Origin of the sequence: Marisediminicola sp. UYEF4 (assembly GCF_040546025.1) — a bacterium.
Lineage (GTDB): Bacteria > Actinomycetota > Actinomycetes > Actinomycetales > Microbacteriaceae > Marisediminicola.
This window is the reverse complement of record NZ_JBEPNA010000012.1, coordinates 1-101,079: the sequence shown is the minus strand read 5'-3', so window position 1 is coordinate 101,079 and position 101,079 is coordinate 1. Positions and strand designations below refer to the sequence as shown.

Genomic DNA, 101,079 nt, shown 5'->3' with positions numbered 1-101,079 from the left:
CAATCGCCTTCCAGACAGGCAACGGCAACGCCTGGACCGGGAACGTGCTGCAAAGCACCGGCGCACTCGTCGCCACCCCTGGACGCGGCTAAGCGTTCTCCACGCGCCGAAGTCGGGCGTCAACAAGCGGCACCAGGGCACACGTCCTGGTGCCGCTTCGCGTTTCATGAGTGTGCCGCGCTAATGTGAGCAGATGATCGACTGCCTCGTCATCGTCGTGGCATACAAGAGCGCCCGTGACCTGCCGGGGCTCATCGAGTCGATTCCGCCGGCGATGAATGACCTGAGTTGGCGCGCCGTCGTGGTTGACAACTACGGCGAAGACGACCTCCGCAATCGGCTCTCTGGGTATGACCACGTCACGGTGATCGACGCCGGTGCGAACCTCGGGTACTCGGGAGGGCTCAATCACGGAATGGCCCACGCCGAGTCATCGCGGTTCGTCCTCTTCCTCAATCCCGATCTTGTGCTCGAACCCGCAGCGGCGTCCGCTCTCCTCAGCGCGTGCGTCACCGCCGGCGTGGTCGCGGCCGTCCCTCTCGTTCTCGCCGAATCCGGAGCCCCGCAGCCTTCCCTGCGACGAGAACCCACTGTGCTGCGATCGGCTGGGGAGGCGGTCTTCGGCGATCGATGGCCAAGGCGCCCGCACTGGCTGGCGGAGATGATTAGGGACGGCGACGCGTATGCGGTGCCGACGCCGGTCGACTGGGCCACGGGGGCCGCGCTCCTCGTGCGGAGCAGCACGATCGAGCTCGTCGGTAAATGGGATCACACCCGCTTCTTCCTCTATTCCGAAGAGACCGACTACAGTCGCCGAATACGGGAGTCGGGGGGCCGAATCCTCTTCACCCCCTCTGCCGTCGTGCGCCACCGCGGAGCAGGGTCGGGCAGCTCGAACCAGCTCGAGGCGCTCTTGTCGGTGAACAAGGTGCGATACTTTCGCAAATGGCATGGACCAACAGCCACTGCCGCATTCTTCGGCGTCGCGGTTTTGCACAACCTTCTGAGGCTGGGCCGGCCCGCAGCACGTGCCAGCCTCACCGCGCTGCTCTCGCCGCGAGCTCGTCGCGCCCTGCCGGGTTCGTCGAGGTGAAGGCGCCCCTCGGCGCCATCGTGATCGCCGCCCACAACGAGGAGGCAGTCATAGCGCGCTGCCTTGCGGCGCTGTCCTCGGTCATCGTGTCGGGTGCAGCGCAGGTGGTTGTGGTGTGCAATGGGTGCGGAGACGACACGGCGGCGATCGCGCGCCAATTCGATTCGGTCGAGGTGGTCGAGCTCGAGGTCGCTTCGAAGGTGGGTGCGTTGCGCACCGGAGATCAGCTCGCGGTCCCCGGCCCGCGCATCTATTTGGATGCGGACGTGGTGATGACGGGCGCGGCGGCGATGGCAGTTCTCAGCCGTCTCTCGACGGGGGGAACACTCGCAGCCCGCCCGCCCATCAGATTCGACTCCACCGGAGCGCGCTGGCCGGTGCGACGATGGTACGAAGTGCGGGAGAGGCTCCCCTCGATCAGTCGGGCCCTGTGGGGTGCTGGCACTTACGCGCTCTCCATTGACGGGAGGGCGCGCTTTGGGGAGTTTCCCGATATTGTCTCCGACGACCTCTTCATCGACAGCCTCTTCTCCGAAGCCGAGACCGACATCGTCGACACTGACCCCGTGATCGTGACGACCCCGCGCAGAACTGGTGACCTGCTCAAGATACTCATTCGGACGTACCGTACTCAGGGTGATGTTCAGCGGGACGATAGCCACATTCCCATCTCACGCGGGCAGCGAGGCCAACTCCGGGATATTCTTGCCCTCGTCCGACGACAGCCGGGCCTCGTTCTCTCCGCCGCCGTCTACGCTGTGCTCATCTTCATCGCGAGGCTGCGAGCCCGCTTTCGGTCGCGTCAGGGCGCATGGGAACGGGACAATAGTTCCCGGTCCACGTAGGAGCCCGTCGAGAAGCTACCTCTGGAGCGTGGAGTCGGTGCTCTGTGCGGTGAAGAATCGCTCGTGCCAGACCTCAAGGGACATGAGCGTCCAGATCCGGTTCTCCTCGTTGAAAGTCCCGCTCTCGTGTCGCTGCAGAAGGTCGCGCACGGCCTTCCGGTCGAACGTCGCGCCCACGAACGAATCCGCTCCCGTAAGCCTGTCCCACATGGAGTCCCGCAGCTCCCCACGGAACCACGCGTCGAGGGGTACGCGGAACCCCACCTTGCGACGGTCGACGACCTCGGCGGGGAGGTATCGGCGCGCGACCTCCTTGAGAATCCACTTCGTGCGGCCATCCCGCACCTTGAGGTCGGACGGCAGGCGGAACGCCAGGTCAACGAGCCGATGGTCGAGCAGCGGCGGGCGAAGCTCGAGCGATGCGGCCATCGACATCCGGTCACCTCGTTCGAGAAGATTATCGGGAAGCCAACTGCGAAGGTCGCCGAGCAGCATTCCACGGATGACATCAGGGTTGCTCGGGTCCATCACGGGTGGTCGGGACTCGACTCCCGCCAGCAGGGCCCGGCGTTCGCTCGAGGTGAATGGTGCGAACCAGGTTCGGAACTGGTCCGCCTGGTGCCGTTCGCCCACCACGCGCAGCCCAATCCTCGCGCGGCCAAGACGGTGCGGGAGATGTCGATCAAGGGCCCCCGCGACCGACGATCGGAGGCCGCCGGGCAAAGTGGAGATCGCAGCCATGGCTTTCGCGGCACGGTACTTGGGGTAGCCGGCAAACAGCTCGTCTCCGCCCTCTCCGGAGAGGACAACCGTCACCTTCTGGCGCGCTGTCTCCGCGAGCCGGTAGACGGCAATGTCGGCAGGCTCTGACATGGGCGCGTCGCGATGCCACGTGAGCTTGGGCCAGAGGTGCTCGAAGTCGGCGGCATCGACGTGGACCTCATGGTGGTCAGTTCCCACGTGATCGCTGACCCGACGTGCCCAAGTCAGTTCGTCGTTGCGCGGATCGCCGAACCCGGCCGCGAAAGTCGTGACCTGATGTTCCGGCTGAACCTCGGCGATTTTAGCGACAATGAGGCTGCTGTCGACTCCTCCGCTGAGATATGCCCCCACCGGGACGTCGGCGACAAGCGCCGATCGGACTGCCGCTGTCACGGCATCGTCCACGGCATCGACCGCCCGCTCGGGCGTCCAGGCTCCTGCCGGATCTGCCGGCGGGGGTTCCCAGTAGCGGGTGAGCAGGACGCGCCCGTCGGCCGTGACCTCGGCGCGATGGGCAGGGGAAAGCTTCGAGATGCCATCGAAGAGGGTGTTCGGCGCCGGGACCGAGCGGCCCAGAAGGTAGGCGTCGAGGCTCGACAAGTCCACGTCGGGTCGTTGGGGGAGGCCGGCGAGAACCGTCTTGACCTCGGAGCCAAAGACGAGTTCCCCCGTTGTGTTCGAGTAGTAGAGGGGGATAACCCCGAGACGATCCCGAACGAGGTGCACGCTGCCGGTGTCGCGGTCGACCAGAGCGAGCGCGAACTGTCCGAGGAGACTCTCGATGAATGAGAGGCCGTGCGCCACGATCCCCGCGAGAATGACCTCGGTGTCACCGTCAGAGGTGAACGGGTAGCTCAGCTGGGCGCGCAATTGGCGGTAGTTGAAGATCTCACCGTTGAAGACGAGGACCCATCGACCGTCCGCGCTGACCATGGGCTGCCGGGATCCCGCGAGGTCGATGATCGAGAGCCGCGTGTGCCCGACGCCGATCCCGCCCTCCTGCCAGAATCCGGAGTCATCAGGACCACGATGGTGGAGGGTCGCGACCATGCCAGCGAGTACCCTCGCGTCGACCTCCGGTTTCGTGAAGCGACGAATCCCCGCGATCCCACACATGACTTCAGCCTATCGGTCCCGTAGATTGCGGCTCCAGCATCCGGTACATTGTGAGCAAAACTATTGGGGCGTCGAGCGCCTCGACGATGGAGGTCACCAGAATGCGCCATCCGCGCGTGCTCATCATCGTCCAGAACCTGCCCGTGCCGCTCGATCGGCGGGTATGGCTCGAGTGCCAGGCGCTTACGGCGCAGGGGTACAGTGTCTCGGTGATCTGTCCGAAGGGCCCGGGCGACCCTCGCTTTGCGATCATCGACGGTGTCGGGATCTATAAGTACCGTCCCGCACCGGATGCGAAGGGTGTGGCGGGCTTCGTGGTGGAGTTCGTCTGGTCGTGGGTCCGAACGGCACTCCTGTCGCTTCGGGTGCGACGGGAGCGAGGTTTCGACGTGATCCAGGCCTGCAACCCGCCCGACACGTACTGGCTACTCGCCCGCCTCTGGCGAGCGCGCGGAGTGCGTTTCGTGTTCGACCAACACGACTTGAATCCCGAGTTGTTCGTGTCGCGGTTCGGTACTCCACAGTCGCTGGGTCAGAGAATCCAATATCGGGGCCTGCTGTGGTTGGAGCGGATGACGTACCGCACAGCGGATCGAGTCATCTCCACGAATGCCTCGTACAAGAAGGTGGCCGAGACCAGGGGAGGCCGAAACCCGGCCACGGTGACCATCGTGCGCAGCGGTCCTGACACCACGGTCATGCGGCCGGTCTATCCCGATCCGGAGTTCAGGGCCGGTGCGGAACACCTTCTCGTCTACCTCGGCATCATGGGGCCCCAGGACAACGTCGAAGTGGTTCTGGACCTTGTCCAAGAACTGGTGCACCGCCGTGGACGCACGGGGGTGCGGGCGGTGGTGATGGGATTCGGCGACTGTCTTGAGGAGCTCAAGGTGAGATCATCCGAGTTGGCGCTGGACGAGTATGTTCTTTTCACCGGCAGGGTGGGCCTCGCGACGATCGCCCAGTACCTCAGCGCGGCCGATATTGGGATCGGCCCTGACGAGAAGTCCCCGCTCAACGATGTGTCGACCATGAACAAGACGATGGAATACATGGCTTACGCGCTTCCTTCGGTATCGTTCGACCTCATAGAAACGCGCATGTCGGGAGGCGATGCCGCGCTTTATATTCCGTCCGGAGATCTCGCCGCGTTCGCAGACGCCGTGGAGTCGCTCCTCGACGACGAACAACGCCGTGTCTCCCTGGGCCTCGCCGCGCGCGATCGTGTCACAACAGAACTCGACTGGCGCGCGCAAGCACAGGCTTATGTCGGTGTGTTCGACGACCTGACGGAAAATGCACCTGACGAGGAAAGGCGAGCAAATTGGCCGTTCCGACCTCGCCCGACCGCTCAATTGGCGGAGGACGGGCCTCGATTCGTCGGGCTCGACCACGGCGAGCTTGGGTCGTTCATTGCCGCACGCGCGCGTCTGGGGGACGGGGTTGGCTGATGATGGGCCAACCCTTCGTGTGGCATACAGCTTCCCCCACACCCTCGGCCGGCCGGGAATTGCGGAGACAGCGCTCCAGCAAATCCTCGGCCTCGAGCGTGCGGGTGTCGCTCTAGCCGTGTTCTGCACCTCGCTCGGCGGGGTCGAGCTGCCGGAGTCGATCGTCGTGCACGAGACCATGGTTTTCGCTGGGCGGCGCGTTCCGCACCGGGCGATCGGGGTGCAACGGGCCTACGATTTCCACGACGTGCGCGTGGCACGATGGCTCCGAGCGAACAACGAGCGCGTCGACATCGTGCATACCTGGCCTCGGGGGTGCCTTCGTACCCTTCAGGAGGCTGCCCTGCTCCACACGGGCGCCGTGCGCGAATCACCGAATCCGCATACCGCAAGCGTCATGAGGGCCTCTGCGGCGGCATCGAAGCACGCAGGGGTCTCCCTGCCCCGCCACCATTCGCATTCTCAGGATGAGCGGGTGCTGATGAAAGAGATCGCGGAGTACGACGCGGCGACCGCCGTCCTCGTCCCTTCCGACTACGCGAGACAGGAGTTCATCGCGGAGGGGTTCGACCCGAGTCGCCTGCTGCAGCATCGCTACGGCTGTGACCTGGTCCGGTTTCCTGCAAGGCTCGAGGCACCCCTCGCTGAGGGCACACAACCCTTCCGCGCTGTGTTCGTTGGACGAGGCGACCCGACGAAGGGACTGCACGTCGCCTTGGACGCGTGGCGGCGAGCGGAAATCGAGAACGGAGAGTTCCTCGTCGCCGGAACGATTATCCCCGAATATCGCCGGGCGCTTGTGGCGGATCTCGAGTCTCCCGGAGTCCGGGAGCTGGGCTTCGTGACCGATATTGCCCGAATTCTGACCGAGAGCGATGTGCTCATCCTCCCGAGTTGGACCGAGGGCAGCGCCTTGGTTATCTTAGAAGCTCAAGCGAGCGGATGCGTCCCGCTCGTGAGCGAGGCGTCGGGGCCGATCGGGGTGGCGGGTGTCGATTACCTCGAACACCGTGTCGGAGACGTCGACGCGCTCGCGGCACAGCTCGCCGAGCTCGCGGTCGATCCACAACGTTTGGGTGACATGTCGGCACGCGGCACGCGGCAGCGCGGCTTCCTCTCCTGGGACCGGGCGACCGAGGCGCTGGTGGGCTGCTACCGACGCGCCATCGCAATGAAGGTCGCTTCCGGCCCGTCGCAAGGACGCCCCTGAGCCGCGCCTCGCCATCGTGGTCGATCCATGGTCTTCGTCGGCAATGCCGAGCTCACCGGTCCATCACGCCCTCCCTGGAGAGAGCGCGATGGAGACGCCAGCCGGGTAGGCGCCTTCCGGCAGCGATGAGGGCTACTGCGCAAATAAGTGCGACGCCGACAATTCCCGCGGCGGCGGCCGGTATCCGGACTGGCCGCTGGTAAACCTCGATGTTCGCGAGGCTTCCATCAAGGCGCACCTTGAGTGCCGATGGGATGCCCCGATTATTCTGGATCAGATCAAGCTGATTGCCGAGTTCCCGGCGCACGACGCCGGCGTCCCGAAGAGCGTCCTCGGCGCTAGCCGACCTCGCGGCGATCCGCATCAACTCGCCGCTGCCAATGACATCGGTGCGCGGCCCCAGGCTTCCGTCACCCACGGCAACCGCATAGTCGGCCACTGAGTCCTCTGCCAGTCTGACCAGCACATCAGGACTTGCCATGATCACCCGCATCAATTCGGAGACGCCTGGTATATCGATCTTGTCGTCGAATTTATTGGGTCCATCCGGTGGGGCGAGAAAAACGATGGTTCCCGTCGCTTCAAATGACGGCCGAGCGGTCCGGGTCGCCAGTCCGCCGAGGGCGAGCACTGCGAGGACGACAGCCACGACGATAGCGGTCCACCGTCGTGACACGCGGGCGAGCGGTGTGCGATATTCAGCCGAGCCGGGGGATCCGGACCGCTGAAACCGCCAGAACGCCCCGACCGAACCGAACATGAGGCATTGAATGCCGAACGCCATCGGAAACCCGAACGAGTCGAAAGTAAACGACAGCACAAAGGTCGCGAACAGCCCGGTCGCCAGGGCGAGTCCCCGATTGCGTTGGAAGCGGTCGTCGCGCGCGTTCCAAGCCGCAATAATCGCTGAGATGATTCCGCCAAGAAACAGGGCCAGCAACGCGGCGATGCCAATCAGTCCCGTTTCGATCGCGGTGGCCAAGAACTGGTTGTCGAGCGTGCGGTAAAGCTCAGGGACGAATGTCCCAAATCCACGTCCGACCCAGGGTGACTCGGCAACGAACGCTGTCACCGCTCGCACATCCTCGAGACGACCCGTGATCGAATTGTCTTCCGCGGCGCCGAAGATGAGGGACCGAATCGTGCCCAGCAGGCCCGGAAGCACAGCCCTGAAGGCAAGGGCAGCGATGACGGCCGCGATGACCAAGGCCCACCTTTGCTTGCCGGTTGCGGTTGCGCCGACGAAAATGAGACCGATGACCATCGCCACCGCGCCCGATCGCGCTACCGTCAAGGGCAGCGACACGAGCATCAGCAAGAACGGGAGCCACTTCCACCACTGAGCCCGCGACGAATGGACTGCCAAGTGACCTGCGATGGGGAGCACCGCGCCGACCACAAAGGCAAACTCGATTGAGTGCACAGCTGTCCCACTCACGCGTGCGAATCCGGATCGCTCGTAGAGGCCGCCGTAGTCCGAGTTCTGGGTCAGGCCCGGAAGATGGAGGACCTGAACGAAATCGAAGCCGGTCGTGAACTGCACGAGGCCCATCACAGCGAGCACCGTGCCGACACCGACGATCGAGTTGAGGAACGCAGTGATCTGCTCCGGCGTGACCATGGTGTCGATCGCGAAGAGAATGACCCCCACACCCGACGCGAGAGTGATCAGCGCTCGTAATGAAGAAGAATACTCGATCACGTTTGTCGGCCGGAGCATGCCGGCGCTGAATCCGATCAACATGGCCACCACGAAGGCCGCGACGAGCCAGTGCATAGGGGTCAGCCCCAGAGGGGTGCGCAAACTCGTCGTCCGGCCGACCAGCCACAGCACGAGGAGAAGAACCCCGAAGATCGTCGCTGGGGTGCCTGCGGCACCGAGTGGCTTGATGACATAAATCGACGGTGAGAACACCAGCAAGCCCATGTAGATCTGGAACACCACGAGCGGCTCGAACGTGCGAACACTCGGAAGGAACCCGACGGTCACCGACTCTGGCCCCGAGGCGTCCGATCACGCCGAGCCATGGGCACCAGCCCCTCTCGCGTCGACCGTCTGCGATCGGCAAGCGCGACGATCGCAAGGAGAAGGGCCATGACCCCGCCGAAGACGATCACGGCGTTGCGGATCGGGTCCTCGAAGCCCACTTCCGGTTCGGGGTCCCGCGAGATGGGGGTGATGGTCACCCATTGGCCTCGCGGAGCGCCGGCGTCCTGCTGCAGTGCCACGAGGCGCCGAGTCATATCTTTGCCGAGCGAATCAAGCGTGTCATACGCCACCTTGGCATCGGTATAGGTGACAGTTATCACCATCAAGGGAGCGGTGATAGCCCGGTCCCTGGTGGCGCCGTACTCGAGGGTGGGGGCGTCCTCGGTGTACTTTCGTTCGGTGGCGCCATCGGTGAGAGACACCGCGAGAATATCCACGGTCTGGGCGACGCCGTTGCCGAGCTGCAAGAACGGGTTTCCGGCGACACCCTTAGTGTCGACGACCGGCGAGAGAAACAGATAGCGGGCTTCGACCGTCTGAGTGTACGGGGTGTACCAGAATGCGGCAGCGCCGCCCACGAGGGCGACCAGGATTCCCGGAATGACTACCCAGCGCCAGCGGGAAATAACGGCCCAGATGCTTGTCAGAGTCATGAATGCGTCGATTCGTGGGTGGCAGGAGTGGCGCAGGCGGATTGAACCGCCTCGACGACGGCGGCCTGAGCCGGACGCCAGGAAATCTGGCCGAGACTGGAGCGGAGCGCGGCCGCCCCGACCGTGTGCTGTCGGTCCACAGCCTCCGCAAGAGCGCCGGCGATGGCCCGCGGGTTCGGCCGTGTCCATGCGACGTGCGCGTTGGCCAGGTCCGCCCTAGTCCCGGTCCAGTCGTTCACTACGGGAACGACGCCCGCCGCAAGGAGCTCGTTGGCGATGAGCGAGATATTGGTGAATGACAACGCCAGGCCCGCTCCGCACTGGTTGTACAGGTCGTTGAGCTTGTCCGGCTCCACGTGTGAGTGAATCGTCGCGGCGAATGGGAGTCGGCGTGCCTCGACCCCAAAGGTGTGAATCTCGATCTCGGGTCGTGCGCGGTTCAGTAGTTCGAGGGCGAGTACTCCGAGTTCGTAGCCCCGACGGGCGGTCCCTGGCTTCGCGTAGAAGACGACGCCTCGGCGCTCGCCGGTGTTCGTCACCCGGTAAGTGGCCGTGTCGCAACCGAACTCGGCGACGATGCTCTCGAGTCCGAATCGGGCCTGCAGCTCGTCGGCGACCATATGCCCGACGGTGATGGGACGGAATCCGAAGCGGTAGGTGTCTTCTGCCAGCTCGTATGCGGAGCCGCGCGGGTAGAAATACGGCTCGAAGTCCTGAATGAGGTAAAACCGCTCTCCGGGGAGGTTCGCATGGCGTGCAAGCACGTGAGCGGTCATCCAGGCGGTTGCCACATAGGCATCCATGCCCCGCATCCCGTTTCGTACAGTCCGCACATCGGCTCTGACCTTTGGCCACCAAGTGCGAATCACGCTCTCGTACTGGCGCGCGTCGCCGCCTTGCCCGTCGTAGACGAAGAGCACGCAGGTGTGCCCTGCCGATTCCAGTGCCTCGACGAACCGAAAGATGGTGGTGTGTCCTCCCGACGCCGGTCCCGGCGGCGTGATCACCCAGCCGATCGTCAGTTTGTCGCCGAAGGGCTTCGGGGCGGCTGGCGGCGGACTCCCCAGGGAGGAGGAATCGACGACGTCATCCGAGAGGAGGTGGAGCGGTTCGCCGAGCGCACCCCAGCGCTCGTTGGCGCGTCGGGTGAGCTTCTCGGCGACTCCAGATATCCCGTGCTGTCGAAAAGCTCGCACGACCTTGCTGGCATTGCTCAAAAGTGGCATGGGTGGATCAGATTCCCCTCGATCGACGAACAGGCGCACCCAGTTCGCGAGTCACCCTGTACAACGCAGCCCAGCCCAACAGCTGGGGAGAGCGCCGCGACCGGACGGGCCCGAGGCGCTCGGCTCGGGCGAAACTGGTCGCCGCGCGGAGTCCGCCCAAGTCGACTCCGAGCCCGCGGGCGAACGACAGGTATCCCTCCGACTCAGGTGTGGCGCCGCGCCCCTTGGCGTACGCCGATACCGTGCGGGAGAGCGCCTCGTTAGCGAGAGCCATCCGTGCCAAACGAAAGAGGCGGGCGTTCTCCGACACGTCCCCCATGCCGTCCTCGAAGAGAAGCCGGAAGGCATCCACACGCTCGTGAAAATCAGTCATGACGTCCACCTGCCTGGCTGAGAGGCTGTCCGGGTGGTCCCGATGCAGGGCTTGGTCGCAGCCGCCGACCCAGCCGACATCCGAGTCGCGTGCGAGGCGAAACCACATCTCCATGTCGTGGGTGTGTGCCAGCGCCCGCTGGCCCCCGACCCTGTCGACAACGCTTGCGCGCATGAGAACCTCGGGGGAGGTGATGCAATTGACGCCCAGCTGGCAGCGTCGCTCGAGCCAGCTCGCTCCGGACCAGATGTCCCAGAATTTCGCGCGGTCACGGTGTGACGCTGGAGCACTCCCGCTGAAGTGGACCGGGTAGCCATAAACCATGCCGACTTGCGGATGCTTCTCGGCGAGGGCCACCGATCGTGCGACAGACCCCGGCGTCAGGAGGTCGTCGGCGTCGAGGCGGATGAGAAACTCCCCGCTAGCCATGGCGAGGCCGTCGTTGAACGCGGCAACCGGGCCGAGATTGTGTGCGTGGGCGATGACTTGCACCCGGGCATCATCCCGCGCGATGCGCCGGGCCACGGCCAGGGAACCGTCGGTTGAGGAGTCGTCGACGACGATAACGTCAATGTCGATATCGCGCTGGTCGAGCGCGCTCGCGATCGCACCGGGTAGAAACCGGGCGTAATTGAAGCAGGGGATGATGACTGTGACGGTTGAGCGACGCTGCGGGCTCTGGCTGATGTGATCGCCTCGCAGGCGTCGCACAATCGGAGCAGACAGCGTTTGCGACATCATGCTGATTCCCCCACCACCGATCTCACTGAGTCTGCGACGTATTCCTGCTGTTCGGGCGTGATCCCGGGGAACATCGGAAGCGACAGAATCTGGTCTGAGTATTCTTCGGCACGGGGGAGCGATCCGTCAATCCCCGCGAGGTGCCGAAACGCGGGAAGTCGGTGGATCGGAGCCGGATAGTGCACCGATGCCCCCACGCCCCTCGAGACGAGCCCAGCGACGACACGGTCACGTTCGGGTGCCCGCACTACGTACAGGTGGAATACGTGTTCGTTGCCTTCAGCCGTGGTTGGGGTCACGATCTGCGGGGTACCGGCGAGCAGTTCGTCGTAGAGCGCCGCTGCTGCCCTTCGCTCACTGTTCCAGCCGTCCAGAAGTGCGAGCTTGGCCGACAGCACGACGGCCTGGATGCTGTCCATACGGGAGTTGACGCCGATCTCGACATGCTCATAGCGGCGGATGCCGCCGTGGTTGCGCAGCTGAGCGATGTGGTGGGCGTACTCCGAGTCGTTCGTCATAACGGCACCGGCGTCACCATAGGCGCCGAGGTTCTTGCCGGGGTAGAAGCTGGTGCCCGCGATATGCCCGAGCGATCCGGCCCGCGCGCCCTGTCGCAGTGCGCCCTGCGACTGCGCCGCGTCCTCCACGATGATCACGCCGGGTCCGACGATCTGCCGGAGTACCTCAACGGGGGCTGTCTGGCCGTAGAGGTGCACGGCCATGATCGCGCGGGTCTTGGATGTGAGATGTTCGGCTACCGAGTCGGGATCGATGAGGTAGTTGTCATCGTTGTCGACGAGGACAATCTCGGCACCGGCGCGCATGACGGCCTCCGCCGTAGCGACGTAGGTGTTTGCGGGCACGATGACTTCGTCGCCGCGTCCGATTCCTGCGGCGCGGAGAGCGAGTTCGAGAGCGTCGGTGCCGTTGCCGACCCCGAGGGCGTGCTGCACCCCGCAGTAGTCGGCGAAATCCCGCTCAAATTGTTCGACTTCTGGTCCGAGTATGAAACCTTGGTGGACCATTACCGCGCTGATTCCCGCGCTGACGACGTCGGCGATTTGACGATGCTGGACACCCAGATCGACTAGTGGCACACTCATCGTTGCTGATCGCATCAGGCATTCCCCTTGTTCATTTGCCAGCTTGTCATGTGTTCACGACGTCCTCGCTGCCGAGATGCGAATCGCTGGCCGTCTCGGTGTCACGCATGCGCTTCAGCCGTCGCCGGATCCAGCGATAGCTCAGAAGTGCATAGGCAGCGGCGCCGAATGCTCCTCCGACGACGAGGACGATCCATTGTTCGGCAATCAGCGCTGACACTAGGATCGCGCCCCCCACGGCGGGTAGCACCATCAAAATGGGCGGCCAGATCGCAGAACCGATCGACGGGAGGCGCGCGCCCACCCGCCGGAGCACGATGAGGTAGGCAGGCGCGACAATGAAGATCGATACGACAACGTGCGCGACTCCCGCGCCGACTATCCCAAACCACGTGGTTCCGAAGTACATTGTGGGCAGCAGCGCCACGATCCAGAGCACCTGCACGACCACGATCGCGCCCGAGGCTCCATGGGCAAGCAGATAGGCGACGAAGACGTCGAAGGTCGCCCTCAGTGCACCGAATAGCGCGAGGACGGCGAGCACAGTGGCCGCCGCCGCCCAACGCTCCCCATAGACGACGTTGACCAGGGGGCCAGCTAGCGTTGCAAGTCCGGCCGCGATTGGCAGCGAGAGCGCCCACGTGAGGGCAACGGCGCCGCCGAGGCTGTGATCGCGAGGCAGGTGCAAAGTTCGCGCGAACATCGGCATCGCGACGGACCGTACCACCTGCCCGACGGCTGTCATCGGCCATGCGGAGATGTTGAATGCCAACACGTAGAGCCCCAGCGCGACCGGGCCAAGTAGGATCGCGATGACGACTTTGTCGATTCCCAGAAGCGCCCAGGACAGCACATTGGCGGCAGAGACGGGCACACCGAATCGGAGGATCGAGCCGATCTCCGCGCGGTTGAAGCCGTACCGCGGGCGCTCGCCTGAGAGAGCAAACTGAAGAATCAGTGACCCCACCTGAGCGACGACCCGACCAACGGCGAGGGCCATGACCCCCCAGCCCGCGGCCACAAGGAGCAGCGTTATCGTCGTGCTGACCACAAAGTCGATGATCCCGATCAGGAATAGGGTTTTTTGGTCAAATCGTCGCTGAAGCATCGCAAATGGGACGACGCCCGCACCCGCCAGGAGGAGGGTTGTCGCGAGCACGCTGATCGCGGGAGCCGCGGACGGGCTTCCGAGTGCGGTAGCGACGGCGGGTGCGCTGAATGCCATCGAGAGCGTGAGTATGGTTCCGGTGACCAGGCCGAGCGAGGCCACAGTCGGCGCCCTGGGCGCCGGGTTGCGCGCTCGGATGAGGTCTGCGCTCAACCCGAAGTCGGCGACGGCCATGAGAACGCCTTGTACGGTCAGCGCGACGGCGTACACGCCGAACTGCTCAGGTGTGAGCAGCCTCGCGAGCACGATTCCGACAAGCACGCCACCGAGCCTCAACAGCAGATTGCTCCCGGAGCTCCACATCACCCCTCGACGTACCGTGCCGTGCAGCTCTTCACCGTCGGTCTTCATGATGGCCCCCGGCCGGTGGCGCGGTCGACTTCCTCCTGAGCATGGAGGTGCGCACCCTGCGCGAGCCCATGACGGTCTTGTACTTTGCGAGTTCAATCGCGGATTGCCCGAGAGACAAGGACTTGGCTGCCGCTACCGTCGGTGCGTCCACGGCGGTTCGATAGATCTCCTCGAGACGTGACGACGCGCTGAGGAGGCTGAATCGTTCGACGGCGATAGAACGGCCGAGCGCCCCGAGACGGCTTCGGTGGTCCTCGTTGTCGAGCAGCTTACGGAGTTCGCGGATCAGATCTGACGTTCCACCCCCGCCGTGACCGAACCAGCCCTGCTCAAGGAATATCGGGAGCGAGCTCTCGTCCAGCAGGCGCCAGAACCCACCACTGCCTTGGACGACGAGTGGCTTACCAAAAGCAATCGACTTGATAGCGGACCCACCCATGCCGAACATGATGTCCGCCGCGTCGTAGGCCTCCCGCGGGTCGAGCAGACGCCCGGTGACGATCACGGTCTCAGCTCCGCGTCGTGAGTTGACCGCATTCGCGCGGGCGCGGACCTGCTCGAGTCCCTCCCCGTCGCCCACTATGAGAAGCCGGACGGGGTGACTGTCCGCGAGCGTATCGACGGTATCGATCGCGGCCAGAACACCCTGCACCTTCTCGTGTTCCGTCACCAGACGACAGACGACAGAGATGACAATTTCGTCAGTGCGGAATCTCCATCGACCTCGCGACGTCACAGCATCCGTCGGTGAATTTGTCGTCGTGTCCACCGGGGGCTCGATGAGTTGGAGATCGGGGCGCAACCCGATCTGAGTCGCGATCAGGTTCCGTGTACCGAGGATGAGCGGGAGGTGGGTCGGAATATGGGCGGGAACGTCCATCGACATGACCGACACCACCAGTGGGGTGCGTCGTAGCAGGTGGGAGCCGAAGGCGAGTTCGACCGCGGGCCCCCACTCGTAGGCGTGCGCGACATCGATGGCACGCTCCCGGACGAGGCGGTCAAGCGCGACCATATTCCGCATCGATGGCCATGAGTGGGCGACAGGGGCGCGAGCGACCTCCAAGCCCCAGGCACTCGCTAGTTCGACGAGCTCCCCGTCCGGCGCAAACACGACCAATTCATGCCCTTGATCACCCATCTGGCGGGCGAGTTCCAGGGCGTTCATCTGACTCCCGCCCATCTCCATCATGTGGGGATACACAAGTACCTTCATCGCGGAATCTCGGAGGTCGCGAAGTCTGGCCGAGCCGGCACGCCGTACCATGTCTGGGCAGACGGCATGTCGCGTGTCAGGACGGCACCCATTCCCAGCACGGCGTCGGCACCGATGTGCACACCCTCGCGAACACTCGAGCTCATCCCGAGGTAGGCGCGTTCACCCACGGTGACGCCCCCTCCCAAGGTCGTCCCAGCGCACAGCGTGACGAAGGATCCGATCACGTTGTCGTGCGTGAGCGTGACGTGCGGCATGGCGACAACGTGTCTGGCAACGGTGACGTCTGTCGTAAGGACTACCCCAGCGAGAAGGATGCTCCCGTGCTCCACTGAGCAGGTCGGAGGGACCTCAACCGACTCATGTACGACTGTCGCGTAGTCGTCATCCCGATAGCCGAGGGCACCCAGTCGACGCGCAATGCCCTCACGGTGGATACCCTTGCCCGCGCACAGAACCAACTGGGCACCAGAAAAATCTTCGGCCGCATGAATGCCGCCGAAGATCGGCAGACCGCTGAGCGTGGTTCCCCACTTCGCCTCGTCGTCGTCGACGAAGCCGATTACGCGGTCGTGGCCCGCCGAGCGGATGACCGCAAGTACTTCGCGCGCCAGCCCGCTTGCCGCGACGAGAATCAGGTCAGCCATTTGCCGGAACCGCGGCTGGTGCGAGCAGGACATCAATGACCGAGCGCTGATCCTCCTCGCTGAGCTGGTGGTAGACCGGCAGGATGAGGGTCTGTTCGGTCAACCGCTCGGTCACCGGAAGCGGACCCCGGATCGACACGCCACCCGCATAAGGGGGCTGGCGATGGGCCGCCATGATTCCTCGACGCGCAGAGATTCCCTCGTCGGCAAGCTTGAGAAGGAGCTCCTCGCGGTTGAGCGGGTACTCGTTTCCGATTTCCACCCACAGCGACTGGAAATTGCACGTCCCGTGAGCCGGGTCGGTGAGCAAGCGCAGTCCGGGAATCGTGGTGATCGCCGCGGCGTACGCGGACGCGATCTCACGGCGCCGTTCCACCATCGCGGGGAGCTTGCCGAGTTGCACGATTCCGACCGCGGCCTGCAGGTCGGTCATCCGGTAGTTGAAGCCGACCTCTTCATACACCTCGGGCGCGGACACCAGCTCGCTGTGGCGGTCCGCTGCTGACACGCTCATTGAGTGTTCACGGAGCCGTCGCGCCCGGGCAGCCCACTCAGGCCGGCTCGTGGTGAGCATTCCGCCCTCGCCCGTGGTCAACACCTTGCGAGGGTGGAATGACCACGCGGTGAGTTCCGCTCCCGCACCGACAGGGCGACCCTTGTAGCGTGATCCTGCGCCGCATGCGGCATCCTCGATCACGGTGATGCCGCGAGGATCGCACAACGCGCGGATGGGGTCGAGGTCGACGGGGGTCCCACCCTGGTCGACGACGATGACGGCGCGGGTGCGGTCGGTGAGAGCAGCGGCGATTGTCTCCGCTGTGACGTTGCCGGTTGCCGCCTCAACGTCGGCAAACACGGGAATGGCGCCGACATAGGTCGGCGCGTTCGCGGTGGCGATGAACGAGAACGACGGAACGACTACTTCGTCGCCCTGTTCTACCCCGGAAACAACCAGCGCGAGGTGCAGCGCTGTCGTGCAGTTGGACGTGGCGACCGCATGGGCCGCATCCATCGCCGTGGCGAAGGCCTCTTCGAAGGCAGCGACGCGCGGCCCTTGCGCGACCCAGCCGGAGCGGATAACCGAGGCGACGGCTTCGATTTCCTCGTCACCGAGCCACGGGATCATGACGTTGACGCGACCCATTAGTTCACACCCGCCGGCAGCCAATTACGGACTTCAACCTGGTCGATCATCTCGGGCGACTCATGTTGACGTTCACGGAACCACTGTGTGAGCTCCGTGATGCCCTCGGCAAAGCTGATCCGCGGAGCGAATCCGGTCAGCTCGTGGGTGTGGGACGGATCCCCGATGAGTCGACGCACGTCACCGGGCCGCGCCTCGAGGTGCTCGGCGGTGAGATCGGGCCGTCCCACCGTGTCGGCGACGACCGTGCAGAGCTCGTTCATCGAGATCTCGGTGCCCGAACCCAGATTGAAGGTCTCGCCGCTGACCCCGTCGGCGTCCCCGAACAGTGCGAGCGCCGTGGCGGTGTCGGACACGTGCATGAAGTCGCGTGTCTGTTCTCCGTCTCCGTAGATTACGGGCCTCTGACCCGAGAGCATCCGAACGATCGTCCGCGGCAGAATTTCGCCGCTGTCGCCCTCGAAGTGGCTACGAGGACCGTATGTGTTGAACGGCCTGACCACGACGGTGTCCATGCCGTAGGTGCGGAAGTATGCCCGCGCGTAGGCCTCCCCGGCGAGCTTGCCTCCGCCATAGACGGTCTCCGGCCACGTAGGGTGGCGTTCGTCCATCGGAGCGTACTGGGCGGTGCCGAAGACCTCACTCGTACTCACGTAAACAAAGCGCCCAACACCTCGCTCGCGTGCCTCTTCGAGCATCTGCAGCGAACCCTCGGCATTGACGCGGTGGTTCTCGAACGGGTCGTGCAGGCTGTGGCGAACTCCCAGGCATGCGAGGTGGTAGACGACCTCGGCGCCGTTCATGGCGGCCGCGCGCGCGTCGGCACTGCGGATGTCTCCGACAGTGAGGGAGAATCTCGCCTCGCCGTGGAGATGAGCGAGGTTGTCCTCCGTGCCGTTGGTCAGGTTGTCGAGCACACGCACTTCGGCGGCGCCTCGGGCGAGCAGGGTGTCGACCAAGTGGCTTCCGATGAAACCGGCGCCACCGGTCACGAGAATGCGGGATCCGGAAATCGATGTCATGAAGCTACCTCCAGGGCGTTCAGTTCGGAGTGGACTACCGATGCAGTTCCGGCATTCGCAAGGCTGCGGGTCGCGGCATCGAGCACGGACAGCACACGCAGGCCCGCCGAGCCGTCGGTACGCGGAGTCCTGTGCTCGGCGATCGCGTGCGCGAATTCGGTAGCCATTGACGAAAGAGCCTCAGTCTCCGGGAGCGCGGGCGACCAGGTGTCGCCCAGCCGGTAGGAGACCGATGCGGCGGCGCGTTCGGCGCTCGACAACGATTCGCGGCTGATTTCCACGCCGCGGTCATAGACGCTCAAGCGCTGCTGCGGGTTGAGATCGTCCCAGACGAGCGTGCGCTTCGTGCCTCCGACGACCATTTGTCGGATCTTGGTGGGGCTGAGCCAGTTCACGTGCACGTGGGCGATGGCTCCGTCGCCGATCGGCATTGAGAGATACCCGATGCAGGATTTGCCGGTGCGGAGCGGGTCGGCCCCCTGAGCAGACACGGTCTCGGGGGCGAGCCCGCCTGGCAGGATGAAGTCGATGATCGAGAGGTCGTGTGGGGCGAGGTCCCAGAAGACATCGACGTCCGGCTGGATCAGTCCGAGGTTGATCCGCACGGAGTCGATAAACAGGACCTCACCAAGCGCATCGTCCGCGATGAGTTCCTGGATCTTCATCACTGCGGGGGTGTAGCAATAGGTGTGGTCGGTCATCAGTACGAGGCCGAGCTCTGCCGCCACCGCCACCATTTCGGCGCCCTCGGTGCGGGAGGGAGCAAGTGGCTTTTCGACCACGACGTGTTTGCCTGCTCTCAGGGCCGCGAGCACGATCGCATGATGGGTATTCGCCGGGGTCGCGACCGCGACGGCGTCGATGCTCGGGTCCGCGAGCACATCGTCGAGGCTCGTCACGACGGCGACGCCGCCGACCAGGTCAGAGACCCGCTGCGCGCGATCTCGATCGAGATCGCACACAGCGGCGAGATCCCACTCCCGGCTGCTGCGGAAGTTTCGCGCGAGATTGGGGCCCCAATACCCGGCCCCGACCACGGCAACATTCAGTTTTTTCGTCATGGATCCCCCAGATGTACAAGAAACGTTACTCAAGGATTGGCAGCAAACAAAGCGTCGACCCAGAAGTTGTGGGTGGTCACCGTGCCGGGATAGTTGGTGCTGTAGGTGTAGGCACCACCAGGGGCAAAGGTGGTCAGCGGGCCGCTTGAGATCGTTGCGGAAAGACCGTTCAGGTCGACGGCGTACCGGCCTGTTGTCGAGTGCAGGCTCACCCGATATTCGACCCCGGGCACGATCGCGACGGCCGTGCTCAGCATGGCCACCTGCCACCCGCTTGCCGTCTCGTTGGTGAAGGAGATCTGAGCGAGGCGCTGTCCAGCGGCGTTCCACAGGTAGCCCGTGTGGGTACCCGTGTTCAGCGCGCCTTTGTAATACCGGATGCCGGTGATGGTTCCGGCGACCGACGTTTGGAATCGTGTGCCGACCTGCACCGCGTTCGGGTCGTCCCAGTTCGCGTTCACTGGCGTGCTGTTCTCGGGGAAGATCGTCGTCACCGCGACGGTCGGTGGCACCGCCGCGGTCGTGAACGACCACCCTCCTCCGGTGAGCGCGGTCCCGTCGATCAGAATTGCCGCCGTGTAGGAGGCGCTCCACGCCAGCGGCGTGCTTGGGGTGAAGGTGAGGGTGCCTGCCGTGGCGTTCCAGTTTGTTGCTCCCGCGACCGCGCCGGAGGGACCGGCGAGTGCGAGTGTTGGCGTTCTGGTGCCGACGTTCGCGAGTTGCGCGGTCACGGTTGTGGTCGGGGCGACACCGGTCGCTCCGCTCGCGGGTGTCGTCGAGGTCACGGTTACGGCGGTCGGTGTGGCCGCGGCGGTCGTGAAGCTCCAGGCGCTGCCGGCGAGCACGGTGCCATCGATGGACACGGTGGCCGTGTAGGTGGTGCTCGCGGTGAGGGCCGTGCTTGGGGTGAAGGTGAGGGTGCCTGCCGTGGCGTTCCAGTTTGTTGCTCCCGCGACCGCGCCGGAGGGACCGGCGAGTGCGAGTGTTGGCGTTCTGGTGCCGACGTTCGCGAGTTGCGCGGTCACGGTTGTGGTCGGGGCGACACCGGTCGCTCCGCTCGCGGGTGTCGTCGAGGTCACGGTTACGGCGGTCGGTGTGGCCGCGGCGGTCGTGAAGCTCCAGGCGCTGCCGGCGAGCACGGTGCCATCGATGGACACCGTGGCCGTGTAGGTGGTGCTCGCGGTGAGGGCCGTGCTTGGGGTGAAGGTGAGGGTGCCTGCCGTGGCGTTCCAGTTTGTTGCTCCCGCGACCGCGCCGGAGGGACCGGCGAGTGCGAGTGTTGGCGTTCTGGTGCCGACGTTCGCGAGTTGCGCGGTCACGGTTGTGGTCGGGGCGACACCGGTCGCTCCGCTCGCGGGTGTCGTCGAGGTCACGGTCACGGCGGTCGGCGTAGAGGTTGTCGTCGTGAAGGTCACATCCACGAAGTAGTTCGTCGCATTCCAGGTCCCGGTCGGGTACCCGCCGGCCGAGCCGTACAGGTAGCGCCCGTTGTTCGTTGTATCCGCGGTAAGCGGGCCACTGGTTCGCTGCGTGGTGAAGTAATTGGCCGTCGCCGCGTATCGCCCCTGGGGTGCAAGGTAGGAAACGACATATCGTGATCCAGCCGCCAGGTTGACGGGGGACGCGAAGGACGCACTCTGCCATCCGGTCGCCGTCTCGCCGGTGAAGGTCACGGAGGCAAGACGCTGCCCTGTGGCAGACCACAGGGATCCGACGTGCGTGCCGCCGTTTCCTGAGCCTTTGTAGAAGCGCACGCCGGTCGCCTGACCAGCCTGGGAGACAGTGAATGCCATGCCCAGTTCGACCGCGCTGGTGTCGGCTTCCGCGGCAACCTGCGGGGTCTGGGTCCCCAGGAGCGTGAATACCTCCCCGCCCGAGACCGGGGCCGCTGCGGTGGTGAACGACCAGTTTCCGCCAGCGACCGCTGATCCACCGATCGTCACCGCTGCCGTGTATTGAGTGGACCAAGCCAGTACCGCGTTCGGGGTGAAGCTCACGGTCCGCGTCTGGGCGTTATAGGTCGAGACACCCGCCACGCCTCCCGCGGCGCTGGTGAGGGCGAGGGCTGGAGTTCCGGTTGCGCTGTCGGCCGACAGCCCCGCGGACACCGTGATGGAGGGTGTGACGTTGGTCTGCCCTGCGGTCGGACTGGTCGAAGTGACAGAAACCGGTACCGGTTCCACCGTGCCGCCGGTCACGAAGACGATATCGACGAAGTAGTTCGACGCGTTCCACGATGCGGTGGGGAATCCGCCTGTCGAGCCATAGCGGTAGCGACCGTTTGAAGTCGTGTCGGCGGTGATCGGGCCGTTGGTGCGCGGGGTGTTGAAGTAGTTGCTCGTGAGCGCGTATCGGCCGTTCGGAGCGAGGTAGGAGACGACATATCGCTGGCCGACGGTCAGAGTGACGGGGGATTGCAGGTTCGCGGTTTGCCAACCCGTGGCCGTCTCGTTGGTGAAGGTCACCGAAGCGAGGTTCTGGCCGGCCGACGACCAGAGAGTGCCGCGGTGGGTGCCCGAGTTGCCGGTGCCCTTGAAGAAGCGGATGCCGGTCACCGTCCCAGGCTGGGACACGGTGAACGCCATGCCCAGCTCGACCGCGTCGGGATCGGTCGAGGCGGCCGTCGTTGGCGCCTGGTCTCCGAGCAGGGTGAATTGACCGGTCGTCGTGGTGGTGGCCGCCGTTGTGAACGAGAAGCTGCCGCCCGTCACGGGCGTCCCAGCGACCGCAACCTGCGCCGTATATGGCGTCGAGGCGGCGAGGGGAGAGCTGGGAGTGAAGGTGATCGTGCGTGTCGTCGCGTTCCAGCCCACCGTGCCGATCACCGGCCCGGCCGACGACGAGACCGTGAGCGTCGGCGGTTCCGAAGGCGCCGCGGACAGAACGGCGGAGACAACAGCCGACTGCGGGACTTCGGTCTGCCCCGCAGTCGGACTGCTCGAGACAACGCTCAACGGAGTCGGCGTGCCCGAGGAGGCGAAGACCACATCGACGAAGTAGTTCGTCGTCGATGTGGAGGTGGGGACGCCGTTGCCGTAGGTGTACAGCCCTGCCGAAGTTCCGACCGCGAGTGGTCCCCGCTCGAAGCCGGCACCGGTGAAAGCTCCGACCGTCGAGGAGTACGCGCCAACGTTGGCGCGATAAGAGGCGACATAGTCGCTACCGGCCTGAACCGCGATCGGCTGGGCGAAGTTGACGAACTGCCACCCCGACGCTGACTCGTTAGAGAACGTGGCGGTGCCGAGCGACTGACCAGACGCGGTCCACAGCGTTCCCGTGTGGGTGCCGGTATTGCTCAGGCCCTTGTAGAACTTCATCCCCGTGATTGTGCCGGTGGATAGAGCGGTGAATCGCACGCCGAGCGTCACCGGTCCGGGGTCAGCGGTTTCAAGCACTGTGGGAACCGCTCCGGGGAACAGGCTGCAGGGGCAGTCGCCGACGGCGCGGGTGTCGACCGTTGTGAACGACCAGGTCCGGCCCGTGACGAGAGAGCCGCCGGTCGACGCGACGGCGTCGAGAGTGACCGTGTAGGTCGTGTTCCCCGCCAACGCTGCGCTCGGGGTGAACTGCACGGTGCGGGTAGTGGCGTTGTAGCTGGTGGTGCCGACCACGTTTGTGCCCGCCGGGTTGGCAACGGTCGCGGTGACCGAGTTGGCCACGACCGGGCTGGAGAACGCCGCGCTTACGTCGGTGTTCACCGGCACGTCTTTCATACCCGGTTGTGGCCACTGCGTGGTCGCTGCCAGCGGTGTGGTGTCGACCGAGTCGAAGAGCGCGTCGACGAAGTAGTTCGAGTTCTCAAACGATTCGCTCGGGAACTGTCCCGCCGTTCCGTACACACCGGGCAACGGCTGCCCGAACGGTTTTGTGACGGAGAGCGGGGAAGTAGTGGTTGCCGAGTAGGGCCAGTAGTACCTCTCGAGTGAGTAGCGTCCTCGGGGCGCGGTGTACGAGACGACATACGTCTGGCCAGCAGCGACAGCCACGGCCGACGAGAACTTCGCCGTCTGCCAGCCGGCTGCGGTCTCTCCGGAGAACGTCACGGTGGCGAGGCGCGTTCCCGCTGAGCTCCACAGTGAGCCCGTGTGAACGCCGAGGTTCGCGGCGCTCTTGTAGAACCGCACTCCGGTGACGAACCCGCCGACCTCCGGGCTGAAACGAAGCCCCAGCTCGACGGCGGCTCCGTCGCCGGAGTCCACCACCTTGGGAACGTCGTTCCCGAACGCGCTGTACGGGCCGGGCACAGACAGGACGACGGATGCGGGGGTGGAGGGATAGTTGGCGCTGTCGTCAATTGCGCGCACGCGTATCGATTGTGTTCCGCTGCCGCGCTGACCGTAACTGTAGCTCCAGTTTGTGGTGCCCTGGGCCGGGTGCCAACGTGCCCCGCCATCGGTGGAGACCTCGACTCCGGCCACTACGCCGCCCACGTCAGCCGCGGTGCCCGAGACAGTGACGAGCGATCCGTTCGAGATCGTGGAGTTCTGGGCCGGCGAGGTGATGGACACCGTGGGGGGTGTGCGGTCCGAGCTGGCCTGCGTAGCGACGAGCCCACTCATGAGAGTGCTGGGCTGGGCGCCCATATCGGCGAACAGGTTCACCTGGGCCTGCTGCATCCGGCTGTCGGCGGGCGCACCATCCCCGTCGTGCGTCTGGTCGAGGCCCCACGACCACTGGATGCTGCCCGTGGAGAACACGAGCGCGCCGCTCCGGGCTCGATACAGGGTCGTGTTGTGCGTGGTCGTGCCCGGGCGAACGATCGATCCGTAGTCCTGGAGATATTCCGGGGCGTAGCCCGTCGTTGTCGACAGTCGGATCAAACCCTCGGGTCGGAAGCCGTTATCGATGTCTTCGTTCGACTCGTATCCGACCGTGGAGCGAGCCAGTTCGGCTTTGGTGCCGGTAGCGAGGGAGGTGAGGGAGGTGTTGCGCCAGAGCCGAGTCTTTCCCTCGGCGGACGACACCGTCACCGGCAGATCCACAGAGTTCACCATGTACATGGTGCCGGTGAGATTGTTCTCGGGCCGGCCCGCGCCGGCCGACTGGGGGGCGAAGCGCGGGTCCCGCGAAGTGCCGGTCCACTCGGGCGAGGGGTCAATCTTCGCATTGCTCAACGTTTCCTTATAGGTGACGAGAGTGCGGTACGCGGTGCCCTCCGACGGCGACGGTTCGTAGCGCATTCGCCAGTAGCCCTCGTTGCCGGTGAGGAACTGAAGGTTGACGCCGGCGTCGCGGGCGGCCTCCATGTTGGCCCGCTGCGCACCGGACCAGTACTCGTCGTGTCCAACGGAGAGAAAGACTCTGTGTTTGAGCAGGTTCGCACCGTTGCGGTCGGTGTCGATTCCGCTCGCGTAACTGACGTCGTAACCGTTGCGTTCGATGAATCGAACCATGGCGTACTCGCCGCTGAAGTAGAAGTCGCGTGCGGTCAGCCCGGACCGCGTGGCGAAGGGCCGGTTGTAGCTGACCTTGTAGGCACGTCCGTTCTGCCCGCCGCCGTAGGTGCTTGCCCCGCCGTAGGAGTTGTACGCCTGCCACGTCGGGTCCGACGTCTGGAAGAGGATGTCGGAGGTACTCGAATCGTCACGCACGACAAAGGTGATGTGGCTCCTGGCGGCCCCACCGCCGCGGCTGAGCAGGGCGATGTAGACACCGGAGACCGCATCGGAGGGAACGTTCCACGAGGCAGACACACGCCATGTGCCGCAGTCGTAGAGGGCGGTAGCGGCCTCCGTGAGGCACTCGGGCTGGTTCTGTGGAAGGGGAACGGACGGGGTGACGGCGGTGATGAAGCGGGCACCGAGGCCTTGGTAGTACCCGGTCCGGTAGATGTCGATGGTGTACGACGAGGCATTCGTGTCGATCTTGAAGTCGATGCGGCTGCCGACATTGACACTGATGTCGGTCGCGAACCCCTGGATCGACGAGTCGCCGGCGCCGTCGATGTCCCACACATTGGGGCTCGTGCCGGGCTTGCTGTTCTCGCACGCGATGACGGTCGCGTCCGGCCCACAGTGGCCGACTGCGCTGGCCACGGTGCCGAACGCGAACACGGACCCCAGGAGGGCGAACACCGCCACTGTCGCTGTCGCGACCCGCATCCTCAATCGATTCGACATTCTTCTTGTTGCATCCACGCGCTCAGCCCGACCTTTGGTAGTTAGTAGGCGCCGACAGCGCCGCGGATCACCTTGAGGGTGCGCCACATGATGACCAGGTCGCCGGCAAGCGACCAGTTTTCGACGTAGTACAGGTCGAGGCGCACGCTCTCGTCCCAGTCCAGGTCCGAGCGTCCGTTGACCTGCCACATGCCAGTGAGCCCGGGCTTGATGTAAAGCCGGCGGTGCACGTGGTTCTCGTAGGTGGCTACCTCCCGCTCGAGCGGTGGGCGGGGACCGACGAGACTCATGTCGCCGACCAAGATGTTCCACAATTGGGGCAACTCGTCGAGCGAGTACTTGCGAAGGAATTCGCCAACGCGGGTGACGCGAGGGTCGTTCTTCATCTTGAAGAGCGCCCCGGCGCCCTGATTCTTGTCGAGCAGCCCCGCCAAATCATCCTCGGCCGTTGCGACCATGGACCGGAATTTCAGCATGTGGAACGGCTGACCACCACGCCCGATGCGCTGCTGCCGGAACAGGACGGGGCCACTGCTATCGCGGTGCACGAGCCACGCGATAACGAGCAGCAGCGGCATCAGGAGAATCAGAGCAAGGCCAGAGGCGATCACGTCGACGGCCCGCTTGAGAAGGTGACGTCCGCCGCCGAACTGCGGCAATTCCACGTGCATCAGGGGAAGCCCCTCGACGGGGCGGAAGTGAATGCGCGGGCCCGCGACGTTGGTCAACTGGGATGCGACGACCAGCTCGGTGGGCGATCCCTCGAGGTCCCACCCAAGATCGCGAATGTAGGTTGCCCCGTTGCCTGGATTGCCCGCGACGATGACCGCGTCCACGCCGAGGCAGGAGGCCGCCTCTGCGACATCGGACAGTGAAGAGACAATCGGGAGTTGATGGCGATTGACGGTGATCGACCCCTCGGTCGATCCGGTGAGTGCCGCGCCGATGACGTGGTAGAGAGATACTCCACGCTTGTCGATCTGTTTAATGACATATTCGACGTCCGCCTCGTCGCCAACCACGATTGCTCGGTGAAGGTACATCCCCTCTCGCCGTTGGCGGGTGAGCCATTTGCGCCAGAGCATGCGATTCAGAGCGAGACCCGCAATCCCTAATGGGAGAGCAAGGACGAAGAACCCGCGAGCAATGTCCACCTTGAACATGAGGAATATTATCGCCAACAGGCCGAAAGTGACGACGCTCGCGTTGACGACGCGGCGATACTCGTCGAGACCGATTCCCACCACCCGAGCATCACGAGAGTGGTACGCGCTGAGGCTGATAATCCACGAGCCGATGATTGTCAGCGCGACAATCCAATAGTCGGCGGCGATTGCTGCGAAGCTCGCGGCCGACTCTCCCCACCAAAACCTGCTCACGAAGGCCAGCATCACGGCGCCGACGATGATCACGGAGTCGGTGGCGGCGAGCCGTGCGCGGTAACGGCGAGCCCACGCCGGCACGTTGCTCGACGCCGACGCCGACGCTGACGTCGTCGATCGACTCGGGCGAGAATCAACGGGCGGCTCGACGATGTGAAGAGGGGGACGCCGATCACGGGAAAGTCTGCTGCCATCGGTCGACGTGCGATGTGCCTCGGTCACCGGTTCACCTCGTATGCCCGGGTGGAAATTCCGGGCGCGCGACGAACTTGGCTTGCCGGCGATGGACACCAAAAACAGCGTGTCGGGATGGCGCGGGGGAGCGCACAGTGGTGTGTCACGTGAAGCCTGCCATTCGGGTAACAGGTAGGGGCCTCGGTTTGCACAGGGTGCTCAGGCATCTCAAATTGCAGCAACCTGGGTGGAGTTGATGGCAACGTCGCGTCTGAGCCTGGTGCAGCTCGAGGAACTTTTTCGGGGGGATTGAGTTTGCTAGGTACTACGTCAGTGCGGCATATCTGGTATTTGCGGCCGAGAACGAGGCGGGTATTCCTGCGAGCTAGCCGTGTGGTCTGATCCTAGATCACGGGTCGGCAATCTCGCGCCCCTCTTCTGGGGTACATTTTCCACGTTCGGAACCCGGACGTGGAACCTCACATTCGCTTGACGCCCGGTCGCCACCTGAGTAACGCGCGAACGCGCTCGCTGCTGTCCAGTTCAAGCGCTGACAGTACATCGGAGGGAGTTCGGGCATTAATTGCAACCCAGCCCCGCACTGATTCGGATTCGTCGTCCCACAACCCGCGGAGGATGTCAACGGGGGCATGCTCATTACGCGCAAGACAGGCGCGCACGCCCTCGTCCGCGTCGCGGGCCAGCGCCGCCAGCACATCCGCGGGCGCGTTGTAGCTGCTCGCGACGCTCTCCCGAATCTTCGGGTTCGAGTCCCGGGCCAAGAGACGCAGCCGCCTGATCTTGCTGTCGGTCACGGCCGGTGCCGGATGCAGCGATGCCGCCTGCTCCCGGGTGAGCGTGCTGGGTGCCACCTCGCGAAGCTGCTTCATCTGGGCCGGGGTCGAGAAGCGGATGCAGGACATGACGAGAACGCTAGCCGAGAGGCGGCGTCAGAGCCGTCAGGTGACGCGCGTGGTGGCGAGGGCGGCCGAGACCTCCTCGTCGGTGGTCTGGGTGAAATCGGCGTACCACTGCCCGACGGCGAAGAAGTGGGCCGGCGTCTCGAGGCAGACGAACTCATCGGCGGCACCGCCGATCCGTGCGATCCAGTCGCGCGGCGCCACCGGAACGGCCAGCACGATGCGGCTCGCACCCATCTCCCGCACGATCAGGCAGGCCGCCCGTGCCGTCGACCCGGTCGCGATCCCGTCGTCGACGACGATCGCCGTCTTTCCGGCAAGGTCAAGCTCGGCACGGGTGCCGCGGAAGCGCACTGTGCGCCGCTCCAGCTCCGCACGTTCGCGCACCTCGGTGCTGTCGATCTCGCGGGCGGTGACACCGAGGGCCCGCATCGCGTCCGTGTCGACGACGCGCACCCCGCCCGCGCCGATCGCGCCCAGCGCGTACTCCGGATTGAGCGGCGAGCCGAGCTTGCGGACGACCACCACATCGAGAGGTGCGCCGAGCGCTCGAGCGACCTCGAGGGCGACGGGGACGCCCCCGCGGGGCAGGCCGAGCACGATCGTGTCCGGCCCCGCGAACCCTGTCAGGCGCGTCGCCAGCCGGCGACCGGCATCGGCCCGATTGAGAAACAACATGAGCAACTTCCGATCGGTTTGGACCTCATCGTAGGAGGGTCGATTGAGCGGGGCACGGGGTTGCGACGGTCGGTAGACTCGCCCCGTGGATGACGTAAACCGAACCGAAGTCAGTTCCCGGATATTCACTCTCCCGAACTGCCTGAGTTTCGTGCGCCTCGCTCTCGTCCCGGTGTTCCTCGTGCTGTTGATCGGCGGGGACTACGTGCTCGCCCTGGTCACGCTCGTGGTGTCCAGCGTCACCGACTTCCTCGATGGGCTCATCGCGAGACGGTTCAACCAGATTTCGCGGCTGGGGCAGCTGCTCGACCCAGCGGCGGACCGGCTGTTCATCTTTGCCACGCTGATCGGGCTCGCGATCCAACAGATCGTGCCCTGGTGGCTCGTGCTCGCGATCGTCGGCCGCGACGTCGTCCTGCTCGCCGTCGGGGTCGTCCTGGCCAACCATGGGTACGGTCCGTTGCCGGTTCACCACCTCGGCAAGGTGGCCACATTCTGCCTCTTCTATGCCCTGCCGATCATCATGATCGGACAGGCGTTCCCCGCCGTCGGGTTCGTGACCGATCCCATCGGGTGGGCCTTTGCGATCTGGGGCGCGTTCCTTTACTGGTGGGCCGGGATTATCTATCTTCGGGAATCCGTCCGGGTCGTGCGGATTCCGCTGCCAGCGGAGCCCCCGGCATCAGATACGCTGGGTCATTAGGGAGGTTCACGGTGGCCTATTTGGAGCACGATGGCAAGGCCGACGAGAACGCGCCTCGCGAGACAGACACGACGATCCACTTCACCAACGAGTTCGCGGCGCAGCTCGCGGCCCTTGGCGGTGAAGTATCAGCCGAAGAGCAGGAGGCGATCGCCGCGCTGCCCTCCGGATCGGCGCTGCTCGTCGTGCGCCGGGGCCCCAACGCGGGCGCCCGATTCCTGCTCGACTCGGACATCACGACGGTCGGCCGGCATTCCAACGCCGACATCTTCCTCGACGACGTCACCGTGTCGCGGCGCCACACCGAATTTCTGCGCCGCGGGACGTCATTTGAGATCAAGGACCTCGGTTCGCTCAATGGCACCTACCTCGATGGTGCGAGCATCGACTCCGCAGTGCTCAAGGATGGCGCGGAGGTGCAGATCGGCAAGTTCCGTCTCACTTTCTACGCGTCTCGCGTCGACCTGGCCCACCTGGCGAGCAAGTAGTGGCGGTACCCGCGGGCCAGGCTCGAATGCCCGGCCCGACTACCCTGCTGAGCATCGGGCAGGTGCTCGCTCGATTGACGGTCGACTTTCCCGACCTCACCCCGTCGAAGCTGCGCTTCCTCGAGGAACGCAAGCTCATCTGCCCGGCCCGCACCGAGTCCGGTTACCGCAAGTTCTCGCCGTCCGACCTCGACAGGCTCCGGTTCGTGCTCACGATGCAGCGGGAGCACTACCTTCCGCTCAAGGTCATCAAGGGGTACCTCGACGACCTCGACGCCGGTCGCGAGCCCGAACTTCCCGGTGGAGCGGTCACGGCGCCGTCGATGCTCTCGACCCAGCGGCGCCTGGGCCGCGATGCGCTCATCCGGGAGGCCGGAGCGACACCGCAGCTGCTCAATGACGCGGTGTCGTCGTCGCTCATCGTGCCGGCCGAGTTCTACGGCGACGACGTGGTGGCCGTGCTCAGGTCGCTCGTCGAACTGCAGAAGTCCGGTATCGAGCCGAGGCACCTGCGTACCTTCCGGGCTGCCGCGGAGCGTGAGCTCGGACTGATCGAGAACGCGCTGATGCCAGTCACGCGCCGCAAAGACGCGTCGAGCCAGGCCAAAGCGTTGGAGCTCGCGCGCGAGATCGCCGGACAGCTCGAGATCGTGCGTTCCAGTCTCATTCGCTCGGCCCTCGGGCGTCTCGATCGCTAGACTGAACGAGCCCTCCGGTCGACACGCCGAGGGTTTTCATCGAATGTCGTTGCCCGAGCGGGTGAGGCTCGGTAGCGTGGAATCTGCTAGCAATTCGGCTGGCACAGCACGTCGCAAGCATGCCGAAGGGCAGAAGGCAATCGCATGAGTGAAGTCAGCAGCCGGAGCGAAGATTCTCGCTACGATCTCGGGCTCCTGTTCACGGACGGTCTTCCCGATCTCGACGCCAGCTCTGGATATCGCGGTGCAGTCGCGGCCCGTGCGGCGGGCATCAGCTACCGCCAGCTCGACTATTGGGCGCGCACCGAGCTCGTCGAACCCACGGTGCGCGGCGCGGCCGGCTCCGGCTCCCAGCGCCTCTACGGTTTTCGCGACATCCTTGTGCTCAAGCTCGTCAAGCGACTCCTCGACACCGGAATCTCCCTGCAGCAGATCCGTACGGCCGTGAACCAGCTTCGCGAGGCGGGCGTGAACGACCTGGCCCAGACGACGCTTATGAGCGACGGCGCGAGCGTGTACCTGTGTACCTCCGACGATGAGGTCATCGACCTCGTCAGCCGTGGCCAGGGTGTTTTCGGCATCGCCGTCGGAAAGGTCCTTCGCGAGGTCGAGAACAGCCTCGTCGAGCTCGATGCTCAGCAGCCCGATGCGAACGACGAACTCGCCGCACGCCGCGCGCACCGGGCCAGCTGACCTGCGCCAGCTGAGCGCAGACAATTACGGGACAGCGACTCCGGCGGGGTCTTCCATCTTCGCGGTGCGCATCACGCGAAGCAGCAACTGGTCGAAGTTGCGCGCCATCTCCTGGGCGCTCTCGCCCGGCCACATGTGCAGCGGCTTGGCCGCGCCCTGTGCCTGCTGAAGCGACGTGCGCTCCGGCAGCTGCGGGCTCAGCACGAGCGGGCCGAACATGTCGCGCAGTTCCTTGATCCGGAACTGATGCTCGAGCGACTGGACGCGGGCGCGGTTCACGATGATGCCGAGCGGCTGGAGCCGGGGGGAGAGGCCGCGGCGGATCTCCTCGATTGCACGCAGCGCACGATCGGCTGCGGCGACGGAGAACAGGCCGGGCTCGGTGACGACGGCGACCCGGTCACTTGCGGCCCAGGCGGTGCGGGTCAGTGCGTTGAGTGACGGCGGGCAGTCGATGAGAACGAGATCATAGTCGGACTCGACGTTGGCGAGCGCCTCCTCGAGCTTCCAGATCTCACGGATGCTCGGATGCGGGCCGTCGAAGTTGATCGACGACGGGCTTCCGATCATGACGTCGATCTTGCCCGGCCGACCGCGCGTCCACCCGCTCGGAGCGATCGCGGACCGCACGATCTTCTCCTTCGGCGAGGCGAGAACGTCGGCGACGTTGAGGTGACCGGCGACATTGATGTCCATGCCGGTCGAGACATCCGACTGTGGATCGAGGTCCACGACGAGCGTGCGGAGTCCCTTCGCGAAGGCCGCCGAGGCAAGCCCGAGGGTCACAGTGGTCTTTCCCACTCCTCCCTTGAGGGAGCTCACGCTGAGTACATGCACAACACGAAACGATACCTTCACTAGTCTGAAAGCACCTAAACGTCGATCATCGATGCGGACGAATCTGTAAGGGGCCTGATGTTCACAAAGATCCTGGTAGCGAACCGTGGCGAAATCGCCATTCGCGCCTTCCGTGCAGCATTCGAGTTGGGCGCGGCGACCGTCGCGGTGTTCCCGTACGAGGATCGCAACTCGCTGCACCGGCTGAAGGCCGACGAGGCCTACCAGATAGGTGAACGAGGCCATCCCGTTCGCGCCTACCTCGATGTGGCGGAGATCGTGCGTGTCGCGATCGAGTGCGGTGCGGACGCCATTTACCCCGGTTACGGGTTTCTTTCCGAGAACCCGGAGCTCGCCGAGGCGGCCGCGGCCGCCGGCATCACATTCATCGGCCCTGGCCAGAAGGTGCTCGAGATGGCGGGCAACAAGGTCACCGCGAAGGAGCACGCGATCGCGGCCGGTGTTCCCGTGCTGAAGTCCACCCCGGCCTCGCGCGACCTCGATGAGCTCCTCGCCGGCGCCGACGCCATCGGCTTCCCGATCTTCGCGAAGGCCGTCGCCGGCGGCGGCGGACGGGGGATGCGCAGGGTCGAGGCGAAGGCCGACCTGAAGGCCGCGCTCGTGGAGGCCATGCGCGAGGCCGACAGCGCATTCGGCGACCCCACGATGTTCCTCGAGCAGGCGGTCGTCCGCCCGCGGCACATCGAAGTGCAGATCCTCGCCGACTCGACCGGCGACACGGTGCACCTGTTCGAGCGCGACTGCTCGGTGCAGCGCCGACACCAGAAGGTCGTCGAGATCGCCCCGGCGCCGAACCTCGACGAGGATGTCCGGCAGGCCATGTACCGGGACGCGATCGCGTTCGCGAAGTCGATCGGGTACGTCAACGCCGGCACGGTCGAATTCCTCCTCGACACCGCGGGGGAGCGCAGGGGGCAGCACGTCTTCATCGAGATGAACCCGCGCATCCAGGTCGAGCACACCGTTACCGAGGAGGTCACCGACGTCGACCTCGTCCAGACGCAGATGCGCATCGCGTACGGCCAGTCCCTGCGCGAGCTCGGCCTGAGCCAGGAGAACCTGCGCCTGCACGGCGCTGCGCTGCAGTGCCGGATCACCACCGAGGACCCCACCGCGGGATTCCGCCCGGACACCGGCAAGCTCACGACCTACCGCTCGCCAGGCGGCGGCGGGATCCGCCTCGACGGTGGAACCATCAACCCGGGCACTCAGATCAGCCCGCACTTCGACTCGATGCTCGTGAAGATGACCTGCCGCGGCCGCGACTTCCCCGCGGCGATCGCCCGCGCCCGGCGCGGCCTGGCCGAGTTCCGCATCCGCGGCGTCGCGACCAACATCCCCTTCCTGCAGGCGGTGCTCGACGACCCGGACTTCAACGCCGGCGACCTCAGCACCTCCTTCATCGACGAGCGCCCGGGCCTGGTCACCTCGAACCAGTCCAAGGACCGCGGAACCAAGATCCTCAGCTGGCTCGCCGACGTCACCGTCAACCAGCCCAACGGCGACGGCGCCGGCACGATCAACCCCGCCCTCAAGCTGCCGGTGGTCGACCTCACGGTCGCGCCGCCCGCCGGCTCCCGGCAGCGCCTGCTCGAGCTCGGCCCGACCGGCTTCGCCGCCGCGCTGCGCGCCCAGACCGCACTCGCGGTGACCGACACGACCTTCCGAGACGCGCACCAGTCCCTGCTCGCGACGAGGGTGCGCACGCGCGACCTCGTCGCGGTCATCCCGCACGTCGCCCGCCTCACCCCCGGGCTGCTCTCGATCGAGGCGTGGGGAGGCGCCACCTACGACGTCGCGCTCCGCTTCCTCGGCGAGGACCCGTGGGAGCGCCTCGGCTCGATGCGCGAGGCCCTGCCGAACATCGCCATCCAGATGCTGCTCCGCGGACGCAACACGGTGGGCTACACCCCGTACCCGACCGAGGTGACCGACGCGTTCGTGCGGGAGGCCGCGTCGACCGGCGTCGACATCTTCCGCATCTTCGATGCGCTCAACGACGTGTCGCAGATGCGGCCGGCTATCGAGTCGGTGCTCGAGACCGGGCACGCGGTCGCCGAGGTCGCGGTCTGCTACACCGGCGACCTGCTCGACCCGGCCGAGAAGCTCTACACCCTCGACTACTACCTCGCCCTCGCCGAACAGATCGCCCTGGCCGGGGCGCACATCATCGCGATCAAGGACATGGCCGGACTGTTGCGCGCCGGAGCCGCTGAGAAGCTCGTCACGGCGCTGCGTGCGCGATTCGACCTTCCAGTGCATGTGCACACGCATGACACCGCAGGCGGCCAGCTGGCCACCCTCCTGGCGGCCAGCCGTGCCGGGGCGGATGCCGTGGACGTTGCGAGTGCGCCGATGGCGGGCACGACGAGCCAGCCGTCGGCATCCGCCCTCGTCGCGGCCCTCGCGCACACCGAGCGGGACACGGGCCTGTCGCTCGACGCTGTCTCCGACCTCGAGCCCTATTGGGAGGCCGTGCGCCACGTCTACAAGCCGTTCGAGTCGGGCCTCGCCGGACCGACCGGCCGCGTCTACCGCCACGAGATCCCCGGCGGCCAGCTGTCGAACCTGCGCCAGCAGGCGATCGCCCTCGGGCTCGCCGACCAGTTCGAGAAGATCGAGGACCTCTACGCCGCCGCGAACCGGATGCTCGGGCGCCCGCCGAAGGTGACTCCCTCGTCGAAGGTCGTCGGTGACCTCGCGCTCGCCCTCGCGGCCGCCAAGGCCGACCCGGACGACTTCGAGCAGAATCCCGACAAGTACGACATCCCCGACTCGGTGATCGGCTTCATGGCCGGGGAACTCGGCGACCTGCCGGGCGGATGGCCGGAGCCATTCCGCAGCAAGGTGCTCGCGGGCCGGTCGGTCAAGATCGGGATCACCGAGATCAGCAGCGAGGACCGCGACACGCTCGCCGGTGACAGCGCCGGCCGTCGCGCGACCCTCAACCGCCTGCTGTTCCCCGCGCCGGCGAAGGCGTTCGAGCAGATCCGCGAGGAGTACGGCGACCTGTCATCGGTCGACACGGCGGACTACCTGTACGGGCTCCGCCAGGGGCAGGAGCACATCGTCGAGATGAGCCGCGGCGTCAGCCTGTTCGTCGGGCTCGAGGCCATCGGCGACGCCGACGACAAGGGAATGCGCACGGTCATGACGACGCTCAATGGCCAGCTTCGCCCGGTTTTCGTTCGTGACCGCGGCATCCGGGTCGAGACGAAGGCGGCAGAGAAGGCAGACCCCGCCAAGCCAGGGAACGTCGCGGCGCCCTTCTCCGGGGTGGTGACGCTGCAGGTCGCCGAGGGGGATGTCGTTGAGGCCGGTCAGGGCGTTGCGTCGATCGAGGCGATGAAGATGGAGGCCGCGATCACGGCGACCGTCTCCGGCGTCGTCACGAGGCTCGCCATCCCGCCGACGCAGCAGGTCGACGTCGGCGATCTCCTGGTCGAGATCACGGCATCCTGATCGGCCCGGTCGGCGAGTCCCTCGCCCCGCGGGCCGCGGGTAAACTGACACGTCCCGTTTTTTTCGAAAGGTGATGGGCAGTGACTGACAGAACCGAGCATGACGACGGGCGGCGCATCTTCGACGAGACGCCGGAGAATGAGCAGGGCCTGGACGACGAGCTCGTCGGCGAACTCGGCGATGGTGGGCAGGACCTCGCGGACGGCCTGCCCGAGCCCCTGACGATCGACGTGTCGCTGCCCGCGCCCGTCCACTCGATGCCGGAGGACGAGAGCGCGGTGGCGATCGACGAGGTCGCCGTGAATCCGGGCGAGGTCGCGATCACGGCGACGACGTTGTCTGTGCCGCTCCTGGCGCAGCCCGCCGATGCGATCGAGGCCGGCGAGCCGGAGAGCGTCTACACCCGACGGGGTCAGATGCGCGGCGATGTCGCCAACGGACCCGAGCCGGCCGCGATGCTCACGGCGGAGAGGTTGCTCGGCGGGAGCCGCAAGGCAGGCGTTCGGCCCGAGGGTCGCTGGCCCTCGCTCGTGCACGCCGCGACCTTTGGCAGGCTCAACCTGGGAGACTCGGCCGACGTCAGGTACCGCAAGGAGATCGACGCGCGCATCCACAAGGAGTTCGAGGGTGGAACCAGATTTGTGCCGGTGCTCACGCGCAAGGGCGGCGTGGGCAAGACGACCGTGACGACCCTGCTCGGCATGGCGCTGGCCGACGTGCGCGAGGACCGCATCATCGCCATCGACGCGAACCCCGACAGGGGGACCCTCTCGGAACGGGTCAACAAGCAGACCAGGTCGACGGTGCGCGACGTCGTCACCAAGGCGGCGTCCGTCTCGAGCTTCAGCGACTTCACCCATCTGGTCTCGAGGGACGAGACGCGGCTGGACGTCCTCGCATCCGACACCGATCCGCTGCTCTCCGAGGCCTTCGACGAGGACGACTACAACGTCGTTGCCGACCTGTGCGCCCGGTTCTACTCGATCGCGCTGACCGATTGCGGCACGGGAATCGTGCACTCGGTCATGCGCGCGACGCTGCAGCGCGCCGACTCCGTGGTCATCGTCTCCGGCGGCAGCGTCGATGAGGCGAGGCTCGCGTCGGAGACCCTCACCTGGCTCGAGGCGAACGGGTACGGCGATCTCGTCCGCAACGCGGTCGTGGCGCTGAACACGGCGACCCCGGGCACAAACCTCGTGAACCTCGACGAGATTGAGGCGCATTTCCGCTCGCGCGTTCGCGAGATCGTGCGGATCCCGTACGACCCGCAGCTCGCCGCCGGGTCCGTCGTGAGCTACAAGGACCTCAAGCCCCTCACCAAGAGCGCCGCGAGGGAGCTCGCCGCCCTCGTCGTTGACGGCCTTCCCCACGTGCGCGCGGACTGACGGCGCGAATGGCGCAGCGACAGATCCGGATCTTCGGCGATCCGGTGCTCAAGACGGTGTCCGACCCGGTGAAGCCCGGCGACCGAGCCCTGCGCGGGCTGATCGATGATCTTCTCGACAGTGTCAAGGTGCCCGGACGAGCTGGCGTCGCCGCGTGCCAGATCGGCGTGAACCTGCGGGCATTCAGTTACAACGTCGACGGCGAGATCGGCTACATCATCAATCCGGTCGTCGTCGAGCTGCGCGGCGAGCCCGAACTGGTCGAGGAAGGCTGCCTGTCGGTGCCCGGGTTTTTCTTTCCCCGGCTGCGCCATCCGTTCGCACGGGTCGAGGGAATCGACCTCGACGGCAACGCGATCGAGCTCGAGGGCGAGGGGCTCATGGCTCAGGCGCTGCAGCACGAGGCCGACCACCTCGACGGCAAGCTCTACATCGACGGCCTCGACAAACCGACTAAGCGCGAGGCGATGCGCCAGATCCGTGAATCAGACTGGTTCTAGCCCAGCTGGCTCGCGGATCTGGTCTGGCGTGCGGATCGGGCGGCGACTCAGCCGACCAGTGAGGTTCCCTCTGTCGCGGGGTGTCCCGCGTACATCTCCTCGATCACGGGCGTGTAGTCCTTGACGATGAGGTCCCGCTTGATGCTGAGCTTCGGGGTGAGGTAGCCGCTCGCCTCGGTGAGGTCGTGCTCGAGCACCGTGAACTTGCGGATGGACTCCGCGCGGGAGACGTTGGCGTTCGCCGCGTCGACGGCACGCTGGATCTCGGCGAGCACCTTCGGATTTCGTGCGGCCGCGGCAATTCCCTGGCCGCCGTCCTCGTCGTTGTTCTTCAGCCAGACGGGAAGCATCTCCTCGTCAAGGGTGATGAGGGCGGCGATAAACGGCTTCTGTTCGCCGACGACGATGACCTGGCTGATGATCGGGTTCGCGCGGATCGGATCCTCGAGCGCGGCAGGGGCGACGTTCTTACCACCCGCCGTCACGATGATCTCCTTCTTGCGCCCGGTTATCTGCAGGTAGCCGTCCTTGTCGATCTCGCCGATGTCGCCGGTCTTGAACCAGCCGTCGTCGAAGACTCCGGTGGTCGCCTCGTCGTTCTTCCAGTACCCGGCGAAGATGTTCACGCCCTTGACCTGGATTTCGCCGTCGTCGGTGATGCGCACGGAGACGCCGGGAAGGGGCGGTCCGACCTTGCCGATCTTGAACCCGTCGACGCGGTTGATCGACACGGGAGCCGTGGTCTCGGTGAGGCCATAGCCCTCGAGGATCGTGATGCCGAGGCTGCGGTAGAAGTGCCCGAGACGGAGCCCCAGAGGAGCGGATCCGGAGACCGCGTACTTCACGTTGCCGCCCATCGCCGCGCGGATCTTCGAATAGACAAGACGGTCGAACAATGCGAACTTGATCTTGAGCCCGAGCGGCACGCTCCCGGCATCCAGCGCCTTCGAATGCGCAACGGCGACATCGGCAGCGGCGCGGAAGATCTTGCCCTTGCCACCGGCCTCCGCCTTCTGCTCCGAGGAGTTGTAGACCTTCTCGAACACGCGGGGGACCGCGAGCAGGAAGGTCGGCTTGAAGGTAGCGAGCGAGGGGAGGAGCTGCTTGGTGTCGGGCTGGTGGCCCACCTTCACCCCGCCATGCACGCAGAGGAGCGAGATGTACCGCGCGAAGATGTGCGCGGTAGTAATGAACAGCAGCGTGGTGGAACCGGGGTGCACAACCTCGGGCACCGCCTTCTGCGCGTTGCGGCAGAGCTCGACGAAGTTCGAGTGGGTGAGGATGCAGCCCTTCGGCCGCCCGGTGGTTCCGGAGGTGTAGATCAGCGTCGCGACATCCGACCCCTTCGCGATCTGCCGGCGTCGCTCGATCTCCTCGTCGGGCACGTCGACGCCCTTGGCGACGAGCTTGTCGAGGTCGCCGAGGTCGATCTGCCAGACGCGGGAGACAAGAGGGAGGTCGGCGCGGATCTCGTCGAACCGGGCGAAGTGATCCGGGGTCTCGGTGATCATGCCGGTGGCGCCGGAGTCGCTCAGGTACCACAGCAGCTGACTCGGGGCCGACGTCTCGTAGACGGGGACAAGCAGCGCGCCGGCGAACCAGGTCGCGAAGTCGATCAGCGTCCACTCGTAGCGGGTCTTGCACATCAGGCCGATCTTGTCGCCCGGCTGCACACCGGATGCGACAAGCCCCTTGGCGAGGGCGACAACCTGCCGGTGGAACTCCGCGGCAGTCACATCGGTCCAGGTGCCACCGGGGGCGGGGAGCGCGAAGATGGGCAGTTCGGGGGTCTCACGAACACGATCGACGAGCAGGTCTGTCGCGTTCGCTTCCGGGTCTGCTGGAACCAGGGCGGGTACGTCATAGATCTTCACGGCAACTCCTTTGGCACCGACGGGGCAAGTGACGATAAGTCTACCGGATGCATTATTCCGCCAGTTGTCTCGGTGCGTGGCGCACCCATCCCTAAACTCGAGATGGCGCTCCCCGGTCAAGGCGGAGGGTCAGCAATCGAGCCGGAGTGCTCAAGAGAGGTGATGCGCGTGGACGCGATCGGGATTGACATCGGCGGAACGAAGATCGCGGGCGCCGTGGTGACCGAACTCGGCGAGATCGTCGCGGAGGAGCGCGTCGCGACCGAGGCGGGGGACTCCGATGCCATCGTCGACGCCGTCGTCGCCATGATCGAATCGCTCGCCGCCGGTCGCGACATCGGCGCCGCGGGTGTTGCCGCGCCGGGGTTCATCGACGCCGCGCAGTCGATTGTGTACTACACCCCCAACATCCCGTGGCGCGGCGAGCCGTTGCGGGACCGGCTCGTCGAACGCCTCGATCTCGACATCACGATCGACAATGATGCCAACGCAGCGGGGTGGGCCGAGTTCCGCTTCGGAGCGGGTCGCCTGGTCAGCGACATGACGATGCTGACGATCGGAACGGGTGTCGGCGGCGCCATCGTCACGCGCGACCAGTTGTTCCGGGGAGGCTTCGGCGCCGGCGCGGAACTCGGCCACATGCGGGTCGTCCCGGATGGGCTGCCCTGCGGTTGCGGGGCGCGGGGATGCATCGAGCAGTATGGCTCCGGGCGCGCCCTGCTCCGCATGGCCAATGCCATCGCCGACGTCGGGGGGATCGGGCAGGCGCTCGCGCGCGCGCGCGATCAGAAGGGGACGCTGACCGGTCACGACATCAGCGCTCTTCTTGTCGACAACGATCCCGGTGCACTCGCTGCTCTGCGCGAGCTCGGGCACTGGCTCGGCCAGGCCTGCGCCTCGCTCAGCGCTGTGCTCGATCCGCAGTTGTTCGTGTTCGGCGGCGGAGTGGCAGTTGCCGGCGACCTGCTTCTGGACCCGGTGCGCGAGGCGTACCTCGCGCACCTTCCGGCCCGCGGCTACCACCCGGAACCGGAGTTCGTGATCGCCGAACTCGTGAACGATGCCGGCGTCGTCGGCGCGGCCGACCTGGCGCGCGTCCACCTCGGCTTGCGCTGAGCCGGGGCGAGTGGGGCGCCAGAGGGGCGCCCGGCCCCGTGGCGCGGGTTATGCTGGCACGGTCCAACGAAGGCAGGTCGAATGTTCTACTGGTTCATGAAGAACCTGATCGTCGGTCCGATCCTGCGCACCGCGTTCCGACCGTGGGTCACCGGTCACGAGCACATCCCGAAGACGGGCGGTGTCATCCTCGCGAGCAACCACCTGTCGTTCATCGACTCGGTGTTCCTCCCGCTTCTCATCGACCGTCAGGTGAGCTTCCTCGCGAAGAGCGACTACTACACCGGCACAGGCGTCAAGGGCTGGATCACCAAGACGTTCATGAAGTCGGCGGGGATGCTGCCCATCGACCGCTCCGGAGGCAAGGCATCCGAGGCATCGCTTCAGACCGGACTCGGCGTGCTCGAGCGGGGCGAAGTGCTGGGCATCTACCCCGAGGGCACGAGAAGCCCCGACGCCAAGCTGTACCGGGGCCGGACGGGCGTCGCGCGGATGATCCTCGAGGGCAACGTGCCCGTCATCCCCGTGGCGATGATCGACACCGAGAAGGTCATGCCGATCGGCAAGCGACTGCCTAAGGTGCGCCGGATCGGCATGGTCATCGGAGAGCCGCTCGACTTCTCGCGCTTCCACGGTATGGAGGGCGACCGCTTCATCCTGCGTTCCATCACCGACGAGATCATGTACGAGCTGTCGCGGCTGAGCGGCCAGGAGTATCTCGACGTGTACGCGACGTCGGTCAAGGAGAAGCGCGCCTCGCTCTCCCGCTGAGCGAATAAGGTAGACGGGGTGCTCCGGCATTCTCGCGGGTAAGTCACCTCGCGTTCACAGCAGCAATGAGGAATTCACGTGGTTCATCCGACCGAAGATACAGTCGTTCTCCCTGACCCCACCGTGGTGGCCGGCCTCGACTACTGGCGGACCCTTCCCATCAAGCAGCAGCCGGAATGGCCCGACGCCGACGCCGTCGGCGCAGCATCCGCCGAAATCGCGACCCTGCCTCCCCTCGTCTTCGCCGGCGAGGTCGACATTCTCCGCGCCCGGCTCGCGAGCGCCGCTTCGGGCAAGGCGTTCGTGCTGCAGGGCGGCGACTGTGCCGAGACCTTCGCGGGTGCCACGGCGGAGCAGATCCGCAACCGGGTCAAGACGATCCTGCAGATGGCGGTCGTGCTGACCTACGGAGCATCCACGCCGGTCATCAAGATGGGCCGCATGGCCGGCCAGTTCGCCAAGCCCCGGTCAAGCAACAACGAGACTCGCGGCGACGTGACCCTTCCCGCCTACCGCGGCGATATCGTCAACGGCTACGACTTCACGCCGGAGTCCCGACAGGCCGACCCGCGCCGACTCGTGAAGGGCTACCACACGGCGGCATCGACGCTGAATCTCGTGCGCGCGTTCACGCAGGGCGGCTTCGCGGACCTGCGCCAGGTGCACAGTTGGAACCAGGGCTTCGCCCGCAACCCTGCGAACGCCCGGTACGAGCTGATGGCCCGCGACATCGACCGCGCCATCAAGTTCATGGAGGCGGCGGGGGCCGACTTCGATGAGCTCAAGCGGGTCGAGTTCTTCACCGCGCACGAGGGCCTGCTGATGGACTACGAGCGTCCGATGACGCGTATCGACTCCCGCACGGGAGAGCCCGTGAACACGTCGGCGCACTTTCTCTGGATCGGCGAGCGCACCCGCGACCTCGACGGCGCCCACGTCGACTACTTCTCCCGCGTGCGCAACCCGATCGGTGTGAAGCTCGGCCCGTCGACCTCCCCGGACGACATGGAACGCCTCATCGACAAGCTCGACCCCGACCGCGAGCCGGGCCGCCTGACCTTCATCGCCAGGATGGGTGCCGGCAAGGTGCGGGATGCCCTGCCGCCGCTGCTCGAGGCGATCAAGAGCTTCGACGCGACCCCGCTCTGGGTCTCCGACCCGATGCACGGCAACGGCATGACCACGCCGACCGGGTACAAGACCCGGCGGTTCGATGATGTGGTCGACGAGGTCAAGGGCTTCTTCGAGTCGCACCGGGTCGCGGGAACGCACCCCGGCGGTATTCACATCGAGCTCACGGGCGATGACGTGACGGAGTGCCTCGGCGGCTCCGAGCAAATCGACGAGGCCACCCTTGCCACCCGCTACGAATCGCTGTGCGACCCTCGCCTGAACCACATGCAGTCGCTCGAACTCGCGTTCCTCGTGGCCGAGGAGCTCGGCGCGGCGAACGTGGCGCGCTGACGCCCCTCGCCCGATCGCCGCGAGTCGCCCACTTATGTTGCCTCCCGCGCGGTGGAGGGGCACTTTGTGGGCAGCTCGCGGCCTGTCGGCTGGGGGAGCTCAGTTCGCGAGTGACCCGGGGCCCGACCGATGTGTGTGGTTAGTGCCCATTCTGCGCCGCGCAGGATTGTCGATTGCAGCGCTGAGGGTGCGGCCGGCGGCGCGGACGCGGGCGGCGAGACGTAACGCAGGAGATTCTGCACCACGCCGGGCTGACTGGCGCGCTGACGCGGTGCGTCGCCCAATGTCCTGCGTTAGCGGTGAGCGGTGAGCGGTGAGCGGTTAGACGTGAGCGGTGAGCCGTGCAGCGCTATGAGTTGGCGGGCACACCGGACCGGATTGGCGCGAGTTGCCGACTTGTGTTGCTTCTGAGGCGGTGGGGGCGACGTGTGCGGGCGACTCGGCATCCCTGACCGACGTCCCTCCCGGGTGGGATGCTAAAAGGTCAGCTGCACCCGGATTGTGGAGCCCTTCGTGACCTTCGCTCCGGCCGCCGGGTTGGTGCTTGTCACCGTGAACGCGCCGGGGGCGATGTCTGCCGTCCTGTTGTAGTCCAGTTCGAAACCGGCGTCGAGCAGTGCCTGTTTCGCGTCTGCCCAGCTCTGCCCGACGACATCCGGAACCGGGACCGGCTTCGGGCCGAGGGAGATGGTGAGGTCGAGGGTGTCGCCAGGCACGACGACCTCGGAGCGGGGCACTGCGGCGATGACCGAGTCCTTCGAAACGCTGTCGCTGTAGTCCAAGATGCCGCGTTCGGCCGACAATCCGACTCCCTCGAGCGTCGCCCTCGCCTCCTCGACGGTCGTGCCAGAGACATTCGGCACTGCGCCGCGTGAGACCACGAGCGCCACCGGCTGCAGTTCGCCGTATTCCGGGGCCGCGGTGATGTCGGCATCGCCTGCTCCGATCGCGCGCAGCACGAGGGTGTCGGCCACGTCGGCGTTGAATTCGTAGCGCACGTCTCCCGGGGTAAACCCGGAGTCCTCGATGAGGGCGAGCGCGTCAGATTCTGGCACGCCGGCGAGGGCCGGGAACGGCAGCGGCTGCGGACCCTTCGACGTGAGGATCGTGACCGTCGACTGGATCGCGACCGATTGACCGACCGCCGGGTCGGTGCCGACGACCGTGCCGACCGCCACCACGGGATCGAAGACCTCCTCCGGCGCCTGCGCCACAACGAGCTCGGCGGCGGTGAGGGCGGCGGTCGCGGTGGCGAGGTCCTGCCCCGCGACCTCGGGTACCGACACGAGGGCTCCCGGGCCGGCGTTGAAGTACCAGCCCGTCGCCCCCGCGAGGGATGCGAGCAGTATCACGAGGGCGAAGAGCCAGAAGCCCCTGGCCTTGCGCCGACCGGCCTTGGCCTGCAGAGCGCTCTGGTTGTCCACGACGACCGGCCCGGTGCGGTGGCGACCCTGCGGCGTGATCACCTGCGTCTTGTCGTTCGATCCGGTTGCGCTCTTCTCGGCCATCGCCGACGGCAGCACAATCGTGCGCTGGGCGGATGTCGCTGGCGCCGCGGATGCCAGGCCCTCCTGCGTCTCGACAAGCTGGTCGAGCATGGTCTTCGCGTCTCGCGGACGCTGGTCGGGGTCACGCGCGGTCGCCCACAGAACGAGTTCATCCAGCTCGGCAGGCACGTTGGGGTTCGTCGAACTCGGAGTCGGCACGGTGCCGTTCGCGTGCTGGTGCGCGATCTGGAAGGCCTGCTCGCCCTTGAACGGCTGCTCGCCGGCGAGCATCTCGTAGAGCATGATGCCGACCGCGTAGATGTCGCTGCGAGTGTCGGCGATGCCGCGTGTCACGAGCTCGGGGGAGAGGTAGGCGATCGTGCCGAGCAGGGCGTTGCCGGTTGCAGTGTTCGCGCTTGCGGCGCGAGCGAGGCCGAAATCACCGATTTTGATGCGCCCGTCGTCGGCGAGCAGCACGTTCTCTGGCTTGAGGTCGCGGTGCACGATTCCGCTCTTGTGGGCGGCCGCCAGCCCGGACAGCACCGCCTCCATGATGTCGAAGGCCTGGTCGGTCGTGAGAATGTGGTGCTCGTCGAGCAGGTCACGCAGGGTGATCCCCGGCAGGTACTCCATCACGAGGTAGGCGGTGTCGGCATCCTGCCCTTGGTCGTAGACGTTGACGACGTTCGGATGCGCGAGGCGGGCCGCCGACCGCGCCTCCTGGATGAACCTGGCCCGGTACTGGCTGTCGTCGGCGAGGTGGCCGTGCATGACCTTGATCGCCACGCGGCGCTCGAGCCGGAGGTCGGTGGCGAGGTAGACCGTGGCCATACCGCCCCGCGCGATCCGCGAACGCACCTGGTATCGGCCGTCGACCAGACGGCCGATCATCGGGTCGGTGCTGTTCGTGGTCACTGATCGAGTCTAGGCACGACGGGGCCGATCAAGCGGCCAAAACACCGCGAAGTCGCGTCTCAGCGGAGTTGGTCGAGCCAGGCCCAGGCCGACACTTCCCACTTGGCGTAGGCATCCGGGTGCCCGGAGATCTGCACCGCCTGTGCCGCCTGGGTGACCGTCATCGACTGCCATCCGGGGATGTCGAGCAGGCCGCGGGTGATGCCGCGGTTCGGAGCGGTGGGGCCGCCGAAGAAGAGCTTCGTGGAGTGCACCCGGTCGGTGACCTGGGCTGGGGTACCCCACCCGGTGCTCGGGCGCTGCTGGAAGAGGCCGAGCGAGTCGCGGTCACCGTAATTGAGGTTGCGCAGGCTCGACTCCTGCATGGCGGTGGCGAGGGCGATCACGATGCCGTAATCGCTCACGCCGAGCGACGTGCCCACGCCGATGATGAGCTCCGCGTTCTCGGTCATTGGCGCATCGAGCGGGGTGACCCGCGTTCCGGTGGGTGCGGGTGCCGGTGCCGGTATCACGAGGCTGCGCCCCCCGTAGATGATGCTGGACCAGGTGAGGCCGTTCGCATTGAGGATGCCCTGGATGGTTACCGAGTATTTCTTCGCGATGCTCGCGAGCGTCTCGCCGGACGCAATCACGTGCGTGGCGGGGTTTGCGGCGATCGTGGTGATCGAAACCGCGGGAACAATTGGCACCTCTGCCAAGGCGGTGGGAGCGGAGCTGCCCGGAATCGACAGGACGCGCCCGGGGTAGATCACGCTCGACCAGCCGAGGCCGTTCGCCGCCAGCATGGCCTGCGTGCTCACGCCGTACTTCGCTGCAACCATGCCGATGGTGTCGCCGGCCTTGATGACGTGGGTGCCCGACTTCGGCGGAGCGGGAGTCTGGGTCGGTGCGGCGGGCGTCACGGCAGCCACTGGTGCAATCGGCGCCTCTTTCACGGCGGCGGGGGCGGATGCTCCCGGGATCGCGAGGGTGCTGCCGGCGTAGATGAGGCTCGACCAGCCGAGGCCGTTCGCGGTGAGCACCGCTTGGGTGCTCACGCCGTGCTTCGCGGCGATCTTGCTGATGGTGTCGCCCGCGACGACCTTGTAGCGGCCAGGGTTCGCCGTCGATGCTGTTGGTGTCTTGATGGGAGTCACCGTGGCGCCGGTGAGCTTGATCACCTGGCCGGGGAAGATGACCGACTTCCAGCCGAGGCCGTTCAGCGCAAGCACCGATGCTGTCGCGATGCCGAAGCGTCCCGCGATGCCGCTGATCGAGTCGCCGGCGACGACCGTGTAACTGGCCGGTGCGGCGGCGGTAGTGACGACCCCGGCACTCGTGGCCTCCGCAAGGGAGGCGGTGTGTGCGGCCGCGAGGGCCTCGCGGATGTTCTTGCCCAGCTCGCTCGGGGTGGTGCGGTCTCCGCCGGGTCGCTTCGCCTCGACGGATGCGGCGGGGGCAGGGAAGTTCATGCTCATCGCCATCGAGCCGGCAAGCACGATGGGAATCGTGTTGAACAGGCCCTTCCTGATCATTGAGGCCTTGATCGGCCCGCGCTGCCTGCGCGATGGACGCGAAGCCTCGTTCTGTGATGCGTTGGTCATTACTGATCCCCATTGTGTTCGCGGCCGTGTCCCGGCCGAACGATCCCGCTTGATCCAGCCCGATAGCTGTGCTGCCCGACACCCGCCCTGACGGTAAACAGCGTCTCAAAGCTGACACAGAAGCACATTCAAGTCAATCAGAGTTGCAGATGTTGTTTGGGTTAATGTGCCCGAAACATTCGGGTCGTACCCGCATGATCGCGCGCTCTGGCAGGCTTGAGCGGTGAGTACTGTTCCTGAAACCCGTTGGCTGACCGTTCCCGACCTCGTTGAGCTGCTCGGCATCGGGGTGAGTCGAGTGCGCCGCCTCATCGAAGACCGCGCCATTCTCGCTATCCGGGTCGATGGCGTACTGAAGGTGCCTGCGTCGTTCATCCGCGACGGCGAGCCGCTCAGCGAGCTGAAGGGCACTCTCGTGCTACTCGCCGACAGCGGGTTCGACGACGACGAGGCCATGCGCTGGCTTCTGGGCATCGATGGCAGCCTCGGCACGTCCCCGATCGAGGCGCTGCGCGCCGGACGTAAGGCCGAGGTTCGCAGGGTCGCCCAGGCCCTCGCCTTCTAACCCTCGGGCTTCTCGCTCCCCGCCCTCTGAGACCGGGGCTCGCCGTTAGGCGATCCGGCGGGTGGCCGTGTCGGCGAGGCTCTCGAGCTGGGCGCGGGCGGCAGTGCTGATCGGTGCGTCGGCGATCGCCGACAGAGCGAGCGTGACGTTGTGGGCGATGATCCGTTCGACCTTCTCGACCGCACCGCTGTCTCTGATCGAGGCTTGCAGCATGCGTACCTGCTGCTCGCTCAGGTCTTCGTCGCCGAGCAGTTCGTCGAGCGTCCTGCGGGAGCTCGCCGGCAGGGCCGCGCGTGCGAGTGCGATGAGCACCGTGCGCTTGCCCTCGCGAAGGTCGTCGCCGGCTGGCTTGCCGGTAATGTCGGGGTCGCCGAACACCCCCAGGAGGTCATCGCGTAGCTGGTACGCGATTCCGAGAGGAAGTCCGAAGTGGCGCAGTGCGCTGATCTGCTCTGCGCTCGCGCCCGCGAGGGCGGCGCCGATCGCGAGCGGCGCCTCGATCGAGTATTTCGCGGATTTGTAGACGATGACTCGGTGCGCTCGCCCGAGCAGGTCGGGTTCAGGGAAACTCCGCCAGGCGCGTTCGTCGAGAATGTCGAGGAACTGTCCTGCAGTGACGTCGGTGCGCATGCGGTTGAATTCCGCCCGCGCCGCGATGGCGGCGGACCGGGACGGGAGGCAGCTCGTCCCCGATTCGAACAGTTCGTCGCTCCAACTCAGGAGAAGGTCGCCGAGCAGGAGCGCGGCGGAGCTCCCGAAGGTTGATGCGCTGCCGATCCAGTTCCCCTCCGCGTGCATGGATTCGAAGCGCTTGTGGGCGGACGGGCGGCCGCGGCGGGTGTCCGAGTTGTCCATGATGTCGTCGTGGACGAGGGCGGCGGCGTGGAACACCTCAAGCGCGCTCGCGGCGAGGACGACCGACGCCAGGTCGCTCGGGGCCGTCTCGCTCGACATCGGGTCGAAGCCGGGAGCGTGCCCGCTCGTCGCCTGCCAGCCCCAGTAGCAGAACAGCGCTCTGAACCGCTTGCCTCCGCGCAGGAACTCGCGCGAGAAGTCGATGAAGGGGGCCAGGTCGGGGGCGATCCCCGTGAGCATCGGTTCGCGTTCGTCGAGAAAGCGATCGATGTCAGCCTGGACAAGGTCAACTAACCGCGTACTCTCAGCCACGCGCCTAGCCTAGCCACCCGGGGGCACATAGACTTGAATCCTAATTGCGTCGATCTCGAGCGTGAGGGGAGAAACGATGCCACTGTCAGAACACGAACAACGCATGCTCGAGGAGATGGAGCGAAATCTCTATCACAATGACGCCGATTTCGTAGCCACCGTCGGAACCCGACGGGGCAAGCCGAATTACACGATGATCGTCGTCGGGATCCTGATCGCCATTCTCGGCGTCGGGATCATCGTCACGGGAGTCGTCGTCGCCCAGCCGCTCGTCGGAGTCGCGGGATTCATAGTGATGTTCGCCGGAGCCCTGCTGGCGATCTCGCCGCCGCGCCGATCCGGCCCTCCGGAGGAGCCGAGCGCCGACGAGCGCGCCAGCGCGTCTGCCAAGTCAGCCGCGGGTCCCGCCCGCGGCGGTTTCATGGACCGCATCAACGAGCGCTGGGACAAGCGCCAGGATGGGAGGGACGAGAGGGGATAACCCCTCCACTCCCCACCCCCACCACACGAAAGAGCCAGCCCTCGGGTTGGCTCTTTTTTTGTGCCCAATTTCGCTCTCCCGCCCCATGCGCGGTCGATTGCCAGCATTTTCCCTCCACCTGCGGGTTGCCAGCGTTGCTGGGGGAGTGGGGCCGAAATGACCCCAGAAAGGGGAGATTTCGTTGTTTTGTGGATGAAGGTGGAGTAAAGTGGGGGAACCTGGGCAGGGCCGGAGATCGAGGGGGGTGAGTGCGTGTGTTTCTTGGTACTTACGCACCCCGCCTCGATGAGAAGGGCCGCCTCATCCTTCCCGCGAAGTTTCGCGACGAGCTCGAATCGGGCATCGTCGTGACCCGCGGGCAGGAGCGGTGCCTGTACGTCTTCGCCACCAAGGACTTCGAGGAGATGCACGACCGCATCCGGCAGGCCCCCATCACGAGCAAGCAGGGGCGCGACTACCTGCGACTGTTCCTCTCCGGCGCGAACGCCGAAGTGCCGGACAAGCAGCACCGCGTCACGATCCCCGCGCAGCTGCGCGCCTACGCCGGACTCGACCGTGACGTGACCGTCATCGGAGCGGGGAACCGCGCCGAGATCTGGGACACGGCTGCCTGGGAGACCTACTACGCCGAGCAGGAAGCCGGCTTCGCCGACACCACGGAGGAGGTGATCCCCGGACTCTTCTAGCGCCTTGTTTCTGACTCCCAGCCGATGTCAGCCCTGCCACACTTCCCCGGTGGCAGGTCGGACCGGAGGGGAATCAGGATCAAGGGGCAGGTCCCGATGCCATGACCGACAGCCAGATCCACACCCCCGTCATGCTCGACCGCACGGTTGAGCTGCTCGCTCCCGCTCTCGAGACGCCTGGAGCCGTGCTCGTCGACGCGACTCTCGGCATGGCCGGGCACGCCGAGGCATTCCTCCGCCGTTTCCCGGAGCTCATCTTCGTCGGGCTCGACAGGGACCCCGATGCGCTCGAGATCGCCGGCAGGCGCCTCGCCCCATTCGGTGAGCGGGTGCACCTCGTGCATACGGTCTACGACGAGATCGGCAATGCCCTCCACTCGCTCGGCATCCCGGAGGCCACCGGCGTCCTCTTCGATCTCGGCGTCTCCTCGCTCCAGCTCGACAGGGTCGAGCGCGGGTTCTCCTACTCGAAGGATGCGCCGCTCGATATGCGCATGGACGCGACTTCGGCGCTCACGGCCGAGCGGGTGCTCGCCGAGTACAGCGAGGCCGACCTGCGACGCATCTTCCGCGATTACGGGGAGGAGCGGCTCGCCCCCCGATACGCGCAGAAGATCGTCGAGCGACGCGCCATCCGTCCCCTCGTGCGCTCCGCCGACCTCGTGGAGATCATCACTGCGGCGACCCCCGTCGCAATCCAGCGCAAGGGTCACCCGGCGAAGCGGGTATTCCAGGCCCTGCGCATCGAGGTGAACCAGGAGCTCGCCGTGCTCGAGCGGGCTATCCCCGCTGCGCTCGAAGCACTCGCTATCGACGGGCGCATCGTGGTGCTCGCCTACCAGTCGCTCGAGGACCGCATTGTCAAGCGCGCCTTCGCGTCCCGGTCCACCTCCTCTGCCCCGGCCGGCCTTCCCATCGAGCTGCCGGAGCACCGCCCGGAATTCTCGCTGCTCGTGCGCGGTGCCGAACTGGCCAGCGACGACGAGAAGGCCGAGAACCCCCGAGCCACCCCGGTACGCCTCCGCGCCGCGACCCGAATCAGGAGGGCAGCATGAGCGCAGTCCCGATCGCGCGCCCCGCGCGCTCACCCCGGCCCAGCCGTGACGACACACACCGTCACATCGAGATCGTCGCCTCTCGGAGCCAGCGCCGCGCCCGCCCGCGGCTCCTCGCCGCGATCGTGACGGTCGGTGGCCTCTTCGCGATCCTCGCGGCTCAGCTGCTTCTCACCATCGCGACCTCCAACGGGGCCTACGAGATCTCCTCGCTGCAGCGCGAGCACAGCGAACTCGCGCGCGACCAACAGGTGCTCGTCGAGACCCTTCAGGTGCTCGGCGCGCCGCAGCACCTCGCCGCCGAGGCTCAGCAAATGGGCATGGTCGCGAGCACCAGCACCGCCTACCTCCGCCTCGCCGACTCGGTTGTGCTCGGCGCCCCGGCCGCAGCAGACGCATCCTCGGCCCTGCGCACGGCGCCGGACGGTAGCCCCCTGATCCCCAATCGCCTGCTCGACGGGGTCCCGCTGTCGGGGGATGCCGGTCAGGCCGCCCCCGTCTCGCCCGACCTCATACCTGTCGAGGCGAGCGTTGCTGGCGCGCCTGGCGCGCCCGACGCCCCCGTCTCGGTACCGTCGAAGCAGACCGCGGCGATCCCATCGCCCAACACCCACTGATCGACCAACGGTTGGCTTCGTCAAAACACCTCACGGGGGGATGCAAATCGTGAACACACCCCGGATGACCCGGCGCCGACTTGCGCTGGCGCTGATAGCGATGATCGCCGTGTTCGGCGTCTTCGTCGTGCGACTCGTCGATATTCAGCTCGTCCGCGCCGAGGAGCTCAACGCGCAGTCGCTCAACAAGCGCGCAATCGCCGTCACCACCTATGCGGCTCGGGGCGACATCGTCGACCGCGACGGCACCGTGCTCGCCGGCAGCGTGATGCGGTTCGACATCACAGTTTCGCCCAAGACGATCCCGGCGACCTTCACGCGCGGCAGCGGCGAAGACAAGGTCACGGTCAGCATTGCGCAGGCGGCGGCGGAGATCGCAGAAATCACCGGGCAGACCCAAGACGAGGTGTTCGAAGTGTTCACCGAAGACCCGGAGTCAGACTTCGAATACGTCGCCCAGAAGGTGAGCACCGAGCAGATGCGAGCCGTGCGGGATCTGGGCATCCCTGCCATCTACTTCGAACAGCGCCCCGCCCGCATCTACCCCGACGGGTCCGTAGCTGGCAACCTTGTCGGGTTCGTCGGAACCGAGGGACCGCAGAACGGCTTCGAGTTCACCGAGAACGAGTGCCTCGCGAGCACGAACGGCTCTTCGACCTACGAGCGCGGCGCCGACGGCATCCGCCTCCCCGGCAGCACCGTCACTGAGCAGGAGCCGATCGACGGCGGCACGATCACCACCACTATCGACCACGACCTGCAGTGGACGGTGCAGCAAATGATCGCCGAGCAGGCGCTTGCGCTCGGCGCGCAATCCGCAACGGCGTCGGTCACCGAGGTCAAGACAGGACAATTGCTCGCCCTCGCCGACTATCCCTCCGTCGACCCCAACAACGTCGCCGGTAGCTCGCCCAACAACATGGGCTCGCTCGCGTTCAGCACACCCTACGAGCCAGGGTCGACCTTCAAGCCGATGACCGCGGCAATGCTGCTCGACCAGGGTGTGGCCGACCCGAGCACCGAGGTCACCGTGCCCTACCGGTGGGTCTCGCCGGAAGGAAGCGCCATCCGCGACGCCGTGTTCCACCCCGAGCTCCAGCTGACCCTAGCCGGGGTCATCCAGCAGTCGTCCAACGTCGGAATCTCCCAGCTCGCCGTGCGCCTGCCGAGCAAGATGCGCTATGACTACTTTCGAGCGTTCGGGGTAGGGGAGAGCACCGAGGTCGGCTTCCAGGGGGAGTCCGCCGGACTCCTGTCGAGCACGTGGGACGACCAGACGAAGTACAACGTGTCGTTCGGCCAGGGCGTCTCCGTCACCGGGGCGCAGATGGCGAGCATCTACCAGACCCTTGGTAATGGCGGAGTTCGCCTCCCACTTACCCTGGTCACCGGGTGCACTCACGCGGACGGGTCGATCACGGATGCCTCCCCGACCGAGGGCCGCCAGGTCGTGTCCAAGGCCGCAGCCGACACGGTCGTCGAGATGATGGAGACGGTCGTGACGGGAGGCGGGCTCGCGAGCCAGCTCCAGATACCCGGCTACCGGGTCGCCGCGAAGAGCGGAACGGCCGAGATCGCCTCGGACGGGCGGTACACGGACGACCGCATCGTGTCGGTGGCTGGCCTCGCGCCAGCGGAGGATCCGCAATATGCGGTGATCGTCACCTTCGTGAAGCCGCGTACGATATTGACGTCGGCCGCTGCAGCTCCGACCTTCAAAAAGATCATGACGCAGGTGCTCAAGACGTACCGCGTCGCCCCTTCGTCGACACCCTCACCCGACCTGCCGACGACCTGGTAAGAAAAGAGGACGCCGTGAACACCAGGAATCCCCCGGTGCTCAGGCCCGAACATCCATCGGCCAGGTCGCTCAGCGGTCTCGTGGCTGATTTCGGGCTCGACACCCAAGGCTCGCTTGACGGCGTGTACGTGACCGGCGTGACGCTGCGCTCCGGCGAGGTGCAGCCGGGCGACCTCTACGTCGGCGTGCCCGGGGCGAACAGCCACGGAGCCTCCTACGCCGCCGAGGCCAAGGCGGCGGGCGCCGTCGCGCTGCTCACCGACGCAGCGGGGGCGGAGCTTGCCCGCGAGGTCGGCTTGCCCACCGTTCTCGTCGACTCGCCTCGCACAGCCCTCGGCGACGTGTCGGCGTGGGTCTACCGCACCAGCGACCACCCGCCGCTCCTGCTCGGGATCACCGGCACTAATGGCAAGACCTCGACCGCGTACATCCTCGAGGGGATCCTCCGTCAACTGGGCCTCGTCACGGGCCTGAGCTCGACAGCCGAGCGCCACATCGGCGACCTCACTGTCGTCAGTCGGCTGACGACGCCGGAGGCGAGCGAGATGCACGCCCTGCTCGCCCGGATGAAGGAGAGCGAGGTCCGGGCCGTCGTGCTCGAGGTCAGCGCTCAGGCTCTCAGCCGCAATCGCGTCGACGGCATCGTCTTCGACGTCGTCGCGTTCACCAACCTCAGCCACGACCATCTCGACGACTACGCCGACATGGAGGAGTACCTCGAGGCGAAAGCGGCGTTCTTCGAACCCGATCGGGGCAAGCGGGGCGTCGTGTCGCTCGACTCTCCCTACGGTGAGCGTGTCGTCGACCTCTCACGGATTCCCGTGACGACGGTCTCCGCGACGCCAGGAGTCGTGGGGGAGTGGAACCTAGAGATCCTCGACGAGACCGCCGCGTACACCGAATTCACCCTCACCGGTCCGGAGGGGAGGTCCCTCACAACCAGGGTTCCCCTCATCGGCTGGCACATGGCCGCCAACGCGGGACTCGCGATCGTCATGCTCGTCGAGGCGGGCTTCGAACTTGAGGCGATCGGCCACGCCCTCGGCGACGAGGGCATCGTCGCGTACCTGCCCGGCCGCACCGAGCGGGTGTCCGGCGACGCCGGCCCCTCCGTCTACGTCGACTTCGGCCACAGCCCGGATGCCTTCTTGAACACCCTGGCCGCCGTGCGCAAATTCACCCCCGGCCGCGTGATCATGGTCTTCGGTGCCGACGGCGACCGCGACGCCACGAAGCGGCACGAGATGGGACGAGTGGCCTCAGAGGGTTCCGACATCCTCGTCGTCACAGATCACCATCCCCGATTCGAGGACCCAGCGTCGATCCGCGCCACCCTCATCGAGGGCGCCGGCCTCGCCGACCACCAGGCTGAGCTCATCGAGGTGAGCCCGCCCGAGAAGGCGATCCGGCACGCCGTGTCGATCGCCAAGGAGGGCGACTCGATCCTCTGGGCCGGGCCCGGCCACCAGGACTACCGCGACATCCGCGGCGAGCGAACGCCGTACTCCGCGCGCGCCGAGGCCCGCGAGGCGCTTCGCGAGTCGGGCTGGCAGTAGATGCTCGCTCTACGCCTCGCCGATATCGCCGCCGCATGCGCCGGCGAACTCGTGCCAACCGCCGACTCCACCCCTGACACCATCGTGGACGGCGCCGTGACGACCGACTCGCGTCTCGTGACCGCCGGATCGGTGTTCTTCGCCATGCGCGGAGAGTTCACGGACGGTCATCTGTTCGCCGGCACCGCGGTCGACAACGGGGCAGCGCTCCTCATCGTCGAGCGGCGGCTCGAGCTGCCGGTCGACCAGATCGTGGTGGCGGACGGGGTGAGTGCACTCGCAGCTCTCGCGAGCGACGTCGTGGCACGGGTGCGCGAGCGCGGCGAGCTGACCGTCATCGGAATCACCGGTTCCAACGGCAAGACGACGACGAAGAACCTGTTACGCGCCATCCTGGGTGGCGTCGGCCCGACGGTCGCCCCGGAGGGCTCGTTCAACAACCACATTGGCGCACCCCTCTCGATGCTCGGCATCGACGAGGAGACCCGCTACCTCCTCGTCGAGATGGGCGCGTCCGGCACGGGGCATATCAAGCGACTCGTCGACATCGCGATGCCCGACATCTCCGTCGTTCTCAAGGTCGGCCTCGCCCATGCCGGGGAGTTCGGCGGCATCGACGCCACGCAGCGGGCCAAGGCCGAGATCGTCACCTCGCTGCCGGCCTCCGCTATCGCCGTGCTCAACGCCGACGACGACCGGGTCGCGGCCATGGCCGGGCAGACGGCCGCGCGCGTCGCGTGGTTCGGACTCGATGAATCGGCGGATGTGCGTGCCGACGACATCGAGGCGACCGCGACCGGCACGACCTTCACCCTGGTCGCCGACGGCTCGGCTTGGCCGGTGCGCATGCGAATCCTCGGCGAGCACCACGTCATGAACGCCATCGCCGCACTCGCGGTCGCCCGCGAACTCGGACTCGACCTGGCGGCGGCGATCGCCGCCATCGAGGCCGTCGCCCGCGCCGAGCGCTGGCGGATGGAGGTGCTCGAGCCCGCGCCGGGCATCACCGTCATCAACGACGCCTACAACGCGAGCCCGGACTCCACCGCCGCGGCCCTCAAGACCCTTGCGCAGATCAGCCGCCGCGGGCGCCGGTCGATCGCCGTGCTCGGCGAGATGGCCGAACTCGGCGACTACGCGAACGAGGAGCACGACCGGATCGGCCGCCTCGTCGTACGCCTGAACATCGCCCAGCTCATTGTCGTCGGCCACGGCGCGCGGCACATCCACAACGCCGCCGGACTCGAGGGTTCGTGGGATGGCGAGTCGGTGCTCGTCGGCACCGCGGAGGAGGCCTTCGGGCTGCTCCGGGACGAGTTGCGCGACGGCGACGTGGTGCTGGTGAAGAGTTCCAAGTCCGCCGGCCTTCGTTTTCTCGGTGACCGCCTCGGCGGTGTCATCGCGTGATCGCACTCCTTACCGCCGCCGGCGTCGCGATGATCTTCACCCTGCTGCTCACCCCCTTGTTCGCGAGGGCGTTCCGAAGGCTGAACCTTGGCCAGTTCGTGCGCGCCGACACCCCCGTCGCGCACGTTCTCAAGCGCGGAACCCCCTCGATGGGCGGGATCGTATTCATCACGGCGTCGATCGTGGGCTACTTGGTCGGCCAGCTGGCCAGCCGGCAGCTGCCGTCCGGGGCCGGGCTGCTCGTGATCCTGATGATGGTGGGACTCGGCTTCATCGGATTCATCGACGACTTCCTCAAGGTCCGCCGCCGTAACAGCACGGGGCTGAGTGGACCATTCAAGATCCTCGGCACCGTCATTGTCGGCGTCGTCTTCGCGATCATCGCCCTCAACTACGTCGACCGGCACGGAGTGACGCCGGCCTCGACGGCCGTCTCGTTCGTGCGCGACCTGCCGATCGACTTCGTCGTCATCTTCGGCACCGGGCTTGGCGTCACCCTGTTCGTCGCCTGGATCGTGCTCATCACGACGAGCGTCTCGAACGCGGTGAACCTCACGGACGGTCTCGACGGCCTCGCTGCCGGCTCGGCGGTGCTCGCGATCGGCTCCTACGTCATCATCGGATTCTGGCAGTTCCAGCAGTCCTGCGTCGAGCTCGCGGTGCTCGGGGTCGACGCGCCCAATCTCTACAAGTGCTACGAGGTGTCGTACCCCCTCGACCTCGCGACGATCGCCGCCGCGATCGTCGGCTCGCTCATCGGCTTCCTCTGGTGGAACACCTCGCCGGCCCAGATCATGATGGGCGACACGGGCTCCTTCGCGATCGGGGGCGCCCTCGCCGCGCTCGCGATCCTCTCCCGCACCGAGCTCCTGCTTCTCTTCATCGGTGGGCTGTTCCTGGTGACCACCGGCCAGGTGATCGTGCAGCGCATCTACTTCAAGCTCACGAAGGGCAAACGGATCTGGCAGGCGAGCCCCCTCCATCACCACTTCGAGATGAAGGGCTGGGCCGAGGTGACCATCGTGGTGCGGTTCTGGATCATCTCGGGACTGTTCGTCGCGACCGGGGTCGGACTCTTCTACGCCGAGTGGCTGTACCGGTGAGGTCGGCTTCGGAGGTCGCCGCGCTCCGGAGTTGGCACGACGACTGGGCGGGGCTGCGCGTCGCCGTGCTCGGTCTGGGCGTTACCGGGTTCTCGGTGGCCGATACTCTTGTCGAACTCGGTGCCGAGGTCTGCGTGTTCGCCGACCGGTCGGACGAGGAGCGTGCCGACCTGCTCGACGTCATCGGCGCGCGACTCGTCGTCGCCGACCTCACGCGGGTCGGGGCGAGCCTTGTGGCCGGCTTCGTCCCTGAGCTCATCGTGGTCTCGCCCGGCTTCGCCCCCTCGCATCCGATCGTCTCTGCCGCGGTGCGCTCCGCCACGCCGATCTGGGGCGACGTCGAGCTCGCCTGGCGGCTGCGCGACAAGCTCGACCGTCCGGCGGAGTGGTTCACCGTCACCGGCACCAACGGCAAGACCACCACGGTGCAGCTGACGACGGCGATGCTGATCGCGGCCGGCAAGCGGGTGGTTGCGTGCGGCAACGTCGGCGTCCCCGTGCTCGACGCGATCCGCGATCCCGGCGGTTTCGACGCGCTCGTCGTCGAACTGTCGAGCTTCCAGCTGCACTACTCACACTCCCTCTCCGCCCACTCGAGCGCCTGCCTCAACATTGCGGCCGACCACCTCGACTGGCACGGGTCCGCCGATGCCTATTCCGCGGCGAAGGCGAAGGTGTACGAGAACACGCGCGTGGCGTGCGTGTACAACCGAGACGACGACGCCACTCGAACGATGGTCGAGCACGCGGACGTCGTCGAGGGATGCCGTGCGATCGGCTTCGGGCTGGGCCTGCCGGGGCCGAGCGACGTCGGTATCGTCGAGGACATCCTGTGCGACCGCGCCTTCATCGACGACCGGCACAGCAACGCCCTCGAACTGGCGACACTGGCCCAGCTCGAGTCCGCCGGGCTCGGCGCGCCCCACATGGTCGCGAACGTGCTTGCCGCGAGCGCACTCGCGCGGTCCTACCGAATCCCGGCGTCGGCAATCCGGCAGGCGATCCTCGGCTTCCACCTCGACAAGCACCGCACCGAACTGATCGCGACCCATGCCGAGGTGCGCTGGATCAACGACTCCAAGGCCACGAATCCACACGCGGCCGATGCCGCGGTCGGGGCCTTCGCCTCGGTCGTCTGGGTCGTCGGAGGCCTGCTGAAGGGGGTCGACATCGGTGACGTCGTGGCACGGAACGCCGACAGGCTGCGCGCGGCAGTGGTGATCGGGGCCGAACGTGCAGAGGTGCTCGCGGCATTCGCGCGACACGCGCCAGAACTCCCCGTGTTCGAGGTCGAGACGGCCGACACTAAAGAGGTGATGTCGACCGCTGTGAGGCTGTCGGCTTTAGCTGCCCGGCCGGGGGATGCCGTAGTCCTGGCACCGGCCGCAGCATCCATGGACCAATTCACGGATTACGCCGATCGTGGCCGGCAATTCGCCGCCGCAGTTCACGAGATGTTGGGAGGCCGGCCGGATGACCACGAGCATCCCCCGTCGCCCGCGACAGCGTCGTAACAGCGGCGCGCCGGCCACGCCGCTGCCCACCCCGACCGGAGTGTCGGGCGCCGTGGCGATCGTTGCGGTGAAAAAGCTCTTCGCTGCCGAAACGGGCAACTTCTTCCTTCTCCTGGGCACGACGCTCTTCCTTGTGGTGTTCGGCCTGGTCATGGTGCTCTCCTCGTCGGCGGTGACCTCGTTCACCGAGTCGAATGACTTCTTCACCGGATTCCTCAGGCAGGGAATGTTCGCGGCCGTCGGGGTTCCGATCATGCTGGTGGCGTCGCGGATGCCGGCGTCGTTTTGGAAGAAGTGGGCCGCCGTCGCCGTGGCAATCGGCCTGATTCTGCAACTTCTCGTTGTCGCGACCCCGCTCGGGGTCTCGATCGGCGGAAATACGAACTGGCTGCGCCTCGGCACGTTCACGCTCCAGCCCTCCGAGATCACCAAGGTGGCCCTTGCGATCTGGCTCGCCTACGTGCTGTCCACCAAGGCGGACCGGCTCCATAGGATGCGTGAAGTGGCCATCCCGATCGCGCCCGTCGCGGGCGCAGCTATCGGGCTCGTGCTGTTCGGGGGAGACCTCGGCACGGCCATGATTCTCGTGTCCATTGTTCTCGGCTCCTTATTCTTCGGCGGGGTGAGGCTTCGGTTCCTTGCGATCCCGATCGTGCTCATGGCCACGATCGGGCCGCTCGTCGCATTCTCGAGCAACTCTCGGAGCGACCGTATTGCCGTCTGGCTTGACGGCTGCGCGTCGACGAGCGACTATGCGACGTTCTGCTGGCAGACTGTCCACGGCTGGTGGGCCCTCGCGGCCGGAGGGTTCTTCGGCGTCGGCCTCGGCAACTCCAAGGCCAAGTGGTCGTGGTTGCCGGAGGCCGACAACGACTTCATCTTCGCAATCATCGGCGAGGAGCTGGGCTTGCTCGGCGCCTGCACCGTGCTGGCGCTCTTCATCGTCATGGGCGTCACCTTTGTGCGAATCATCCGCGCGAGCAACGACCCGTTCGCCCGAATCGTGGTGAGCGCCGTCATGGTCTGGATCATCGGCCAGGCGTTCGTGAACATCGCCGTGGTGCTCGGTGTGCTGCCGGTGCTCGGCGTACCCCTGCCTCTCTTCTCATCAGGGGGTTCCGCGCTCGTCACGACCCTCTTCGGAATCGGGATCGTACTCTCGTTCGCGCGCACGACGACCCCGGCTCCCGGCCAAATGGCGGAACGGTGACGACCTACCTCCTCTGCGGCGGCGGGACCGCCGGCCACGTCAATCCGCTGCTCGCGGTCGCCGATCGGCTCAGGGAACGTGACCCCGAGGCGAACATCCTGGTCCTCGGCACGGCGGAGGGGCTCGAGGCGCGGCTCGTGCCGGAGCGGGGCTTCCGGCTGCTCGTCGTTGACCGGCTGCCGTTCCCCCGCCGGCCCGGCGGGGCCCTTCTGCGGTTCCCGCGCCGGTTCGCCGGGGTCGTCGGCCACATCCGCGAACTGATCGGCGAGCACGACGTGGACGTGGTCGTCGGATTCGGCGGCTACGTGTCGGCACCCGCCTACCTCGCAGCACGCCGCGAGAAGGTGGCGATCGTCGTGCACGAGGCCAATGCGCGGCCCGGACTCGCGAATCGGCTCGGCGCGGCATTCACCCGGCATGTCGGGGTCGCCTTCCGCGGCACCGGGCTCCGCCGTGCCCGGTTCGTGGGGATGCCGCTGCGCCCGGAGATCGAGCGCCTCGAGCGCCACTCCGTGCGGCAGGAGGCGTACGCCGCCTTCGGGCTCACGCCCGGCAAACTCACGCTCGTCGTCACAGGTGGCTCGCTCGGGGCCCGTCGCATCAACGAGACCGTCGCCGAGGCGATCCCCTTCGTCATCGGCGCCGCGTGGCAGGTGCTGCACATCACCGGGCAGCGATCGGAGATCGACTACCCGGTGTTGGCCGGGTATCGCGTGATCCCGTATTGCGACCGGATGGACCTCGCCCTCGCCGTCGCCGACCTCGTGCTCGCACGCGCAGGGTCTTCGACCGTGAGTGAACTCTCTGCCCTCGCGATACCCGCCGTCTATGTGCCGCTCGCGATCGGGAACGGCGAGCAGCGTTTGAACGCCCGCGAGGCGGTCACTGCGCACGCCGCCGTCATGGTCGACAACGCGCAGTTCACGCCGGAATGGATCGCGGATGCCCTCGTGCCGCTCCTCGTGGACCGCGCCGCCCTCGCCGCGATGGCTGCCAGCGCGGCCGCGATCGGCGTCAGGGACGGCACGGACCGCGTCGTGGCTCTCATCGATGAGGCCACCCCGGGGCGGGTAGCGTAGCGGTCGTGATCAAGTCCGATTTCTCCCAGTCCCTGCCCGACAATCCGCGACACGTGCACTTCGTCGGCATTGGTGGAGCCGGGATGAGCGGCATCGCCCACCTCTTCGTCGCGGCCGGTTTCACCGTGAGCGGCTCCGACATCCGGGCGACCGACGCCGTCGAGTCTCTTCGGGCGCGCGGCGTCGAGATCGGGATCGGCCACGATGCCGCACACCTCGGCGCGGCGGACGCCCTCGTCGTCTCCGGAGCAATCAACGAGGACAACCCCGAATACGTGGCCGCGCGCGATCGCGGCCTCCCCGTGGTGCACCGCGCCGTCGCGCTGGCCTGGCTCACGCGCGGCCGCCGGCTCGTCGCCATCGCCGGCGCCCACGGCAAGACCACCTCGACCGGCATGATCATCGAGGCGATGCTCGCTCTCGGCCAGAGCCCGAGCTTCGTCAACGGCGGCGTCATCCGCACTCTCGGCGTCAGCGCGGCGGCCGGCATCGACGACCTCTTCGTCGTCGAGGCGGACGAGTCCGACGGCTCCTTCCTGCTCTACGACACCGCGGTGTCGCTCATCACCAACGTCGACCCCGACCATCTGGATCACTTCGGGTCGCTCGAGGCCTTTGAGGACGCCTTCGTCGCGTTCGCCGGACAGGCCAAGGAGTTCGTCGCGATCTCAAGCGATGACCCCGGGGCCGTGAACATCACGCCGAGAATTGGCTCCCGCGTGGTCACCTTCGGCCAGGTCGACTCCGCCGACGTGCGGGTGCACTCCCTCGACACGCGGCAGACCGTGTCGTTCAGCATCCGCTATCTCGGCGAGGACTACCCGGCGACGCTCCGCGTACCCGGGCTGCACAACGCCCTCAACGCGGCCGGCGCTTTCGCCGTGCTCACCGGACTCGGCTTCGACCCGCGCGCGAGCCTCGACGCGATCGCGACCTTCGGCGGCACCGAACGCCGCTTCGAGCTGCGCGGTGACGTGGCGGGGGTGCGTGTCTACGACGACTTCGCCCACCACCCGACCGAGATCCGCGCGGCGCTCTCCGCGGCGCGAGGCGTCGTCGGCGACGGCCGCCTGATCCCGATTTTCCAGCCGCACCTCTACAGCCGCACCCGGATGCTCGCCCAGGAGTTCGCCGACGTCTTCGACGACCTCTCCGACCACACCATCGTCGTTCCCGTCTACGGTGCGCGGCAGGATCCCGAACCCGGCGTGACCGGGGCGCTCATCACCGAGCGCCTCCGCGTGCCGGGAAGCGGTGAGTACGTCGACAACTGGGAGAGCGCCATCGAGCGCGCCGTCCAGGTCGCGCGGCCGGGCGACTTTCTGATCCCCATGGGCGGCGGCGACATCTATCTCATCATTCCGCAGCTGCTTGCAGCGCTCGAGGCGGCGACTCGCTCACGGATGCATGAAGCGCCCTGAGGGATTCGACCGGCCCCAGGTCGTCGCCCCACCCCCAGAGCCCAAGCCCCGGCGCCGGACGAAAGCGCCTGCGCCGGAGATGATCCCGGAGAGCACGCCGGCGACCGAGCCTGGAACCATCCCACGCACCCCGGATGCCGTGCCAGCCGCAGACTCGGACCGCACCTCGCGGCGTGCGGTGCGCCGCGCGGCGCGACAACGCCGCCGGTTCGAGAAGAGCGAGGTGCGGCGGTTCACCCGTCGAAGTCGTCGTCGCCGTGTGGCGTGGGCCGTCACGCTGGGTATCGTCGTGACGATGGCGTCACTCGTCGCCGTCGCGGTCTACTCGCCGCTGCTCGCGCTCACGACGATCCAGATCGACGGCACCTCGCGGCTGAACCCGGATGATCTTCATGCGGCGGTCGACGGCCAGCTGGACACTCCGCTCGCCCTGATCGATTTCGACCGGATCACCGAGGAACTCGGCGACTTTCCCCTCGTCCGCAGCTACGTGACCGAGACGGTGCCTCCGCACACGCTCATCATCCAGATCGTGGAGCGCGAGCCGGTCGGGTCGCTTGCCACCGGATCCGGGTTCGACCTCGTCGACCCCGCCGGGGTGGTCATCGAGAAATCACAGGCCCGCATACCCGGCGTTCCGCTCATTGACATCGGCGGGGAGGGTTCCGACAGCGCGGCGTTCGACGCGGCGGTCGAGGTTCTGATCGCCCTGCCGCAGCCTGTGCTAGTCCAGCTCGACACGATCGTCGCCGGCACTCGCGACGACGTGGAGCTGACCCTTGCCGGCGGTGGAGCGAAGATCATCTGGGGAAGTGCCGACGATTCGGCGATCAAGGCCCGTATTCTTGCGGCCGCCCTCGCGCAGAACTATCCGAACGTGGTCGAGTACAACGTCTCCGCGCCGGGTCAGCTCACCTACCGCTGACCGCGCCATCCCTGCTGGAACGGGGGAGTGCCGCATCCGGCCCACAAATTCCTCGGCGAGTTTGCGACACGCGGGCCTTTCGCGGACCGCGCGGCGGGCTGCCACTTAACCTCGGAACAAGAAATAGCTATACCAAGTATAACTTTAAGCCTCTACTAGAGGTTGAAAGTACTCAGCGGAGGCCTGACGTGAGCTCAAACCAAAACTACCTGGCCGTTATCAAGGTTGTCGGGATCGGCGGCGGCGGCGTGAATGCCGTCAACCGGATGATCGAACTCGGCCTACGCGGCGTCGAATTCATTGCCATCAACACCGACGCGCAAGCGCTGTTGATGAGCGACGCCGACGTCAAGCTCGACGTCGGCCGCGAGTTGACCCGCGGACTCGGCGCGGGTGCCGATCCGGAGGTGGGACGCCGCGCAGCGGAAGACCACGCTGAGGAGATCGAAGAGGCCCTCGCCGGCGCCGACATGGTCTTCGTCACCGCGGGTGAGGGTGGCGGGACCGGTACCGGCGGCGCCCCCGTCGTCGCGCGCATCGCGAAGTCCATCGGAGCTCTGACGATCGGTGTCGTGACCCGCCCGTTCGGCTTCGAGGGCAAGCGCCGTGCGGCCCAGGCCGAAGTCGGTGTGATGGCGCTCAAGAGCGAGGTCGACACGCTCATCGTCGTGCCGAACGACAGGCTCCTCGAGATCAGTGACCGCGGCATCAGCTTCCTCGAGGCCTTCGCGACCGCCGACCAGGTGCTTCTCGCCGGTGTTCAGGGGATCACCGACCTCATCACGACTCCGGGCCTGATCAACCTCGACTTCGCCGACGTGAAGTCGGTGATGCAGGGCGCCGGGTCCGCGCTGATGGGCATCGGCTCCGCTCGCGGCGCCGACCGCGCCATCAAGGCGGCCGAGCTCGCCGTTGCCTCTCCGCTGCTCGAGGCGTCGATCGACGGAGCCCACGGTGTGCTCCTGTCGATCCAGGGCGGATCGAACCTCGGAATCTTCGAGATCAACGATGCGGCGCGACTCGTGCAGGAGGCCGTGCACCCAGAGGCCAACATCATCTTCGGTGCCGTCATCGACGACACCCTCGGTGACGAGGTGCGGGTGACCGTGATCGCCGCCGGCTTCGACGGCGGCGAGCCCGAGGTCAAGAAGGTCGACCGTCGGGGCCTCAATCACCAGGACGTCTCCCTGCCCATCCCGGTGTCCGCGCCTGCCACGGCATCCGCCGCCGTCGGCGACAGCTCAGCGCGTTTCGGTGGCACGACCCTGACCCAGACGGGAGAGCAGCAGTGGAACGAGCCCAAGCTTCCCGCCGCCCCTGACCCGGTCTTCGACAGGGACGAGGACGATGACCTGGATGTTCCCGATTTCCTGCGGTGACCGGTGACGGAGAGCGTGGCGGACCGGCTCGAGACGGTTCGGGTCGGGGTCGCCGAGGCGGCGGCCCAGGCCGGGCGTGACCTCGCGGGGATCACGACCGTGGTCATCACGAAGTTCCACCCCGTATCCCTCGCGCGTGAGCTTCACGCGCTCGGGGTGCGCGACTTCGGCGAAAACCGCCACCAGGATGCGCAGGCCAAGGCCGCCGAGCTCGCCGATCTCGACCTGACCTGGCACTTCGTCGGGCAGCTGCAGAGCAAGAAGGCCCGGCAGGCGGCCGCATACGCGCACGTCATTCATTCGCTCGACCGGGACTCGGTCGTGGACGCCCTCGCGTCAGACGAGCGCACGGTCGACGCCTTCGTACAGTTGAATCTGACGACGGATGCCGCGCGCGGGGGAGTGCCGGACGAGGAACTCGAGGCGTTGGTCGAGCGCGTCGTCGCCACGAGAGGTGTTCGCCTGCTCGGAGTGATGGCCGTCGCCCCGCTCGGCGAGGAGCCGCGAGCAGCGTTCGCGAGGCTCAGAGCGGCGTCGGACCGGGTTCGCGCGATCGACCCGGCGGCCGAATTCATCTCGGCAGGAATGTCGGGGGACTACCGCGAGGCCATCCTCGAGGGCGCGACACACCTGCGGATTGGGTCGACAATCACCGGAAACCGGCCGACCCGCGGTTAATCTTAGGTTCAGTACGACCCACACAGGAGGCACGAAATGGCTAACCCGCTGCGCAAGACCATGGTTTATCTGGGGCTCGCGGACGAGGAGTTCGAGAACCATGAGCCGACCCCTGCTCAGCCCGCCGCGCCCGCCGCCGCGGCGACCCCTCAGGGTCACGCGACGAACACCGCCGGACGCGCCCCTGTCACCCCCTTGCGGCGTCCCACTACGACAAAGAATGCGGCACCGGTCGAAATGAATGAGATCCTCACAGTCCACCCTCGCCAGTACCGCGACGCGCAGGTCATCGCCGAGAGCTTCCGTGACGGCATCCCCGTCATCATCAACCTCTCCCAGATGAGCGAGCCCGACGCGCGACGCCTCATCGACTTCGCCAGTGGTCTCTCGCAGGGGCTCTACGGCAAGATCGAGCGCGTCACCAAGCAGGTCTTCCTGCTGTCGCCGGCCCACATCGTCGTCAGCGGCGACCAGGCCGATGCCGAGCCAGAAGTCGATGCGTCGTTCTATGCCCAGAACTGAAACACAGCCGGATGAGCTAGCGTCGGAGCTGTGATCGTTTCTGTTATCGCGACCATCGCGTATTACGCCCTCTTCCTGTACCTCATCGCAATGTGGGCGCGCTTCATCCTCGACCTCGCGCGCAACTTCGCCCGGGGCTGGCGGCCGAAGGGATTCCTCGTTGTCGTGGCGGAAGTCGTGTTCACGATTACGGATCCGCCGATCCGGGCCGTGCGCCGCTTCATCCCGCCGATCCGCCTCGGTGGAATCGCCCTCGACTTCGCCTGGAGCATCGTATTGATCGCGGTGCTCATCCTGATGTCGTTCGCCACATCGTTGGCATCGTCAACGGCGTAAGCGAGTGTCGACGCTGTACTCTTAACCGCGTGTCCCGGAGGCGTCCTCCGACTCGCGGGCATTCGTTTGCTAGCTTTAGCAGCACGCATATTCATGCACGGAACGTGCATGTTCCAGATGATTTTGAGGTGACCCATGGCTCTGACTCCCGAAGACGTTGTCAACAAGCGTTTCCAGCCGACCAAGTTTCGCGAGGGATACGACCAGGACGAGGTCGATGACTTCCTCGACGAGGTCGTCGTCGAGCTGCGTCGCCTGAATCAGGAGAACGAGGAGCTACGCCAGCGCCTCGTCGGCAGCGAATCCCGCATCGGCGAGATGCAGCGTGGCGGAGGCCAGTCGGCTCCGGCCGCAGAGCCCGTTGCTGCGGCAGCTCCCGAGCCCGAGTCCACGTCTGAGCCGGCGGTTGCGGCTCCCGCCGCCGTTGCCGCCCCGGTTTCGTACGCCGCGCCGAGCGGCGAGTCCGAGACCGACAGCACCACCAACCTGCTGCAGCTGGCTCGCCGCCTGCACGAGGAGCACGTCCGCGAAGGTGTCGAGAAGCGCGAATCGCTCGTCGCCGAGGGCAACGCCACTGCCGAGCGCGTCGTCAGCGAAGCCGAGGCCACCGCGGCCAAGGTCGTCGGGGAGGCCGAGACCACCGCGGCCAAGGTCGTCGGCGAGGCCGAGACCAGCGCCGAGCGCGTCGTCACCGAGGCGGAGGCCACTGCGGCGCGCCTCGTCAGCGAGGCCGAGGCAACGCAGCGAGCGCAGCTGGCCAAGCTCGACAAGGAGCGCACCGTTCTCGAGCAGCGCATTGACGAGCTCCGCACCTTCGAGCGGGAGTACCGCCAGAAGCTCAAGGGGTACATCGAGAGCCAGCTTCGCGAACTCGACAGCGCCGGATCGGCGAGCAAGTCGGAGACCGCGTCCATGAGCCAGGGCGTCGGTGGCAACTGAGCCGACCGCGGCGGCACGTACGGCAGGGGTCAGCGTTGGGGCGATCTTCGCGCTCGTCACGGTGGCCCTCGTCGTCTTTGCCTGTGACCAGATAACGAAGTACTTCGTCGTCGAGAACCTGCCGCTCGGCGAACCGGTCCCGGTGCTCGGCAACGTGCTCGACTTCGTGTTCGTGAAGAATCCAGGGGCAGCGTTCTCGTTGGCGAGCGGCGCCACCTGGATCTTCTCGATCGCGGCATCCGTCGTGACGGTCCTCATCATCGTCTTCGCCCGCCGGATCCGGTCTCTCAGCTGGGCCATCCTGTTCGGGATGCTGCTCGGCGGTACGCTCGGCAACCTCACCGACCGGCTGCTGCGCGAACCGAGCTTCGGCCTCGGCCAGGTAATCGACTTCATTCGCGTCGCCGGGTTCCCGGCCGTGTTCAATATCGCCGATTCGTTCATCGTCGCGAGTATGGGGCTGTTCATCATCCTCACCATCCGCGGGGTGGGGCTGGACGGCCAGCGCGAGCAGAAGGTCGCTGCGACCGGTTCCGGCCCGGCCACGCCCGGCTACCCCGCCGCTGCCGATTCCACCCCCGACGCCACGGAGCGCTAGAAGACATGGAAACACGCAGCATGCCCGTCCCCGAGGGGCTCGCGGGCGAGCGGGTCGATGCGGGGCTCGCCAAGCTCCTGGGCTTCTCACGCACCTTCGCGGCCGAGGTCGCCGAGGGCGGGGGAGTGAGCGCAGACGGAGCGGTCCTCGGCAAATCAGACCGGCTGAACGCCGGGAGCTGGCTCGAGGTCAACTGGCAGTCGAGGGAAGCCCCGGTGATCGTGCCGGTGCACGTGCCCGACCTCACGGTCGTGCACGATGATGACGACATCGTCGTCATCGATAAGCCCGTCGGTGTTGCGGCGCACCCCTCTGTCGGCTGGACCGGTCCGACCGTGCTCGGCGCCCTGGCGGGCGCCGGCTACCGCATCTCCACCTCCGGCGCGTCTGAGCGCGCGGGAATCGTGCACCGGCTCGACGCCGGTACGAGCGGCCTCATGGTGGTCGCGAAGTCCGAGCGGGCCTATTCCGAGCTCAAGCGCGCTTTCCATGACCGCGAGGTCGACAAGATCTACCACGCCGTCGTGCAGGGCCATCCCGACCCGCTCGCCGGGACTATCGACGCGCCGATCGGGCGGCACCCCGGGTCGAGTTGGAAGTTCGCGATCGTCTCCGGAGGCAAGGACTCAGTCACCCATTACGAGACGCTCGAGGCGTTCCCGAGTGCTTCGCTGCTCGAGGTGAACCTCGAGACCGGTCGAACGCACCAGATCCGCGTGCACATGGCCGCCCAGCGTCACCCGTGCGTCGGCGACGCGATGTACGGTGCCGATCCGTCGATCTCGGCGAAACTCGGACTGTCGCGCCAGTGGCTTCACGCGCTCCAGCTGAGCTTCCGGCACCCGGCCACCGGCGAAAGCGTCGTCTACAGGACCAACTACCCGGCGGACCTCCAGCACGCGCTGGATGTGCTCCGAAAAGACTGACCCCAGCCTTAGGCTGGAGGAAGCTTTTCACCTCGGTTTTCGGAGTACTTCTTGTCAGAGCGCGCCAGTTCGTTCGTCCACCTGCACGTCCACAGCGAGTACTCGATGCTGGATGGCGCGGCACGGGTCGGACCGCTGATCCAGGCGGCTGTCGAGCAGAAGATGCCCGCGATTGCGATGACCGACCACGGCAACGTGTTCGGCGCCTACGACTTCTGGCGCACCGCCACCAAAGCCGGCATCAAGCCGATCATCGGCACCGAGGCGTACCTCACGCCGGGCACGGCGCGGGGCGACCGCACGCGTATCCGCTGGGGCAACGGCGGACAGGACGACGTCTCCGGCTCCGGTGCGTACACGCACCTCACGATGCTCTCGTCCACCACAGAGGGCATGCACAACCTGTTCCGGATGTCGTCCCTCGCGAGCCTCGAGGGCTATTACTTCAAGCCGCGAATGGATCGCGACCTGCTGAGCACCTACGCGAAGGGCCTCATCGCGACCACCGGATGCCCGAGCAGCGAGGTTCAGACGAGGCTCCGGCTCGGGCAGTACGACGAGGCCGTCGCGGCGGCATCCGACTTCCGCGACATCTTCGGTCGGGAGAACTACTACTGCGAGATCATGGACCACGGCCTCGGTATCGAGCGACGGGTCATGGGCGATCTCCTCCGCCTCGCGAAGCAACTCGACCTGCCGCTGGTCGCCACCAACGACCTGCACTACACGCATTCGCACGACGCGACCTCGCATGCCGCCCTGCTCTGCGTGCAGTCGGGCACGACACTCGACGACCCGAACCGATTCAAGTTCGACGCAGACGAGTTCTATCTCAAGTCCGCCGAGCAGATGCGCCACCTGTTCCGCGACCACCCGGAGGCCTGCGACAACACCCTGCTCATCGCCGAGCGCTGCGACGTCAAATTCGACGAAGACGCCAACTACATGCCCGTCTTCCCCGTGCCGGAGGGCGAGACGGAGCAGTCCTGGTTCGCCAAGGAGATCGAGGACGGCCTCAACCACCGCTACAAGGGCAACATTCCGCAGGCATCGAGCGAACGGGCGGCCTACGAGGTGGGCGTCATCTCGCAGATGGGGTTCCCCGGTTACTTCCTGGTCGTCGCCGACTTCATCAGCTGGGCGCGCAAGAACGGCATCCGCGTCGGCCCCGGGCGCGGCTCGGGAGCCGGCTCCATGGTCGCCTACGCAATGGGCATCACCGACCTCGACCCACTCCAGCACGGCCTGCTGTTCGAGCGGTTCCTCAACCCCGACCGCGTCTCGATGCCCGACTTCGACGTCGACTTCGACGAGCGCCGACGCGGCGAGGTGATCCGCTACGTCACCGAGAAGTACGGCAGCGACCACGTCGCCCAGATCGTCACCTACGGCACGATCAAGGCCAAGCAGGCGCTCAAGGACTCCTCCCGCGTGCTCGGATTCCCCTACGGAATGGGCGAGAAGCTCACCAAGGCGATGCCCCCGACAATCATGGGCAAGGATATCTCCCTCGCGGGTATCACCAACAAGGACGACCCGCGCTGGAAGGAGGCCGCGGATGTGCGTGCGGTGCTCGACGCCGACCCCGACGCCCGCACGGTCTTCGACACCGCACTCGGGCTCGAGAACCTCAAGAGGCAGTGGGGCGTGCACGCCGCGGGTGTGATCATGTCGTCGAAGCCGCTGCTCGACATCATCCCGATCATGAAGCGGGAGCAGGACGGCCAGATCGTCACGCAATTCGACTACCCCGCGTGCGAGGCCCTGGGCCTGATCAAGATGGACTTCCTGGGGCTGCGCAACCTCACGATCATCGATGACGCGCTCGACAACATCAAGGCGAACCGCGGCGAGACCCCCGTGCTCGAGGACCTCGAGCTCGACGACCCGCTCACCTACAAGCTGCTCGCGCGCGGCGACACTCTGGGCGTGTTCCAGTTCGACGGCGGCCCGATGCGCTCACTGCTGCGGCTCATGCGCCCCGACAACTTCGAGGACATCTCGGCCGTCGGCGCCCTCTACCGGCCGGGCCCCATGGGTGCGAACTCACACACCAACTACGCCTACCGCAAGAACGGCCAGCAGGTCGTCGACTACATTCACCCCGAGCTCTCCGAGGCGCTCAAGGACGTACTCGGCACCACCTACGGCCTGATCGTGTACCAGGAGCAGGTCATGTCGATCGCGCAGGTACTCGCCGGGTACTCGCTCGGCCAGGCCGACCTGCTGCGCCGGGCGATGGGCAAGAAGAAGAAGTCGGAGCTGGACAAACAGTTCGAGGGTTTCTCCGCCGGCATGAAGTCCAACGGGTACTCCATGGCCGCAGTCAAGACGCTGTGGGACATCCTGCTCCCGTTCTCCGACTACGCCTTCAACAAGGCGCACTCGGCCGCCTACGGCGTGCTGTCGTACTGGACGGCCTACCTCAAGGCGCACTACCCGGCCGAGTACATGGCCGCGCTGCTCACGAGCGTCGGCGACTCCAAAGACAAGCTCGCGATCTACCTCAACGAGTGCCGCCGCATGGGCATCAAGGTGCTTGCTCCCGATGTCAACGAGTCGATCGGCTATTTCGCCGCCGTCGGCGACGACATCCGCTTCGGCCTCGGTGCCGTGCGCAACGTCGGGTTCGCGGTCGTCGACCTCATCCGGGCCGCCCGCGACGAGAAGGGCCGTTTCGAGTCGTTCCACGACTTCCTCGCGAAGGTGCCGATCGGTGCCGCCAACAAGCGCACCGTCGAATCGCTCATCAAGGCTGGGGCCTTCGACTCCCTCGGGTCGACCCGGCGCGCGCTCCTCGAGGTGCACGAGGATGCCGTCGACTCGGCCGTCACCGTCAAGCGCAACGAGGCCCACGGGCAGGTGGGCTTCGATTTCGACAGCCTCTGGGACGAGCCGGAGCAGCGCGTGTCCGTTCCGGAGCGCCCGGAGTGGTCCAAGCGTGACAAGCTCGCCTTCGAACGCGAGATGCTCGGGCTCTACGTCTCCGACCATCCGCTCGCCGGACTCGAGCTGCAGCTCGCGAAGCACGCGAGCACGACCATCGCCGACCTCCTCGCGAGCGACCCGTCGATCGACGGCGAGACCGTCAACATCGCCGGGCTCGTGACGAGCGTGCAGCACCGAACCGCCCGCAACTCGGGAAACCAGTACGGGCTCGTCCAGATCGAGGACTTCGGGGGAGAGATCACCGTGATGTTCCTCGGCAAGACCTACCAGGAGTTCTCGCCCGCACTCTCCAACGATCAGGTCGTCGTGATCCGCGGTCGGGTGAGCATGCGCGACGACGGCATGAACCTGCACGCCGTGAGCATGTTCAGCCCCGACCTCGGCCAGAGCCTCGGATCGGGCCCGCTCGTCATCAGCATGCCGGAGCACCGGGCCACGACCGACGTCGTGACCAGCCTGAACGATGCGCTCATCCGGCACGCGGGCGACACCGAGGTGCGCCTCAAGCTGGTCAAGGGCGACACCGCACGCCTGTTCGAGATCCCGTTCCCTGTGACGGTGAGCGCGGACCTCTACGGCGAGCTCAAGTCGCTGCTCGGCCCGAACTGCCTGAACTGACCGCATCCGCTGCGGGGCAGCGCGCGGCCGGCGTCCAGCGGGCGGCCACTAAAGTTGGGAGCGCCATGATCCAGACCATTGACCTCCGCGGTCGCCGCCTCAGCCCTGCAGAACTCCTCCAGATCGTCCCCCGTTCGCACACCGACATCTCGGTGGCGACGGATGCCGCGAGTGCGCTCATCGACGACGTGCGCGCCCGCGGCGAGCAGGCGATCCTCGACCAGGCGGAGCGCTTCGACGGGGTGCGGCCCGACCACGTGCGGGTGCGTTCTGGGGAGATCGCCGACGCCGTCGCGCGGCTCGAGCCTGCCGTGCGAGACGCGCTCGAGGAGGCCATCGACCGGGTCAGGGCCGGATCGGCCGCGCAAGTGCCCGCCCCCTCCGTCACGACGCTCGGAGACGGCGCCGAGGTCGTTCAGCGCTGGAGCCCCGTCGCACGGGTCGGCCTCTACGTTCCCGGCGGCAAGGCCGTATATCCCTCAAGTGTGGTCATGAACGTCGTGCCCGCCCAGGTCGCCGGGGTTCGCTCGGTCGCCCTCGCCTCCCCGCCCCAGCGGTCCTTCGGCGGAGCGATCCACCCGACCATCCTCGGCGCGGCCGGGCTGCTCGAGATCGACGAGATCTACGCCATGGGCGGTGCGGGGGCGATCGGCGCGTTCGCCTACGGTGTTCCCGGGCTACTCGACCCCGTCCAGGTGATCACCGGACCCGGCAACGTCTACGTCGCCGCCGCCAAGCGACTGGTCCGCGGACACGCGGGCATCGACTCCGAGGCCGGCCCCACCGAGATCCTCGTGATCGCGGACGGCACCGCCGTCCCGCGACTCGTCGCCAGCGACCTGATCAGCCAGGCCGAACACGATGAGCTCGCCGCCGGGGTGCTCGTCACCGACTCTCCCGATCTCGCCGACCGCGTCCAGGTCGAGCTCGCGCGACTCGTGCCGCTCACCCACCACCGGGAACGGGTGCAGATCTCGCTGACCGGCGTGCAGTCCGCCATCGTGCTCGTCGACGACCTCGCCTCCGCCGCCGACTTCAGCAACGCCTACGGACCGGAGCACCTCGAGATCCAGACGGCCGACCCGGCGGCGATGCTCCCCAGCATCCTCAACGCCGGCGCGATCTTCCTCGGCGATCACTCGCCCGTGAGCCTCGGCGACTACCTCGCCGGATCGAACCACGTGCTGCCCACCGGGGGACAGGCTCGATTCTCCTCGGGACTCGGCGCCTACACCTTCCTGCGGCCGCAGCAGGTCGTCAGCTACGATCGCGCCGCGCTGGAGCGAGTGCGCGAGCAGGTTGTCGCCCTGTCCAGCGCCGAGGACCTCCCGGCGCACGGTGACGCCGTGACGGCGAGATTCACCGACGACTGACGTCCCCCGTTTCCGCGGGCGCAGGCGTACGCTGGTGTCACCATGTTCTGCCCCTTTTGTCGTCATCCTGATTCCCGAGTCGTCGACTCCCGCACCAGCGACGACGGACTGTCGATCCGCCGCCGTCGGCAATGCCCGGAGTGCGGGCGACGATTCTCGACGACCGAGACGGCGAGTCTCAACGTCGTCAAGCGCAGCGGAGTGATCGAGCCGTTCAGTCGCGAGAAGATCGTCGCCGGGGTCAGGAAGGCCTGCCAGGGCCGCCCGGTCACCGACGCCGACCTCGCGATCCTCGCGCAGCGGGTCGAAGAGGCGATCCGGGCAACCGGGGCATCCCAGATCGACGCCAACGACATCGGTCTGGCGATCCTCCCGCCGCTGCGCGAACTCGACGAGGTCGCCTACCTTCGGTTCGCGAGCGTCTACAAGGGGTTCGACTCCCTCGAGGACTTCGAAACCGCGATCGCACTGCTGCGGGTCGAGCACGACGAGGCACTCTCGCCAGAGTAGGGCCGCGCCGACTGGCCCGGGCGCGGTATGCGGGTCACCGCCCGCTGCCGCTACCCTGAGTCTCGGTATGTATCCCCTCTTCTTCTCCCTCGTCCTGCGTCGACTCGATCCCGAGCGGGCCCATCACCTGGCATTCACCGTGATCCGGCTCCTTCCACGCATCGGTGTCGGAGCCCTGCTGCGGCTCGCCACCCGCCCGCATCCGTCGCTCGCGACCTCCACCCTCGGCCTGGAGTTCGACTCCCCGTTCGGAGTCGCCGCCGGTTTCGACAAGGATGCCGAGGGCATGCGCGGCCTCTGGCAGCTCGGATTCGGCCACGTCGAGGTCGGCACGCTCACTGCCCTCGCCCAGCCGGGCAACGAGAGGCCACGGCTGTTCCGCCTGATCGCCGATCGCGCGGTAATCAACCGCATGGGCTTCAACAACGGGGGATCCGCCGCCGCCGCCCCGCGCCTGCGCCGTGAACGCGCCAGAAGCCGCCGGCCCATCATCGGGGTGAACATCGGCAAGTCGCGGGCTGTCGAGGTCGAGAGCGCGATCCCCGACTACCTCGAGAGCACGCGACTGCTCGCACCCACCGCCGACTACCTCGCCGTCAACGTGAGCTCACCGAACACTCCGGGACTGCGCGGCCTCCAGGAGATCGAGCGCCTCGCACCGCTCCTCAGCGCGGTCAAGGCGGCAGCAGGTGACACGCCGGTCCTCGTCAAGATCTCACCCGACCTCAGCGACGACGAGGTGCGCAAGATCGCGGAGCTCGTGACCGAGCTGCGGCTCGACGGCATCATCGCGACGAACACGACCCTCTCCAGGGAGAACCTCCGCACCCCGGCGGATGTCGTCGAGGCCGCCGGCGCCGGGGGCCTGTCCGGCGCACCGCTCGCACCTCGCTCGCTCGAGGTGCTTCGGCTGATCCGTTCGAAGGTGCCCGCCGAGCTGTGCGTCATCTCCGTCGGGGGCGTCGACACGGCACACGACGTGGCCGAGCGCCTCGCCGCGGGAGCGACACTCGTGCAGGGCTACACCGCGTTCCTCTATCGGGGACCGCTCTGGGCGCGCCACATCAACCGCGGACTCGCCACGGCGAGAGCAGAGCTCAGCTCGGCCATTCCCAACGCTTGACCTGAGGCTTCGGAAGCCGCATCAGACGCAGCTGCAGCGCCCGCATGGCGGCGTACCACCGGGTTCCGCCCTGCACGTTGGCCTCGCCGAACTTCGCCGCCAGCTTCTTCTTCACCAAGTAGCCGAGGATCACGCTGTCGATCACGGCGATGAGGAAGAATGCCCAGAGGGCGAGGTAGGAGTAGGTGCCGAGCGCCGGGACGAAGGTCGTGAGGATGACGATGAACATGAGCGGGATGAGGGCCTCGCCCGCGCTGAACCGCGCGTCGACGTAGTCGCGCACGAACCGGCGCTGCGCCCCGCGGTCGCGCTGCGGCAGGTAACGCTCGTCGCCGTTCGCGAGCCCGATGCGCGCCTTCTCGCGGGACTGCGCCATCTTGGCGCGAGCCTCCTTGTTCGCCGCCTTGCGGTCATTCGACACGAGCGGGCGCATGTTCGCCGCTTCGCGCTCGCGCCGGGTGGGGGTCGCGTGACCCTTGCCGGTCTGAACGCCGCCGTCGCTCACGACACCCCTGTCGTTGTCGCCGGAGGGTGCGTTCTGGTCGCCACGTGTCTGGGCCATGTGAAATTCCTTGCCGTTGGTCTCGGCTTAAGATTACTCGCATGACTTCAGTCGCGCCCACACGTCCCGAACTGCTCGCCGCACTCGCGAGTGCCGTGCAGGCGGGGCTGCCCTCCGCCCTCGCCGAGCTCGGCGCCCTCGTGCGCATCCCGTCCGTGTCCTGGGGCGCCTTCGACCCGCAGCGGGTGCAGGACAGCGCGGATGCCGTGAAGAATCTCGTCGAGGGCCTCGGCGTATTCGAGAGCGTGCAGATCTCCCGGGCGACGCAGGGTGATTCCGACGCGCTCGGCCAGCCGGCCGTGCTCGCGAACCGTGCGGCGCGAGGTGGGGCACCCACGATCCTGCTCTACGCCCACCACGACGTGCAGCCCCCCGGGGACGACGCCGACTGGGATTCGCCGCCGTTCGAGCCGACGGTGCGCGGTGACCGGCTCTACGGCCGCGGCTCCGCAGACGACAAGGCGGGCGTGATGGCGCACATCGCATCCATCCGCGCCCTCGTCGAGACCGTCGGCCCCGACTTCAACCTCGGCCTCGCCCTGTTCATCGAGGGGGAAGAGGAGTTCGGTTCCCGGTCGTTCAAGAACTTCCTCAGCCAGCACCAGGCGGAGCTCTCCGCCGACGTCATCGTCGTGGCCGACTCGGACAACTGGGACATCGACACCCCGGCCCTGACGGTCGGGCTGCGCGGGAACGTCACCTTCCGGCTCACGGTCTCGACCCTCGCGCACGCCTCGCACTCGGGCATGTTCGGTGGAGCGGTGCCCGACGCGATGATGGCGACCGTGCTCCTGCTCGCGAGCCTCTACAACGACGATGGGTCTGTCGCCGTCGCGGGCCTCACCGGCCGCGACACCGACACGCCCGACTACGACGAGGCGAAGCTGCGCCACGAGACCGGCCTGCTCGACGGGGTCAGCCCGATCGGATCCGGCGCCATCCTCGACCGGATCTGGTCGAAGCCTGCCATCACGATCACGGGCATCGACGCCCCGACCGTCGACAACGCCTCGAACACCCTGTCGCCGTCGACTTCGGTGCGGATCAGCGTGCGGATCGCTCCGGGCCAGCCCGCCGCGGAGGCGTACGCGGCGATCGACGCTCACCTGCGCGCCCACGCGCCCTTCGGAGCGCATGTCGAGATCACCGACGTCGACGCCGGCAATCCGTTTCTCGTCGACACGGGCGGCTGGGCCGTCGCCGAGGCGAAGCAGTCGATGGCGGATGCGTGGGGCGTTGCACCCGTCGAGACCGGCGTCGGCGGCTCGATCCCATTCATCTCCGACCTGGTCGACGTCTTCCCGGACGCGCAGATCCTGGTGACCGGGGTCGAGGATCCCGGCACCAAGGCGCACAGCCCCAACGAGTCGCTGCACCTCGGGGTGTTCCACCGTGCCGTGCTCACCGAGGCCGTGCTGCTCGCGCGTCTCGACGAGCGCGGGAAGAAAAACGGGTGATCGATGCTTACACTGGTCAGAGCTTTTTCTAGGCAAAAGGAGTGGTCATGACCGACACGACACTGACCGATGGCACCACGACCGACACGGCGTCCGCACCCGCGCACGGTGTGGGGCTCACGGCGACCGCTGCGGCGAAGGTACGCGCCCTCTACGAACAGGAAGCGCGTGACGATCTCCGCCTCCGCGTCGCAGTGCAACCCGGCGGATGTTCCGGGCTCATCTACCAGCTCTATTTCGACGAGCGCCTGCTCGAGGGCGACACGACCGTCGACTTCGACGGTGTCGAGGTCGTCGTCGACAAGATGAGCGTGCCCTACCTCGAGGGCGCGAGCATCGATTTCGAAGACACGATCCAGAAGCAGGGTTTCACGATCGACAACCCGAATGCGGGCGGCAGCTGCGCGTGCGGGGACTCCTTCCACTAGCACGCACCCAGGGCAATAGCGCTCGCTCAGCGATCAGACGATCTTCATTGAGCAGACGTCCAGAAAAGGGAATTGCCAACTGGCAGTTCCCTTTTTTGATGCCGAAATGCCGCCGTGCGGGTCTCTCGACGGGTGTCGATCGCAGTAGGCTGAGAGAGTTGAACAGAACCTGAGTTCTCTCACGGTCCGTGTAATTGAAAGGTCCCCGGTGCACTCAAACCGCCGTCTACGATGGGCAACCATCCCGATCGCCACGATGCTTGTCGTCGTTCTCGCCGGATGCACCCAAACCCAGCTGCGTGGCTACCTCCCGGGGGAGCCAGGAATCACCAGCAACACCGACCGTGTGACGGGCCTCTGGGTCACCTCCTGGATCGTGTTGCTGATTGTCGGAATCGTCACCTGGGGCCTCATCATCTGGGCCGCCGTCGTCTACCGCCGCCGCAAGGGTCAGACGGGCCTTCCGGCTCAGCTGCGCTACAACATGCCGATCGAGATTTTCTATACGGTCGTGCCGCTGCTTCTGGTGCTCGGCTTCTTCGCCTTCACCGCCCGCGACCAGGCCGCAATCGAGGCGCCGATCGAAGACCCCGACGTCACGATCGAGGTCTACGGCAAGCGCTGGGCATGGGACTTCAACTACCTCAACGAGGGCCCGGGCGGCGAGGGTGTCTATTCCGCCGGCGTTCAGGCCACCGAGCTCGACGGCCCGGCGACGGTCGACTACGACCAGCTCCCCGTGCTCTACCTGCCGGTCGACAAGAGTGTCGAGATCAAGATCGAGTCGCGCGATGTGATCCATTCCTTCTTCGTCGTGGACTTCCTCTATAAGAAGGACATGATCCCCGGCAAGTCGAATTACATGTACTTCACGCCGCTCAAGACCGGCACCTACATCGGCAAGTGCGCCGAGCTGTGTGGCGAGTACCACTCGCTCATGCTCTTCCAGGTGAAGGTTGTCGAGCAGGCAGAGTACGACGCCCAGATCGCGAGCCTCGCCGCGGCAGGGCAGACGGGAACTCTCGGCGAGGAATACAACACCAATTCGAACCAGCCAGGCACGGAAGCTCCAGAACGCGAAGGTAACTCAGAATGAGCACAGCGACGGCACCGAAAGTCGGATCCGCGACGCCCGGCCCGCGGCCGGTCGAGTCGAGAGTCGGGGCCAAGGGCAACATCATTGTCGACTGGGTCACCTCGACTGACCACAAGAAGATCGGGTACCTGTACCTGATCACTTCGTTCCTCTACTTCTGCCTCGGCGGAGTGATGGCGCTCGTCATCCGGGCGCAGCTCTTCGCGCCGGGCCTCGACGTCGTTGCGACGAAGGAGCAGTACAATCAGCTGTTCACGATGCACGGCACGATTATGCTGCTGATGTTCGCGACGCCGCTGTTCGCCGGCTTCGCCAACGTGCTCATGCCGTTGCAGATCGGTGCTCCCGACGTGGCGTTTCCCCGGTTGAACGCATTCGCCTACTGGCTGTTCAGCTTCGGCTCGCTCATCGCGGTGGCCGGGTTCCTCACCCCGCAGGGCGCGGCATCCTTCGGTTGGTTTGCGTACTCGCCGCTGTCGTCGACGACGTTCTCACCCGGTCTCGGTGGCAACCTGTGGGTGTTCGGTCTCGCGATGAGCGGCTTCGGCACGATCCTCGGTGGCGTGAACTTCATCACTACGATCATCACCATGCGCGCGCCCGGCATGACGATGTTCCGGATGCCGATCTTCACCTGGAACACCCTGGTGACCTCGATCCTGGTGATCATGGCGTTCCCGGTGCTGGCGGCCGCGTTGTTCGCCCTCGGTGCGGACCGGGTTCTCGGGGCACAGATCTTCAACCCAGAGGCCGGCGGGGCGATCCTCTGGCAGCATTTGTTCTGGTTCTTCGGGCATCCGGAGGTCTACATCATCGCCCTGCCGTTCTTCGGGATCGTCTCTGAGGTGTTCCCGGTGTTCAGTCGGAAGCCGATCTTCGGCTACAAGACCCTGATCTATGCGACGATCTCGATCGCGGCGCTGTCGATGACGGTGTGGGCGCACCACATGTACGTGACAGGGTCGGTTCTGCTGCCGTTCTTCGCGCTCATGACGATGCTGATCGCGGTGCCGACCGGGGTGAAGATCTTCAACTGGGTTGGCACGATGTGGCGCGGCTCGGTGACGTTCGAGACGCCGATGATCTGGGCAATCGGGTTCCTGATCACGTTCGTCTTCGGTGGGCTGACCGGGGTGATCCTGGCGTCGCCGCCGCTCGACTTCATGGTCTCCGACACCTACTTCGTGGTCGCGCACTTCCACTACGTGGTGTTCGGCACTGTGGTGTTCGCGATGTTCAGCGGGTTCTATTTCTGGTGGCCGAAGTTCACGGGCAAGATGCTCGACGAGCGCCTGGGCAAGATCCATTTCTGGCTGCTGTTCATCGGCTTCCACATGACCTTCCTGATCCAGCACTGGCTCGGGGTGATGGGCATGCCCCGCAGGTACGCGACGTACCAGCCGGAGGACGGCTTCACCGCCATGAACCAGCTGTCGACGGTCGGCGCGATGCTCCTCGGAGTCTCGATGCTGCCGTTCCTCTACAACGTGTGGATCACCGCGATGCGCGCGCCCAAGGTCACGGTCAACGACCCCTGGGGCTACGGTCGGTCGCTCGAGTGGGCGACCTCGTGCCCGCCGCCGCGCCACAACTTCACCTCCATTCCGCGCATCCGCTCGGAGTCGCCGGCGTTCGACCTCGCGCACCCGGAGGCCGGCATCCCAATCGGCATCGGCCCGCTCAAGGACGCCCCGGACGCCCCCGTGTACGACCTGTCCGACGAGAAGGTGAAGTAGCCGGTGATCGCCAACACACGGCTGTTCTGGATCCTGACGGTATTCTTCGCTCTCCTTGCCGTGGTCTACACGGTGTGGTCGGTCATCGACTTCAACAACACACCGGAAGCCATCCGGCGCGTCTCGGCTGTCGAGTGGGCTGGCACGATCGCGATCTCGTTGACCGCGATCCTGTCGGCGCTCATCGCGTTCTACCTGGGCCGCACCCACTCGGCACAGGGCGGGGAGCTGCCGGAAGACCGCCTCAACGCGAACATCGACGACGGCGACGCTGAGCAGGGGTTCTTCAGCCCGTGGAGCTGGTGGCCCATCATGCTCGCCGGCGGAGCGGCGCTTCTGTTCCTCGGCATCGCCGTGAGCGTCTGGATGGCACCGATCGGCGCCGCCCTGACCGTGCTCAGCCTCGTAGGCTGGATGTATGAGTACTACCGCGGCAACTTCGGTCGCTAAGCCCATCAGTATCAGGGCGGCGACTCTCGACGACGCGGACGCGATCTTTGGGCTGCTCGCCCAGCTCGAGAAGGGTGACGCGCCCGAGCGTCCGGCATTCGAGGCGGCGTACGCCAGCAACATCCGCAACTCAGACGATCACCTGCTGCTCGTGGCGACTGACCACGACGGCAAAGTGACCGGCTACGCGTTCACAACGCTCGCGCGGTTGTTCCACACCAACGGCATTGCGGCTCACCTGCAAGAGTTGGTCGTCGATGAGGCGAGCCGCGGCCAGCGGGTCGGTACCGCCCTGGTGGGCGCTGTCGAGCGCGAGTGCCGGGCCCTGGGCGTGCGCCAGCTGACCGTTGCGAGCCGTCGCGGTGCGGCGTTCTTCTACGAGGGACTCGACTATCGCTCCACCGCCGACTACCTGAAGAAGAGCTTCGACGCGTCGGTGTGAGCGGACGTTCGGGACAGCCCGGTCTGTGCACTCGACTGAGGCGTTGCGAGGGGACGGCTGGTGTCCCTCACAGACCACTCGTGGCGCGTCTCGTGGGAGATGTGCCTTGGGGATGTCCGTGAGTGCATGTGCCTCCGCTGTCAGACTCTGGGTCGCGGAAGGGGCTGCGTGGGACGCCCAGGTGAGGTGACCTCCGTGTGTGATATCCGCGCTCGCACAGACTCACTCCGGGCGCAGGTAAGGCAGTGCGTCGAGTGAGCCTGTTGGCGCCGAGCGTGTGTGGTGAAACCGGCACATTCGACGTCAACGAGCACTCTCGACGGGCCGATGCGCGATTGCGACGTTGGGTGGAGGGGCGAGCCGTGCCGCTGTCGCGGCACGCGGCATCCCGCGCCCGCCACACAGAAACGGCGCCCGGACCGAAGTCCGGGCGCCGTTCTTCGTGCGTGGGTGACCTAGTGCGACGCGGTCTCGCGCTCGAGCTCGGTCGTTGTGGCCGGCGCGATGCGGTCCTCGAAGAACCAGGACGACAGGCCGGCACGGGCGCGCTGGGCGACCGAGATGCGGCCCTTATCGTCGGGGCGCACCATGAGCGGCTTGTAGTCAAGGTAGCTGACAAGCTTCCAGCGCTCGTAGTCGTCGAGCTGCTCGTGAACCTCAATGTACTCGCCACCCGGCAGGCGCACGATGCGTCCAGACTCGTAGCCGTGCAGGGCGATCTCTCGATCCTTCTTCTGCAGACCGAGGCAGATGCGCTTGGTCAGGAAGTAGGCCAGTACCGGCCCGATCACCAGCAGCCACCGCAGCGTGATGATTGTTCCCTCGATCGTGACGAGGAAGTGGGTCGCGATGAGGTCGGAGCTCGCCGCCGCCCAGAGGACCGCGTAGAACGTGACACCCGCCGCACCGATCGCGGTACGAACCGGCGCGTTGCGCGGACGCTCGGCGATGTGGTGCTCGCGCTTGTCGCCCGTGATCCACGCCTCGATGAAGGGATAGAACGCGACAAGTCCGAGGAAGATCGGCAGGATCGCCAGGGGCACCAGTACGCCGAGGGGATAGGTGTAGCCGAGGAGGACAACATCCAAGCCCGGCATGAGCCGCAGCGCACCATCGGCGAAACCGATGTACCAGTCCGGCTGGGTGCCCGCCGACACCGGTGACGGGTCGTAGGGGCCGTAGGCCCAGATCGGGTTGATCTGGAAGAACGCACCGAGCAGCATGATCACGCCGAAGACGATGAAGAAGAACCCACCGGCCTTGGCAGCGAAGATCGGCATGACGGGAACGCCGACGACGTTGTCGTTCGTGCGGCCGGGGCCCGCGTAGTGGGTGTGCTTGTTGATGACCATGAGCAGCAGGTGGGCACCGAGTGCGACGACAAGGATCGCCGGCAGCAGCAGGATGTGCAGCACGAACAGGCGGGGGATGACCTCGACGCCGGGGAATTCGCCGCCGAAGAGCAGCCAGGAGATCCAGGTGCCGATGAGCGGGATCGCCTTGACCATGCCGTCGATGATGCGCAGACCGTTACCGGAGAGCAGGTCGTCGGGGAGCGAGTAGCCGGTGAAGCCCTCTGCCATCGCGAGAATGAACAGCACAAAGCCGATGAACCAGTTGAGCTCGCGCGGCTTGCGGAACGCACCCGTGAAGAAGACACGAAGCATGTGCAACCCGATGGCGGCGATGAACAGCAGCGCAGCCCAATGGTGCACCTGGCGCATGAGGAGACCACCGCGGATGTCGAAGGAAATGTCGAGGCTGGATGCCATCGCTGCCGACATCTCAAGGCCCTTGAGCGGCACGTAGGAGCCCTCGTACTCGACCTCGGTCATCGACGGGTCATAGAAGAAGGTGAGGAATGTGCCCGAGAGCAGGATGACGACGAAGCTGTACAGGGCGATCTCGCCGAGCATGAACGACCAGTGGTCGGGGAAGACCTTGCGGCCCAGTTCCTTGACCAGACCGGAGACGCTCGTGCGCTCGTCGATGTAGTTCGCCGACGCGTTGGTGAATCGCTGGCCTCGGGTCGCCGGTGCCGTCGATGCGGCAGGAGTGGTGTCGGCGGATGCTGTGTCTGTGGCGCTCATGAGCGTTCCCAAAAGCTAGGACCGATTGGCTCGAGAAAGTCCGACTGGGCGATCAGGTAGCCGTCGGAATCGACGGAGATGGGGAGTTGCGGGAGGGGCCGTGAAGCGGGCCCGAAAATGACCTCACAGTGGTTGGTCACGTCGAAGGTCGACTGGTGGCAGGGGCAGAGCAGGTGGTGCGTCTGCTGCTCGTACAGCGCCACGGGGCAGCCGACGTGCGTGCAGATCTTCGAGTACGCGACGATGCCGTCATACGACCAGTCGGCGCGTTCGGGAAGTTCGTTGAGGTCTTCCGGCTTGAGGCGGATGAGCAGCACCGCCGCCTTCGCCTTCTCCTCGAGCTTGTGCTCCTTCTCGAGCAGGCCGTCGGGGATGACGTGGAAGACCGAGCCCAGGGTGACCTCGGATGCACGGATGGGGGTGCCCGTCGGGTCGCGCGTGAGGCGCATGCCCGGCTCCCACATGGTGGTCATGAGCGCTTCGGCGGGGGAGCCGGCCGGCCCGAGGTCGCGGAACAGAACGATCGCGGGGATCGGTGTTGCGATGAGCGCACCGATGAGGCTGTTTCGGATGAGGGCGCGGCGTCCGAAACCGGACTCCTCATTGCCGAGCTGGAAAATCTCTACTGCACGTTCCCGCGTCGCGTCCGACCCACGGGTGGGGTGACGCATCTCCACCATCTCGTCGGCCTTCATGAGCGTCTTCGCCCAATAGACCGCACCGATTCCGATGCCGAGGAGCCCGAGCGCGATGCCGAGACCCAGAAGGGCGGTGCTGAGGCGGAGGGTCGCGTTGTCGCCGGGAACGAGCGGGATCGCAGAGTACGCGGCGACCGCTGCGACGCTTCCGATGATCGACACGTAGAAGAGGGTGTAGACGCGGCGCTCGGCCTGCTTCGCCTTCTTCGGGTCGAGATCAGTCACCCGCGGGCGGTGTGGCGGCAGGCCGGGGTTGACGAACGCGTCGGCGACCTCGACGGCCGTGCCTGACGCGACACGGCTCGATTCGATCCGGTCGACAGCCGAGCCGGCAGCGGCGGATTTCTCGCCGGTGTCGTGCTGTGCCATGGTCTTCCCCTTCGATTGCTGCGCTGTAGGTGTTGAGTTGCGGGGGCGGAACGGCCTAGTTGGCCTTCGATGCGATCCAAATCGTGACGCCAACGAGGGCGCCGAGCCCGAAGATCCAGATGAAGAGGCCTTCAGAAACCGGTCCGAGGCTTCCGAGGTCTGCACCGCCCGGAGACGGATTGTTCTCGAGATACTGAAGATATGTGATGATGTCGGCCTTTTCCTGAGGTGACAGGTTGAGGTCGCTGAACACCGGCATGTTCTGCGGGCCGGTGACCATGGCCTCGTACACGTGCACCGGTTGGACGCCGCCCAGAGCCGGGGCGTACTTGCCCTCGGTGAGCGCTCCGCCGGCTCCGGCGACGTTGTGGCACATCGCACAGTTGACGCGGAACAGCTCGGCACCCAGGGTGGCGTCGCCGTCGGCCTGCAGGTAGCGCTCCTCGGGGATCTCCGGTCCCGGCGCGAGCGAGGCCACGTAGGCCGCCATCGCGAGGGTCTGCTCCTCGGTGAACTGCGGTGGCTTTTTCTGGCCCTGGGGACCGCTTGCCGCGAGGGGCATGCGGCCGGTGCCGACCTGGAATTGCACGGATGCCGCGCCGACGCCGTAGAGGCTCGGCCCCGCTTCGGTGCCGGCGGCGCTGAGGCCGTGGCAGGTCGCGCAGTTGGCGGCGAAGAGTTTCTGGCCCTCGTCGACCATGGTCTGCGTCACCGCCGTGTTCGTCTCGGCTGAGGCGGTGGAGCTGAACATGGCGTAGGCGCCACCGGTCGTCAGGAGCCCGACGAGGATGAGGGCGACAGTCGCGAGGGGATGGCGTCGGCCCGATTTGCGGCCGTTCGAGTTGCCTCGTGCGGGTGAGGAGAGTGTGCGCATGCTGTGCGGGTTCCCGATCCTATTTGAGTACGTAGATGACCAGGAAGAGCCCGATCCAGACGACGTCGACGAAGTGCCAGTAGTAGGAAACGACGATCGCGCGAGTCGCTTCCCGGTGACCGAAGTTCTTGACGCTGAACGCGGTGCCGATCACGATCAGGAAGGCGATGAGCCCTCCGATCACGTGAGCGCCATGGAACCCGGTCGTGATGTAGAACGCGGAGCCGTAGGAGTTGGTGCTGATCGACAGACCCTCGCTCACGAGCACCGCGTACTCGTAGATCTGGCCGGTGACGAACACGGCCCCCATGGCGTAGGTGAGGAAGAACCACTCGACCATTCCCCATTGGGAGATCTTCCAGCCGGTGGCCCTGGGCTGCAGGCGTTCGGCGGCGAAAACGCCGAACTGGCAGGTCACCGAGGACAGGACGAGGATGATCGTGTTGGTCAGCGAGAACGGGATGTTGAGAAGCCCCGCCTCCGATTCCCACAACTCCGGCGACGTGGAGCGGAGAGTGAAGTAGATCGCGAACAGGCCGGCGAAGAACATGACTTCACTGCCGAGCCAGACGATTGTGCCCACCGCGACAACGCTGGGGCGATTGACGACTGGAGCCCCGACAGAGCGAGAGAGAGAAGTTGTGGACACCTCCCCATTATGTCCGATATCGAGGGACGCTTTTGTCATTCCGCTGGACAGTTGCAGGGAAAAGCTAGGATCGCAGTCATGCTTTCCGAGACCACCTGGCCCGCTTTGCTCAGTGCGCTCCTAGAGGGCGAGCACTTGTCTATCAGCGAAGCCTCATGGGCCATGCAGGAAGTGATGGCGGGCTCCGCGTCGCCCGCGACGCTCGCCGCTTTTCTTGTCGCCCTGAGGGCGAAGGGCGAGACCGTCGACGAGATCGTCGGCTTTCGTGACGCCATCCTCGCCAACGCCGTTCCGCTCGAGGTCGACCCGATGGCACTCGACATCGTGGGCACCGGCGGTGATCGGTTCGGCACGGTGAACGTATCGACCATGGCCTCCGTCGTGGCTGCGGCATCGGGGATCCCGGTGGTCAAGCACGGCAATCGGGCGGCCAGTTCGGCATCCGGATCCTCCGATGTGCTGGGCGCACTCGGGCTCAATCTGGACCTGTCGCCCGCGCGTGTCGCTGAGGTGCTCGGCGAGACGGGTATCACCTTCGCGTACGCCGCGCTGTTCCACCCCGGGTTCCGGCACGCCGGCCCCACCCGCCGCGAGCTCGGGATCCCCACGGTCTTCAATTTCCTGGGCCCGCTCTGCAACCCGGCGCGGCCGGAGGCTTCCGCGGTCGGCGTTGCGAACGCCGAGAAGGTGCCGCTCATCGTCGGCGTGTTCCAGACGCGGGGCGCGACGGCGCTCGTCTTCCGCGGCGACGACGGGCTCGACGAACTGACGACGACCGGTCACAGCCACATCTGGGAGGTCTCCCGGGGGGCCGTGACCGAGCACGATCTCGATCCGCTCGACCTCGGCATCCGCCGGTCGAAAATGGCCGATCTCGTCGGGGGAGACGCCGCGCACAACGCGGGCGTAGCACGGGCCACCCTTGCGGGGGAGACCGGCGCGGTCCGCGACATCGTGCTGCTCAACGCCGCCGCCGGGATCGTCTCGTTCTCGCTCGCGGCCGACCATCAGCAGGCGCAGCTGCCCCTGCTCGACCGCTTCCGTGCCGCGCTCGTGACGGCCGAGGAGGCGATTGACTCGGGCGCGGCGATCGCCAAGCTCGACGCGTGGGTCGCGGTCACCGGGCGCGACGCGTAGGCGCCGCTACACGTCGATGCGGTAGCCGCGCTTGATCACCGTCGCGACGAGTGCGGGGACCGGCAGCGCCTGGCGCAGCCGGCTGATCGCCACGTCGACCGCGTGGTCGTCGAGCGGGTCGGGGAGCGCGTCGGTGAGGTCACGCCGGGAGACGACGCCGCCGCGCGCCGCCAGAAGGGTGCGTGCGAGGGTCAGCGAGGTCGGCGCAAGGGTGCCCTGGGCGCCGCCGATCGAGATGAGTCGCCCGCGCAGCTCGACGAGCCCATGGGCGGACTCCAGGCGCACGACCCGCCTTTCGGAGAGGTGTTCGCAGACGAGACGGATGAGGGCGCCCATCCGATAGCGCTCGGGAATGAGTGGAGCGATGCCCGCGGCGACGAGGGGCGCGGCCGTCACATGGCCGACGGCGGCCGCGACGACGGTATCGGCAAACGCATCGAGCACGTCCTCGAGCCTCCCGACGCTGTCGGCGGCGGCGAACAGAGCATCGACCGCTGGCGCGCTCGTGAAGGTGACGGCGTCTACCGATCCGGCGCAGATGGCCTCGATGAGCTTGACGACGGGGGCGGCATCGCTGGGCAGGAGCCACCGGTACGGCGCGACGCTCAGTACGGTGGAGCCCGCGGCGCGCAGCCGGTCGAGCTGGGCCTCGTCGGTGAATCCGTGCATCTGCACCGCGACCGTCAGCCCCTCAGCCCCCTCCGCGATCACGCGGTCGACGAGGGAGGCGGTCGTCTCCTCGTCGCTCATCCCCGAGTCGTCCAGTCCGGCGGCGCGGATTGCGCCTCTCGCCTTCGGTCCGCGCACGAGGATCCGCGTGTTCTCCAGGGTCGAGGTCAGCTCGAAGCCGACACCTGCGGCGTCCGCGGCCTCGAACCAACGACGGATCCCATACGACGTCGTCGCCAGCAGCACATCGGGCCTCGCGAGGATGATGGCGTGCGTGTCGTGGGTGACGAGGGCGTCGTCGTCCGCGGGGGCGATGCGGATGGCGGGGGCGTGAAGCACCTCGGCGCTGCGCCGCTCGAACGCGGCGATGAGGTCTTCCGAGCGGCGGTCCGAGGTGACGCCGATCCGGAATCCGGCGAGCTGGTCCGGCCGGAACCCGGGCAGCGCGGCATCTGTCGACGCGCCGGCGGCGTCGTTAGCGTCGGAACGTGTGCCGGTCACGGGGCCTCCCTCACGGTGCCGAACCTGCCGGGGTTCGCGCGTCATGGTCATGCGGATGACGCGAGGGAGACTGTGTCGTGCAGCAACCGGGCGGCCTCGGCGTCACTGCTTCCGGCCAATCGTACGACCTCCCCGATGACGATGACGGCCGGTGACCTCGCCCCCGTCTGCTGCGCCACCCTCACGATGCCGGCGAGGGTCGCGATCGTGGTGCGCTGGCTCGCGGAGAAACCTCGCTCGATGAGGGCGACGGGTGTGTCGGGGGAGAGCCCCCGGCGCATCAGTCCCGCCGCGAGGTGGGGGAGGGTGGCGACGCCCATGAGCACGACGACGGTTCCACCGAGGCCAGCGAGGTGGCCGAGCTCGTCGTCGCTCAGGGGGGCGTGGCCGGAGACGACCGTGAACAGGCGGCTGAGTTCGCGGTGCGTCACCGGGATGCCTGCGGTGCCCGGAACAGAGATCGCGCTCGTGACGCCCGGGACGACGCTCACGCTGACTCCCGCGTCGCGGCAGGCGATGACCTCCTCGCCGCCGCGCCCGAAGACGAAGGGGTCGCCGCCCTTGAGGCGCACGACGGTGCGGCCGGCGAGCGCGTGCTCGACGAGCATCCGCTCGATCTCGCGCTGCGGAACAGCGTGGTGGCCCGGGGTCTTGCCCACATTGACGTGGGTGGCGCCCGGCGCCCACTCCTCGAGCCGGTCGCGCGGCCCGAGGAGGTCGTAGAGCACCACGTCCGCGCCGCGCAGGGCACTCATCGCGGCGACGGTGAGGAGGCCGTCGTCGCCGGGGCCGCCGCCGACGAGCGTGACCCGGCCGGTCGCGGAGACGGATGCCGGCTGCTCGCGTGTGAGCCAGACGCGGCGCTGCCGCGCGGCGCGCGAGACGGCCGAGTCGATCGCCTCGACGGGGTCGACCGCGATCACGAGGTCGACCGCGCCGACCAGGTCGCTCCAGCCGGAGCGGGTCGTGGGCAGCAGCACCCGGTCGACCCCGGTCGGCAGAACGTCGAAGGTGTCCGAGACGAGGAAGACGGCGGCACCCGCGGCAAGGCACCTCGCGATCGTGCGGCGGGCGGGCCGGGCGCCGCCCGCGACGAGCACGCGGCGGCCGGAGAGGTCGAGATTCAGGTCCATGTCACTGCGCCGTTCGTGTGGTGGAGTTCTGCCGGAGTGCCGGTCGGAGAGGGATCGTCGGGCCCGACAGCGACACCGGACCGGTGCGGGCGGGCGCCTCGTCGTCTGAATCCCGCTCGTTGGGCCAGGCGGGCCGGGGCTGGTCCCGCTCGATGACCTGCACGAGGGCCGGGTCGGCGGTGTCGGGCGCGTTGACGAATGACCGGAACCGACGCAGCCGCTCCGGGTCCTTGAGCGTCGCGGCCCACTCGTCCTCGTAGTTGTCGACATGCGCCGCCATGGCGGTCTCGAGCTCGTCGGCGATCCCGAGCGAGTCGTTGCAGACGACGTCGCGCACGTGGTCGATCCCGCCCTCGAGTTCCTCCTGCCAGCGCGCGGTGCGCTGCAGCCGGTCGCCGGTGCGGATGTAGTACATCAGGTAGCGGTCGATGTAGCTGATGAGGGTATCGTCGTCGAGGTCCTGGGCGAGCAGCTGGGCGTGAACCGGCTGGTAGCCGCCGTTGCCGCCGACGTAGAGATTCCAGCCCTGCTCGGTGGCGATGATGCCAATGTCCTTGCCGCGGGCCTCGGCGCACTCCCTGGCGCAGCCGGAGACCCCGAGCTTGAACTTGTGCGGTGCGCGCAGGCCCCGGTAGCGCAGCTCGAGCTGGATGGCCATCGCGACGGCATCCTGAACACCGAACCGGCACCAGGTCGATCCGACGCAGCTCTTCACCGTGCGCAGGCTCTTGCCGTAGGCCTGCCCGGACTCGAAGCCCGCGTCGACCAGGATGCGCCAGATGTCGGGGAGCTGCTCGAGGCGTGCCCCGAACAGGTCGATCCGCTGTCCGCCGGTGATCTTCGTGTACAGCCCGAAGTCGGCGGCGACTTCGGCGATGACCTTGAGCTTCGCCGGGGTGATCTCGCCGCCGGGGATGCGGGGGACGACCGAGTAGGTGCCGTCCTTCTGCATGTTCGCGAGGGCCCGGTCGTTGGTGTCCTGGAGGGCGCCGCGGCCGGAGTCGAGGATGTAGCCGGCGTTCTGGGTGGCGAGGATCGAGGCCATGACGGGCTTGCAGACGTCGCAGCCGAGCCCCTGCCCGAAGCGCTCGATGATCTGCTCCGAGGAGGAGAGTCCGAGTATGCGGACCGACTCGAACAGCTCGCTGCGGCTGAGCGAAAAGTGCTCGCACAGCGCCCGGGACACCTCGACGCCGGCCTTGGTCAGCTCCGTCTCGAGGATCTTCTTGACGAGCGGCACGCACGAGCCGCACTGGGTGCCGGCGCGGGTGCAGGCCTTGAGCGGGCCGAGTTCGGTGCACGCCTCGCCGTGATCGCCCCTGACGGCTTCGCGCACGGCGCCAACGGAGACGTTGTTGCAGGAACACAGTTGCACGTCGTCGGGCAGCTCGGAGCCGGCGGGCGCCTCAGCTCCGGCCGCGGAGAGGTAGGCGCCGGGTTCGGCCGGCAGCTCCCTGCCGAGCAGCGGGCGGAGCGCCGAGTAGGGCGACGCGTCGCCGACGAAGATGCCGCCGAGCAGGGTCTTCGCATCGTCGGTGACGACGATCTTCTGGTAGAGGCCGCGGGCCGGGTCGGCGTAGACGACCTCGAGTGCGTGCTCGGTTTTCGCGAGCGCGTCGCCGAAGCTCGCGACCTCGACTCCGGAGAGTTTGAGCTTGGTCGCGTCGTCGATGCCGGGGAACAGTGCGGTGCCACCGTGCAGGCGGTCGGCGACGACCTCGGCCATCGCGTTCGCCGGGGCCACGAGGCCGACGCAGGTGCCGTCGACGCTCGCGACTTCGCCGATCGCCCAGATGCCGGGATGCGAGCTCGAGCAGTCCTCACCAATGGCGATCCCGCCGCGCGGGCCGAGGTCGAGGCCAGCGGCACGCGCCAGCTCGTCCCGCGGGGTGATGCCGATCGAGAACACGACGAGGTCGGCGTTCAGGTGCCGCCCATCGGTGAGGGTGACGCCGAGCACGCGGCCGGAGTCGGAGAGGAGCACCTCCGACGGCCGATTGCCGAGGGCCAGCGTGATTCCCTGCGCCTGGATCAGGCGGCCGAGGGCCTGGCCGGCGCCCTCGTCGAGCTGCGCCGACATGAGCCAGCGGCCCGAGTGCACGATGGTGGACCGCGCGCCCAGCCGCTGGAGCCCGCCGGCGGCCTCCAGACCGAGCAGGCCGCCGCCGACAACGACAACGTTGGCCGGCCGCCGGAGCTTCGCGGCGAGCCTCGCCACCTCGCCGACGAGGAAGTCGACGTCGTCGATGGTGCGGTAGACGTAGCCCGACTCGGCGCCGGGGATTGCCGGCACCGTCGCCGACGATCCGGTCGCGATGACGAGGTCGTCGTAGCGGATCGTGGTGCCGTCCGCGAGGGTCACCGTGCGGGCGGCCGGGGCGATGCTGTCGACGCGATGGCCGCCGACGAAGTCGACCCCGGGGGATTGCCACAGGCTCACGTCGCCCAGGGTCAGGTCCTCGGTGTCGACGAGGCGGCGCGAGAGGGCGACGCGGTCGTAGGGCAGGTGCGCCTCCTCGCCGATGACAGTGATCGATGTCGTGGGGGAGCCGGATGCCTGGCTCCCGCGGGCATGCATCGCCTCGGCGAAGCGGTGCGCCGCAGGCCCGCCACCGATGACGATCACGTCGCGTGTGGTGGCAGCGGCGCCGGAGAGATCGGACTGGTCCATGGTGTGGCGTGCCTTCCGAGTCGGTATCGGCCCAGCCTAGAAACGGCGCGTTTCCCGCCCGTTGCGCTGACGTAACAATGTGTGACAGAGCGGTCACGGCGACGAGGGCGCCGTGAGAGGTCTTTGTTACTCGATTGTCACGCGGCAGGTCCATGCCTGAAATTTGCGCCTCCTAGCGTGGGCATGGCCACCCCGACCCAGGAAGGCCAGGTGATCCCGTGTCGATAGCTGTTTTCCCCTCCGTCACCGCGGCGCTGCGCTGGGAGCGCGTCTGTGACCTCGACGCGATCGAACCGCTGTGGGGTGAGGCCGCCTTGATCGACGGGGTGCAGGTCGCCCTGTTCCTCGTTCCCGACGGCCGCCTCTACGCCGTCACGAACCGCGATCCGGCGACGGGCTCGTTCGTGATGTCCCGCGGCATCGTCGGGTCACGGGGAGACAGGCCGACCATCGCGTCGCCGCTGCACAAGCAGGTGTACGACCTTGCCACGGGCGAGTGCTTCACCTCGACCGACCTCGCCCTCGACTCCTACCCGGTGCGGATCGACGGGGGAGTGGTGCTCGTGGGCCTGCCCGCGCGCCTGCCGGAGGCGGCCGCGGAATCGATGTGAGCGCCGCACGGCCGGTGCTCGTCGCCGCGTCCCACGGGACAAGTGACCCGGTCGGCGACAGGGCCGTCGCGGCGCTTGTGCGGGCCGTGGTCGCCGCGAAGCCGCACACGATGGTGCTCGGCTCGTTCGTCGACGTGCAGCACCCGAGTGTGCCCGAGTCGATCGCGGCGATCGAACAGGGCAGGTCGGTCGTCATTGTGCCCCTGCTGCTGTCCGCGGGTTTCCACGTGCGAGTCGACCTTCGGATCGCCGCCAGGGATGCGGCGCCGCGGCCAGTCACCGTGACCGGAGCGCTCGGTCCCGACGCGCGGCTCGCCGAGATCCTCGCGTCGCGGCTCGACGAGGTCGGACTGCGTGCGGGTGACCGGGTCGTGCTCGGCGCCGCCGGGTCGAGCGATGCCCACGCCGTCGCTGACTGCCACCTCATGGGCCGCCTCCTGGCCGAGCGACTCGGCCGCCCGGTCTCGGTCGGCTTCCTCTCTGCCGTCGACCCGGCGCTGAGTGCCGCGGTGGCCGCCGAGCGGGCCGCCGCGCCAGGGGCCAGGGTCGTCGTCGCCAATTTCCTTCTCGCGCCGGGCTACTTCGACAGCCTCGCGCGCGCCGCCGGCGCCGACGTGGTGACCGCGCCCCTGCTCGCCGCGGGGGAGCATCCGCCCGCCCTGCTCGTCGACGTCGTCTCCGACCTGTACGACGCGGCGGCCTGCTCCGGCCGCGCCGCAGCCGAAAGTGACGGGCATGTTTCGTCGGCCTATCAGGGGTCGCTCCAGCCGGTGACGAAGCGGTGACGGGAAAGTAACCGGGGCAACGGCTGCCTGAAACAGGGCAACCGTAGCGTCGAGACACGAAGACCCAGCATGAGCACATTTTGGCTAGAGGAGACACAGCATGAGCACCACGACAACGGGCAACTCACCGATTGATACCGCCACGGAGACTCCGGCGCTCGTTCACCGGCCCGGCCGCTGGATCGACAACTGGAACCCCGAGAACCAGGCGCAGTGGGAGGGCGGCGGCAAGGTCATCGCCCAGCGCAACCTGAAGTGGTCGGTCTTCGCCGAGTTCCTCGGCTTCGTCGTCTGGCAGCTGTGGAGCATCGTCGTCGTGCAACTGCCTGCGGCGGGCTTCAACTTCGACATCGGCCAGACCTTCTGGCTCATCTCCATGCCGGCCCTCGTCGGCGCGACGCTGCGGTTCCCGTACACATTCCTGGTGCCCAAGTTCGGCGGGCGAAACTGGACGATCATCTCGGCGGCCCTTCTGCTGATCCCGTCCACGGCCCTCGGCTTCGCCGTGAGCAACCCGGAGACCCCGTTCGGCGTGATGCTCTTCGTCGCCGCCCTCGCCGGATTCGGCGGGGGGAACTTCGCGAGCTCGATGTCGAACATCAACTACTTCTTCCCGCAGCGAGAGAAGGGCGTCGCCCTCGGGCTCAACGCCGCGGGCGGCAACCTGGGCGTCTCGGTCGCGCAGATCGTCGTGCCGATCGTCATCACGATCGGTGCCGTCGGAACCCTCAACATCCATCTCGCCGGGTGGCTCTGGATCCCCTTCATCCTGATCGCGGTCTGGGGCGCCTACAAGTACATGGACAACGTCTCGAGCGCCAAGGCCGACTTCGCCGCCTCCGCGGCGGCCCTCCGCGAACCGCACCTGTGGATCATGTCGCTGCTCTACATCGGCACCTTCGGCTCGTTCATTGGCTTCGCCGGCGTCTTCCCGAAGCTCATCTCGACCCAGTTCCCCGAGTTCTCGACCTTCCAGATCGGCGCCGCGGCAGTGTCGCTCGCCTTCATGGGCGCCCTCGTCGGATCGCTCGCCCGGCCCTTCGGCGGCAAGCTCGCCGACCGTTTCGGCGGTGCCCTGGTCACGTTCTACGCCTTCGCAGTGATGGCGATCGGTGCCGTCACGGTCATCCTGATCCTTCCGGTCGGCAACTTCTGGTTGTTCCTCGGGACCTTCATGCTCATCTTCGGCGCCACGGGCATCGGCAACGGGTCCACCTATCGCATGATCCCCAGCATCTTCGCGGCCCGCAGCGGAGTGAAGGATGCGCACCTCAACTCGGGCGATGTGGGCACGCAGCGCAAGACCGCCGCGGCCATCGGCATCATCTCGGCCATCGGCGCGTACGGAGGATTCATCATCCCGCAGGTGCTCGGCGCGTCGCTCGCCTCGACCGGGAGCTATGCCAACGCGATCTACGCCTTCATCGCGGCCTACGTCGTGCTCATGGGGGTCACCGCGTTCTTCTACCTGCGCCGCAACAACTCGGTCGCCGGGCAGCGCATCTAGCGGCATCCGCCGGGCGCGCGCTGAACGAACAGACGACAGGGACGAGGACTGATGAGCATGGCAACCGTGGGCGGCACAGCCTCGCACTGCCCCTACTGCGCCCTGCAGTGCGCGATGACCCTCACGCCCTCCCACCCGACCGGCGGCGTGTCGACACCGGCCGCCCCCGGCGGGCGTCCCCTGCTCGCCGTGTCCGGGCGGGAGTTTCCGACCAACCGCGGCGGGCTGTGCACGAAGGGCTGGACGGCCGCGGAGCTGATCGCCTCGCCGGAGCGCATTCTCGAACCGATGGTGCGCCGGCCGGACGGCACTTTCGCCGCGGCATCCTGGGCGGACGCCCTCGACCTCGTCGCGGCGCGCCTCGCGACGACCCGAGTCGAGCACGGGGCGGATGCCGTCGGCGTGTTCGGCGGCGGCGGGCTCACCAACGAGAAGGCGTACCAACTCGGCAAGTTCGCGAGGATCGCCCTCGGCACCTCGCGCATCGACTACAACGGCCGGTTCTGCATGTCGTCGGCGGCGGCAGCCGGCAATCGCGCCTTCGGTGTCGACCGTGGGCTGCCGTTCCGGGTCGAGGACCTCGACGCCGCCGACACCATCCTCATCCTCGGCTCGAACGTCGCCGAGACCATGCCGCCGTTCATCGCCCACCTTGAGGGGGCGCGCGCCGCGGGCGGCCTCCTCGTCGTCGACCCGCGCCGCTCCGCGACAGCGAGGCTCACCGACGACGGCGCGGGCCTCCACGTGCAGCCCACCCCCGGCAGCGACCTCGTGCTGCTGCTCGGGCTCATCAACATCGTGATCTCCGAGGGACTGGTCGACGCGCCCTACATTGAGAGCCGCACCGTCGGCTTCGACGCCCTCCGCCGAAGCGTGAGCCAGTGGTGGCCCGAGCGGGTGCAGTCGCAGACGGGAGTTCCGGCCTGGCACCTGCGCGACATCGCCCGGCGGCTCGCGCGCGGGCGGGGCACCTATATCCTCACCGGGCGGGGCGTCGAGCAGCACGTCGACGGCACCGATACCGCGACCGCCGCGATCAACCTCGCCCTCGTGCTCGGCCTCGTCGGCACGGCCGACTCGGGCTACGGCACCCTCACCGGTCAGGGCAACGGCCAGGGCGGCCGGGAGCACGGGCAGAAGTGCGACCAGCTGCCCGGCTACCGCAGGATCACCGATCCCGCCGGGCGGGCGCACGTCGCGAGCGTCTGGGGGGTGGACGCCGACAGCATCCCCGGCCCAGGGCTCCCCGCCGTCGAGATGCTCGCCGAACTCGGCGGGAGCATCCGCTGCCTGCTCGTGCACGGGTCGAACATCGTCGTCTCCGCCCCCGACGCGGGCCGGGTGCGCGCGGGCGTCGAGGCGCTCGACTTCCTGGTGGTCTGCGACTTCTTCTTCTCGGAGACCGCGGCTCTGGCCGACGTCGTGCTGCCGGTCACCCAGTGGGCCGAGGAGGAGGGCACGATGACGTCGCTCGAGGGCAGGGTCATCCGCCGCCGCCGTGCGCTCGACCCCCCACCCGGCGTGCGCGGTGAACTGTGGATCATGCGCGAGCTCGCCCGCAGGCTCGGCTCCACCTCGAGCTTCAGCGACGACGCCGAGACCGTGTTCGAGGAGCTCTGCCGCGCGTCGGCCGGCGGGATGGCCGACTATTCCGGCATCCGCTGGTCGGCGCTCGACGCGGGGGAGGAGGCGTACTGGCCCTACCCGGCAGGCTCGGCAGGCACCCCCCGGCTGTTCCTGGACAGGTTCGCCCACCCCGACGGCCTCGCCCGCCTCGTCGCCGTGAGGGCGCGCTCGGTGATCGAGCCCGCCCAGCTGGACGGAACCCTCACCCTCATCACCGGTCGCCTGCTCGAGCACTACCAGTCCGGCGCGCAGACCCGGCGAGTGCCCGAGCTCGCGGCGGCGCGGCCCGACGCCCGCGTGCAGCTGCACCCGGCGACCGCCGCCCGGCTCGGGATCGGCGACGGTGACGAGGTCGACCTGTCCAACCTCCGCGGCACGGTGCGCTGCCGCGCCGAGGTGACGACGGGCATCCGACACGACACGGTGTTCCTGCCGTTCCACTTCGCCGGACGCCAGTGCGCGAACCTGCTCACCGAGGGCGCGACCGACCCGGTATCGGGAATGCCCGAATTCAAGAAGACGACAGTCCGGCTCGTGGCCGTCGGAAAGGAGAGCATCCGTGCCTGAGAACCTCGCCCCGCGTCCGGAGGCAATCGTTCTCGTCGGCTACGGCCCGGTCGGTGCCCGATTCGCCGAGGAGCTGTTGCCCCTCGTGCGCGCGGGCCTCGCCGAGCTCACCATCGTCGGAGCCGAGGCAGCGGATGCCTACAACCGGGTGCTCGTCGCCGAGTACGCCGTCGGGCATGCCGCCCGCGACGCGCTCGAGATCACCGATCCGGGGGCGGCGAGGGACGCCGGCGTGCGCATCCTCACCGGGGTGAGCGTCGTCTCGATCAACCGCACCCGTCGCACCGTGACCCTCGGCGACGGCGAGGACCTCGCCTACGACCGGCTCGTGCTCGCGACCGGGGCACGCGCGAACGTCCCCACCCTCGCCGGCGTCACCCGTGTGAGGAGGGACCGGATGCGGCCTCCGCGAGACCCCGCGACCCTCGACTCGGCCGAGGCGCCGCTTCCGCGCGGGATCACGGCCCTGCGCGACCTGGCCGACGCCGACGCCGTTCTCGAGGCGGTGCGCGCCGGACGACGGATCGTCGTGCTGGGCGCGGGGGTGCTCGGGATGGAGATCGCCCTTGCCGCGGCCCGCGGCGGCGCCGAGGTGTGCGTCGTGCACCATGGCCCGACCCCGATGGCGCGCAACCTCGACCGTGGTGGCGGCAGTGTGCTGACCAGTGCGGCGCGCCGCGCCGGCGTGAGCATGGTCGCCAACTCCCGCGCGGAGAGCGTGGTGTACCACCTCGACGATGACGGCGTCGAACGATTCGACGGGCTTGTCTGCGCCGACGGCAAGCAGATTCGGGGCGACCTTCTGCTGCTGTCGTGCGGTGTCGGCGCGCGCACCGAGCTGGCGCAGCTTTCCGGCCTCTCCGTTTCGATGGGGGTGCTCGTCGACGAGCGGCTCAGCAGCTGGGATGACCCGCGGATCTTCGCTATCGGCGACTGCGCGCAGATCGCGCCGCGCCAAGCTGTCGGCGCGTCGTCGGCCGCGCCGTCCGGCGCGCCATCCGGACTCGTCGGTCCCGGCTGGCGGCAGGCCGACTGGCTCGCGGCGAGCTTCGCGGCGGAGCTCGGCGCATCCGCCCCTCTCGACGGGCCCCCACTCGCCGCCGAACGCCCCGCGCTCGTCCTGCTGAAGGCGGAGGGCATCGACGTCGCGGCCGCAGGCGACGTCACGATGGAACCGTGGGATGACACCGGGTCGGATCATTCCGGCGACTGCGCCGCAGCGCCGCGGCGGGTCTCGCAGTGGGCCGACCCCGAGCATGGGCGTTACGTCAAGATGGTCACCCGCGCTGGGGTTCTCGAGGGCTTCGTCTGCGTCGGCATGCCGCGCACCGCCGCCGAGCTCACCCTGCTCTTCGAGCGCGGCAGCGAGTTGCCCGCCGACCGGTCGGTGCTGCTGCGCTTCGACGGCCCCGACTACGAGGACGCCGCGGGAGCCTTCGCCCCCGACGCGACGGTCTGCTGGTGCAACGGGGTGACCGTCGGTGCCATCTCCGACTCGGCGGCGAAGGGCAACGACACGGTCGCGTGCATCGGTTCCGCCACCCGTGCCGGCACCGGATGCGGGGGCTGCAAGGTCCGGATCGGCGAGGTGCTCGAGCAGTTCGCCCGCTCCGCGGAACCGCAGGAGCTCGTACCCTGACCCGGCCCTTCGATCGGTGGCCCGCCCTGTCCGGGCGCTACCAGGGGAGTGGCACCGTCTCGACCCGAGACCCGGCGGAGGCGCCGCCGGGCGGGATCACCGCGACACCATCGGAGGCGGCGAGCCCGCGGAGCATGCCGGAGCCCTGGCGGGAGGTGGGCACGGCGCCGTCGGCGCGGAGAGTGAAGGTCACGAGCCGTGTCTGGCCGCCCTCGTTGTGCACGTCGCCCGCGAGCGTCACGGTGCCGAGGGCGGCGAGCGGGCGCCCGAGCAGACCGTCGACGAGCGGCATCCCGATGCTCGCGAGGGTCAGCATCGCCGCGAGCGGATTTCCGGGCAGGCACAGCATCGGACGGTCGCCAGGGAGCAGGGCGAGCATGACCGGATGCCCGGGCCGCATCGCGACGCCGTCGATGACGAGGGTCGCCCCGAGCGCGCGGAGTGCCCCGCGCACGTGGTCGGCGGCGCTTCCCGCGGTGCCGCCCGTGCTCAGCACGAAGGCGGCCGAGCTCGCCCCGAGCGCGTCGGTCGTGGAGGCGAGGTCGTCGGACAGGTGTCGCAGCTCCCGCACCCGCACCCCGACCCCCGCGAGCAGCGCCGGGAAGTGGGGAGAGTACGCGTCGCGCACGAGCCCGGGCGCCGCAATTCCCGAGCCGATGACCTCGCTGCCCAGCAGCACGACATCCGCCGTGGGTGCCTTCCGCACCGGCAGGGAGTCATAGCCGGCGACGGCCGCGAGGGCGATGCGCGGCGGGGTGAGGATGACTCCGGATGACGCCAGCGGTTCTCCCTCGGCGATCTCCTCGCCGATGTGGCGCACGTGCTCGCCGGCGCCCGGCTCGTCGGGGCGGGCGGATGGGGCGAGAAGGAGCATCCCGTCGCGCGTCGCGCCGTGCTCGGAGCGGAGCACGCCGCGGGAGCCGTCGGGGACGGGGCCGCCCGTCGTGATCGCCCGCGCCGTCCCGGCGGCGAGTGGCGCCGCGGAGGGACGGTCGCCCGCGTGAATCGGAGCACCCAGCTGCCAGGGCGAGTCGCCGGCGACGACCCAGCCGTCCATGGCGGACGAGGCGTAGCCGGGCAGTGGAGCGAGAGCGGTGATCTCCCTCGCGAGGGTGCGGCCGGTGGCATCCGCGATCGGAACGAACTCGACACCGCCGGACCGGGCGCGGCCGGTCTCGTGCGCGAGCCGCCGCGCCTCGGACCAGCTGATCGCCGCGGGGTGCCTGCGGCTCATGACCCAGTCGATTCGGGCGTCACTGGGCACCGTCGCGGGTCACGCCATGCTCGACGGCGAGCCGGGCGGCGATCTCGGAGATGCGGCGCACGTCGTCGGGGGTGCCGCCCGCACGCGCGGCGGCGTAGCCGACGAGGAAGGTTGTGAGCGGTGCAGCCGGACGGGCGACGCCGTGCGCGGCGTCCCTGGCGACGTCGAGCAAGATGTTCACATCGATGTCGAGGTCGATGCCGAGCTCGGTGCAGAGCTGGGCGAACCAGCTGTCAAGGGTCGACGCTCTGGTGGCCGGATTGGTCGAGTTGTCGTCGGTGGGCACGTGGCGCTCCCTGTGAATCGAGGCCTGCCGACTTCGTCGACGCCGACCGGATTGGTTCGTGGCAGCCGTTCGGCCCCTGTTCCAGCTTAACCAGCGGTGGAGTGCGGAGGAATCACGATGCCCACGCCGGCGGCATCCTCCGGGGTGTCGATGTCGGCGCACCACTCGTCGGGGAGTGTCAACTCGCGCAGCGTGAGCGTGTCGAGAAGGCGCCGCACCGGGAGGTTCTCCGGCGACGGCGCACGCGCGACGGCGCGGCGGAGCGCCGCGGTGCGGTAGACGGCGAGGAGCGGTTGGCGTTGCCCCGACCCGTCGATCGCGAGGACCCCGTCGATGTCGTCCGGCAGCTCGGCGGATGCCGCGAGGAGAGCGGGCATCGCTTCGCCGACCCGCGGCAGGTCGCCAGCGGTGACCGTCGTGAAGGGGGAGGTGCTGTCGTGGAGAGCCGCGATCCCGGTGGCGACCGCCGCGGCCGGGCCGCCCCACGGCGGGGACTCCCGCACCCGCTCGACCCTCGCAGGCAGGGGGAGCATGTCACCGCCGACGACGCAGATCCGCGCGGCCGACTTCACGGCGTCGAACGCACGGTGGATGAGCGGGACCCCCTCGAACTCGAGCGAGGTCTTGTCGATGCCGCCGAGGCGGGATGCGCGTCCCCCGGCGACGATGATCGCGTCGTAGGCGGGGGAGTGAGGCACGGGACAGTCAGGCACGCCACCATGCTAGGCGAGACCACGAAGCGGCCGTGTCGAGACCCTGGGGTGTCGACACGGCCGCTGGGGGTCCTGTTCTGTGGGGCGGGGTGTGGGTTAGTTGACGTCGGCGTCGACCCAGTCGAAGGTCTTGGTGACG

83 protein-coding genes are annotated in these 101,079 nt (G+C 67.1%); 51 read left to right on the top strand and 32 right to left on the bottom strand.

Going from position 1 to position 101,079, the window contains the following annotated elements; translation table 11 throughout:
- Nucleotides 1-193 precede the first annotated feature (193 nt).
- Together ABIB15_RS11505 and ABIB15_RS11500 are read left to right on the top strand one after the other, a co-directional pair.
- Nucleotides 194-1,093, top strand: coding sequence for a glycosyltransferase (locus ABIB15_RS11505; RefSeq protein ID WP_354478528.1), 900 nt, complete (start codon nt 194-196; stop codon nt 1,091-1,093).
- Nucleotides 1,090-1,938 carry a glycosyltransferase gene (locus tag ABIB15_RS11500; RefSeq protein ID WP_354478525.1) on the top strand — a complete coding sequence of 283 codons (849 nt, stop codon included), beginning with the start codon at nt 1,090-1,092 and terminating at the stop codon, nt 1,936-1,938. Before ABIB15_RS11505 ends, ABIB15_RS11500 begins: the two co-directional genes overlap by 4 nt.
- Nucleotides 1,939-1,953: 15 nt before the next feature.
- Here ABIB15_RS11500 and asnB read toward each other — a convergent pair whose 3' ends face one another.
- On the bottom strand, nt 1,954-3,816 hold the full coding sequence (gene asnB, locus ABIB15_RS11495; protein WP_354478522.1) for an asparagine synthase (glutamine-hydrolyzing): 1,863 nt from the start codon (nt 3,814-3,816) through the stop codon (nt 1,954-1,956).
- Between the two features lie 50 nt (nt 3,817-3,866).
- On the opposite strand from asnB, the gene ABIB15_RS11490 reads away from it, so the two are divergent.
- Both ABIB15_RS11490 and ABIB15_RS11485 read left to right on the top strand, forming a co-directional pair.
- Nucleotides 3,867-5,267, top strand: a complete 1,401-nt coding sequence (locus tag ABIB15_RS11490) for a glycosyltransferase family 4 protein (protein ID WP_354478520.1) — start codon at nt 3,867-3,869, stop codon at nt 5,265-5,267.
- Nucleotides 5,268-5,286: 19 nt separating this feature from the next.
- The gene (locus tag ABIB15_RS11485; RefSeq protein ID WP_354478518.1) at nt 5,287-6,477 is read left to right on the top strand and encodes a glycosyltransferase family 4 protein; all 1,191 of its coding nucleotides are present in this window, start codon (nt 5,287-5,289) and stop codon (nt 6,475-6,477) included.
- 52 nt (nt 6,478-6,529) lie between these two features.
- Here ABIB15_RS11485 and ABIB15_RS11480 read toward each other — a convergent pair whose 3' ends face one another.
- The 15 genes from ABIB15_RS11480 to ABIB15_RS11410 all read right to left on the bottom strand — a co-directional run bounded on the left by ABIB15_RS11480 (nt 6,530) and on the right by ABIB15_RS11410 (nt 28,445).
- Nucleotides 6,530-8,419, bottom strand: a complete 1,890-nt coding sequence (locus tag ABIB15_RS11480; protein WP_354478516.1) for an O-antigen ligase family protein — start codon at nt 8,417-8,419, stop codon at nt 6,530-6,532.
- Between the two features lie 44 nt (nt 8,420-8,463).
- The gene (locus ABIB15_RS11475) at nt 8,464-9,120 is read right to left on the bottom strand and encodes a GumC domain-containing protein (protein WP_354478514.1); all 657 of its coding nucleotides are present in this window, start codon (nt 9,118-9,120) and stop codon (nt 8,464-8,466) included.
- Nucleotides 9,117-10,346, bottom strand: coding sequence for a rhamnosyltransferase WsaF family glycosyltransferase (locus ABIB15_RS11470; protein ID WP_354478511.1), 1,230 nt, complete (start codon nt 10,344-10,346; stop codon nt 9,117-9,119). The genes ABIB15_RS11475 and ABIB15_RS11470 overlap by 4 nt, the downstream gene beginning before the upstream one ends.
- A gap of 7 nt (nt 10,347-10,353) precedes the next feature.
- A complete protein-coding gene (locus ABIB15_RS11465; RefSeq protein ID WP_354478509.1) occupies nt 10,354-11,460 on the bottom strand; it encodes a glycosyltransferase family 2 protein in 1,107 nt (368 codons plus the stop codon).
- Nucleotides 11,457-12,563 (bottom strand): DegT/DnrJ/EryC1/StrS family aminotransferase, encoded by a 1,107-nt coding sequence (locus tag ABIB15_RS11460; RefSeq protein ID WP_354478536.1) that lies wholly within the window; start codon nt 12,561-12,563, stop codon nt 11,457-11,459. Before ABIB15_RS11460 ends, ABIB15_RS11465 begins: the two co-directional genes overlap by 4 nt.
- Nucleotides 12,564-12,609: 46 nt before the next feature.
- Entirely contained in the window at nt 12,610-14,082 is a 1,473-nt protein-coding gene (locus ABIB15_RS11455; RefSeq protein ID WP_354478506.1) for an oligosaccharide flippase family protein, read from the bottom strand.
- On the bottom strand, nt 14,066-15,265 hold the full coding sequence (locus tag ABIB15_RS11450) for a glycosyltransferase (RefSeq protein ID WP_354478533.1): 1,200 nt from the start codon (nt 15,263-15,265) through the stop codon (nt 14,066-14,068). The genes ABIB15_RS11455 and ABIB15_RS11450 overlap by 17 nt, the downstream gene beginning before the upstream one ends.
- 29 nt (nt 15,266-15,294) lie before the next feature.
- Nucleotides 15,295-15,945 (bottom strand): NeuD/PglB/VioB family sugar acetyltransferase, encoded by a 651-nt coding sequence (locus ABIB15_RS11445; protein ID WP_354478503.1) that lies wholly within the window; start codon nt 15,943-15,945, stop codon nt 15,295-15,297.
- Entirely contained in the window at nt 15,938-17,089 is a 1,152-nt protein-coding gene (locus tag ABIB15_RS11440; protein WP_354478501.1) for a DegT/DnrJ/EryC1/StrS family aminotransferase, read from the bottom strand. Before ABIB15_RS11440 ends, ABIB15_RS11445 begins: the two co-directional genes overlap by 8 nt.
- Nucleotides 17,089-18,111, bottom strand: coding sequence for a dTDP-glucose 4,6-dehydratase (locus ABIB15_RS11435; RefSeq protein ID WP_354478498.1), 1,023 nt, complete (start codon nt 18,109-18,111; stop codon nt 17,089-17,091). Before ABIB15_RS11435 ends, ABIB15_RS11440 begins: the two co-directional genes overlap by 1 nt.
- Nucleotides 18,108-19,172 (bottom strand): Gfo/Idh/MocA family protein, encoded by a 1,065-nt coding sequence (locus ABIB15_RS11430; RefSeq protein ID WP_354478495.1) that lies wholly within the window; start codon nt 19,170-19,172, stop codon nt 18,108-18,110. The genes ABIB15_RS11435 and ABIB15_RS11430 overlap by 4 nt, the downstream gene beginning before the upstream one ends.
- Before the next feature lie 29 nt (nt 19,173-19,201).
- A complete protein-coding gene (locus ABIB15_RS11425; protein WP_354478493.1) occupies nt 19,202-25,273 on the bottom strand; it encodes a DUF4082 domain-containing protein in 6,072 nt (2,023 codons plus the stop codon).
- Nucleotides 25,274-25,332: 59 nt separating this feature from the next.
- Nucleotides 25,333-26,754, bottom strand: coding sequence for a sugar transferase (locus tag ABIB15_RS11420; protein WP_354478490.1), 1,422 nt, complete (start codon nt 26,752-26,754; stop codon nt 25,333-25,335).
- A gap of 572 nt (nt 26,755-27,326) precedes the next feature.
- Nucleotides 27,327-27,770, bottom strand: coding sequence for a hypothetical protein (locus ABIB15_RS11415; RefSeq protein ID WP_354478487.1), 444 nt, complete (start codon nt 27,768-27,770; stop codon nt 27,327-27,329).
- A 36-nt stretch (nt 27,771-27,806) separates the two neighbouring features.
- On the bottom strand, nt 27,807-28,445 hold the full coding sequence (locus ABIB15_RS11410; protein ID WP_354478484.1) for a phosphoribosyltransferase: 639 nt from the start codon (nt 28,443-28,445) through the stop codon (nt 27,807-27,809).
- 85 nt (nt 28,446-28,530) lie between these two features.
- Here ABIB15_RS11410 and ABIB15_RS11405 point away from each other — a divergent pair, with 85 nt between their 5' ends.
- The 4 genes from ABIB15_RS11405 (at nt 28,531) to ABIB15_RS11390 (ending at nt 31,027) form a co-directional block, all read left to right on the top strand.
- A complete protein-coding gene (locus tag ABIB15_RS11405; protein ID WP_354478482.1) occupies nt 28,531-29,148 on the top strand; it encodes a CDP-alcohol phosphatidyltransferase family protein in 618 nt (205 codons plus the stop codon).
- A gap of 11 nt (nt 29,149-29,159) precedes the next feature.
- Entirely contained in the window at nt 29,160-29,636 is a 477-nt protein-coding gene (locus ABIB15_RS11400; RefSeq protein ID WP_354478480.1) for an FHA domain-containing protein, read from the top strand.
- A gap of 26 nt (nt 29,637-29,662) precedes the next feature.
- A complete protein-coding gene (ftsR, locus tag ABIB15_RS11395) occupies nt 29,663-30,334 on the top strand; it encodes a transcriptional regulator FtsR (protein WP_354478477.1) in 672 nt (223 codons plus the stop codon).
- Nucleotides 30,335-30,478: 144 nt separating this feature from the next.
- Nucleotides 30,479-31,027, top strand: a complete 549-nt coding sequence (locus tag ABIB15_RS11390; protein ID WP_354478474.1) for a MerR family transcriptional regulator — start codon at nt 30,479-30,481, stop codon at nt 31,025-31,027.
- 24 nt (nt 31,028-31,051) lie between these two features.
- Here the strand turns inward: ABIB15_RS11390 and ABIB15_RS11385 are convergent, their stop codons facing one another.
- Nucleotides 31,052-31,864, bottom strand: coding sequence for a ParA family protein (locus ABIB15_RS11385; protein WP_354478471.1), 813 nt, complete (start codon nt 31,862-31,864; stop codon nt 31,052-31,054).
- A 78-nt stretch (nt 31,865-31,942) separates the two neighbouring features.
- Between ABIB15_RS11385 and ABIB15_RS11380 the strand changes: the two genes are divergently transcribed.
- The 3 genes from ABIB15_RS11380 to ABIB15_RS11370 all read left to right on the top strand — a co-directional run bounded on the left by ABIB15_RS11380 (nt 31,943) and on the right by ABIB15_RS11370 (nt 37,232).
- Nucleotides 31,943-35,347: a pyruvate carboxylase gene (locus ABIB15_RS11380; protein WP_354478469.1), complete on the top strand. Its 3,405-nt coding sequence runs from the start codon at nt 31,943-31,945 to the stop codon at nt 35,345-35,347.
- 80 nt (nt 35,348-35,427) lie between these two features.
- The gene (locus tag ABIB15_RS11375) at nt 35,428-36,732 is read left to right on the top strand and encodes a MinD/ParA family ATP-binding protein (protein ID WP_354478466.1); all 1,305 of its coding nucleotides are present in this window, start codon (nt 35,428-35,430) and stop codon (nt 36,730-36,732) included.
- Between the two features lie 8 nt (nt 36,733-36,740).
- Nucleotides 36,741-37,232 carry a peptide deformylase gene (locus ABIB15_RS11370; protein ID WP_354478463.1) on the top strand — a complete coding sequence of 164 codons (492 nt, stop codon included), beginning with the start codon at nt 36,741-36,743 and terminating at the stop codon, nt 37,230-37,232.
- A 47-nt stretch (nt 37,233-37,279) separates the two neighbouring features.
- Here ABIB15_RS11370 and ABIB15_RS11365 read toward each other — a convergent pair whose 3' ends face one another.
- Nucleotides 37,280-39,106: an AMP-dependent synthetase/ligase gene (locus ABIB15_RS11365; RefSeq protein ID WP_354478460.1), complete on the bottom strand. Its 1,827-nt coding sequence runs from the start codon at nt 39,104-39,106 to the stop codon at nt 37,280-37,282.
- 168 nt (nt 39,107-39,274) lie between these two features.
- On the opposite strand from ABIB15_RS11365, the gene ABIB15_RS11360 reads away from it, so the two are divergent.
- From ABIB15_RS11360 to ABIB15_RS11350, 3 genes are all read left to right on the top strand, one after another.
- Nucleotides 39,275-40,222, top strand: coding sequence for an ROK family glucokinase (locus tag ABIB15_RS11360; protein ID WP_354478457.1), 948 nt, complete (start codon nt 39,275-39,277; stop codon nt 40,220-40,222).
- Nucleotides 40,223-40,303: 81 nt separating this feature from the next.
- Entirely contained in the window at nt 40,304-40,993 is a 690-nt protein-coding gene (locus ABIB15_RS11355; protein WP_354478454.1) for a lysophospholipid acyltransferase family protein, read from the top strand.
- A gap of 78 nt (nt 40,994-41,071) precedes the next feature.
- Complete coding sequence (locus ABIB15_RS11350; RefSeq protein ID WP_354478453.1) at nt 41,072-42,457, top strand: class II 3-deoxy-7-phosphoheptulonate synthase; 1,386 nt, start codon at nt 41,072-41,074, stop codon at nt 42,455-42,457.
- A 476-nt stretch (nt 42,458-42,933) separates the two neighbouring features.
- On the opposite strand, the gene pknB is transcribed toward ABIB15_RS11350, so the two are convergent.
- Together pknB and ABIB15_RS11340 are read right to left on the bottom strand one after the other, a co-directional pair.
- A complete protein-coding gene (pknB, locus tag ABIB15_RS11345) occupies nt 42,934-44,859 on the bottom strand; it encodes a Stk1 family PASTA domain-containing Ser/Thr kinase (protein WP_354478450.1) in 1,926 nt (641 codons plus the stop codon).
- 59 nt (nt 44,860-44,918) lie between these two features.
- The gene (locus tag ABIB15_RS11340) at nt 44,919-46,442 is read right to left on the bottom strand and encodes a muramidase family protein (protein WP_354478447.1); all 1,524 of its coding nucleotides are present in this window, start codon (nt 46,440-46,442) and stop codon (nt 44,919-44,921) included.
- A 223-nt stretch (nt 46,443-46,665) separates the two neighbouring features.
- On the opposite strand from ABIB15_RS11340, the gene ABIB15_RS11335 reads away from it, so the two are divergent.
- Entirely contained in the window at nt 46,666-47,007 is a 342-nt protein-coding gene (locus ABIB15_RS11335; RefSeq protein ID WP_354478444.1) for an Rv2175c family DNA-binding protein, read from the top strand.
- 45 nt (nt 47,008-47,052) lie between these two features.
- On the opposite strand, the gene ABIB15_RS11330 is transcribed toward ABIB15_RS11335, so the two are convergent.
- Nucleotides 47,053-48,174, bottom strand: coding sequence for a polyprenyl synthetase family protein (locus tag ABIB15_RS11330; RefSeq protein ID WP_354478441.1), 1,122 nt, complete (start codon nt 48,172-48,174; stop codon nt 47,053-47,055).
- A 76-nt stretch (nt 48,175-48,250) separates the two neighbouring features.
- On the opposite strand from ABIB15_RS11330, the gene ABIB15_RS11325 reads away from it, so the two are divergent.
- The 24 genes from ABIB15_RS11325 to ABIB15_RS11210 all read left to right on the top strand — a co-directional run bounded on the left by ABIB15_RS11325 (nt 48,251) and on the right by ABIB15_RS11210 (nt 74,980).
- Complete coding sequence (locus ABIB15_RS11325) at nt 48,251-48,655, top strand: SCO2097 family morphological protein (RefSeq protein ID WP_354478439.1); 405 nt, start codon at nt 48,251-48,253, stop codon at nt 48,653-48,655.
- A gap of 254 nt (nt 48,656-48,909) precedes the next feature.
- Nucleotides 48,910-49,341, top strand: a complete 432-nt coding sequence (gene mraZ / locus ABIB15_RS11320) for a division/cell wall cluster transcriptional repressor MraZ (RefSeq protein ID WP_354478531.1) — start codon at nt 48,910-48,912, stop codon at nt 49,339-49,341.
- 101 nt (nt 49,342-49,442) lie between these two features.
- Complete coding sequence (rsmH, locus tag ABIB15_RS11315) at nt 49,443-50,396, top strand: 16S rRNA (cytosine(1402)-N(4))-methyltransferase RsmH (RefSeq protein WP_354478437.1); 954 nt, start codon at nt 49,443-49,445, stop codon at nt 50,394-50,396.
- Entirely contained in the window at nt 50,393-51,013 is a 621-nt protein-coding gene (gene ftsL, locus ABIB15_RS11310; protein ID WP_354478435.1) for a cell division protein FtsL, read from the top strand. Before rsmH ends, ftsL begins: the two co-directional genes overlap by 4 nt.
- 64 nt (nt 51,014-51,077) lie before the next feature.
- Nucleotides 51,078-52,814: a peptidoglycan D,D-transpeptidase FtsI family protein gene (locus tag ABIB15_RS11305; protein ID WP_354478432.1), complete on the top strand. Its 1,737-nt coding sequence runs from the start codon at nt 51,078-51,080 to the stop codon at nt 52,812-52,814.
- Between the two features lie 35 nt (nt 52,815-52,849).
- Nucleotides 52,850-54,370, top strand: a complete 1,521-nt coding sequence (locus ABIB15_RS11300; RefSeq protein WP_354478429.1) for a Mur ligase family protein — start codon at nt 52,850-52,852, stop codon at nt 54,368-54,370.
- Nucleotides 54,371-55,777 (top strand): UDP-N-acetylmuramoyl-tripeptide--D-alanyl-D-alanine ligase, encoded by a 1,407-nt coding sequence (locus tag ABIB15_RS11295; RefSeq protein WP_354478427.1) that lies wholly within the window; start codon nt 54,371-54,373, stop codon nt 55,775-55,777. It begins immediately after the preceding gene.
- Nucleotides 55,774-56,880, top strand: coding sequence for a phospho-N-acetylmuramoyl-pentapeptide-transferase (mraY, locus tag ABIB15_RS11290; protein ID WP_354478424.1), 1,107 nt, complete (start codon nt 55,774-55,776; stop codon nt 56,878-56,880). Before ABIB15_RS11295 ends, mraY begins: the two co-directional genes overlap by 4 nt.
- Nucleotides 56,877-58,394, top strand: coding sequence for a UDP-N-acetylmuramoyl-L-alanine--D-glutamate ligase (gene murD / locus ABIB15_RS11285; protein WP_354478421.1), 1,518 nt, complete (start codon nt 56,877-56,879; stop codon nt 58,392-58,394). Before mraY ends, murD begins: the two co-directional genes overlap by 4 nt.
- A complete protein-coding gene (gene ftsW / locus ABIB15_RS11280) occupies nt 58,354-59,604 on the top strand; it encodes a putative lipid II flippase FtsW (RefSeq protein ID WP_354478418.1) in 1,251 nt (416 codons plus the stop codon). The genes murD and ftsW overlap by 41 nt, the downstream gene beginning before the upstream one ends.
- A complete protein-coding gene (locus tag ABIB15_RS11275) occupies nt 59,601-60,683 on the top strand; it encodes a UDP-N-acetylglucosamine--N-acetylmuramyl-(pentapeptide) pyrophosphoryl-undecaprenol N-acetylglucosamine transferase (protein ID WP_354478415.1) in 1,083 nt (360 codons plus the stop codon). The genes ftsW and ABIB15_RS11275 overlap by 4 nt, the downstream gene beginning before the upstream one ends.
- A gap of 5 nt (nt 60,684-60,688) precedes the next feature.
- The gene (gene murC, locus ABIB15_RS11270; protein WP_354478413.1) at nt 60,689-62,104 is read left to right on the top strand and encodes a UDP-N-acetylmuramate--L-alanine ligase; all 1,416 of its coding nucleotides are present in this window, start codon (nt 60,689-60,691) and stop codon (nt 62,102-62,104) included.
- Nucleotides 62,091-63,029 (top strand): cell division protein FtsQ/DivIB, encoded by a 939-nt coding sequence (locus tag ABIB15_RS11265; RefSeq protein WP_354478410.1) that lies wholly within the window; start codon nt 62,091-62,093, stop codon nt 63,027-63,029. Before murC ends, ABIB15_RS11265 begins: the two co-directional genes overlap by 14 nt.
- Nucleotides 63,030-63,217: 188 nt before the next feature.
- On the top strand, nt 63,218-64,408 hold the full coding sequence (ftsZ, locus tag ABIB15_RS11260) for a cell division protein FtsZ (protein WP_354478407.1): 1,191 nt from the start codon (nt 63,218-63,220) through the stop codon (nt 64,406-64,408).
- Between the two features lie 3 nt (nt 64,409-64,411).
- The gene (locus ABIB15_RS11255; RefSeq protein ID WP_354478405.1) at nt 64,412-65,086 is read left to right on the top strand and encodes a YggS family pyridoxal phosphate-dependent enzyme; all 675 of its coding nucleotides are present in this window, start codon (nt 64,412-64,414) and stop codon (nt 65,084-65,086) included.
- Nucleotides 65,087-65,122: 36 nt separating this feature from the next.
- Nucleotides 65,123-65,608, top strand: coding sequence for a cell division protein SepF (locus ABIB15_RS11250; RefSeq protein ID WP_354478403.1), 486 nt, complete (start codon nt 65,123-65,125; stop codon nt 65,606-65,608).
- Nucleotides 65,609-65,638: 30 nt separating this feature from the next.
- Nucleotides 65,639-65,944 (top strand): YggT family protein, encoded by a 306-nt coding sequence (locus tag ABIB15_RS11245; protein ID WP_354478400.1) that lies wholly within the window; start codon nt 65,639-65,641, stop codon nt 65,942-65,944.
- A 135-nt stretch (nt 65,945-66,079) separates the two neighbouring features.
- On the top strand, nt 66,080-66,883 hold the full coding sequence (locus ABIB15_RS11240) for a DivIVA domain-containing protein (protein WP_354478398.1): 804 nt from the start codon (nt 66,080-66,082) through the stop codon (nt 66,881-66,883).
- Nucleotides 66,873-67,481, top strand: coding sequence for a signal peptidase II (lspA, locus tag ABIB15_RS11235; protein ID WP_354478395.1), 609 nt, complete (start codon nt 66,873-66,875; stop codon nt 67,479-67,481). The genes ABIB15_RS11240 and lspA overlap by 11 nt, the downstream gene beginning before the upstream one ends.
- Nucleotides 67,482-67,486: 5 nt before the next feature.
- The gene (locus tag ABIB15_RS11230) at nt 67,487-68,407 is read left to right on the top strand and encodes an RluA family pseudouridine synthase (protein ID WP_354478392.1); all 921 of its coding nucleotides are present in this window, start codon (nt 67,487-67,489) and stop codon (nt 68,405-68,407) included.
- Between the two features lie 51 nt (nt 68,408-68,458).
- On the top strand, nt 68,459-71,974 hold the full coding sequence (gene dnaE / locus ABIB15_RS11225; protein WP_354478389.1) for a DNA polymerase III subunit alpha: 3,516 nt from the start codon (nt 68,459-68,461) through the stop codon (nt 71,972-71,974).
- A 65-nt stretch (nt 71,975-72,039) separates the two neighbouring features.
- A complete protein-coding gene (hisD, locus tag ABIB15_RS11220; protein ID WP_354478386.1) occupies nt 72,040-73,347 on the top strand; it encodes a histidinol dehydrogenase in 1,308 nt (435 codons plus the stop codon).
- Between the two features lie 42 nt (nt 73,348-73,389).
- Complete coding sequence (gene nrdR / locus ABIB15_RS11215; RefSeq protein WP_354478384.1) at nt 73,390-73,857, top strand: transcriptional regulator NrdR; 468 nt, start codon at nt 73,390-73,392, stop codon at nt 73,855-73,857.
- A gap of 67 nt (nt 73,858-73,924) precedes the next feature.
- Nucleotides 73,925-74,980, top strand: a complete 1,056-nt coding sequence (locus ABIB15_RS11210) for a quinone-dependent dihydroorotate dehydrogenase (RefSeq protein WP_354478381.1) — start codon at nt 73,925-73,927, stop codon at nt 74,978-74,980.
- Here the strand turns inward: ABIB15_RS11210 and ABIB15_RS11205 are convergent.
- Complete coding sequence (locus ABIB15_RS11205) at nt 74,955-75,542, bottom strand: DUF3043 domain-containing protein (RefSeq protein ID WP_354478378.1); 588 nt, start codon at nt 75,540-75,542, stop codon at nt 74,955-74,957. The genes ABIB15_RS11210 and ABIB15_RS11205 overlap by 26 nt on opposite strands.
- Before the next feature lie 41 nt (nt 75,543-75,583).
- On the opposite strand from ABIB15_RS11205, the gene ABIB15_RS11200 reads away from it, so the two are divergent.
- The 6 genes from ABIB15_RS11200 to ABIB15_RS11175 all read left to right on the top strand — a co-directional run bounded on the left by ABIB15_RS11200 (nt 75,584) and on the right by ABIB15_RS11175 (nt 81,151).
- Nucleotides 75,584-76,999 carry a dipeptidase gene (locus tag ABIB15_RS11200; RefSeq protein WP_354478375.1) on the top strand — a complete coding sequence of 472 codons (1,416 nt, stop codon included), beginning with the start codon at nt 75,584-75,586 and terminating at the stop codon, nt 76,997-76,999.
- 47 nt (nt 77,000-77,046) lie between these two features.
- Entirely contained in the window at nt 77,047-77,427 is a 381-nt protein-coding gene (locus tag ABIB15_RS11195; RefSeq protein ID WP_354478372.1) for a HesB/IscA family protein, read from the top strand.
- A 208-nt stretch (nt 77,428-77,635) separates the two neighbouring features.
- Nucleotides 77,636-78,523, top strand: a complete 888-nt coding sequence (gene ctaC / locus ABIB15_RS11190) for an aa3-type cytochrome oxidase subunit II (RefSeq protein ID WP_354478369.1) — start codon at nt 77,636-77,638, stop codon at nt 78,521-78,523.
- Nucleotides 78,520-80,259 (top strand): aa3-type cytochrome oxidase subunit I, encoded by a 1,740-nt coding sequence (gene ctaD, locus ABIB15_RS11185; protein ID WP_354478366.1) that lies wholly within the window; start codon nt 78,520-78,522, stop codon nt 80,257-80,259. The genes ctaC and ctaD overlap by 4 nt, the downstream gene beginning before the upstream one ends.
- A 3-nt stretch (nt 80,260-80,262) precedes the next feature.
- Nucleotides 80,263-80,709, top strand: coding sequence for a cytochrome c oxidase subunit 4 (locus ABIB15_RS11180; protein ID WP_354478364.1), 447 nt, complete (start codon nt 80,263-80,265; stop codon nt 80,707-80,709).
- Entirely contained in the window at nt 80,678-81,151 is a 474-nt protein-coding gene (locus ABIB15_RS11175; RefSeq protein ID WP_354478361.1) for a GNAT family N-acetyltransferase, read from the top strand. The genes ABIB15_RS11180 and ABIB15_RS11175 overlap by 32 nt, the downstream gene beginning before the upstream one ends.
- 455 nt (nt 81,152-81,606) lie before the next feature.
- On the opposite strand, the gene qcrB is transcribed toward ABIB15_RS11175, so the two are convergent.
- From qcrB to ctaE, 4 genes are read right to left on the bottom strand one after another with little or no spacing between them, the layout of a single operon-like run.
- Nucleotides 81,607-83,241: a cytochrome bc1 complex cytochrome b subunit gene (qcrB, locus tag ABIB15_RS11170; protein WP_354478358.1), complete on the bottom strand. Its 1,635-nt coding sequence runs from the start codon at nt 83,239-83,241 to the stop codon at nt 81,607-81,609.
- Complete coding sequence (gene qcrA / locus ABIB15_RS11165) at nt 83,238-84,308, bottom strand: cytochrome bc1 complex Rieske iron-sulfur subunit (protein ID WP_354478356.1); 1,071 nt, start codon at nt 84,306-84,308, stop codon at nt 83,238-83,240. The genes qcrB and qcrA overlap by 4 nt, the downstream gene beginning before the upstream one ends.
- Before the next feature lie 55 nt (nt 84,309-84,363).
- Nucleotides 84,364-85,182: a cytochrome bc1 complex diheme cytochrome c subunit gene (gene qcrC / locus ABIB15_RS11160; protein WP_354478353.1), complete on the bottom strand. Its 819-nt coding sequence runs from the start codon at nt 85,180-85,182 to the stop codon at nt 84,364-84,366.
- 19 nt (nt 85,183-85,201) lie between these two features.
- Nucleotides 85,202-85,870, bottom strand: coding sequence for an aa3-type cytochrome oxidase subunit III (gene ctaE, locus ABIB15_RS11155; protein ID WP_354478350.1), 669 nt, complete (start codon nt 85,868-85,870; stop codon nt 85,202-85,204).
- Nucleotides 85,871-85,909: 39 nt separating this feature from the next.
- Here ctaE and trpD point away from each other — a divergent pair, with 39 nt between their 5' ends.
- The gene (gene trpD, locus ABIB15_RS11150) at nt 85,910-86,968 is read left to right on the top strand and encodes an anthranilate phosphoribosyltransferase (RefSeq protein WP_354478348.1); all 1,059 of its coding nucleotides are present in this window, start codon (nt 85,910-85,912) and stop codon (nt 86,966-86,968) included.
- 6 nt (nt 86,969-86,974) lie between these two features.
- On the opposite strand, the gene ABIB15_RS11145 is transcribed toward trpD, so the two are convergent.
- From ABIB15_RS11145 to nirB, 3 genes are read right to left on the bottom strand one after another with little or no spacing between them, the layout of a single operon-like run.
- On the bottom strand, nt 86,975-88,138 hold the full coding sequence (locus tag ABIB15_RS11145; protein WP_354478345.1) for a uroporphyrinogen-III synthase: 1,164 nt from the start codon (nt 88,136-88,138) through the stop codon (nt 86,975-86,977).
- A 47-nt stretch (nt 88,139-88,185) separates the two neighbouring features.
- Nucleotides 88,186-89,271: a uroporphyrinogen-III C-methyltransferase gene (gene cobA / locus ABIB15_RS11140; protein WP_354478342.1), complete on the bottom strand. Its 1,086-nt coding sequence runs from the start codon at nt 89,269-89,271 to the stop codon at nt 88,186-88,188.
- Between the two features lies 1 nt (nt 89,272).
- The gene (nirB, locus tag ABIB15_RS11135; RefSeq protein ID WP_354478339.1) at nt 89,273-91,942 is read right to left on the bottom strand and encodes a nitrite reductase large subunit NirB; all 2,670 of its coding nucleotides are present in this window, start codon (nt 91,940-91,942) and stop codon (nt 89,273-89,275) included.
- 218 nt (nt 91,943-92,160) lie between these two features.
- Between nirB and nirD the strand changes: the two genes are divergently transcribed.
- From nirD to ABIB15_RS11110, 5 genes are all read left to right on the top strand, one after another.
- Nucleotides 92,161-92,553: a nitrite reductase small subunit NirD gene (gene nirD / locus ABIB15_RS11130; RefSeq protein WP_354478336.1), complete on the top strand. Its 393-nt coding sequence runs from the start codon at nt 92,161-92,163 to the stop codon at nt 92,551-92,553.
- Nucleotides 92,550-93,338, top strand: coding sequence for a sirohydrochlorin chelatase (locus tag ABIB15_RS11125; protein ID WP_354478335.1), 789 nt, complete (start codon nt 92,550-92,552; stop codon nt 93,336-93,338). The genes nirD and ABIB15_RS11125 overlap by 4 nt, the downstream gene beginning before the upstream one ends.
- A gap of 100 nt (nt 93,339-93,438) precedes the next feature.
- Nucleotides 93,439-94,845 (top strand): MFS transporter, encoded by a 1,407-nt coding sequence (locus tag ABIB15_RS11120; RefSeq protein ID WP_354478332.1) that lies wholly within the window; start codon nt 93,439-93,441, stop codon nt 94,843-94,845.
- 57 nt (nt 94,846-94,902) lie between these two features.
- On the top strand, nt 94,903-97,038 hold the full coding sequence (locus ABIB15_RS11115; RefSeq protein ID WP_502908955.1) for a molybdopterin oxidoreductase family protein: 2,136 nt from the start codon (nt 94,903-94,905) through the stop codon (nt 97,036-97,038).
- On the top strand, nt 97,031-98,677 hold the full coding sequence (locus ABIB15_RS11110; RefSeq protein WP_354478327.1) for an FAD-dependent oxidoreductase: 1,647 nt from the start codon (nt 97,031-97,033) through the stop codon (nt 98,675-98,677). The genes ABIB15_RS11115 and ABIB15_RS11110 overlap by 8 nt, the downstream gene beginning before the upstream one ends.
- Before the next feature lie 37 nt (nt 98,678-98,714).
- Here the strand turns inward: ABIB15_RS11110 and ABIB15_RS11105 are convergent, their stop codons facing one another.
- From ABIB15_RS11105 to mobA, 3 genes are all read right to left on the bottom strand, one after another.
- Nucleotides 98,715-99,911: a molybdopterin molybdotransferase MoeA gene (locus ABIB15_RS11105; protein ID WP_354478324.1), complete on the bottom strand. Its 1,197-nt coding sequence runs from the start codon at nt 99,909-99,911 to the stop codon at nt 98,715-98,717.
- A gap of 19 nt (nt 99,912-99,930) precedes the next feature.
- Complete coding sequence (locus ABIB15_RS11100) at nt 99,931-100,227, bottom strand: DUF6457 domain-containing protein (protein ID WP_354478321.1); 297 nt, start codon at nt 100,225-100,227, stop codon at nt 99,931-99,933.
- 86 nt (nt 100,228-100,313) lie between these two features.
- Nucleotides 100,314-100,940, bottom strand: a complete 627-nt coding sequence (mobA, locus tag ABIB15_RS11095) for a molybdenum cofactor guanylyltransferase (RefSeq protein WP_354478319.1) — start codon at nt 100,938-100,940, stop codon at nt 100,314-100,316.
- Nucleotides 100,941-101,079 lie beyond the last annotated feature (139 nt).

Excerpts from the sequence above, each read along its gene's own strand:
- ABIB15_RS11505 (WP_354478528.1), top strand. The coding sequence starts at position 194 with ATGATCGACTGCCTCGTCATCGTCGTGGCATACAAGAGCGCCCGTGAC.
- asnB (WP_354478522.1), bottom strand. The coding sequence starts at position 3,816 with ATGTGTGGGATCGCGGGGATTCGTCGCTTCACGAAACCGGAGGTCGAC.
- ABIB15_RS11475 (WP_354478514.1), bottom strand. The coding sequence starts at position 9,120 with ATGACTCTGACAAGCATCTGGGCCGTTATTTCCCGCTGGCGCTGGGTA.
- ABIB15_RS11470 (WP_354478511.1), bottom strand. The coding sequence starts at position 10,346 with ATGCCACTTTTGAGCAATGCCAGCAAGGTCGTGCGAGCTTTTCGACAG.
- ABIB15_RS11465 (WP_354478509.1), bottom strand. The coding sequence starts at position 11,460 with ATGATGTCGCAAACGCTGTCTGCTCCGATTGTGCGACGCCTGCGAGGC.
- ABIB15_RS11460 (WP_354478536.1), bottom strand. The coding sequence starts at position 12,563 with ATGAGTGTGCCACTAGTCGATCTGGGTGTCCAGCATCGTCAAATCGCC.
- ABIB15_RS11455 (WP_354478506.1), bottom strand. The coding sequence starts at position 14,082 with ATGAAGACCGACGGTGAAGAGCTGCACGGCACGGTACGTCGAGGGGTG.
- ABIB15_RS11450 (WP_354478533.1), bottom strand. The coding sequence starts at position 15,265 with ATGGGCGGGAGTCAGATGAACGCCCTGGAACTCGCCCGCCAGATGGGT.
- ABIB15_RS11445 (WP_354478503.1), bottom strand. The coding sequence starts at position 15,945 with ATGGCTGACCTGATTCTCGTCGCGGCAAGCGGGCTGGCGCGCGAAGTA.
- ABIB15_RS11440 (WP_354478501.1), bottom strand. The coding sequence starts at position 17,089 with ATGGGTCGCGTCAACGTCATGATCCCGTGGCTCGGTGACGAGGAAATC.
- ABIB15_RS11435 (WP_354478498.1), bottom strand. The coding sequence starts at position 18,111 with ATGACATCGATTTCCGGATCCCGCATTCTCGTGACCGGTGGCGCCGGT.
- ABIB15_RS11430 (WP_354478495.1), bottom strand. The coding sequence starts at position 19,172 with ATGACGAAAAAACTGAATGTTGCCGTGGTCGGGGCCGGGTATTGGGGC.
- ABIB15_RS11425 (WP_354478493.1), bottom strand. The coding sequence starts at position 25,273 with ATGCGGGTCGCGACAGCGACAGTGGCGGTGTTCGCCCTCCTGGGGTCC.
- ABIB15_RS11415 (WP_354478487.1), bottom strand. The coding sequence starts at position 27,770 with ATGTCCTGCATCCGCTTCTCGACCCCGGCCCAGATGAAGCAGCTTCGC.
- ABIB15_RS11410 (WP_354478484.1), bottom strand. The coding sequence starts at position 28,445 with ATGTTGTTTCTCAATCGGGCCGATGCCGGTCGCCGGCTGGCGACGCGC.
- ftsR (WP_354478477.1), top strand. The coding sequence starts at position 29,663 with ATGCCCGGCCCGACTACCCTGCTGAGCATCGGGCAGGTGCTCGCTCGA.
- ABIB15_RS11390 (WP_354478474.1), top strand. The coding sequence starts at position 30,479 with ATGAGTGAAGTCAGCAGCCGGAGCGAAGATTCTCGCTACGATCTCGGG.
- ABIB15_RS11380 (WP_354478469.1), top strand. The coding sequence starts at position 31,943 with ATGTTCACAAAGATCCTGGTAGCGAACCGTGGCGAAATCGCCATTCGC.
- ABIB15_RS11370 (WP_354478463.1), top strand. The coding sequence starts at position 36,741 with ATGGCGCAGCGACAGATCCGGATCTTCGGCGATCCGGTGCTCAAGACG.
- ABIB15_RS11355 (WP_354478454.1), top strand. The coding sequence starts at position 40,304 with ATGTTCTACTGGTTCATGAAGAACCTGATCGTCGGTCCGATCCTGCGC.
- ABIB15_RS11340 (WP_354478447.1), bottom strand. The coding sequence starts at position 46,442 with ATGACCAACGCATCACAGAACGAGGCTTCGCGTCCATCGCGCAGGCAG.
- ABIB15_RS11325 (WP_354478439.1), top strand. The coding sequence starts at position 48,251 with ATGCCACTGTCAGAACACGAACAACGCATGCTCGAGGAGATGGAGCGA.
- rsmH (WP_354478437.1), top strand. The coding sequence starts at position 49,443 with ATGACCGACAGCCAGATCCACACCCCCGTCATGCTCGACCGCACGGTT.
- ftsL (WP_354478435.1), top strand. The coding sequence starts at position 50,393 with ATGAGCGCAGTCCCGATCGCGCGCCCCGCGCGCTCACCCCGGCCCAGC.
- ABIB15_RS11305 (WP_354478432.1), top strand. The coding sequence starts at position 51,078 with ATGACCCGGCGCCGACTTGCGCTGGCGCTGATAGCGATGATCGCCGTG.
- ABIB15_RS11295 (WP_354478427.1), top strand. The coding sequence starts at position 54,371 with ATGCTCGCTCTACGCCTCGCCGATATCGCCGCCGCATGCGCCGGCGAA.
- ftsW (WP_354478418.1), top strand. The coding sequence starts at position 58,354 with ATGACCACGAGCATCCCCCGTCGCCCGCGACAGCGTCGTAACAGCGGC.
- ABIB15_RS11265 (WP_354478410.1), top strand. The coding sequence starts at position 62,091 with ATGAAGCGCCCTGAGGGATTCGACCGGCCCCAGGTCGTCGCCCCACCC.
- ABIB15_RS11250 (WP_354478403.1), top strand. The coding sequence starts at position 65,123 with ATGGCTAACCCGCTGCGCAAGACCATGGTTTATCTGGGGCTCGCGGAC.
- ABIB15_RS11240 (WP_354478398.1), top strand. The coding sequence starts at position 66,080 with ATGGCTCTGACTCCCGAAGACGTTGTCAACAAGCGTTTCCAGCCGACC.
- ABIB15_RS11230 (WP_354478392.1), top strand. The coding sequence starts at position 67,487 with ATGGAAACACGCAGCATGCCCGTCCCCGAGGGGCTCGCGGGCGAGCGG.
- hisD (WP_354478386.1), top strand. The coding sequence starts at position 72,040 with ATGATCCAGACCATTGACCTCCGCGGTCGCCGCCTCAGCCCTGCAGAA.
- nrdR (WP_354478384.1), top strand. The coding sequence starts at position 73,390 with ATGTTCTGCCCCTTTTGTCGTCATCCTGATTCCCGAGTCGTCGACTCC.
- ABIB15_RS11210 (WP_354478381.1), top strand. The coding sequence starts at position 73,925 with ATGTATCCCCTCTTCTTCTCCCTCGTCCTGCGTCGACTCGATCCCGAG.
- ABIB15_RS11205 (WP_354478378.1), bottom strand. The coding sequence starts at position 75,542 with ATGGCCCAGACACGTGGCGACCAGAACGCACCCTCCGGCGACAACGAC.
- ABIB15_RS11200 (WP_354478375.1), top strand. The coding sequence starts at position 75,584 with ATGACTTCAGTCGCGCCCACACGTCCCGAACTGCTCGCCGCACTCGCG.
- ABIB15_RS11195 (WP_354478372.1), top strand. The coding sequence starts at position 77,047 with ATGACCGACACGACACTGACCGATGGCACCACGACCGACACGGCGTCC.
- ctaD (WP_354478366.1), top strand. The coding sequence starts at position 78,520 with ATGAGCACAGCGACGGCACCGAAAGTCGGATCCGCGACGCCCGGCCCG.
- ABIB15_RS11175 (WP_354478361.1), top strand. The coding sequence starts at position 80,678 with ATGAGTACTACCGCGGCAACTTCGGTCGCTAAGCCCATCAGTATCAGG.
- qcrB (WP_354478358.1), bottom strand. The coding sequence starts at position 83,241 with ATGAGCGCCACAGACACAGCATCCGCCGACACCACTCCTGCCGCATCG.
- qcrA (WP_354478356.1), bottom strand. The coding sequence starts at position 84,308 with ATGGCACAGCACGACACCGGCGAGAAATCCGCCGCTGCCGGCTCGGCT.
- qcrC (WP_354478353.1), bottom strand. The coding sequence starts at position 85,182 with ATGCGCACACTCTCCTCACCCGCACGAGGCAACTCGAACGGCCGCAAA.
- ctaE (WP_354478350.1), bottom strand. The coding sequence starts at position 85,870 with ATGACAAAAGCGTCCCTCGATATCGGACATAATGGGGAGGTGTCCACA.
- trpD (WP_354478348.1), top strand. The coding sequence starts at position 85,910 with ATGCTTTCCGAGACCACCTGGCCCGCTTTGCTCAGTGCGCTCCTAGAG.
- cobA (WP_354478342.1), bottom strand. The coding sequence starts at position 89,271 with ATGGACCTGAATCTCGACCTCTCCGGCCGCCGCGTGCTCGTCGCGGGC.
- nirB (WP_354478339.1), bottom strand. The coding sequence starts at position 91,942 with ATGGACCAGTCCGATCTCTCCGGCGCCGCTGCCACCACACGCGACGTG.
- ABIB15_RS11120 (WP_354478332.1), top strand. The coding sequence starts at position 93,439 with ATGAGCACCACGACAACGGGCAACTCACCGATTGATACCGCCACGGAG.
- ABIB15_RS11115 (WP_502908955.1), top strand. The coding sequence starts at position 94,903 with ATGGCAACCGTGGGCGGCACAGCCTCGCACTGCCCCTACTGCGCCCTG.
- ABIB15_RS11105 (WP_354478324.1), bottom strand. The coding sequence starts at position 99,911 with ATGAGCCGCAGGCACCCCGCGGCGATCAGCTGGTCCGAGGCGCGGCGG.